This window comes from Methylobacterium sp. UNCCL125 (assembly GCF_900116795.1).
GTDB lineage: Bacteria > Pseudomonadota > Alphaproteobacteria > Rhizobiales > Beijerinckiaceae > Methylobacterium > Methylobacterium fujisawaense.
On the sequence record NZ_FPBW01000019.1, the window covers coordinates 54920 to 161408 of the forward strand.

Genomic DNA, 106489 nt, shown 5'->3' on the forward strand with positions numbered 1-106489 from the left:
GCCTGGCATGCCGGCGCTGGGGCCTGGAAGGGCGAGACCGATATCAATTCCCGCTCCATCGGGATCGAGATCGTCCATCCGGGCCATGCCGGCGGCCTGCCGTCCTACCCGGACGCGCAGATCGAAGCGGTGATCGCCCTGGCCCGGGACATCATCGGCCGCTGGCCGATCCCGCCGGAGCGGGTGCTCGGCCATTCCGACATCGCACCCGAACGCAAGGAGGATCCGGGCGAGACCTTCCCCTGGAGCCGGCTCGCGGCGGCGGGGGTGGGCCATTACGTGCCCCCGGCCCGCCTCCAGGACGGCCGGTTTTTCGCGCGGGGCGATGCCGGCCAGCCCGTCGAGGCGCTTCAGGCGATGGTCGCACTCTACGGCTATGACCAGCCGGTGACGGGCCTGTTCGACGCGCGCACCCAGGCGGTGATCACCGCGTTCCAGCGTCATTTCCGTCCGGCGCGGGTGGATGGCGTCGCCGACGCCTCCACCATCACCACCCTGCGCGACCTGATCGCGGCCCTGCCGGCGGCCTGAGGACCGCCGGTCCCGCCTCAGGCGCGGTGGGCCCGGGCCTCGTGCGGAGGGACGGAATCCGCATCCGCTTGATCCGGCGCGTCGGTCCGGGTCCGCCAGAGGCTGTAGGCGACGCCGGCCGCCAGCAGCGTCAGGGTGACCACCAGCGAGACCCACGGCGGAACCGTCACGAGCCCGAACGTGTCGGCCACCACGATCTTGGCGCCGATGAAGATCAGGATGAAGGCGAGCGCGGTCTTGAGATAGGCGAACCTGTCGACCATCGCGGCCAGGGCGAAGTAGAGGGCGCGCAGGCCCAGGATCGCGAAGATGTTGGAGGTGTAGACCACGAACGTGTCGGTGGTGATCGCGAAGATCGCCGGCACGCTGTCGACCGCGAAGATCACGTCGGCGCCGTTCACCAGCACCAGGGCGAGGGCAAGCGGCGTGAAGTACAGGGCGACCCTACCGGTCTTCGGATCGGTCTTGCGGACCGTGAAACGCTGGCCGTGCAGCTCCGGCGTCACCCGGAAGGTGGACTTGAACCAGCGCACGACGGCGCTGTTCTGGAAGTCGCCCTCCTCCTCGTCGCCCGAGACGAGGATCTTCAGGCCGGCATAGATCAGGAAGGCGGCGAACAGGGACAGAACCCAGTGCACCTCGTGCACCAGCGCGGCGCCCAGTCCGATCATCAGACCGCGCAGCAGCACCGCCGCCAGGATACCCCAGAGGAGGACCCGGTGCTGGGCAGCCCGGGGGACGCCGAGCGCCGTGAGGATCATGGCGATGACGAAGACGTTGTCCATCGACAGCGACTTCTCGACCACGAGTCCGGTGACGTATTCCTCGCCGGACTGAGGACCCAGATACCACCAGATCCAGCCGCCGAAGGCGAGGCCCAGCGCGAGGTAGAAGCCGGTGAGAGCCAAGCTCTCCCGGACGCCGATCTCGTGCTCCTTGTCGCGGTGGAGGAGTCCGAGGTCGAAGGCGAGCAGGCCGGCGATCAGGAGGTGGAACCCGAGCCACATCCACAATGGCTTGCCGAGCCATTCGATGGTGAGGACGTCCATCATGTGCGGGACCTGATGCTGATTCCGGAAGGAAAGCATCGGCTCCGACATCACGGGCGCTGGGAAGCGCCCGCCAGAGGGGCCCGCAGCCGATAAGGGCGAGGTAAGCGGTGATCGGGGCGAATCAAGGGCAGGGCTGGGGATGCGGGCCTGCATCCCCCGGATGGTTCCATCGGGAATGTGCCGGTGGGCGGCGCCTGGATCGGATGTGCGGCCCGGCCGGGCCGGCTCAGTCGGCTCGGCCGCTCTCGCGGTGCGTTCGGGACGGCGTGCACCCGTACTGGAGGGGTTGAGCGGACAAGCCGCGCAGATCGGCGAGGTCGTGACCCTGATCCAGGGGATCGCCGGACAGACCAATCTGCTGGCGCTCAACGCCCCCATCGAAAAGCCGCGCGTGCGGTGTGTTGACGGGGTGGACGAGGGATCCGTTTGCCGGGCGGCACGGTCCGGATCTGCGAGAGCGTCGTCGATCGCAGCGCCACGTGCCCCGAGACGGTCTTCGCTCCGCACCGGCCAAGCACACCGGCCGAGCGACGCCGCAGCCGAGGTTCCGAACCCTCAGCCCGGGTCGCCGGTAGCCGGTTCCCCGCCCATCCGCGGCGATGCGCGTTCGCGCAGGGGTCGCTCCTCCATCAGCGCCAGGAACGTGAAGGCGCCCAGCAGGCCGAGGCAGGCGGCCATGAAGACGAAACGGAAGGTCAGGGCGAGCTGCGCCGGGTCCGCGCCGCGGATCAGGCTCTCCACGTCGTGGCCTCCTGTCCCGCTCCCTGCCCCGCCTGCGACGCCGCCGAGTACGATCGTGCCGAAAGCCGCCACGATCAGCGCCCCGCCGAGCGACCGGAAGAAGTTCATCGCGGCGGTGGCGATCCCGAGCTGGTGCGGTTCCACCGCGTTCTGGATGGCGATGGTGGAGAGGGGCAGGATTGTCCCGATGCCCATGGAGAGCAGCGCGAACAGCACCTCCATGAGCCAGAAGGGCAGCGCCCGGCCTTCCCAGGCGATGGTGGCGCAGCAGGCGAGGCTGAGGCTCATCATCGCCAGGGGCACGCGCTTGTAGTGCCGGAAATGCAGCATCGATCGGCCCGACAGCGTCGCGCCCGTGACGGTGCCGATCATCAGCGGCACCAGCGCCACGCCGGACTCGCTCGCCGAGAGCCCGATCACCCCTTCGAGGAAGATCGGCACATAGATGGTGAGGCCGATGAAGGTGCCCATGGCGAAGCAGGCGGCCAGCGTCGCGCTGTAGACCACCCGGTCCTTGAGCACCTCCGTGGGGATCAGCGGCTCTGACGCCGTGGCGAGCCGCGCCGCGAAACCGCCGGCCAGTACGGCCGCCCCGGCGAGGAGGGCGAGGATCGTGGGCGAGCCCCAGGGATAGCGCACGCCGCCCCAGCTCAGGGCCAGCAGGAGGGTGACAGACCCCGCGACCATCAGGGCGGCCCCGGGCCAGTCCAGCCGGTGCTGGCGGTCGTGGCGCGGCAGGCGCTTCAGGTTGGCGTTGGTCAGCGCGAAGGCGAGGATGCCGATCGGCAGGTTGATCCAGAAGATCAGCGACCAGTGCAGGTGCTGGGCGAAGAGGCCCCCGAGCAGCGGCCCCGCCACCGAGGCGGCCACGAACACGCCCGCGATCACCACCTGATAGCGGGCGCGCTCCTTGGGCGACATGATGTCGGCCAGGATGGTCTGGGAAAGCGCGATCAGCCCGCCACCGCCGATCCCCTGGAGGCCCCGGGCCAGCGCCAGCGTCACCATCGTGGGGGCGAGCGCGCAGGCCAGCGACCCGAGCCCGAAGGTCGCGATGGCGATCAGCAGCATGATCCGCCGGCCGTGGATGTCGCTGAGCTTGCCATAGAGCGGGGTCACCGCCGTGGAGGCCAGCAGGTAGGCGGTGACGATCCAGGGGAGGTTGGCGGCGTCCCCGAGGTCGAGCCCGATGGTCGGCATGGCGGTCGCCACGATGGTCTGGTCGAGGGCCGCGAGCAGCATCGCGGTCATCAGGCCGTAGACGATCGCGCGGATCTCGCTCTGGTTGAGGCGATCTTGAGGGGCGCCGGTCTGCGCCTGTGTCTGCGCCGGGGTTCCGGTGACGGCAGCGGGGCTGGCCACGTGTCTGAGCCTCTGATCCGAGCCGTGCCGGCCGACCATCCGGTGCGAATGGGGACAGGGCGGCGAAAGGGGATGGCGGACGGCCCGCGGCCGCGGCTCGGGCCGCCGCTATCCGCGAGGCCCGGGACCAAGAAGAGCTTCCGCTCGGCCGTATCGATCCTTAGCGCAGCGCCGGAGGGCAGCCCATGCCGTCCGGCACCGATCCGGTCTTCGCCCTTGACAGGACTGGCGGCCTGTCGCTCTCCCGGCGGATGCCGGATGACAGGGATGCAATCGCCATCGTGGGCGGCGGGCCGGCCGGGCTCGCCGCCGCCGAGGTGCTGGGAGGCGCAGGCCGCGCGGTCGCGGTCTACGAGCGCATGCCCTCGGTCGCCCGCAAGCTGCTGATCGCCGGGCGCGGCGGCCTCAACATCACCCACAGCGAGGCGCGGGCGGACTTCCTCGCCCGCTACCATCCGCATGGCTGTCTCGATGCCGCCATCGCGGCCTTCCCGCCCGACGCGCTGCGGGCGTGGTGCGCGGAACTCGGCGAGCCGACCTTCGTCGGGTCGAGCGGGCGCGTCTTCCCGCGCAGCTTCAAGGCCTCGCCCCTGCTCCGGGCATGGCTGGCGCGGCTCGACCGCCTCGGGGTCCGGATCCACACCCGCCACCGGCTCACGGCCCTGGGCGGGACGCTGCATTTCGACACCCCGGACGGGCCGCGCGCGATCCGGCCCCGCGCCACCCTGCTGGCGCTCGGCGGTGCGAGCTGGCCGCGCCTCGGCTCGGACGGGCGCTGGGTGCCCCTCCTCGAAGGGCTCGGGGTGGCGGTGGCGCCCCTGCGTCCGGCCAATGCCGGCTTCGCGGTGGCGTGGTCCGACCTGTTCCGGGAGCGGTTCTCCGGAGCACCGCTGAAGCGGGTGGCGCTCGCCTGCGAAGGCACCGTGGTGCGGGGCGAGGCCGTGATCACGCAGACCGGCATCGAGGGCGGAGCGATCTACGCCCTCTCGCGCCTCTTACGCGAAGCGATCGCGGCCGGGGGCAGCGCGCGGCTCGTCGTGGATCTCCGCCCCGACCTCACCCGGGAAGCCCTCGCCCGCCGTCTGTCCGGCGCCCGGCCGGGCGACTCGGCCGCGACCCGGCTGCGCAAAGCCGCGGGCCTCGCGCCCGTTGCGGCGGGATTGCTGCGCGAGGCGACCGGCGCCGCCCTCCCGGCGGATCCCGGGGCGCTGGCCGGGTTGATCAAGGCCGCGCCCATCACCCTCACCGCCTCCGCGCCGATCGAGCGGGCGATCTCGACGGCGGGCGGCGTCCGGCTCGACGCCCTCGACGAACGGTCGATGCTGCGGGCCCATCCCGGCCTGTTCCTGGCCGGGGAGATGCTCGACTGGGAGGCGCCGACCGGCGGCTACCTGCTCCAGGGCGCCCTCGCGGGCGGAAGGGCGGCCGCCGCCGGTATGCTCGACTGGCTGCGCGAGACCGGCGGCTGACGCGCCCGCCTCACGGCCGCGTGCAGAACCCGACGATGCCGGACGCGTCCGCGGGGCAGCTGGCGCCCTCCCCGTCATAGACCGCCACGCCCCCCTTGAGGCAATGGGCCGTGACCAGCATCTCGCCGGTCCCGCAGGTGATCGTGCAGCCCCCCGGGCAATCGGATTTGCGCACGGGTCGCAAGCTGGCGGCTGTGGCCTCGCCCTTCGGGCCCGGGCCGCCCTGCGGTCCGACCGGACCCCGCGGGCCCGGAGGACCCTGCAGGCCCGCGGCCCCGGCATCGCCCTTCGGGCCCGGTGCGCCCTGCGGGCCGACCGCGCCCTGGGGGCCGGTCTCCCCTTTCGGACCGGTCTCGCCCTGAGGACCCGTATCGCCCTTGAGACCCTGCTCGCCCTTGGCTCCTTGGTCTCCCTTGGCCCCCTGATCGCCCTTGAGACCGGCCTCGCCCTTGGCCCCCGTCTCCCCGGGCGGTCCTGCGACACCCTGAGGGCCGGGCGGTCCGGGCGGACCCTCCGGCGCGCAGTTCGCCACAACCGCCTCCCGCTCGTCCGGCTCCGCCTTCAGCGTCACCACGCAGGTCGAAGGCCGGTAGGGCAGCCGGAAGGTGAACCGTCCGCGCCGGTCGGCCTGGATCGAGATGTCGTCGTCCAGCACCACGATCGCCCCGGGCTTGCGCACCGAGCCCGAGATCCGGAGGTCGCCGGCCTCGATGCGCGCGTCGTAGACCATGATCGGCTGGCTCGGGGTCTGCGCGTGCCGGACTCGCGGGCGGGCCGGGCGCGATCGCCCTGCGGCGGCCGCGGCCGGATCCGGACCTGCGCCACCCGGCGGATCCGCCTGCTGGCCGAGCGCCGCCCCCGACAGGGCGAGCAGGATCGTCAGAGTGAGGGCTGAGCGCATGCGCGGTCCGGTTCGGCCGCGTCACGCACGCGGCGGCCCGACATTGGTCTCGCCCTGCGAGGGAGGTCAACCGGGGCGGCGGAACCGGCGGTGGCGGTCGATTCCACAGGCGTCCACAGCCATCCACAGGCCAAGCCGCTGCTTCCGTGCGCGATTCCGAGACGCCGCGGAAACCGTTTGTGTGCGTTCCTGTTATGTTCCTATCGTCCGGCATGACCGGAGCCGACGGAGATGGGGCTGGACCCTGCGGACGAGACCGAGGGGGCGATCGCGCGGGGCGATCCCCGGGCCCGGCTCGCGGCCCTGCGGATGCGCCTCGCGCCGCCGGCCGGCGAGCGGGACCTGCCGCCGGTCCTGCCGCCGGTCCTGCCGCTGGGCGTACCGGAGCTCGACGGGCATCTGCCGGGCGGCGGCCTCGTCCTCGGGCCGCCCCACGAGATCGCGCCGGCCGAGCCCGTGGACGGTGTCGCGGCCCTCGGCTTCGCCCTGGCGCTCTGCGCCCGCCACCTTGCTGGCCGGCCTGGTCCGGCGCTGATCGCCGCCGCGCCGGGGCAGCCCCTGCCCTACGGCCATGGCCTCGCGGGACTCGGCCTCGATCCCGCCCGGCTGCTGCTGCTGGAGGCCGGCAGCGATGCGGAGGTGTTCCGCGCGCTGGAGGCGGCCCTGCACGCCCGGGCGCTCACGGCCCTCGTCGGCCTCGTCCGGGACGGCCTGCCGCTGAAGCCGGGCCGGCGCCTGCAGCTCGCCGCGGAAGGGTCTGCTCCGCCGCTGCTGCTGATCCTGCGGCCGGCGCCTGCCGGCCTGCCCAACGGGGCCGCCACCCGCTGGCGGATCGCCGCGGCGCCCGCGGCGCGGGACCGGTTCGGCACCCTCGACAGGCCGCGCTGGCGGGCGCGGCTCGAACGCTGTCGCAACGGGCGGGGCGGCGACTGGCTTCTGGAGTGGGACCATGCCGCGCATCGTCTGCATCTGCCTGAGCCACTGGCCGGTGACGCGGCTGCGGCGGGCCGGTCTCGCGCCTGAGCGCGGCCCCCTCGCGGTGGCCGCCGAGGGCCCCGGCGGCCTGCGGCTCGTGGCCCTCGACCCGGAGGCCCGCGCCCTGGGCCTCCAGCCCGGCGAGCCCCTGGGCCGGGTCCGGGCGCGGATCGGCGTGCCGCTCCAGGTCTATCCCGCCGACCCGACCGCCGACCGGGACGCTCTGCTGCGGCTCTGCCGCTGGGCGGGCGGCTACGCGCCCCTCGTGGCGCCGTTCGGGCCGGCCGAGGCGGGGGACGGGCTCTACATCGACGTCGCCGGGGCCAGTCACCTGCGCGGCGGCGAGGCGAGTATCGTCGATGATCTGGCAGACCGTCTCGCGCGGGGACATATCCCCGCCCGGATCGCCCTTGCCGACACACCCGGGGCCGCCTTCGCGCTGGCCAGCCACGGCGGGGTCGACCGGATCGTCGTGCCGCCGGGCGGGGCGGCCGAGGCTCTGCGGGGTCTGCCCGTGGAGGCCCTGCGGCTGGATCCCGGCACGGTCTCGGGGCTGAAGCGGCTCGGCCTGCGCCGGATGGGCGAACTCGATGCCCTCCCCCGGGGACCCCTCGCCCGTCGCTTCGGCGAGGCGTTGCTGTTGCGCCTCGATCAGGCCCTGGCACGCCGTCCCGAGCCGCTGGCGCCCCTGTCGGAGGCCGCCGAATACGCCGCCGCCCGCGGCTTCCTCGACCCGATCGGGCGGCAGTCGGACATCGTCCGGACCGCCCGGGACCTGATGGCCGAGATCGCCCCCCGCCTGGAGCGGGACGGGCTCGGTGCCTGTACCCTGCGCCTCGCCCTGCACCGGGTCGACGGCGCGGTGCGGGCCCTCGACCTCGGCCTGTCGCGCCCCGAGCGTCACCCCGAGCGGGTCGCGGCCCTGGTTTCTCTGCGCCTCGACCGGTTGGGCTCCGCCCTCGAGGCCGGGTTCGGCTTCGAGACCGTGGCGCTCGCCGTGACGGTGACCGGGGCCATGCCGGCCCGCCAGACCGATCTCGGGGCGGACGCCTCCGGCGATGGGGTCGCCGTCCTGGCCGATGCCCTGGCGCAGCGCCTCGGGCGGGGGTTGCTGCGCCTGGAGCCACGGGCGAGTCACCTGCCGGAACGGGCTGATCGGAGCGGTCCCTGGGTTGCCGGAGAGGGGCACGGATCGTCAGCCGACAAGGACATCGGCCGGACGCGCGCGCATCGCCCTCTCCCCTCTGCGGAGGAGGATGCCCCCCGAAAGGGGACGGGTCGGCACGAAGTCCCGCACGAGGGGAGCGAGGGTGCAGGGTCCGGCCGTGGCCTTCATGAAGCGCGCGATCCCTCCGGAAGCGGCTTTCCCTTCTCCCGGCCCCTTCTGAAGCAGGAGCCAACCTCCCCCGCAGAGGGGGGCGTGAAGGCGCGGGCCTTTCCCATCTCCGTCCCCTGCTCAATCCCCTGGCCCGATCACCTCCCGCCCCGCCCCCTGGTGCTGTTCCCCCGGGGCGAAGCCGCGTGCGACGTGCTCTCTGCCGTCCCGGAGGGGCCGCCCCGGCGCTTCCGCTGGCGCGCGCAGGTTCACCGCGTCGCCCATGCCGAGGGGCCGGAGCGGATTTCCGCCGAATGGTGGTGCGCGCCCGGCGCGGAGCGCGACTATTACCGCATCGAATGCGAGGCCGGTCACCGGCTCTGGCTCTACCGCGACGGGCCGCACGCCCCCGGGCAGCCGGCCGCGTGGTACGTCCACGGGCTGTTCGCGTGAGCCGCCCCGAGATCCCTTTCGCCGAACTCGCCGTCACCACGAACTTCTCGTTCCTGCACGGCGCCGCGCACCCGCAGGACTACGTCGTGCAGGCGGCGGCCTACGGCCTCTCGGCGATCGGCATCGCCGACCGCAACACCGTGGCCGGCGTGGTCCGGGCGCATGCGGCGGCGCGGGCGCTCGAAGCGGAGGGCACGAAGATCCGGATCCTGCCCGGCGTCCGCCTCGTCACCGAGGAGGGGTTCGAGGCCGTCACCTACCCGATGGACCGGGCGGCCTGGGGGCGCCTCTGCCGGCTGCTCACCCTGGGCAACCGGCGCGTCCGCAAGGGGGAATGCCGCTTCGCCTTCGCCGAGATGCTGGAGGCCGCGGAGGGGCAGATGTTCATCGCCATGCCGCCGGCCCGGCGCCTGCCGGAGGGCTTCCGGTCGCGTCTGGAGGCGCTCGCCGCCGCGGCCCCGGGCCGGACCTTCCTCGGGGCGAGCCATACGCGCCGGGGCGACGAGCGGCGCCGCCTCGGTCTGCTCGCCGAGCTGGGCGCGGCCGCCCGCGCGCCGATGGTCGCGGTCTCGGACGCGCTTTACCACCATCCCGAGCGGCGCCCGCTCCAGGACGTGGTGACGTGCATCCGCGCGGGCTGCCGGATCGGCGAGGCGGGCTACCGGCTGGAGGCCAATGCCGAGCGCCACCTGAAGCCCCCCGCCGAGATGGCGCGGCTGTTCGCCGACCACCCGGAGGCGGTGGCCCGCACCGTCGAGATCGCCGAGGCCTGCGGCTTCTGCCTGTCCCAGCTGCGCTACGAATATCCCGACGAGCCGGTGCCCCCCGGTCGCACGCCGCAGGAATACCTGGAGGAGAAGACCTTCGAGCGGGCGCACTGGCGCTACGGCGGCGATATTCCCTCCGCCGTAGCGGCGACGCTCCGCGAGGAGCTGCGGCTCATCGCCAAGATGGACTATGCCCGTTACTTCCTGACCCTGTTCGACGTGGTCGAGTTCGCCCGCGGCAAGGGGATCCTCTGCCAGGGCCGCGGCTCGGCGGCCAATTCCGCCGTGTGCTTCTGCCTGGGCATCACCGCGGTGGACCCGTCCAAGCACCGGCTGCTCTTCGCCCGCTTCATCTCGGAGAACCGGGGCGAGCCCCCCGACATCGACGTCGATTTCGAGCACGAGCGCCGCGAGGAGGTGATCCAGCACCTCTACGCCCGCTACGGCCGGGAGCGGGCCGCCCTCTGCGCCACGGTGATCCACTACCGTCCGCGCATGGCGATCCGCGAGGTCGGCAAGGTCCTCGGGCTCACCGAGGACGTGACCGCGGCGATCGCCGACACGGTCTGGGGCTCCTGGGGCACCGGGATGCCGGACCAGCATGTGCGCGAGGCCGGCCTCGATCCCGGGAACCCGGCGATCCGGCAGGCGCTGGACCTCGCCCATCAGCTGATCGGCTTCCCCCGCCACCTGTCCCAGCATGTCGGCGGCTTCGTGCTGACCCGCGGGCGCCTCGACGAGACCGTGCCGGTGGGCAACGGCGCCATGGCGGACCGCACCTTCATCGAGTGGGACAAGGACGACATCGACGCGATCGGCCTGATGAAGGTCGACGTGCTGGCGCTCGGCATGCTGACCTGCCTCAAGCGCGGCCTCGCGTTTCTGGAGAAGGACCACAATACCTTCTACGAGACGCTGGCCGACCTGCCCCAGGAGGATCCCGCCACCTACGCGATGCTGGCGAAGGCCGATTCCGTCGGCGTGTTCCAGGTCGAGAGCCGGGCGCAGATGTCGATGCTGCCGCGCCTGAAGCCCAAGGAATTCTACGACCTCGTCGTGCAGGTGGCGATCGTGCGCCCCGGTCCGATCCAGGGCGACATGGTCCATCCCTACCTGCGGCGCCGCTCCGGGGTCGACCCGGTGGAGTACCCCGCCCCGCACCCGGACCACGGGCCGGCGGACGAACTGAAGGAGGTCCTGCAGAAGACCTACGGCGTGCCGCTGTTCCAGGAGCATGCCATGCAGATCGCCATCACGGCGGCGGGCTTCACCCCGGCCGAGGCCGACGGGCTGCGCCGGGCGATGGCGACCTTCCGCCATGTCGGCTCGATCGGCGGCTTCGCGGACAAGTTCGTCGGCGGCATGACCCGGCGGGGCTACCCGCAGGACTTCGCCGAGCGCTGCTTCGCGCAGATCCGCGGCTTCTCCACCTACGGATTCCCGGAGAGCCACGCGGCGAGCTTCGCGCTCCTCGTCTACGCCTCGGCCTGGATGAAGTGCCGGCACCCCGACGTCTTCCTGGCCGCGATCCTCAACGCCCAGCCCATGGGCTTCTACCAGCCGGCCCAGCTCGTGCGCGACGCCCGCGCCCACGGGGTCGAGGTGCGGGGCGTCTGCGTCAACGCCAGCGACTGGGACTGCACCCTGGAGCCGGCCGGAAATCCCGCGCTGCACGCCGTGCGGATCGGCCTGCGGGTGGTGCGCGGCCTGCCCGAGGCCGCCATGCGCCGGCTCGTGCGGCTGCGGGCCAACGGTTATGCCAGCATCGAGGGCCTGCAGGCCGCCCTCGCCCTGCCCCGCAACACCCTGGAGCGGCTGGCCGAAGCGGACGCGTTCCGCTCGCTGGGCCTCGACCGGCGCGCCGCCCTCTGGATGGTCCGCACCCTGGAGGGGACCTCGGCGCGCAAGGCCGCCAAGGCCGACCCGAGCGCGCGCCGGGCCCATCTCCTCGACGCGCCCCTGCCGCTCTTCGCCTGGCACGCCGATGACGGCCTGTTCCGGCACGAGCCGGCCGTGGACCTGCCGTCCCTGGCCCCGTCCGAGGCGGTGGCCGAGGATTATGCCGCCACCGGCCTGTCGCTGCAGGGGCACCCGGTCGCCTTCTTCCGGGGGCGGCTCGCCCGGATCGGCGCGATCCCGGCCCGGGCGCATCTCGATCCCGCCCTGCCCCAGGGGGCGCGGGTCACGGTGGCGGGCCTCGTGCTGATCCGCCAGCGGCCCGGCACCGCCAAGGGCGTGGTGTTCCTGACCCTGGAGGACGAGACCGGTATCGCCAACGTGATCGTCTGGAAGACGGTGTTCGAGGCCAACCGCCGGATCGCCATGCAGGCCCGGTTCCTCGCCGTGCGCGGCCGGATCCAGCGGGCGGACGGGGTGGTCCATCTCGTGGCTGAGGGGTTTCGCGATCTCACCGCGTCCCTGCGCGACCTGCGCGAGGCCGGGATGAAGCTGCCCCCCGAGAACACGGATTTCGGCGTGCCCCCGGATCGGCGCGTGTATCGCAGCCGGGATTTCCACTGAGGAACGCCCCTCGACAGGCCCCGCGCCGCGCGTAGAGTGCGGCCATGTCGAGCTTCGCCGTTCCGCGCCTCCTCCTCGCCGCCTGCCTCGCCGCCTGTGCGGCCCTCCCCCTCTGGGCGGAGGCCGCCCGGGCCGACAGCTGCGACGACCTCACCCGCCAGATCGCCGGCGCCATCGGCGGCAAGGTCGGCAAGCGGGCGGGCCCCAGCATCGACATCCGCATGGCCGGCCCGATCAAGTTCGACGTGACCTGCCGGGCCGAGCCGATCGTGCAGGCGACCTCGGCCGAGCCCGCCCCCTCGGCGACCTTCTTCCGCGACCTGTCGGTGGCCTCCGAGATCCTGGTCGGCGAGCCGGCCGCGACCGTCGAGCCGATCATCGCCAGCGCCTACCGGACCGCGCTGTCGGAGCGGCGCAAGTCGTTCATCCAGCAGAACGGCTGGTCGGCCTCCTGCTACACCGACCCGGGCAGCACCGCGATGCGGACCCTGTGCTCGGTGGGGCGCATCCCGCCGGGGTGATGCGATATCGACCCCGGCAGGATGCGCGCGAAGGGGCCGATCAGTACTCGATCACGCCGTCCAGCGCGTAGTGCTTCACGGTCTTCCGGTTGGCGATCAGCTCGTCCACCGTCGGCTCGCCCTTGAGGGCGCGGGCGATGGCGAGCTTCGTCGCCTCGTAGTTGGTCCGGTAGAGGTCCTTCTGGTCGAGGTTGTCGTCCTCGGCGCAGCGCTGATCGAGCCAGATCATGATGATCATGCACAGCTCGTCGAGCCCGTCCTTGGGCAGGATGCCCTCGATGATGCAGTCCACGATCGCGTCGCCGGTGGCGGCCTGGACCACGCCGCCGAGGAGCTCGGCATACTCGGCCGTGTGGATCGTGACCTTGGTGGTCATCATCGTGGCGGGGCGCACGAGCTGGTTGAGGTCGCGGACCACGAACATCCGCGTGTGGCCCTGGACCTGCCCCATCATCGACGCGAAGGCCTGGCCGACCGGACCGCGCACCGAGCCGATCAGCACCTCCGGCATGGCGTCGGTGTACTGGCCCTCGGCCGCCAGCACCGTGGCCTCGCCCGTGCGGAACCAGATCTCTTGCATGTTCGAACTCCACCTGATCGGAGCCCGCGGGAGACATCATCGGAGGCCCCGCGTCAATCGCGTCAGAGCAGGCCCACCCCGTCCAGGACGCCGACCATCGCGAACGCGATCGTGATCCCCGACACCGCGTAGACCACCCCCTTGTAGACGCCCGCCACGCGCTGCCCCTCGGGCAGGGCCCGGGTGGCGAGGAGGATCAGCAGGCCGAGCGCGAGCGGCAGGAGCAGCGCGTTCATCACCTCCACGGCGATGTTGAGCGCCACGAGATCCGGCACGAGCTGCACGGCGACCGCGCCGGTCGCGACCGCGAGCGCGAAGGCGCCGTAGAAGGCCGGAGCCTCCCGGGGCGACTGCTCCAGGGAGTGCGGCCGGCCGGTCACGTCGCCAAACCCCCAGGCCAGCGCCAGGGCCACGACGTTGAGCGCCACGAAGGCCGCCGCGATGATGCCCACCCCGAACACCACCTGCCCGAGCCACGGCCCCAGGGCCGGCGTGAAGGCGCCCGCGAGATCGCCGACGGTCTCCAGCCCCTTCGCGCTGCCCTGCCCGGCCTTGCCGATCGTGGCGGCGGCGGCGACGAGGATCGCGCCCATCACGCATTGCGAGACCACCGCACCCACGAGTGTGTCGAGCCGCGAGCGCCGCGCGTGCTCCCAGCCCAGGCCCTTATCGACGATCGCCGACTGCTGGTAGAAGATCATCCACGGCATGATCACCGCGCCGATATTGGCCGCGATCAGCACCCGGAACTGGCCGTCGCCCAGCGGCATGTGCCCGAAGGAGGCGACGATCTCGGGCAGGTTCGGCCGCGCCGCGACGGCGAGCCCGACGAAGACCAGCTCGAACAGGCCGACCACGATCGCCACGACCTCGACGCGCCGGTAGCTCCCGGTGAAGACGAGCCCCAGGAGCAGGCAGGCCGGCAGGCCGAGGCTCACGAGCCGCGGCACCCCGAACAGGTCCCCGATGCCGGCGATGCCGGAGAATTCCGTGACGATGGCGCCGATGCCGGCGACCACGAGGCCGCCGTACGAGATCCAGGCCCAGGCCGGCCCGTAGCGCTCCCGGATCAGCGCGCCGTGGCCGCGTCCGGTGGCGGTCCCGAGCCGCACCGTCAGCTCCTGGACGACGTACAGGATCGGCACCAGCAGGATCTGGAGGAGCAGGAGCGAATAGCCCCAGCGCGCCCCGCTCTGGGCCGCCGTGATGAGGCTTCCGACATCCGTATCGGCCAGCATCACCACGAGTCCCGGGCCTGCGGCCTTGAGGTAAGCGGACAGGCGAGGCAGGGAAGCGCTGGGCACGGCTCGGGAACAGTCCCGCGCACGGCCGGTTCCGGCGGGCGCCTGCGGCGTTTTCCCGGGGCAGGCGGGAGGGACATGTGATGGCGGAGAGCACGGATCGGGGCTCCGGCTGGAGCCTGCAGGCGACCGCCGTGCCCGACGGGGTGCGCCTGGAACTCGCCCTGGCCGACCTCGGCGGCGCGCCGGTCACCGCCGCGATCGTTCTCGACCGGGCGGAAGCCCGGGCCTTCGCACGCGCCCTGCTCGCCGCCGCCGGCGACGCGGCGGAACGGACCTTCCCGAAGCCGGGCGCCTGACGGCGCGCCGCCGGTCGGTCAGCGGGCGAGACCGGGATTGCGGCCGGGCAGGCGGGGGACCACGGTGCCACGCTTCTCGATCGGCGTGTCGCAGGCGTAGGCGAACTCGGTCTTCAGCGGATCGAACACGGTCTCGCCGGTGATCCGGCAATCCTCGCGCACGGTCTCGTCGAGATAGGCCCGGGCGGCGGTGCGGAAGCGCTTCACCCGGGTGGCGTCCGGCTCCGGATCGATCCGGGCCTCGCTCAGGTTGCAGCCGGTATATTCGCGCAGGGCGTTCGAGACGATCAGCATCCGGCGCATCTGCCGGTTGTCGTAGACCTCGTAGGGCTCCTTGCAGCCGATCGTCACCACCTGGGGGGTGAGCGCCACGTAGTTCCGCGAGATGTAGGAGAACCCGGTGGTGCAGCCGGCGAGGCCGAGGGCGGCGAGGCCGAGGGGCAGCAGAGCTGCGGGTCGTCGCATCCTCGTCATCCCAAGAGGGTCCCAGCCCGCGGCCCGGATCCGCCGCCTTCCCGGCGGGGCGCCGCGGTGCATTGAAACGGCTCCGCTTGCGCCGTCAATGCGTTTCTCGACCTTGCTCCCGCGAGCGCGGAGCGACGCGCCAAGCGTAGCGGTGCCGCCCTTGCGGAACACTTGCGGAACGTTTAACCTGTTCGTGATTTGTTTCAGAGACCGTCACGGGGCGGTCTGCCAAGCCGCGAGTCCCCCTTCGATGCTCACGCGCAAGCAGCTGGACCTCCTGCGTTTCATCCAGAGCCGGATGCAGGAATGCGGCGTCCCGCCGTCCTTCGACGAGATGAAGGACGCCCTCGACCTCAAGTCGAAATCCGGCATCCACCGGCTGATCACGGCCCTGGAGGAGCGCGGCTTCCTCCGGCGCCTGCCGAATCGGGCGCGCGCCATCGAGGTGATCCGCATCCCCGAGAGCCTGAGCCAGACGGCCCCATCTTCGGCCCCATCTTCGGCCCCGGCCGAGCCGCGCCGTTTCACCCCGAGCGTGGTCGAGGGCGGCAAGTCCAAGCATCCGCCGGCCCCGGCCAGCACACGGATGATCGACGACGCCGGTCGTGCCATTTCGATCCCGGTGATGGGCCGGATCGCCGCCGGTACGCCGGTCTCGGCGATCCAGAACCAGAGCCATGCCATCACCCTGTCGCCGGACTTCGTGGCCGGCGGCGAGCACTACGCCCTGGAGGTGCGCGGCGACTCGATGGTCGAGGCCGGCATCCTCGACGGCGACCTCGTGGTGATCCGCAAGCAGGACACGGCCAATACCGGCGACATCATCGTGGCGCTGATCGACGACGAGGAGGCGACGCTCAAGCGTCTGCGCCGCCGCGGCTCCTCGATCGCCCTGGAGGCCGCCAACCCGGCCTACGAGACGCGTGTCCTCGGGCCCGACCGGGTCCGGATCCAGGGCCGCCTCGTCAGCCTCGTCCGCCGCTACTGAAGCGGCTCGGCCGGCGCGTCGCCGGGGGCGAGGTCCCCGCCCGACGCATCGGTTTCCGGAGGCGTTGTCGCCCCGTCGTCAGAGGCGCGGGCCTCCGCGGAGGGCGCGGTGACCGGTTGTGGCGGCACCGACCCGTGTCCCGAGCGTGGTCGCCAGGGCACGGCGCGGCCATCGGCCCGGGCGTGATGGGCGACGAAGCTCTCGCCTTCGGACCTGAGGGCGACGGCGCCCTGGGCGGACAGGACGCGCCGGTCGATCACCAGGGGGCTGGTGCAGGTCGGAGGGGCCACGAGGCCCGTGATCAGCACCGCGGCGCGGGCGCAATCCTCCGGGAAGGCCCGCCGGTCCCGGACCAGGGCGACCGCCCGTCCGTCCGGCAGGCGCGCGGTGCATCCGAGCCGGTCACAGCGGCCGCCGCCCGATCGGACGATCAGTCCCCCGGCTCCCCGTCCGTCGCCGTCCGCCTTCAGCCATTGTTCGAGGACGAAGCCGGACGGACTGCCGAGGGCCGCAAGCCGTCCGTCCGGCCCCCGCACCGCGGCTCCCGCGCCCTGCCGATCGACATAGAGGTCGTAGCGGTCGGGTCGGGCCGCGACGACGAGTCCAAGCAGGATCGGCGGCACGGCGAGCCAGCGCAGGCGGGAGGCCGGTAACGTCGCGAGCAGCAGGCCCGCGGTCAGCAGGAACAGCGCCGCGGTGCCGAAGGCCGGCACGACCACGATGGCCCGCTCGAACCCGGCGATCCACTGGGAGACGGCGAGCATGCCCCCCACCGCCTGACCCATCAGCCACCAGATCGGGCGGTCGAGGGCGAAGGGATAGGCGAGGATCCCGATCACCGCGGAGGGCATCACCACGAGGGAGACGAGCGGCAGGGTCAGGGCGTTGCCGACGAGGCCGAAGGGCTGGATCGTCTGGAAATGGTAGGTGGCGAAGGGTGCGGTCGCGACCTGCGCCACCAGGGTCGTGGCCAGGGTCCCGGTGACCGCCGAGAGGCCGGTGCCGACGAGCCGACCGAGCCGGCCCGCCCCGGGGCGCACGAACAGCCGCCCGTCGATCAGCCGCGCGCAGGCGATCAGCCCGGCCACGGCGCCGAAGGACATCTGGAAGCTCGGGCCGAGCAGGCCCTCCGGCTCCCGGGCCAGGGCGATCAGCGCCGCGAGGGCGAGGTTGCGCATGGACAGGGCGGGCCGGTCCACCAGGATCGCGCCCAGCATGATCAGGGTCATGATCAGCGAGCGCTCGGCGGCGATGTCCCAGCCCGAAAAGGCGCAGTAGGCGGTGACGCCGACCATGGCGAAGCCGGCCGCGATCTTCTTGATCGGCCAGAGGAGCGCGCAATGGGGGACCAGCGCGAGGAGCGCCCGCACCAGCCAGAACACCACGCCGGCGGCCAGCACCATGTGGAGGCCCGAGATCGACACAACGTGGTAGATCCCGGCGGCGCGCAGCGCATCGTTGGTCGCCGGGCCGATGAGGCCGCGCTTGCCGGTCACCAGGGCCGCCGCCACCGCGCCCGCCTGGCCGCCGGCGGCCTCCGCGATCCGGCGGGTGAGCCCGTTCCGGGCCGCGTCGAGCGTGGCGGCGAGCCGCAGGCGGAGGGGCGGCGGCTCGGTCGGCGCCCGGATCGTGACCGCCCCGACCAGGGAGCCCACCGCGCCGATCCCCTGGAAGTAGGCGTCTCGGGCAAAATCGTAGCCTCCGGGCCGGGCCGCCTCCGGGGGAGGCAACAACCGGGCGGTGGCGGCGACGACGTCCCCGGGAAGCGGGGTCGGCGTCTTGCGGAAGGACACCCGCACCCGGGCGGGCCGCGCCTCCGGCGCGAGGCCGGCGAAGCTCTCCACCCGGATCAGCAGCCGGGCGCCGACCTCGCGCTCGTCCAGGGCCTCGACCGTTCCGATGAGGGGGCCGATGGTGGTGCGGTTGAGGACCGGGGCGGCGACCTCCGAGACCCGCCAGGCCGCCGCCGCGAAGCCGAGGAACGCGGCCGCCACCGCGAGCACCGCCGCCAGCGCCGCAGGGCGCGCGCCGAGGAGCGGGATCGGCGCCAGGGCAAGGGCGGCGGCGACAAGGGGCGCGGCCAGGCTCGGCGCGCCGTCGGTCGCCGCGAAATAGACCAGGATCCCCCCGCCGAAGGCCACCGCCAGCCAGGGGAACAGCCGGCGCTGCTCGGCGTCCCGGGCGAGGCCTTCGGCCACCCAGTGGCGGATGACCGGGAGGGCGGGCGCGCGGGGGCCGGCCAGCGCCACCGCGCCGCCCGCCAGCCTCGCGCCGATCCGCCGCATCGCCGCCGCCCCGTTCCGCGCGACCTGTCTCGGGGCCGGGCGATTCTGCGGGCGATTCTTAACGCATCCTCCGGCTCGTGCTACAGCCGGTGCTTCGTGCTACGGGCGCCCTGTCGAGCCCCTCGCCGCTCCGCCGCCCCTTCGCCGTCCGTCGCGCTCCGTCCGCGACCAGCCCCGGAACATACCGGACCGATGTCCTCAGCCGTCGTCACGCGCTTCGCCCCCTCGCCCACCGGCTACCTGCATATCGGCGGGGCCCGCACGGCGTTGTTCAACTGGCTCTACGCCCGCCACACCGGCGGCAAGATGCTGCTGCGCATCGAGGATACCGACCGGGAGCGCTCCACCAAGGGCGCGATCGACGCGATCCTCGACGGCCTGTCCTGGCTCGGCCTCGACTGGGACGGGGACGTGGTGTTCCAGTTCGCCCGGGCCGAGCGCCACCGGGCCGTGGCCGAGGAGCTGCTGGCGGCCGGCCGTGCCTACCATTGCTATGCCACCGCCGAGGAGCTGACCTCGATGCGGGAGACCGCCCGGGCCGAGGGCCGTGCCCCCCGCTACGACGGCCGCTGGCGCGACCGCGACCCGTCCGAGGCCCCCGCGGGGGTCAAGCCGGTGATCCGCCTGCGCGCGCCGACCGAGGGCGAGACCGTCGTCGAGGACGCCGTCCAGGGCCGCGTGACCTGGGCCAACAAGGACCTCGACGACCTCGTCCTGCTGCGTTCGGACGGGACGCCGACCTACATGCTGGCCGTGGTGGTCGACGACCACGACATGGGCGTCACGCAGATCATCCGCGGCGACGACCACCTCACCAACGCGGCGCGCCAGAGCCAGATCTTTTCCGCCTTGGGCTGGGACATTCCCCGGATGGCCCATATCCCGCTGATCCACGGGGCGGACGGAGCCAAGCTCTCGAAGCGCCACGGGGCGCTCGGCGTCGAGGCCTATCGCGATCTCGGCTACCTGCCGGCGGCCCTGCGCAACTACCTCGTGCGGCTCGGCTGGAGCCACGGCGACCAGGAGGTCTTCTCCACCGAGGAGATGGTCGCGGCCTTCGACCTCGGCGCGGTGGGGCGCTCCGCGGCGCGGTTCGACTTCGCCAAGCTCGCCAACCTCAACGGCCTCTACATCCGCACCAGCACCGATGCCGATCTCGTCGCGGCGATCGAGACGATCCTGCCCAATGTCGGTCCCGGACGCGGCCTGTCGGCGCCGCTGCAGCCCGACCTCAAGGACAAGCTCACCCAGGCCATGCCGGGCCTGAAGGAGCGGGCCAAGACGCTGATCGAGCTCCTCGACAGCGCCTATTACCTCTACGCCCAGCGGCCGCTGGCGCTGGACGACAAGGCCCGCGCCCTCCTCTCCGACGAGGGCCGCGCCCGCCTCGCCGGGGTGCGGCCGGTGCTCGAGGCGCTGCCGGACTGGAATGCGGCCTCGACCGAGGGGGCTGTCCGCCAGTACGCGGAGGACGCCGGCTGCAAGCTCGGACAGGTGGCCCAGCCCCTGCGCGCGGCGCTGACCGGCCGCACCACCTCCCCGCCCCTGTTCGACGTGATGGCGGTGCTCGGCCGGGAGGAAACCCTCGCCCGCCTGGGCGATCAGGTGCCGCAGGTCTGAAGCCACCGGGCGTAGCCGGGGAACTGCCGGCCCCGGCTCGAATTGCGCTTGGTGGAATTTGCTTGGCGTCGGGGTCGGGTTGTCACCGACCCCGTTGCTGCTGCAGTGCCGTTTGGGTAACCCATGCCTGTGAGCACCCGCAGCATAATGCGTGTGCTCAGGCCCCCGGGACCGACTCGGGCAGCCCGAGCCCGGCATCCGCCACGTCGCCAGAGAAGGGTCCACGATCCATGAGCGCACCCAGCACCATCACCGTGGACGGCAAGTCGATCGAGCTGCCGGTGAAATCCGGCACGATCGGGCCGGACGTGATCGATATCGGCAAACTCTACGCCCAGACCGGCGCCTTCACCTTCGACCCGGGCTTCACCTCGACGGCGTCCTGCGAATCGAAGATCACCTATATCGACGGCGACGAGGGCGTACTGCTCTATCGCGGCTACCCGATCGAGCAGCTCGCCGAGAAGGGCGACTTCCTCGAGACCTGCTACCTGATGCTGTTCGGCGCCCTGCCGACCGCCGCCCAGCGGGCCGATTTCGAGTATCGGGTCACGCGCCACACCATGGTGCACGACCAGATGAACCGGTTCTTCACCGGCTTCCGCCGCGACGCGCACCCGATGGCCGTGATGGTCGCCTCGGTGGGCGCCCTCTCGGCCTTCTACCACGACTCGACCGACATCACGGACGAGAGCCAGCGGCTGATCGCGTCGATCCGCATGATCGCCAAGATGCCGACGCTCGCCGCGATGGCCTACAAGTACTCGATCGGCCAGCCGTTCGTGTACCCGAAGAACGACCTCGACTATACCTCGAACTTCCTGCGCATGTGCTACGCGGTGCCGTGCGAGGAGTACGAGGTGAACCCGGTCTTCGCCCGGGCGCTCGACAAGATCTTCATCCTGCACGCCGACCACGAGCAGAACGCTTCGACCTCGACGGTGCGGCTCGCCGGCTCCTCGGGCGCCAACCCCTTCGCCTGCATCGCGGCCGGCATCGCCTGCCTGTGGGGCCCGGCCCATGGCGGCGCCAACGAGGCGGCGCTCAAGATGCTGATGGAGATCGGCACCCCGGAGAACGTCGGCAAGTACGTCGCCAAGGCCAAGGACAAGAACGACCCGTTCCGCCTGATGGGCTTCGGCCACCGGGTCTACAAGAACTACGACCCGCGCGCCCGGATCATGCAGAGCACCACCCATCAGGTGCTGAAGGAGCTCGGCAAGACCGACGATCCGCTGCTCCACGTCGCCATGGAGTTGGAGCAGATCGCCCTCAAGGACGAGTACTTCATCGAGAAGAAGCTCTACCCGAACATCGATTTCTATTCGGGCATCACCCTCAAGGCGATGGGCTTCCCGACCGACATGTTCACGGTGCTGTTCGCCGTGGCCCGCACGGTCGGCTGGATCGCCCAGTGGGCCGAGATGATCGAGGATCCGTCGCAGAAGATCGGCCGTCCCCGCCAGCTCTACGTCGGTCCGACCCAGCGCGACTACGTGCCGGTCGACCAGCGCGGCTGAGGCAGGACCACCTGTCCTGTGACGCGAGAGACGGGGCGGCCGAGAGGCCGCCCTTCGTGTTTGCGGGGGCGATCGAACGTCGCCTGCCCGTCCGGCCGCCCTACGACTGGGCGGCGATCCGCGCGTTCCTCGCCAAGCGGGCGATCCCGGGCGTCGAGGCGGCCGATCCCGCGGCGGCCTACGCCCGCACGATCAGCATCGCGGGGCGGCACGGGCTCCTGACGGTGGCGCCCGGCGCGGATTGCCTGCACGTCGCGCTGCGCGGTGTCGAGGCCGGGCACGCCGAGGCGGTCGCGGGGCGCCTGCGCCGCCTCTTCGACTGCGACGCCGATCCCGGCGCCATCGCGGCCTGCCTTGTCGGCGATCCGGTCCTGGCCCCGCTCGTCGCCGCGCGGCCGGGGTTGCGCCTCCCCGGGGCCTGGGACCCGTTCGAGACCGGCTGCCGAGCGATCCTCGGTCAGCAGGTCTCTGTGGCGGCCGCGATCGGGCTCGCAGGCAAGCTGGTGGCGGCGTTCGGGACGCCCCTCGCGGAGCCGATGGGCGGGCTGACCCACGTCTTTCCCACGCCGGCGGATCTGGCCGAGGCGGATATCGCCCTGGCGCTCAACATGCCGCGGGCCCGCGGCGCGGCGATCCGAGCGCTGGCCGCGGCGGCTTTGGCCGATCCGGACCTGTTCGCCCCGGCGGAGTCTCTGGAGGCCGCGGTGCTCCGCTTCACGGCGATCCGCGGGATCGGTCCCTGGACGGCGCAGTACATCGCCATGCGGGCGCTCAAGCTGCCCGACGCCCTGCCGGTGGGCGATGTCGGCCTGCTGCGGGCGCTGGAGAGCCGCACTGGGCGTCCAAGCCCGGCGGCGCTCCTGGCCCGGGCCGAGGCGTGGCGCCCGTTCCGGGCCTACGCGGCGCAGCACCTCTGGGCGGCGGACGAGGCGGCTGTGAAGGCGCGGTGATAGGGGTGCTAACCCGTCGCTTCGGCGCCGCCGTCCTTGCGAGCGGAGCGAAGCAATCCAGTCGGCACCACGCTAAAGTATGCCGCTGGCCCTGAGTCACTTCGCTGTGCTCGCGATGACGGAGGGGCTGGTCGACCCGGTGCCCCCATGGTCGTTGTGGGGCCATGGATGGCGCCCTACAGGGGGCGGGTGGCACGCACCACGGACCCTTTGCCCGTGACGACAGCCCAGCTCTTTCTTCTGGCGGTTCCGATCGGCGGCGTGGTGGCCCTTGGCGCGCCTTGGCTCGATCAGCGTTCGCGCTGAGACCGTCTCCGAACGAGGCGCGGGTCCCCTCTCCCGAGCGGGAGAGGGACAGGGATGAGAACGATCCGGAAGAGGCGCGACCCAAACGCGCGTCGATGGCGGGCTCTATTCTGATCCTTCTCGACCCTCACCCCAACCCTCTCCCGAACGGGAGAGGGAGCCTGTCGCGCCTACATGAACGGACGTGCGTATGGCCGTCCTCTTTCAGTCGGCCCTGCTTCAGCGCCCGAACCGCTCGAATTTCGGGAAGCTGCGCGCCATCATCAGCCCGACCTCGGCGCGGTGGCCGAGCCACTTCTCCAGCACCGACGCGTTGGCGAGCCGGCCCTCCGGTGAGCCGTCCTGCCAGGGCAGGCCGTCCGCCAGCTTGAACACGTGCGCGTCGAGCAGCCCGCCGCTGCGGCAGCGCTGGAGGCGCACGCCCTTGCCGCGGGCGAGTTCGGCCACCTCGGAGATCGGGAAGATCAGCAGCAGTTTTTCCGTATTGACCACCGCGACGTGGTCGCCCTCGGCCGGCACCAGCACCGCCGCGGTGGCGTCGCCGTCGAGGCCCAGAACGTTCTTGCCCTTGCGGGTGTTGGCCACCAGCGCGTCGGCGGGCGCCACGAAGCCGCGCCCGTCCGAGCCCGCGATCAGCAGCTTGGTCTCGGGCCGGTAGGGCAGCGCCGCCACGATCTCGGTGCCGTCGTCGAGGTCGGCCATCAGCCGCACCGGGTCGCCGAAGCCGCGCCCGCCCGGTAGCTTCGAGGCTTCCAGCGTGAACACCTTGCCGTTCGTGGCGAGCAGCAGGATCTTCTGGGTGGTCTCGGTGGGGAAGGCGATCTTCAGGGTGTCGTCGCCCTTGAACGCAACGCCCGAGAGGTCGGCGACGTGGCCTTTGAGCGCCCGGATCCAGCCCTTGGTGGAGACGATCACGGTGATCGGCTCGCGCTCGACCAGGGCCGCGGTGAAGTCGATGCCGCCGACATCCGGGGGGCTCGCCAGCGTCGTGCGGCGCTTGCCGAGCTTGGTCTCGGGCCCGAAGGTCTTCTTCACGGCGCGGATCTGCGCCTGGATCGTCTTCCACTGCGCCGGCTCGGAGGCGAGCAGGGCGTCGATCTCGGCCTTCTCGGCGGTGAGCGCGTCGAACTCGCGCTTCAACTCCATCTCCTCCAGCTTGCGCAAGCTGCGCAGGCGGGTGTCGAGGATGGCGTTGGCCTGGATCTCGGTCAGCTCGAAACGGGCCATCAGGGCGGCCTTCGGCTCGTCCTCCTCGCGGATGATGCGGATCACCTCGTCGAGGTCGAGATAGACGATGAGCAACCCGCCCAGGATCTCCAGGCGGCGGTCGATCTGGCCGAGGCGGTAGCGCGAGCGGCGCTGCAGGACGACGCGGCGGTGGTCGACCCATTCCCGCAGGCACTCGGCGAGCCCGATCACCTTCGGCACGAGGCCGCCGACCAGGACGTTGAGGTTGAGCGGGATCCGCGCCTCCAGCTCGGTGAGCCGGAACAGCGATTCCATCAGGATCACCGGATCCACCGTGCGCGAGCGCGGCTCCAGCACGACACGCACGTCCTCGGCGGATTCATCGCGCACGTCGGCGAGCAGCGGCAGCTTCTTCTCCTGCAGCAGCTCGGCCATCTTCTCGATCAGCCGGCCCTTCGGGATGCCGTAGGGGATCTCGGTGACGACGATGTTCCAGGTGCCGCGGCCGAGATCCTCCTTGGTCCAGCGGGCGCGGACCCGGAAGGCACCGCGGCCGGTGCGGTAGGCCTCGGCGATCGACTCGGCCGAATCCACCAGGATGCCGCCGGTCGGGAAGTCCGGCCCCTGCACGAACTTCGCGAGCTGCCCGGACGTCGCCTCGGGATGGTTGATCAGGTAGAGCGCCGCGTCGCACAGCTCGGCGGCGTTGTGCGGCGGGATCGAGGTCGCCATGCCGACCGCGATGCCCTGGCTGCCGTTGGCGAGCAGGTTCGGGAAGGCCGCCGGCAGGACGATCGGCTCCTCCTTCTCGCCGTTGTAGGACGGCCGGAAATCGACGGTGTCCTCGTCGATCCCGTCGAGCAGGAGGCGGGCGACCTCGGTGAGCCGCGCCTCGGTGTAGCGGTAGGCGGCCGGACCGTCGCCATCGATGTTGCCGAAATTGCCCTGCCCGTCGACCAGCGGGTAGCGCTGGGCGAAGTCCTGGGAAAGCCGCACCAGGGCGTCGTAGATCGCCTGGTCGCCGTGCGGGTGGAAGTCACCCATCACGTCGCCGACGATCTTGGCGCATTTCTTGTGCGCGGTGTTGGGGTCGAGGCGCAGCAGCCGCATCCCGTAGAGGATGCGCCGATGCACGGGCTTCAGCCCGTCGCGGGCATCCGGCAGCGCCCGGTGCATGATCGTGGACAGCGCATAGGCGAGGTAGCGCTCTTCCAGCGCGGATTTCAGCTCGACGCTCTCGATCCCGTCGCCGGACGGCGGCTCGAAGGGCTGGCCCATGACGGCTCCTGTCTCAGGGCGGGGCCGCCGACCGGCAGCGCCGCCTTTCCGGATGGTTCGTCAGTCCGGGGCACCGAAGGCGAGCCCGGAATCCAGAACCACCGACCCTGTCCGAGGAGGCGGACGAACCTTGCGGGTCGAGCGATTCTGGATTCCGGGCTCCGCTTCGCGGCCCCGAAACGACGGGATGACACAGCCCGGGTAGAGCCGCGCTCAGACCCGGGCGCGATTAGAACATAGCGCGAACATTACCCGGCCTCTCGGCCGAGCGCAACGAATCGCGCCCGCTCCTCGGACGGCGCGAGGCCCCGAGGGCCCCAGACGTGCCGGTCGAGGAAGTACCCCGTCAAGGTAAACCCTTGGGCAACGCCGTCCGGACCCGGGGATCCGCCGGCGAGCAGGAAGGTTGGAAGCGCGAGAAGACGGTCCCGATAGGGCTCGCCCGCCGAGGCGCTGACCGCCCGGCCGCTCTTCGGCGAGACGTAGGCGAGGGCGTCGTTGCCGCCGGTGGCGGCGCAGGCTGTCAGGTCCAGGCCGAAACCGAGCTCCGACAGGATGGCCAACTCGAACCGCACCATCAGGGGCGGCGCGATGGCGGGGTCGTCGAGGTGCTCGACGAGGATCCCCGCCGCCGCGTAGAGCGCCGGATGCGGGTCGCGCTCGGGGAGGAGCCGCAGCAGCGCCGCGAGGTGTCCGATGCCGTATAGGGCCAGGCTCGATCCGATCAGCCGGGAGACCTGCGTCTCGAGGGGCTCCACCGCGTAGGCGCCGAGGCCCTCGTCGAGGCGCGCCCGCCAGGTCAGCCGGACCCGGTTGCCGGGCTGGAGCACCGGCTGCATCCGCCGCGAGCGTCCGCCATGGACGAGGCCGAGATGGCGTCCATGGGCCTCGGTCATCGCCTCCAGGATGACGCCGGTCTCCCCGTGCCGGCGCAGGCCGAGCACCAGGGCGTCGTCGGTCCATTGCATCGAACGTCGCGTCGTGAGGTGAAAGGGGCGCGGCGCGCGACGGGCGCGTGCCGCTCGTTCTCCTCATATAGGGACCCGCAGCCTTCGGCGCTGTCCAGCCTCAGGCAGCCTTGGCCGGTTAGCGAGGGCCGATGCCGCCCCGCGCCGCTCTTGCCATCATCTTCGCCCTCGCCTCCGCCGGCGCGCAGGCCGGGCCGCGCAAACCGAAGCCCGCGGCCGAGGACGTGCCCTCCCCGGCCCTCCTCCAGCGGATCGCCGCCCTGGCGCTCAAGCAGGTCGCCTTCGGTTCGGTCTCGCTGCTGCCGGTGCGGTTCGAGGGCAGCCGGATCGCCGGGCCGATCGCGGAGGGCGGCCGAGTGATCTACTGCGTGTCGGGCCGGATGTACGGCCGGACCTTCGGCAAGCCCGAGCGCCCGAAGGTGACGTTGCTCTACGAGGCCGACCGACTCACGGTGCTCGACGACGACGAGGTCTGCACCGGCCACCGCACCCGGCCCTTCCCCGAACTCGACGCGCTGGGCAACAAGCCGTGAGGCCGCTGCGTTGAGGGCCATGCCCTGCGCGCCCGCCCGCACCCTCGACCTCAGCCTCGACCTGATCGCCCGCGCGCATTCCGTCCCGGTCCCCGACGACCCGAGCGCCCTCGACGTGCTGTCGGATTCGGAGTTGCGCCCGGGCCTGGAGGCGATCGTCGCCGGGCGCGAGGGCTGCGATCTCTGGGTCTTCGCCTACGGCTCGCTGATGTGGAATCCGGAATTCGAGGTCGCCGAGCGCCGGATCGGGACGGTGCGCGGCTTCCACCGCCGGTTCTGCCTGCTGCAGCGCCGGTTCCGCGGCACGCCGGAGCGGCCGGGCTTCGTCCTGGCGCTGGACCGCGGCGGCCTCTGCCGGGGCGTCGTGTTCCGCCTGCCCGGGATGGAGATCCGCGAGGCGCTGATGCCGGTCTGGCGCCGGGAGATGCGGGGCCGGGGCTACGTCGCCCGCTGGCTGCCGGTCGCCACCGAGACCGGAACCGTGTCGGCGCTGACCTTCCTGGCCAACCGCGCCAGCGACCGCTACGCCGGCCGCCTCTCGGACGCCGAAATCGCGGAAAAGATCGCCGCCGCCTGCGGGCACAAGGGACCGAGCGCCGAATACCTGTTCCGGACCGTGGACGCCTGCGAGCGCCTCGGCATCCGCGACCGCCATCTCTGGAATCTCCAGGCCCTCGTGGCCGCGCGGCTGAGGGTCTGCGCTCCGGGGGCGTGAGGTTCAGGTCCAGGCCCGCTTCATCACCACGGCGACACGTCCGCCCGCATGCTCGGCATCCGGGTTGCGCGGCTCCCGGATCCCGGGGGCGCGGCCGGTGGTGACGTAGACCAGCAGGGTGAGGGCGAGCAGGATCTTCGTGCGCATGGCGACGCTCAAGCTTGAGCGCCGGTGCATAGGATCGATCGCTTTTTAAGGAGTTGCTGCGGTGCACACGGACGGGATCGCGGCCCGGTTCCTGCGGACGTGGTGAAGGAAGGGTTGCGGGCCGGCCGCGATCGTCTATGCCGCCGGCCCGGGAAGTCCACAGGTGGAGGATGAGATGCGGCTCCGGATCGGCGTAGCTCTGGCGGTCGTCGGCATCGCCGCTGTGGCTCTCCTGGCGGGGCCGCTGAGCCGCGGCGACAGGCTGTCCGACATCCTCACCGGGCGGACGCCGCTGCTCGCCGGCGGCACCCGGGCGCCCGGTGGCGGCGCGAACCTCACCGGCACTGCCGACCTGGGGACGGATCAGCGTCCGGCGACCCTTTACCTCGCCTGTGATCCGGGCGGGACCGGCCTGTCGGCGGCGCTGACGGTGCCGCGCTTCGCCGAGCTGGCGCCGCGCTTCGACTTCGCCGGGCTCGAAGGCTCCGGCAGCGCGACGCCGCTCACCGGCATCCTCGTCTCCAGTGCCGGCAGCGTGCGCTCCATGCGGATGCCCGTGCAGGGCGCGGCGACCGGGGCGGATTCGGGCTTCACCCTGACGGTGACGGGCGCCCGCCGCGGCGAGGATCCGCTGCGCGGCCTCGCCGTGGCGCTCACCCAGCCCGGCACCAAGCTCACCTGGACGCAGGCGAGCCCGCGCTCCGGCGATCCGGCCCTGACGGCGGTGTTCACGGTGGCGGAGAGCGACGCCGCCGCGCTGAAGGGCGCCCTCACCGGCTGCCTGGCGGCCCCGTTCTAGCTCACCTCCACCTGCACCACCCCCGGCACGGTCCGGAGCTGGCCGGCGAGCGTCGGCGTCGCCTGGAATTTGCCGGGCAGCCGGATCTCCACCTCGCGGCTGCCGCCATCGAGCTTGAGGATCAGCGACACCTCGCTCTCGCCGCGCATCGACAGGCGCTGCTGCACGGGGGCGATGCCGCGCGGGTCGCTCAGGTGGATGCGGATCCCCTTCTGGTGGCGGGCCACCGCCTGGTCGAGGGGCTCCGCGGTGAGGATCCGGGCGCGGACATCCTCGCCCTCCAAATTCGCCTGGAGCTGCAGCACCAGCGGGCGGCCCGGCTCCAGGATGTCGCGGTACTGGCCGAGCCCCTCGGAGAAGATGATCGCCTCGAAATGCGCGGTCCGGTCCGAGAGGGTGACGATGCCCATCTTGTTGCCGGTCTTGGTGCGCCGCTCCGCCCGGTCGAGCACGGAGGCCGCCACCCGGCCGACGCTGGAGGTCCCAGCCCGCACCGCGCGGCAGAAATCGGTCCAGCTCTGCACCCGCAGCTTGTCGAGCAGGTCGCCGTACTCATCCAGCGGATGACCGGAGATGAAGAACCCGATCGCCGCGTATTCCCGCTTCAACGTGTCGGCCATCGGCCAGATCTCGTGCGGGGGGATCCGCAGGGACACGTCGTCCGCCACCACGCCGCCGAACATGTCGGTGACGCCGGTCGATTCCGCCTCCGCCGCGCTGGCGGCGAGCTTCATCATCGGCTCCACCGCCGCGAAGGCGCGCGCCCGGTCGGGCTCGATGCAGTCGAGTGCCCCGGCCTGGACGAGGCTCTCCAGGGTGCGCTTGTTGATCTGCCGCGGGTTGAGGCGGCGGGCGAGGCAGGCCAGGTCCTTGAACGGCCGGTCGCCGCGGGCCTCCACCAGCGCCCGCACCGCCTCCCGGCCGACGCCCTTGATGGCGGCGAGCGCGTAGAAGATCTTGCCGTCGCGCACCTCGAACACCTCGCCGGAGGTGTTGATCGAGGGCGGCTCCACCGTGATCTTCAGGCGCTGGGCGTCCTGGCGGAATTCGGCGAGCTTGTCGGTGTTGTCGATGTCGAGGGTCATGGCGGCGGCCAGGAACTCGACCGGGAAGTTCGCCTTGAGATAGGCGGTCTGGTAGGTCAGCAGCGCGTAGGCCGCCGCGTGGCTCTTGTTGAAGCCGTAATCGGCGAACTTCGCCAGAAGGTCGAAGATCTCGTTGGCCTTGGCCTTGCTCAGCCCGCGCTCGGTGCAGCCCTTCAGGAACCGGTCGCGCTGCGCGTCCATCTCGGCGCGGATCTTCTTGCCCATGGCGCGCCGGAGCATGTCGGCCTCGCCGAGCGAGTAGCCTGCCAGGACCTTGGCGATCTCCATCACCTGTTCCTGGTAGACGATGATGCCGAAGGTCTCCTTCAGCATCGGCTCCAGCTTCGGATCCGGGTACCAGGACGCCTCGTTTCCGGCGTCGCGGCCGAGCTTGCGCTCGCAATAGACCGGGATGTTGGCCATCGGGCCCGGGCGGTAGAGGGCCACCAGCGCGATGATGTCCTCCAGCCGGTCGGCCTGCATCTCGCAGAGCGCCTTGCGCATGCCGGCCGATTCCACCTGGAACACGCCGACCGTCTCGCCCCGGCCCATCGGCCCGTAGGTGTTCGGATCGTCGAGCGGCAGCGACGCGAGGTCGATCTCGATGCCGCGCTGCTTCAGGAGATCGGTGCAGCAGCGCAGCATGGTCAGGGTCTTGAGGCCCAGGAAGTCGAACTTCACCAGCCCGGCCTGCTCGACCCACTTCATGTTGAACTGGGTCACCCGCATGCCGGTCTTCGGGTCGCGGTAGAGCGGGACCAGCTCCTCCAGCGGCCGGTCGCCGATCACCACGCCGGCCGCGTGGGTCGAGGCGTGCCGGTGCAGGCCCTCCAGCTTCTTGGCGATGTCGATGAGCCGGCCGACGATGGGCTCCTCCTCCATGGCCTGCTGGAGCTTCGGCTCGCCCTCGATCGCCTGGGCGAGGGTCACGGGGTTGGCCGGGTTCTGCGGCACCAGCTTGGTCAGCTTGTCGACCTGCCCGTAGGGCATCTCCAGCACGCGGCCGACATCGCGCAGCACGCCGCGGGCGAGCAGGGTGCCGAAGGTGATGATCTGCCCGACCTGCCCCTCGCCGTAGCGCTGCTGCACGTAGCGGATCACCCGCTCGCGGCCCTCGACGCAGAAGTCGATGTCGAAATCCGGCATCGAGACGCGCTCGGGGTTGAGGAAGCGCTCGAACAGCAGGCCGAAGCGCAGCGGGTCGAGGTCGGTGATCAGAAGCGACCACGCCACCAGCGAGCCGGCGCCGGAGCCGCGGCCCGGACCGACGGGGATGTCGTGGTCCTTGGCCCACTTGATGAAGTCCGAGACGATCAGGAAGTAGCCCGGGAACTTCATCGACACGATGACGTCGAGTTCGAAGGCGAGGCGCTTGCGGTAATCCTCCTCCGAGAAGCCCGGCGCCGTGCCGTGCTGCTTCAGGCGCAGCTCCAGCCCGGCCTCGGCCTGCCGGCGCAACTCGGTCGGCTCGTCGGCCGAGACCGCCTGCACGCCCGTGTCCGCCGCCTCCGCCAGGGCCTCCGCCATGGGAGGCGTCTCGCCCGCCGCCACGGCGCCGAAATTCGGCAGGATCGGCTTGCGGGTCCGCGCCCGCACGGCGCAGCGCATGGCGATCTCGACGGTGGCCTGGAGCGCGTCCGGCAGGTCGCGGAACAGCGCGGCCATCTCGGCGCGGGTCTTGAAGGCGTGGCTCGGCGTCAGCCGGCGGCGGCGCTCGTCGGAGACGACGCGACCCTCCGCGATGGCCAGCAGGGCATCGTGGGCGTCGTAATCGTCGGGCTTGGCGAAGTAGGGCTCGTTGGTGGCGACGATCCCGAGGCCGTGGCGGCCGGCAAGGTCGAGAAGTGCGGTCTCGACCCGTCCCTCTTCGGGCAGGCCGTGGCGCTGCAACTCGACGTAGAGCCGGTCCTCGCCGAATGCCTCCTTGAGCCGCTGCAGGCGGCCGAGGGCCAGTTCCGGCCGCCCGGCCCGGAAGGCGGCATCGAGGGGCCCCGACAGACCGCCGGTGAGGGCGATCAGTCCCTCCGAGGCTCCGACGAGGGCCGCGGCGTCCAGGCGCGGCGCTTCGCCGAGCGCCGTGTCGAAATAGGCGCGGCTCGCCAGCCGCAGCAGGTTGGCGTAGCCGGCCTCGTCCTGGGCCAGGAGCACGATGCCATGGTGCGTCGGCGCCTGGCGCTGGTGCGGATCAGCGGCCTCGAACGCCACCGAGAGCTGAATGCCGGCGATCGGCTGGACGCCCTCGCCGGCCGCCTTCTCGGAGAATTCGAGCGCCCCGAACAGGTTGTTGGTGTCGGTCAGCGCCAGGGCGGGCTGCCGGTCGGCGACCGCGGCCTTGATCAGGGAGCCGACCTTCAGCGCCCCTTCGAGCAAGGAATAGGACGAGTGGACGTGGAGGTGGACGAATCCGACCTCCTTGAGCTGGCGTGGCATGGCCGACCTTGTTCCGGGGTCGGCCAGCATCCCCGCTCGCCGGCTCCAAGTCGACGTGTGCCGGGCCGACGAAAGGCGATATCCACCGGTCGTGCCCCGGAAGCACCAGTTCCGGTCAGGCCTGTGGATTATCGGCCGCGCCGGGCGGATCGCCTGTGCATAACCCGTCCATCGCAGGAACCGGGGGCGCCTTGGAAAAATCCGGCTAACGAACCGGTGCCAAGGCTATCGCCCAGGCGCCGACCGCCGCGAACAACAGCCCGAACGCCATGAACTCGACCATCCCGGTCAGGACCAACCGCTTCAGCATCGACCTGCCTCCCGTGTTCCGGTCCTAGTATGTTCATGTTTTGTTCCAATGGAAGGGCGTTCGGGCCACAAACCGGCGCCCGCTTATCGGTACAGTAAAAAGTGTCTTGATGCGGATCGGGCGGGCTGGCATGCCCCGCCTTCGAGACGAGCTCGTCACCGCTTGGGGGGTTCGAAGGAGTAAGCCATTCCCGCGCACCGGACGGTCGAACGGTTCGACGTCGCCCTCGTGGCCGTCGGCACGCACGGTGACGTGCTGCCGTTCATCGCGCTGGGTCACGAACTCCTGAAGCGCGGTCACGGCGTCTCGCTGGCGGCCCCGGCGCCCTTCGAGGCGATGGCCCGCCGGGCCGGACTCGCCTTCCAGCCCCTGGGTACGGTCGCGGATTACGAGGCGGTGATCCGCCAGCCGGATCTGTGGCACCCGCAGCAGGGCTTCCGCCCGATGTTCGATTACGCCCTGCAGGTGGCCGAGCCGGCCTGCCTGTGGCTCGGTGCGACCCGCGCCCGGGGGATCGACCTGCGGGTGGTCGCCTCGCCGCTGGGTTGGGGCGCCCGGCTCGCGCAGGATCTGTACGATCTCCCGACCGCGACGCTGCACGTCATGCCGTTCCTGATCGAGAGCCGGTACGATCCGCCGCGCCTGCCGGGCCTGCCGCTGCCGCGCGTCCTGCCGGCCTCCCTGCGGGCCTACGTGAATCTCGGCGTCGACAAGGTGGCGGTCGGCCCGTTCACGCTGCCGCCGCTCAACGCCCTGCGGGCCCGCCTCGGCCTCGATCCGGTCTACCGGCTGCGTCACTGGTGGAACAGCCCGACCGGCATGCTCCTCATGTTCCCCGACTGGTACGCGGAGCCGCAGGCCGACTGGCCGGGTCAGGCGGTGCAGCTCGGCTTCCCGCTGGTCGACCGGTTCGGCGACGTGGCGGCCATGCCGCCGGAGCTGGAGGCGTTCCTCGCGGCGGGCGACCCGCCGATCGTGTTCACCTACGGCTCGGCCATGCGCCAGGGGGCCGGCTTCTTTGCCACCGCGGTGCGGCTGTGCCGGCGGATGAACCGGCGCGGCGTCCTGCTCGCTCCCCAGGGCGGCCAGATCCCGAAGCCGCTTCCGGCCGGGATCATCCACCTGCCCTACGCGCCCCTGAGCGCCCTGTTGCCGCGCAGCGCGGCCCTGGTCCATCACGGGGGCGTCGGCACGGTGGCGCAGGCTTTGGCCGCGGGGATCCCGCAGCTCGTGGTGCCCGTGGCTTTCGACCATTTCGACGAGGGGCGGCGGCTGAAGGACCGCGATCTCGGCGCCACCTTGAGCCGCCGCGCCTTCCGTCCCGCACGGGCGGCGCGGGTGCTGGGCCGGCTGCTCGCCGATCCCGCCGTGGCGCGGGCCTGCGCGGCGGCCCGGGCACGGATGGCGGGGAGCTCCGACGCCATCATCGACGCCTGCGACTACGTCGAGAGACTGATGCCGACCGAGGCCGGTTCCGGCCCCTCCGTCGCTCCCTGACCGCACCGGTCGCGCGGGGCGGCCCGAACGCGAGCGGCGCCGCCCCGGGGGGGGCGGCGCCGTCTGCTTACTGGCCGAGCAGAGTCGTGGCCGAGCCGACGAGCGTCATGAGCAGGCCGCTCACGAAGGCACCGATCATGACGTAGGAGAGAGCCTTCAGCTTCATCTGTCCTCGCGTCGGATCAGCAGCGGTAACCGCCGGCGGTCTGGCCGTACTGCTTCACCGGCCGGGTCTGCTGATCGGCGTTGCCTTCGGCGGCCGAGCTCATCGGGCAGCCCACGTAGTTGGGATTGTCGTGGACACCGAGGCCGAGGGAGCCGGTCGTCTCAACCTCGTAGGGAGCGAAGCCGGTCCAGCGCGCGCCGTTCTCCGCCAGAGCGGACGAGATCGGAGCGGCACCAAGAACAAGAGCAGTGACGGCGGCGGCGATACGGGTCTTCATGGCAGGGCTCCAGAGATCACGCAGTACAGGCCGGTTGTTCGGCTCTGTTTTATCTAGCGTGATGATAAGATAGGGAGCCGGTGTCTTCCGTGACGTGACTCGCCGCACGCGACGGGACGGATTAAAAATCGTGTGCATTTATGGACGCGTGAAGCCAGGCATGGGCTTCGCCGACCGCGCGGGCGGGGCGAACCGCGGGGTTGAAGGACCGCCCGCATGGCGCGTTGGGGGTGACGTCCGGGCGCACGAAGTCCGCCGCCGCCTTGACCGGGAGCGATCTTGAGCCGAGCCCGTCCGCGTCGATGCGCGCGCCGCCGCGCGCGCCGATCCGCGGACACACGGGACGGTCCGTGCGGACGCGTCGCCGGACTCAGTCGAGCTGCGTGATCAGCCCGTCGCGGATGGTCACCCGCCGGTCCATCCGGGCGGCCAGCTCGAGGTTGTGGGTTGCGACCAGAGCGGCGAGGCCCGAGGCGCGGACCAGCGCCATCAGGACCGAGAAGACATGGCCTGCCGTCCCGGGGTCGAGATTGCCGGTGGGCTCGTCGGCCAGCAGGAGGCGCGGGCCGTTGGCCACCGCCCGCGCGATGGCGACGCGCTGCTGCTCGCCGCCCGACAGCTCGGCCGGGCGGTGCGGGAGCCGTTCCTTGAGGCCCAGGAAGCTCAGGAGTTCCGTGGCGCGGGCCTTCGCCTCCGGACCCTTCAGACCGCGGATGAGCTGCGGCATCACCACGTTCTCCAGGGCGGAGAATTCCGGCAGGAGATGATGGAACTGGTAGACGAAGCCCATCTCCTCGCGCCGCAGACGGGTGCGCTCGGCATCGGCCATCGCCGCGGTGGGATGGCCGCCGATAAAGATCTCGCCCCCATCCGGCCGCTCCAGAAGGCCGGCCAGATGCAGCAGGGTCGATTTGCCGGCGCCCGACGGCGCCACCAGCGCCACCAGTTCCCCCGGCCAGATCGCGAGGTCAGCCCCGCGCAGGATCTCCAGGGCACCTTCGGCCTGGGGATAGCGCCGCTCGACGCGGGAAAAGAACAGGGCCGGGACCGGCTGGTCGCCGGTTGTCTGGCTCGACTCGCTCATCGGATGCGGCCCGTCAGCCGTAGCGGAGGGCCTGCACCGGATCGAGCCGGGCGGCGCGCCAGGAGGGATACAGCGTCGCCGCGAGCGACAGCAGCAGGGACGTGATCACCACGGCGGTGATCTCCTTCGGATTCATCTGGGCCGGGATCTCGGCGAGGAATCGCACGGTCGGATCCCAGGCGCCGGGAAACAGCACGTGCTGGATCGGCTTGATGTTCAGGGTGATCAGGACGCCCAGCGCCAGCCCGCTCAGCGTTCCGACGACGCCGATCAGGGCGCCGTTGATGAGGAACACCCGCATGATCGTGCCGGGCGTCGCCCCCATGGTGCGCAGGATCGCGATGTCGCTCGACTTGTCGCGCACCAGCAGGATCAGGCCGGAGACGATGTTGAGCGTCGCCACCACGACGATCAGGCTGAGGATCAGGAACATCACGTTCCGCTCCACCTCCAGCGCCCCGAAGAAGGTCCGGTTGCGCTGGCGCCAGTCGGTGAGCAGGATCGGGCGCTCGGCCGCCATCTCCAGGGGCTCGCGCATGTCGCCGACATGATCGGGATCGTCGACATAGATCTCGATCATGCTGACGTCGCCGTCCCTGTTGAAGAACGCCTGCGCCTCGGCCAGGGGCATGAACACGAAGGTCTGGTCGAACTCGGTCATGCCGACCTCGAACACCGCCTTGACCGTGTAGCTCTTGGTCCGCGGCGCCGTTCCGAAGGGGGTCGACGAGCCCTTGGGCGTCACCAGCGTGATCGTATCTCCGGCCTGCAGGCCGAGGGTGTCGGCGAGCCGCCGGCCGATCAGCACGCCCGTGCCGTCGTCGAAGCCCTCCAGGGTGCCCCCGCGGATCGCCGAGGATACCGCCGCCAGGGCGTCGAGGTCGGCGGCCCGCACGCCGCGGATGATCACGCCGGAGCCGCCATATTGCGACGACGCGAAGGCCTGGCCCTCCACCAGCGGCACCGCGGCGCGCACGCCCGCGACCTTCGACAGGCGCTCCGACAGGTCGGTCCAATCGTTGAACGGCCGGTCGATCGGGGTGGCGAACAGGTGACCGTTGATGCCCACGATCTTCGAGAGCAGCTCCGCCCGGAAGCCGTTCATCACCGACAGGACGATGATCAGCGTGGCGACACCCAGCGCGATGCCCAGCACCGAGAAGAACGCCACCACCGAGACGCCGCCGCCCCGTCGGCGGGCGCGCAGGTAGCGGCCGGCGAGGATCCACTCGAACGGTGCGAACGGGGCAGTGGTGCCCGCACGGAACGACGCCGCGAAGGTCCTGACCCGGTCCAGCGCCGCTGATGCCGCCATCGGCACGCCTCAGACGCGCCGGATGCGTGCCAGCAGATCGACGATGGCGAGGCTCTCGCGCTCGCCCCCGGCACGCCGCTTCAGCTCGACCTTGCCCTCCGCCAAGCCCTTCGGCCCGACGATCACCTGCCAGGGCAGGCCGATCAGGTCCGCGGTGGCAAACTTGGCGCCGGGGCGCTCGTCGCGGTCGTCGTAGAGCACCGACAGGCCGGCGGTCTCGAGATCCGACTGGATCTGCGCGCAGGCGGCATCGGTGCCGGCATCGCCGACCTTCAGATTGATCAGGGCCACGTCGAACGGCGCGACCGAGTCCGGCCAGATGATGCCGGCCTCGTCGTGGCTCGCCTCGATGATCGCCGCTACCAGCCGGCTCGGACCGATGCCGTAGGAGCCCATATGGACCGGCCGCTCGATCCCGTCCGGCCCGGCGACCTTGGCGCCCATCGGCTCGGAATACTTGGTGCCGAAATAGAAGATGTGCCCGACCTCGATGCCGCGTGCCGCGAGGCGGCTGTCCTCCGCAACCTCCGCAAAGGCCTCCGGCTCGTGCATCTCCTCGGTGGCCGCGTAGTGCGAGGTCCAGGCATCGACGATGCCCTGGAGGGCGGCGACGTCGTCGAAATCCACGGTCTCCGGCGGGATGTCGAAGTCGAGATAGGCCTTGTCGCAGAAGACCTCGCTCTCGCCGGTCTTGGCCAGGATGATGAACTCGTGGGACAGGTCGCCGCCGATGGGGCCGGTATCGGCGCGCATCGGGATCGCCTTGAGGCCGAGCCCGGCGAAGGTGCGCAGGTAGGCGACGAACATCCGGTTGTAGGCGTGGCGGGCGCCGGCCTGGTCGAAATCGAACGAGTAGGCGTCCTTCATCAGGAACTCGCGGGAGCGCATCGTGCCGAAGCGCGGCCGCACCTCGTCGCGGAACTTCCACGAGATCTGGTAGAGGTTCTTGGGCAGGTCCTTGTAGGAGCGCACGCTCGCCCGGAAGATCTCGGTGACCATCTCCTCGGCGGTGGGGCCGTAGAGCATCTCGCGCTCGTGCCGGTCCTTCAGGCGCAGCATCTCCTTGCCGTAGGCGTCGTAGCGGCCGGATTCCCGCCACAGCTCGGCGGATTGCACCGTCGGCATCAGGATCTCGATGGCGCCGGAACGGTCCTGCTCCCGCCGGATCACCGCGCAGACCCGCTCCAGCACCCGCAGGCCGAGCGGCAGCCACGCGTAGATGCCGGCCGACTCCTGACGCACCAGGCCGGCGCGCAGCATCAGCCGATGCGAGACGATCTCGGCTTCCTTGGGCGTCTCGCGCAAGGTCGGCATGAAATAGCGGGAGAGACGCATGTCGTCAGAGTCTTGGAAGAGGATCGGCCGGGAGGAGCCGCGGCGCGCCGGCACACAACACGCCGGAGACACAAATTACAAGCACTGCGCGACCACGGCGGGGCGTAATCGCGGCGAACCGGAGGCGGCGGCCCGGCCGCGGTTGGGCCGCTGCCTAGGCGGAAAGCGGTATGCCCATTTGCCGGCAAGAAAGCGCAGATTTTTCTCGCAGACCCGGTGACAACACGAATTGTTGTTCCTATAAGCGTCCGGCGATGTTTGCGACGCCCGGAAGAGGTGGCGCAAGGTCCGAGTCTCGGGAGGAAAAGCGACCGCTCCGCAGCCAATGCGTGGGATATTCAAAGGTCGAGCCATTGAAGCTTGAAAGCAAGGCCTCGGGCCTTGCTTTTTTTATTCTTGGCGGCGGGGTGCGTTGCCCCGTCCACCGGGCGCTTGTCGAGGGACAGCGCTGAAGGCCGCCGGAGGCGACCCGTTCAGCACCGAGAGCCGGGCGGGTCCCGACCCTTCGACCCCCGGGAGACAAATGGTCGCCGTCAGACCGCTGCGTGCGGCGGGCCTATCCCTCCGATGACGTCCCGCACGCATCGCCCGGAGGCGTGAGCCCGGGCATGGGCCTGTCTTACCGCGAGCTCGGAGAAACCCCCGGCCTGAGCCGTCCTACAGCCCGGCCAGGGGGAACACCGCCAGGGCGATCAGGAAAGCGGCCCCTGCGACCAGCGTCGTCCAGATGGCCTTCTCGCGCAGCCGCGGCGCCGCCGGAGCGCCGGGATCCTGGCCCGGGACCACGTGGGTGGGCCGCGTCTCGGGCTGGTTGCGCAGGGGCAGGACCGCGAAGAGCAGCGTCCACCAGACCACGAAGTAAAGGGCGATCGCGCCGCCCACCGTCAGCTTGAACAGGCTCACCGCCGCGGCCACGAAGGCGGCGATCAGCACGGTGATCACCGCCAGGGTCACCGGCGTCGAGCGGGCCAGGCTGTGCATCATCCGGCTCACACCTGCTCCAGCTCGACCAGGGTTCCCAGGAAGTCCTTGGGGTGAAGGAACAGGACCGGCTTGCCGTGGGCTCCGATCCGCGGCTCGCCGGTGCCGAGGACCCGGGCGCCCTGGGCCTTGAGCTTGTCGCGGGCGGCCAGGATGTCGTCGACCTCGTAGCAGACGTGGTGGATTCCACCGCCCGGGTTGCGGGCCACGAAGGCTTCGATCGGCGAGCCCTCCCCGAGGGGGGACATCAGCTCGATCTTGCTGTTCGGCAACTCGACGAACACGACCGTGACACCGTGCTCCGGCTGCGGGAGCGGCGGGGTGATCGTGGCGCCGAGCGTGTCGCGATAGACCGCGCAGGCGGCGTCGAGATCCTGTACGGCGATGGCCACGTGATTGAGACGGCCGATCATGTTGCTTCCTCCCCGTTCGCGTACCGATCGGCAGGCCGCTGCTTCCAGGCGCACCCTCATCCTCGGGCCTGCGCGAGCCGCCGCGAAGGCGCCCGCCAAGGAACGCCCCGAGGAACGCGCCAAGGATCGCGCGTCCCGCTGGAGGGCGCCCCTGAGACCCCCTGTGCAGGGGTCTCAGGATGAGGGTCTGGACCGGACCTGCCGTGGTCCGTTCGTCTGTCGTCGTAGCTTAAACTTCGACCACCTGCACGTGGCAGGCGGGCTTCTTGCCCCAGACCTCGTTGACCGCGGTGCGCACCGCCCGGTCGACCGTCTTCTCGACGCTCTCCGAGTCCTTGAGCTTGCCCCGCGACATCCCCGACAGGGTGCGGGAGACCGCATCCACGACCGTTTCGATCAACGGCTCGCCGGACCGGCCGCGGTTCGGCAGGCCGATGATGTCCACCGCCGGCTCGCCGAGAACCACGCCGTCCTCGTCGATGGCGATCGCCACCGAGACCAGGCCGGCCTGCATGAGCTTGCGCCGTTCCGGGATCGCCCGGTCCTTCTCGTCGATCAGGACGTCGCCGTCCTTGAACAGCCGGCCGGCCTTCACGTGGTCGACCACCGCCGGCGTGCCGGGGCTCAGGCGGATCAGGCTGCCGTTGCGGGCCTTGACCACGTTCTGCACGCCCTGCGCCCTGGCGAAGCGGGCATGCTCGTCGAGGTGCAGGGCCTCGCCGTGGACCGGGATCGCCGTGCCGGGACGGGTCCACTTGTACATCTCGACCATCTCGTCCCGGCGCGGGTGGCCGGAGACGTGGACGAGGTCGGTGCGGTCGGTGATCACCTCGACGCCCTGCTCGATCAGGTCGTTGATGATCGATCCGACATCGCGCTCGTTGCCGGGAATGGCGCGCGAGGAGAAGATCACCTGATCACCGGCGGTGAGGCTGATATCCGGATGGTCCCGGCGGGAGACCCGGGCCAACGCCGCCCGCGGCTCGCCCTGCGATCCGGTGAGCAGGGCCACGACCCGCTCCCGCGGCAGGCTCTTCCAGGAATCGGCGCGGCGGAATTCCGGCAGGCCGTCGAGGTAGCCGCATTCGCGGGCCACATCGATCACCCGGTCCATGGCGCGGCCGACTGCGATGACCTCGCGGCCGCAGGCGACGGCGGCTTCGGCGACCGCGCGGATGCGGGCGACGTTCGACGCGAAGGTGGTCACCGCGACCCGGTGGGGGGCGTCCGCGATCAGCGTCTTGAGGGTCTCGGCCACGGTCTTCTCGCTGGGCGAGAAGCCCTCGCGCACGACGTTGGTCGAGTCGCAGACGATGGCGAGGATACCCTCGTCGCCGAGCGCCGTGAACGCCTCCGGCGAGGTGACCGAGCCGGCCACCGGGGTCGGGTCGATCTTCCAGTCGCCGGTGTGGAGCACGAGGCCCGCGGCGGTGCGGATCGCGATGGCGTTCGATTCCGGGATCGAGTGCGAGACCGGCACATACTCGAGCTCGAACGGTCCGACGGTCACACGCCGGCCGGGCTTGACCTCACGCAGCTCGACCTTCGGGGCGCCGGGCTCGGAGAGGCGCCGGGTCTCCAGCAGGTTCTTGGCGAAACGGGTCGCGTAGACCGGGACCTTGAGCCGGGGCCACAGCTCCGAGATCGCCCCGATATGGTCCTCGTGCGCGTGGGTGATGAAGATCCCCAGCAGGTCCTTGCGCCGCTCCTCGATGAAGGAGAGGTCGGGGAACATCAGGTCCACTCCCGGCATCTGCTCCTCGCCGGCGAAGCCCATGCCGCAATCGACCATGATCCATTTCCGGCCCTTCTCCGGGCCGAACCCGTAGAGCGCCGCATTCATTCCGATCTCGCCCACGCCGCCGAGCGGCAGGAAGACCAGCTCCTCCTGTCCCATTGCCATCTGTCGTCGTCCAAACTCAGGCCGCCGTCGCGGCCGTTCCGAAATGCACCTCGCCCGCCGTCACGGTATGCCGATTCCCATCGGGGGCGAGGATCACGAGCCGCCCCCCCTCGTCGATCGTCTCGAACACGCCCCGCAGGATGTGCCCGCCGCTGCGCACCGCGATCTCGGTTCCGAGACCCGCGGCCCGCGCGAGCCAAGCCGCGCGCAGGTCAGCGAAATTCCGTCCCCGGTCCCAGGCGCGCGCCTGCGCGGCCATCCGGTCCGAGAGATGTTCCAGTAGCGCCTCGGCGCCCCCGGCGTAACCCGCCGCCGCCAAGCTCATTGCGGCGAGCCCGTCCGGGGCCGCCGCGACGTTGACGCCGAAGCCGATCACCGCGGTGCGCCGGCCGCCCGGCAGCGTCTCGGCCTCCAGAAGCAGGCCGGCGAGCTTGGCGCCACCGAGCAGGACGTCGTTCGGCCACTTGAGCTGCAGAGATCGGGCGGCGCTGCCGGATCCGGTATCCGGCAGGGTGCCGCAGGTCGCCTCCAGCGCCTCGATCAGCGCGAGGCCGGCCACGAAGCCGAGTTCGGCGAGGTGGTCTGGCGCTACCCCGGCGATGGGCCACAGCACGCTCGCCGCGAGGTTGCCCGGCAGCGAGGCCCAGCTGTTGCCGCGACGGCCGCGGCCCGCCTCCTGACGGTGGGTCACCACCCAGAGGGGGCCGGTCTCGCCCGCGCGCGCCTGAGCCATCGCCTCCGTGTTGGTGGAGCCGAGGGTCTCGTGGACATGCAGGCGATGGCCCTCGGCGCGCGCCGCGGACCCCAGTCGGTAGGGCAAGGCTGTCCTAGAACAGAGACCGGGCGGCCCGGCCTGCGGCGCCGACCAGCGGCCCGGGCAGGAGGAAGAACAGCACCACCACGACGCTCGAGAGGGCGAGCACCACGCGCAGGCCCGGCGCCATCGTCTCGTAGGGCTCCCGGGGCTCATCGAAATACATGATCTTGACCAGCCGCAGGTAGTAGTAGGCGCCGACGACGCTGGTGACGACGCCGATCACCGCCAGAGTGACAAGGCCCGCCTTGATCGCGGCGGCGAAGACGTAGAACTTCGCGAAGAACCCGGCCAGCGGCGGGATGCCGGCCAGCGAGAACATCATCGCGGCGAGGCAGAAGGCCAGCCACGGATGCGTCCGCGACAGACCGGACAGATCGTCGATCTTCTCGAACATCACCTCCCTGCGCCGGAGCGACAGGATGATCGCGAAGGTGCCGAGGGTCATCGCGAGGTAGATGATCATGTAGATGACGAGCCCGCTGATCCCCTCCTCCGAGCCGGAGGCGAGCCCGATCAGCGCGTAGCCGATATTGGCGATCGACGAGTAGGCCATCAGGCGCTTGATCGAAGTCTGGCCGATGGCCGCGAAGGAGCCGAGCGCCATCGACGCGATCGAGACGAAGATGAAGATCTGCTGCCAGATCGCCGTCACGTCCGGCATGGCGCCGATGAAGACCCGCACGGTCATCGCCACGGCGGCCATCTTGGGCGCCGAGGCGAAGAAGGCCGTCACCGGGGTCGGCGAGCCCTCGTAGACGTCGGGCGTCCACATGTGGAACGGCACGGCCGCCAGCTTGAAGCACACGCCGGCCGCCAGGAACACGATACCCAGCACGATGCCGAAGCCGGCATTCTCGGTGAGCGCCGAGACGATGCCGGGGAACGAGACGGTGCCGGTGAAGCCGTAGACCAGCGAGGCACCGTAGAGCAACATGCCGGAGGAGAGCGCGCCGAGCACGAAGTACTTGAGGCCGGCCTCGGTGGACTTGACGTCGTCCCGGTGGAAGGCGGCGATCACGTAGGCGGCGAGCGACTGAAGCTCGAGGCCGAGATACAGCGCGATCAGGTCGTTGGCCGAGACCATCACCATCATGCCGATGGTGCAGAGCACGATCAGCACGGGGAACTCGAACCGGTCGATGCGCTCGCGCTTGAAGAAGTCGTGCGCCAGCAGGATCGTCGCCGAGGAGCCGAGCAGCACCAGCGACTTCATCACCTTGGAGAAGGCATCCGACACGAACGCGCCCGACAGGGTGGTCACCCGACCTTGGGCCGGCTGGGAGATCACCACCGACAGGGCGACGAGGAGCAGGACCAGGGCGCCGATGCTCACGGTCTCGGCGGAGCGTTCGCCGCGCCAGGCGCCGTAGAGGATCAGGACCATGACGCCGACGCCGAGGATCAGCTCGGGCAGGAGCGGCGCCAGGGAGGGCAGGACGGAGTGGACGGTTGTCATGGTGTCCGCCTCAGCGCGGGATCGGCAGCGCCGCGGCGGCCGTCTGGGTGTTCGAGAGGGCGGCCTTCATGCTCGCCATCAGCGCATCCGTGGAGGGCGCGAACACGTCGAGCACGGGAGCCGGGTGCACCCCATAGTAGATCGTCAGCACCACCAGCGGCGCCAGGATGATCTTTTCGCGGGTATCCAGATCCAGGATGCCCTGGAGGTTGGGCTTCTCCAGCTTGCCGTAGACCACCCGGGCGTAGAGCCACAGGGCATAGGCCGCCGACAGGATGATGCCGAAGGTCGAGAAGAAGGCCACATTCGGGTTCGCCTTGAAGGCGCCGAGCATCGCCAGGAACTCGCCCACGAAGCCGGAGGTGCCGGGCAGGCCGACATTGGCCATGGTGAAGATCAGCATGGCCACCGCGTAGAGCGGCATCCGCTTCACGAGGCCGCCATAGGCGGCGATCTCGCGGGTGTGCATCCGGTCGTAGACCACGCCGACGCAGAGGAAGAGCGCCCCCGACACTATGCCGTGCGAGATCATCAGGAACAGCGCGCCCTGGATGCCCTGCTCGTTCAGGGTGAACAGGCCGAGCGTCACGAAGCCCATATGCGCCACCGACGAGTAGGCGATCAGCTTCTTGATGTCGGTCTGCATCATCGCGGTGAGCGACGTGAAGATGATCGCGATCACCGACAGGGCGAAGACGAAGGGCGCGAAGTCGTGGCTCGCCACCGGCAGCATCGGGAGGGAGATCCGGATGAAGCCGTAGCCGCCCATCTTCAGGAGGATGCCGGCCAGGATCACCGAGCCGGCCGTGGGCGCCTCCACGTGGGCGTCGGGCAGCCAGGTATGGACCGGCCACATCGGCATCTTCACCGCGAAGGAGGCGAAGAAGGCGAGCCACAGCCATGTCTGCATCTGCACCGGGAAGCGGTACTGCAGCAGGGTCGGGATGTCGGTGGTGCCGGCCTGCCAGTACATCGCCATCACGGCCAGCAGCATCAGCACCGAGCCGAGCAGGGTGTAGAGGAAGAACTTGAAGCTCGCGTAGATCCGGCGCGCGCCGCCCCAGATGCCGATGATCAGGAACATCGGGATCAGGCCGGCCTCGAAGAACAGGTAGAACAGCAGCAGGTCGAGAGAGGCGAACACGCCGATCATCGTCGTCTCGAGGACGAGGAAGGCGACGAAGTACTCCTTCACCCGGAAGTGGATCGAGTGCCACGACGCGCCGATGCAGAACGGCATCAGGAAGGTGGTCAGGAGGATCAGCGGCATCGAGAAGCCGTCGACGCCGAGCTTGAACCGGATCGTCTCGGTGAGCCACGCGTGGCTCTCCACCAGCTGGAAGCTCGACGAGGCGGCGTCGTAGCGGTTCCAGGCCACCAGGGAGAGCAGGAAGGTGACGATTGTCGTCGCGAGGGCGGCCCAGCGGCTGTTGCGCGCGACCGATTCCTCGTCGCCGTTCAGCGTCAGGATGAAGGCCGCGCCGCAGAGCGGGACGATCAGCAGGCCGGAGAGGATGCCGAGGCCGAGCATGTCAGTGAGCCCCCTTGGGCAGGCCGGACATCAGGTACCAGCTGATCAGGCCGGCGACGCCGATGAGCATCACGAAGGCGTAGTGGTAGACGTAGCCGGTCTGGAGCCGGACCACGCCGCGGGTCACGTCCACGACGCGCGCCGCGATGCCGTTCGGCCCGAGGCCGTCGATGATCCGACCGTCGCCCTGCTTCCAGAGGAACAGGCCGAAATCCTTGGCCGGGCGGACGAAGATCCGGTCGTAGATCTCGTCGAAGTACCACTTGTTGAGCAGGAACCGGTACAGCGACGGCTGCTGCGCGGCGAGCTCGCCGGGCAGCTCCGGCCGGCGGATGTACATCCAGTAGGCCAGGACGAAGCCGAGGATCAGCATGATCAACGGGGAGTAGGAGACCAGCGCCGGGACCTCGTGGATCTCGTGCATGATGTGGTTGTTCGGCCCATGCGCCAGGGCGTGGCCCCAGAACGCGTCCATCCCCTCGCCGATGAAGCGGTCGTGGAAGATGATCCCGGCGAACAGCGCGCCGAAGGCGAGGATCGCCAGCGGGATCGTCATCACCAGCGGGCTCTCGTGGGGCGTGTGGTCACCGTGGTGGCCGTGCCCGTGATGGTCGTCGGCGACGAGGTCGCTCCTGTGGGCCGGCTCGATGTCGTGGCCGTGGTCGTCGTGGGCCGCGCCCTCGGTGTGACCGGGCAGGCCGTCGGCCTCGTGCGCCAGGGTGGAATGCGCCACCGCGGGAGCGTCGTGATGGTCGTGCGCGGCATGCGCACCCCAGCGGGCCGGTCCCTCGAATGTCATGAAGAACAGGCGCCAGGAGTAGAACGAGGTGAAGAACGCCGCCACCACGACGCACAGGAAGGCGAGCGTGTGGCCCGGCCGGGTCGAGGCGTAGGCGGCCTCGATGATCGCGTCCTTCGAGTAGTAGCCGGCCGTGTAGGGGAAGCCGATCAGCGCGAGGGAGCCGATCGCCATCATGGCGCTGGTATAGGGGATGTAACGGCGCAGGCCGCCCATGTTCCGCATGTCCTGCTCGTGGTGCATCGCGTGGATGACCGAGCCGGCCCCGAGGAACAGCAGCGCCTTGAAGAAGGCGTGGGTGAACAGGTGGAACACGCCGGCCGAATAGGCGCCGACGCCGAGCGCCACGAACATGTAGCCGAGCTGCGAGCAGGTCGAGTAGGCGATCACCCGCTTGATGTCGTTCTGCACGAGGCCGATCGTCGCCGCGAAGAACGCCGTGATGCCGCCGATCACCGTCACGACGATGAGCGCGTTCGGCGCTTCCTCGAAGAGCGGCGACAGGCGGGCGACCATGAAGACGCCGGCGGTGACCATGGTGGCGGCATGGATCAGCGCCGAGACCGGGGTCGGGCCCTCCATGGCGTCGGGCAGCCACGTGTGGAGCAGGAACTGCGCCGACTTGCCCATGGCGCCCATGAACAGGAGCAGGCAGGCGAGCGTCAGGGCGTTCCAGTCGTAGCCGAGGAAGTGGAAGGAGAGCGTCTTGATCGCGTCGACCTTGTCGAAGATCGCGTCGAACGCCACCGAGCCGGTGAGGACGAAGGTCAGGAAGATGCCCAGCGAGAAGCCGAAATCGCCGACGCGGTTGACGATGAACGCCTTCATGGCAGCGGCGTTGGCCGAGGGCTTCTCGTACCAGAAGCCGATCAGCAGGTAGGAGGCCAGGCCCACGCCCTCCCAGCCGAAGAACATCTGCACGAGGTTGTCGGCCGTCACCAGCATCAGCATGGCGAAGGTGAACAGCGACAGGTAGGCGAAGAAGCGCGGCCGGTGCGGGTCCTCCTCCATGTAGCCCACGGAGTAGAGATGCACGAGGGTCGAGACGGTGGTGACCACCACCAGCATCACCCGCGTCAGGGTGTCGACCTTGAAGGCCCAGTCGACCTGGAGGTCGCCGGCCGCGAACCAGGAGGCGACCTGCACGCGCTCGGCCGGACCGCCGTCGATGAACACGCCCCAGGCGATCAGCGCCGTGAAGGCGAGGAAGGACGTGGTGATGTACTCACAGGCCCGCGCCCCGATGTACCGGCCGAACAGGCCGGCGATCAGGAAGCCGATGAGCGGGAAGAAGACGATCGCGTGATACATCGCTCTCTTGCAGTCCGTCCTCCGGGCCGACCGCGGGGCGGCGGCGTCCGGATGTCACTCGGGGCGCGCGAAGAAGAAGGCCCTAGCCCTTCATCATGCTGACGTCTTCCACCGCGATCGACCCGCGGTTGCGGAAGAACACCACGAGGATGGCGAGGCCGATCGCCGATTCGGCGGCCGCCACGGTCAGCACGAACAGGGCGAAGACCTGTCCGGTGATGTCGTTGAGCTGCGTCGAGAAGGCGACGAGGTTGATGTTGACCGAGAGCAGGATCAGCTCGATCGACATCAGGATGACGATGATGTTCTTGCGGTTGATGAAGATGCCGAGCACGCCGAGCGTGAACAGGATCGCCGCGACGGTGAGGTAGTGGCTCAGGCCGATCATCGTTCGAAACCTCCGGCGGACATCAGACCTCGACACCCTGGCGCGACGGGACCTTGCGGGTCTCCACCGCCATGGCCTGGGTGCGGGCGTTCTGGACCGAGATGTCCTGGCGCTTCACGCCCGGCCGGTCGCGGAGCGTCAGCACGATGGCGCCGATCATCGCCACCAGCAGGATCAGGCCGGCGAGCTGAAAGAAGTAGGCGTAGTCGGTGTACAGCACCCGGCCGAGCGCCTGGGCGTTGGTGAGGTTCTCGGCCGACGCGACGTTGCCGAGGGGCGCCTGGACGAGGCCCGGATCGATGCTCCAGGAGCCCACCACCAGCAACAGCTCCACGAGGAAGATCGCCCCGATCAGGCCGCCGATCGGCAGGTATTGCTGGAAGCCCTGGCGCAGCTCGGCGAAATCGACGTCGAGCATCATCACCACGAACAGGAACAGCACCGCCACCGCGCCCACGTAGACGACCACGAGGATCATCGCGAGGAACTCGGCGCCCATCAGGACGAACAGCCCGGCGGCGTTCACGAAGGCGAGGATCAGGAACAGCACCGAGGCTACGGGATTGCGCGAGGCGATCACCATGAAGCCCGACGCGACCGTGACGCTCGCGAACAGGTAGAAGAAGGCGGCTGCTGCGGTCATGCGCTGATCGGGATCGGCCGCCGGAGCGGCCCCTTCTGCCGTGCGTTGAAACGGTCCGCAGCGGGCGGCCCGTCTATAGAACCCGGTCGGCGGGGGCACAACAGCGCCTCCGTCATGTCTCGCGCATCGTCATGGACAACGGGACCGGGACGATGCGCCATCCCCTTGCAACGCGCCGCCTTCTTCCGAAAGCAGGTGGCCGCCTTTCGGGACGATGCGTCAGCGATACGGTGCGTCCATCGCGATGTTGCGGGCGATCTCGCGTTCCCAACGGTCACCGTTCAGCAGGAGCTTCTGCTTGTCGTAGAGCAGTTCCTCACGGGTCTCGACCGAGAACTCGAAATTCGGCCCCTCGACGATCGCATCCACCGGGCAGGCCTCCTGGCACATGCCGCAATAGATGCACTTCACCATGTCGATGTCGTAGCGCGTCGTGCGGCGGGTGCCGTCGTTCCGGCGGGGGCCCGCCTCGATGGTGATGGCCTGCGCCGGGCAGATCGCCTCGCAGAGCTTGCAGGCGATGCAGCGCTCCTCGCCGTTGGGATAGCGGCGTAGGGCATGCTCACCCCGGAAGCGCGGGCCGCGATGGCCCATCTCGAAGGGGTAGTTGATCGTGGCCTTCGGCTTGAAGAAGTAGCGCATGCCGAGGACCATCCCCGACACGAACTCTTTCAACAGAAGGCTCTTGGCGACCTGATCGAGCTTCATGCCCGGATCTCCGATTCGACGGGTGGGCTCAGGCGCCCGGCGCGAGGCCGGTCAGCTTGAGCACGAAGGCGACGACGACGACCGAGACCAGCGAGATCGGCAGGAAGACCTTCCAGCCGAGGCGCATGAGCTGATCGTAGCGGTAGCGGGGGACGATGGATTTCACCATCGCGAACAGAAAGAACAGGAAGCTCGCCTTCAGGACGAACCAGATCACCCCGGGAACCCAGGTGAAGGGCGCGAAGGGGATCGGCGAGAGCCAGCCGCCCAGGAACAGGATGGTTCCGAGCGCGCACATGCTCATGATGGCGACGTACTCGCCCAGCATGAACAGCAGGTACGGGGTCGAGGAATACTCGACCATGTAGCCGGCCACGAGTTCCGATTCGGCCTCCGGCAGGTCGAAGGGCGGGCGGTTCGTCTCGGCGAGCGCCGAGATGAAGAACACCACGAACATCGGGAACAGCCACAGCCAGTACCAGCCGAAGATCCCGAGGCTCGTGTCCTGCGCCATCACGATGCGGGAGAGGTTGAGCGAGCCGGCGCAGAGCAGCACGCAGATGATCACGAAGCCGAGGGAGACCTCGTAGGAGATCATCTGCGCCGCCGAGCGGAGCGCCCCGAGGAAGGCGTATTTCGAGTTCGACGCCCAGCCGCCCATGATGACGCCGTAGACCCCGAGCGACGAGATCGCGAAGATGTAGGTGATGCCGACATTGATGTCGGCGATCGCCCAGCCGTCGGCGAGCGGAATCACCGCCCAGCTCGACAGGGCGAGCATCGCGAAGACCAGCGGCGCCAGCAGGTAGATCGCCTTGTTGGCCCCGGCCGGGATCACCGGCTCCTTGAGCACGAACTTGATCAGGTCGGCGAAGGACTGAAACAGTCCGAAGGGTCCGACCACGTTCGGCCCGCGCCGAAGCTGCACCGCCGCCCAGATCTTCCGGTCGGCGAGCAGCGCATAGGCGATGAAGACGAGGAGCGCCGAGAGCAGCACGAAGCTCTTCAGCACGATCAGGAGCACGGTCCCGAGGATTTCGAGCGACGTCATCGGTGGGCTCCTACTCGGCCGCCGCGAGGGGCTGCGCCTCTGCGGCGCGCTCCCGGGCAAGGCGCGAGCACTCGGCGAGGATCCGCGAGGCGCGGGCGATCGGGTTGGTGAGGTAGAAGTCGGTCACGGGCGAAGCGAAGGCCGGCCCGCCGGTCGCGCCGCCGAGACGGATCAGCTTCTCCGCCGCCTCCACGACGTCGCCCGGCTCCACGGCGCCGATCGCCGCGAAATGCGGGTGGGCGGCATAGAGCGCTTGGCGGAGCGCGGTGAGCGAATCGAAGGGCAGGCGCTTGCCGAGGACGTCCGACAGGGCGCGCAGGATCGCCCAGTCCTCGCGGGCGTCGCCCGGCGGGAAGGCGGCACGGTTGCCCATCTGGACCCGGCCTTCCGTGTTCACCCAGGTCGCCGACTTCTCGCTGTAGGCGGCCCCCGGCAGGATCACGTCGGCGCGGGAGGCGCCGCGGTCGCCATGGCTGCCCTGGTAGATCACGAAGGCGCCCGGGGCGACGTCGCGCTCGTCGGCGCCAAGGTTGAACAGGACGTCCAGCGCGCCCGCCTCCAGCATCTGCGCGAAGGTCAGGCCGCCCTCCCCCGGCACGAAGCCGAGATCGAGCGCGCCGACGCGGGCAGCGGCCGTGTGCAGCACGCCGAAGCCGTTCCACTCGGCCGAGATCGCGCCGATCGACTTCGCCAGCGACGCCGCCGCGGCCAGGACGCCCGGCTCGGCATGGGCGCCGACGAGGACGAGCGGCGCCTTGGCCTCCTTGAGGACGTCGAGGAAGCTGTGCTCGCCCCGGGACAGCGCCGCCAGCGAGTCCGGCCCGGCGCCGATATAATGGCTCGGATAGGTCAGATCGACCGGCTCCCCGATCACGCCCACCGCCAGCGGCGCCATGCGCCAGCGCTTGCGGATGCGGACGTTGAGCAGCGAGGCCTCGGTGCGCGGGTTGGCGCCGACGATCAGGATCGCGTCCGCCGCCTCGATGCCCGGAATGGTCGGGTTGAAGATGTAGGAGGCGCGGCCGAGCGCCGGGTCGAGCCCGGCATCGGTCTGGCGGCAATCGAGGTTCGGCGAGCCGAGGCTCTTGATCAGCTCGCGGAGCGCGAACATCTCCTCGATGCCCGCGAGATCGCCGACCACGGCGCCGATGCGTTTCGGATCCGCCCCCTTCACCTTGGCGGCGATCGCCTGGAACGCCTCACCCCAGGAGGCGGGCCGCAGCCGGCCGTTCTCGCGGAGGTACGGCCGGTCGAGGCGCTGCATCCGCAGCCCGTCGATGTGGTAGCGGGTCTTGTCGGAGATCCACTCCTCGTTGATCTCCTCGCTGATCCGCGGCTCGATCTGCATGACCTCGCGGCCGCGGGTGTCGATGCGGATCGCCGAGCCGACCGCGTCCATCACGTCGACCGACTCGGTCTTGTTCAGCTCCCACGGCCGGACGTTGTAGCTCTGCGGCCGGTGCACGAGGGCGCCGACCGGGCAGAGATCGGCGACGTTGCCCTGAAGCTCCGAGGCCATCGACTGCTCGAGGTAGCTCGTGATCTCCATGTCCTCGCCGCGGCCGATGGCGCCGAGGTCGGGCACGCCCGCCACCTCGGCGAGGAAGCGCACGCAGCGGGTGCAGTGGATGCAGCGGTTCATCGCGGTCCGCACCAGCGGGCCGATATGCTTCTCCTCGACCGCCCGCTTGTTCTCCGTGTAGCGGGTCGAATCGACCCCGTAGGCCATCGCCTGGTCCTGCAGGTCGCAATGGCCGCCCTGGTCGCAGATCGGGCAGTCGAGGGGGTGGTTGATGAGGAGGAACTCCATCACCCCCTCGCGGGCCTTCTTGGTCCCCTGCGAGCGGGTCAGCACCTCCGGCGGCTCGCCGTTCGGGCCGGGGCGGCAATCCTTCACCGCGTAGGCGCAGGAGGCCACGGGCTTGGGCGCGCCCTTCAGCTCGACGAGGCACATGCGGCAATTGCCGGCGATCGACAGGCGCTCGTGGAAGCAGAAGCGCGGGATCTCGGCCCCCGCGGCCTCGCAGGCCTGGAGCAGCGTGTAATCGGCGGGGACGTCAACCTCGGTGCCGTCGACGAGGATTTTTGTCATCGGATCGTCTCGTAAACTGGCCCAAACGCACGAGGCCGGATCCCACCCGCACCCTCATCCTGAGGTGCGAGGCGCAGCCGAGCCTCGAAGGAGATGTCCAGCCCGCCTCGCGATCTCGGGAGGCCTCCTGCGAGGCCCGCCGACGCGGGCATCTCAGGATGAGGCTGTGGGTTGGACACCGGCATAGCCCTTTTACTCCGCAGCCATCGGCACAGGCTCGCTGTGCGGGTTCGCGGTGTAGCGGTCGATGCGCTTCTCGATCTCGGGGCGGAAGTGCCGGATCAGGCCCTGGATCGGCCAGGCCGCCGCGTCGCCCAGCGCGCAGATCGTATGACCCTCGATCTGCTTGGTCACCTCGAACAGCATGTCGATCTCGCGCTTCTGGGCGCGGCCCTCGGTCATGCGCTGCATCACCCGCCACATCCAGCCCGTGCCCTCCCGGCACGGCGTGCACTGGCCGCAGGATTCGTGCTTGTAGAAGTACGAGATCCGGGTGATCGCCGCGACGATGTCGGTGGACTTGTCGAGCACGATCACCGCTGCCGTGCCCAGGCCGGAGCCGAGGTTGCGCAGGGTGTCGAAATCCATCTTCGCGTCGATGATTTGTTCCGCGGGAACAAGGGGGACTGAGGATCCGCCCGGGATGGAACACAAAAGATTGTCCCAGCCGCCGCGCATGCCGCCGCAATGACGGTCGATCAGCTCCCGGAAGGTGATGCCCAGCTCCTCCTCGACGTTGCACGGCTTGTTGACGTGCCCGGAGACGCAGAAGAGCTTGGTGCCGGTGTTGTTCTTGCCGCCCAGGCCCGCGAACCACGCGCCGCCCCGGCGCAGGATCGTGCCGGCGACCGCGATCGACTCGACGTTGTTCACCGTCGTGGGGCAGCCGTAGAGGCCCATATTGGCCGGGAAAGGCGGCTTCAGCCGCGGCATCCCCTTCTTGCCCTCCAGGCTCTCGATGAGCGCGGTCTCCTCGCCGCAGATATAGGCGCCGGCGCCGTGGTGGACGTAGATGTCGAACGGGTAGTCGTGCACGTTCGACTGGCCGACGAGGCGGGCCGCGTAGGCCTCGTCCACGGCCTTCTGGAGGGCGTGCTTCTCGGCGACGTACTCGCCGCGGATGTAGACGTAGCAGGCATGCGCGTTCATCGCGAAGCAGGCCAGCATGCAGCCCTCGATCAGGAGATGCGGGTCGTGCCGCATGATCTCCCGGTCCTTGCAGGTGCCCGGCTCCGACTCGTCGGCGTTGACCACGAGGTAGTGCGGGCGCCCGTCGGACTTCTTGGGCATGAACGACCATTTGAGGCCGGTGGGGAAGCCCGCGCCGCCGCGGCCGCGCAGGCCCGAGGCCTTCATCTCCTCGATGATCCAGTCGCGGCCCTGTTCCAGCAGGAACTTGGTCCCGTCCCAGGCGCCACGCTTCTTGGCGGCGTCCAGGCCCGGCGAGTGGAGCCCGTAGAGGTTGGTGAAGATGCGATCCTGATCCGACAGCATGTCAGGTCCTCACTGAGCCGGCGCCGACAGGGCCTTGGCCTGCCCCACCCAGTTCTCCCGGTCGATGCGACCCGGGAACGCGAGGTAGGTGCCGACCCAGGTGATCTCGTCGCGGGACCACGCGGCGATCTGGTCGAAATGGTAGATGCCGAGCCCGTTCAGGCGCTGGCTGTTGCCCGGGCCGACGCCCGTGATGCGCGTCAGATCGTCCGGCTTCCCGGCGCGGGCGGCGTCGAGGCCCGGCGGGCGCTTGCCCACGGCGTCGGCCTTCCGCTCCGGGCTCGCATCCTTCGGCAGGGCCGCAAGGGCGCCGGCGATGCGGGCTTCCTCGGCCTCGGCCGCGACTTCGCCCGCGCTGGCGCCCGACGCTTCCGGCTGCTGCGGGACGGCGTCGCGCGCCGGCACGTCCTGATGGCCCTGGTCGCCGGCGGCGGGTTCGCCCTCGGCGACACGCTTGGCCGGCGAATCGAGCACGTCCGCGTCGCCCGGCCGGGCGGAGCCGTGCTTCGCGGTGGACCGGCCGCGCTCGGCCGCGTCGGCGCGATCCTCCGCCTTGACCGGCGTCTCGCCGTTGGCGGCGCGCTGGGCCGGCGCGTCGGAGGCCGGACGCTCGATCGGCCGGCCGGCATCGGGCCGCGCCGGCTTCGGGTTCTCGGCTGCCTGCTGCGTTCCGGAGGCCGCCTCGCCGGTCTGGGCGGCCGGCGTCTCGACCTTTCCGGCCTCCTCGAAGCGCTTGCGCCACGCGCCGACGCGCGAGCCGTCGAACAGGGTCGGGTCGGTGAGCGTGTTCACGGCGCCCTGGGGCTCGGACGAGACGCGCCCGGTCTGCGAGCCGACCTTCACCGGCCGTCCGGCGGCGAGGTCGTCCATCAGCTGGCCGAGGGATTCGGGCGTCAGGTCCTCGTAGTAGTCCTGGTTGATCTGCACCATCGGCGCGTTGCAGCAGGCGCCCAGGCACTCGACCTCGAGCCACGAGAAGGTGCCGTCCGCCGAGACGTGGCCGGGGGGGCCGAGCCGGGCCTGCAGCATCTCCTTGAGACCCCGCGCGCCGCAGGAATCGCACGGCACCGTGCCGCAGACCTGGATCCAGAAGCGACCCACGGGCTCGAGAGCGAACATCGTGTAGAAGGTGGCCACCTCCAGCACGCGGATGTTCGGCATGCCGAGCTCGGCCGCCACCGCCTCGATGGCCGCCCGCGGCAGCCAGCCGCCGTTCTGCTCCTGCGCCCGCCACAGGAGCGAGATCACCGCGGAGGCCTGACGGCCTTCCGGGTACTTGGCGATCTGGGTCTTGGCCCACTCGGCGTTCTCGGGGGAGAACGCGAAGCTCTCGGGCTGCTCCGAGGCGGGGGCGAGTCTGCGGTTTGCCATCGCTCTAACTTACCGATCCACTTCGCCGAACACGATGTCGAGCGTGCCGAGCACGCAGGACACGTCGGCCAGCAGGTGCCCGCGGCACATCCAGTCCATCGCCTGAAGATGCGCGAAGCCCGGCGCGCGGATCTTGCAGCGATACGGCTTGTTGGTTCCATCCGACACGAGATAGACGCCGAACTCGCCCTTCGGCGCTTCCACGGCGGCGTAGACCTCGCCCTCGGGCACGTGGAAGCCCTCGGTGTAGAGCTTGAAGTGGTGGATGAGCGCCTCCATCGAGCGCTTCATCTCCCGACGCGGCGGCGGGGCGAACTTGCCGTCGACCGAGGCGATCGGCCCCTGGCCGGCGGGCTCGCGCAGCTTGGCGACGCATTGCTTCATGATGCGCACGGACTGGCGCATCTCCTCCATGCGGATCACCTGGCGATCGTAGGTGTCGCCGTTCTTTCCGACGGGGATGTCGAACTCCATCTCCTCGTAGCACTCGTAGGGCTGCGCCTTGCGCAGGTCCCAGGGAATCCCTGAGCCGCGCACCATCACGCCCGAGAAGCCCCACTCCATCGCCTCGTCCACCGACACGATGCCGATATCGACGTTGCGCTGCTTGAAGATGCGGTTGGCCATGACGAGGTCGTCGAGATCCTGGACGACCTGCAGGAACGGGTCGCAGAACGCGTCGATGTCGTCGATCAGCTTCGGCGGCAGGTCCTGGTGGACGCCGCCGGGCCGGAAGTAGTTGGCGTGGAGCCGGGCGCCGGAGGCCCGCTCGTAGAAGATCATCAGCTTCTCGCGCTCCTCGAAGCCCCAGAGCGGGGGCGTGAGGGCGCCGACATCCATCGCCTGCGTGGTGACGTTGAGGAGGTGCGACAGCAGGCGGCCGATCTCGCAGAACAGCACGCGGATCAGCTGCGCGCGGCGCGGCACCTCGATCCCAGCGAGCCTCTCGATCGCCAGGCAGAAGGCGTGCTCCTGGTTCATCGGCGACACGTAGTCGAGCCGGTCGAAATAGGGCGTCGCCTGCAGGTAGGTCTTGTACTCGATGAGCTTCTCGGTGCCGCGGTGGAGCAGCCCGATATGCGGATCAACGCGTTCGACCACCTCGCCGTCGAGTTCCAGCACGAGGCGCAGCACGCCGTGCGCGGCCGGGTGCTGCGGGCCGAAGTTGATCGCGAAGTTGCGGATGTTGTGTTCGGTCACGGGCGGTCTCCGCGGCTCATGCCGACGTCTTCTCGTCGCCCGGCAGCACGTAGTCGGTGCCTTCCCACGGGGACAAGAAGTCGAAGTTCCGGAATTCCTGCGTCAGCTGGACCGGCTCGTAGACCACCCGCGCCTGGTCCTGGTCGTAACGGACCTCGACGAAGCCGGTCAGCGGGAAGTCCTTGCGCAGGGGATGCCCCTCGAAGCCGTAATCGGTGAGCAGGCGGCGCAGGTCGGGATGGCCCGAGAACAGGATCCCGTAGAGGTCGTAGGTCTCGCGCTCGTACCAGTTGGCGGCGGGGAACACCTCGATCACCGACGGGACGGGGGTCACCTCGTCGGTCTGCACCTTCACCCGGATGCGCAGGTTATGGCGCAGGGAGAGCAGGTGATAGACCACGTCGAAGCGCTTCTCGCGCTGCGGGTAGTCCACGCCGCAAATGTCGATGAAGTTGCGGAAGGCGCAGGCCGGATCGTCGCGCAGGTAGGTCAGCGCGTAGACGATGTCGGAGGCCTGGACCACCAGCGTCAGCTCGCCGAACGCGATGGTGTGGGACACCACCGCGGGCCCGAGGGCGCCGGTAACCCGCTCGGCCAAGGCCGCGACGGCGTCGGCGCCGTAGGCCGGCTGGGTATGGGGCAGGATCGAGATGCCGTTCGTCATGGCCGCTCCTCAGCGCTCGATCGTGCCGGTCCGGCGGATCTTCTTCTGCAGCAGCAGCACGCCGTAGAGCAGCGCCTCGGCGGTGGGCGGGCAGCCGGGCACGTAGATGTCCACCGGCACCACCCGGTCGCAGCCGCGGACCACCGAATAGGAATAGTGGTAGTAGCCGCCGCCGTTGGCGCAGGAACCCATGGAGATGACGTAGCGGGGCTCCGGCATCTGGTCGTAGACCTTGCGCAGCGCCGGGGCCATCTTGTTGGTCAGCGTGCCGGCGACGATCATCACGTCGGACTGGCGGGGCGAGCCGCGGGGCGCGAAGCCGAACCGCTCGCAATCGTAGCGCGGCATCGACATCTGCATCATCTCGACCGCGCAGCAGGCGAGGCCGAAGGTCATCCACATCAGCGAGCCGGTGCGGGCCCAGTTGATCAGCTCGTCCGTGGTGGTCAGCAGGAAGCCCCGATCGGCCAACTCGTCGCTGATCGACAGGAAGGTCGGATCGTCCGCGCCGATCGGACGGCCGGTGTTGGGATCGATGATCCCCTTAGGCTGGGGCGCGATCGCGGGGGCGCGGGACAGGGCGCGGTTCGTGTCGGTGATCAGGGCCATCGGCGACTCAAGAATGCAGTGCGGGCGGCGAGCGGCGGGGCATCAATCCCATTCGAGGGCGCCCTTGCGCCACTCGTAGACGAAGCCGACGGTCAACACGCCCAGGAAGACGATCATCGACCAGAAGCCGAACCAGCCCAGATCCCCGAAGGTGATCGCCCAGGGGAAGAGGAACGCGACCTCGAGGTCGAAGATGATGAACAGGATGGCGACAAGGTAGAAGCGCACGTCGAACTTCATGCGGGCGTCGTCGAACGCGTTGAAGCCGCACTCGTAGGCCGAAAGCTTCTCGGGATCGGGGCTCTTGAAGGCGACCAGGAAGGGGACGACCAGCAGCGCGGTGGCGATGAACAGCGCCACGCCGATGAACACGATGAGCGGCAGGTAATCCGCCAACAATCCGGTCATGCCAGGGCCTCGCGAGAGGAGTGAAACCGCGGTGCGACGCCGACCCGGATCCGCCCGTGGAATTGTTCTTATGCCAGGATGCGCGCGGCCGGAGGCTTAGTCGAGCCGCCGGCCCGTGACAATGGCTTGTCGCGTCGCACAAAGCGCGCTGTCAGCCGTCTTGTCAGTCATGTCCAAGATGGGCTTGCGCGGCGCTGGCGCAACACGGCGGAAGCGCGCAGGCCCCGAGTCGGGGTGCCTCGCCGCGTTCCTCAGTCGACGCGCATGCGAATCCGCGCCGGATGCGCTTGACAGGGCCCGAAGCGCCCCATAAACCCCGCCCCGTCGCCGGGCAAAACGCCCCCTCCGAAGCGACCACGCCGTGCGGGCGTAGCTCAGTTGGTTAGAGTGCCGGCCTGTCACGCCGGAGGTCGCGGGTTCGAGCCCCGTCGCCCGCGCCACGTCCCTTCTTCAACATTTGTCGGTCCGATCTCGCAAGAGCGACGACGCTTGCCATGAGCGGCAAGTCTGCGCGGCGCGTGCGGCGCGACTTTGACGTCAGGGCTGCGGAGCATCCGCCGCGGGGCCGAGGGCGTCCCGCCCCGAGGACCGGACGGCGGACCGGCCGCCCCTGAGACTCAACGCGATCCCGATCAGGATGAGGCTGCCACCGATCAGGATGTCGGCGCTCAGCGGCTCGCCCAGGACGAGATGTGTGCTCAGGATGCCGGCCACCGGCACCAGCAGGGCGAAGGGCGTCACCGCGGCCGCCGGGTAGCGGGTCAGGAGCCCGTTCCAGAGGCCGAAGGCGAGGAGCGTCGTCGGGTAGGCCTGGAACGCGACCGATCCGATCGCCGCCCAATTCGGATGTGCCAGCGCCGCCAGGGCGCCCGGTCCCTCGATGATCAGCGACAGGATCAGCAGCGGCGGCGTGGTGGCGAGGCTGCCCCAGACCATCAGCGCCAGCATGTCGACCCGGCCGATCCGCTTCACGATGACGTTCGCGCAGGCCCAGGACAGGGCCGCGCCGACGACCAGGAGCAATGGGCCCGGCGGGGCGCCCGCGCTCCGTTCGAGCGCCACCGCGGCGACACCGAGGAGCGCGATCCCGCCCCCCACCACCTGAAGGCCGCGCGGGCGCTCCTTCTGCACCGCCCAGGCGAGCGCCACGGTGAGCGGCACTTGGACCTGGATCAGCAGCGACGACAGCCCGGCCGGCATCCCGAAGCGGATGGCGGTCATGAGCAGCCCGAACTGGCCGACCCCGAGGGCGAGCCCGAATCCGGCCACCAGAGCCATGGGAGCCCGGGGCGGCCGGATCACCAGCGCCGCCGGCAGGGCCGCGAAGCCGAAGCGCAGGGCACACAGCATCAGCGGCGGCACCGTCTCGAGGCCGGCCTTGATGGCCACGAAGGCCAGCCCGAGGATCGTGACCACCAGGATTGCGGCGAGCCCGTCGCGCAGCGTCATGGGCGGATCCTACGCCGCACGCGGCCGCGTCACCACCGCCGCGCCGCCCCCCGTGCCTGGCGGCGCTCGTCGCGGCGGACGATCAGCCGATGGATCGCGTCGCCGGTGCCCGGAACGCAGGCATCCGCCACGTCCTGGCGCGTCAACCCGATATCCTTCAGCTCCCGGTCCGACAGGGTCGACAGGCGGTGGAGCACGCGGCGGTTCATGGCCGCCCGCGACAGGCCGGCGCGAATCTCGGCGGCGAGGGCGAGGACGGGTCCGGCTATCCGGGCGAGCCGCCCGGTCCGGGCCTCGAGGGTGGCGGTTTCGGTCATGCACGGGTTCATGGATCCCCTCCTCCATCGTTCCGGGGCGGGGCGATCCTGGCGCCGCGGGGCTGGCGGCGACAGGAACACTTCGGTACGGTTCCGAAGAATTGTCCGGACGAAAGAGCAGTACGGATGGCGGTCGCAGTCAGAAGTCCCGGGACGCGCGTCGAGGCCGTGGTCGGCGAGATCCGAGAACGGATCGCGGCGCGGCGGCTGGTTCCGGGCGTGCGGATCCCGTCGGTGCGGGCCTTTGCGGAGACGATGGGCGTCTCGAAATCCACGGTCGTGGAAGCCTACGAGCGCCTCGCCGCCGAGGGCGCCGTGGTGGCGCGGCCGGGCTCTGGCTTCTACGTCGCCGGCAAGACGCGGCCGCTCTCGCTCCAGGCGATGGGGCCGCGGCTCGACCGGATCGTCGACCCGCTCTGGATCACCCGGCAGGCGCAGCAGGCCGGCTCGGATCAGCTGAAACCCGGGGCCGGCTGGTTGCCCGATTCCTGGATGCCCCATGAGGCGATCCGCCGGGGCCTGCGCCGGGTGGCCCGGGCCGACCTCGCCGAGATGACCAATTACGACCGGCCCCTGGGCTACGCGCCCCTGCGCCACCAGATCGCCCGCAAGATCGGAGAGAAGGGCGTCGGCGCCGAACCGGACCAGATCGTGCTGGTCGAATCGGCCACGCAGGCGCTGGACCTCGTCTGCCGCTTCCTGCTCCAGCCCGGCGACACCGTGCTGGTGGACGATCCCTGCTATTTCAACTTCCTGGCGCTGCTGCGCGCACAGCGCGTCGCGGTGGTCGGCGTGCCGATCACGCCGGAGGGGCCGGACCTGCGGGCGCTCGCGACCCTGCTGGAGCAGCACCGGCCGCGCTTCTACCTGACCAACGCCGCCCTCCAGAACCCGACGGGGGCGAGCCTCGCGCCCACCGTGGCGCACCGCCTGCTGAAGCTGTGCGAGGCGCACGACACGCTGATCGTGGAGGACGAGATCTTCGGCGACCTCGAACCCGAGGCGGCCCCGCGGCTCGCGGGCTTCGACGGGCTGGAGCGGGTGATCCAGATCGGCAGCTTCTCCAAGACCCTGTCGGCGGCGGCGCGCTGCGGCTGGATCGCGCTCCGGGCCGACTGGGTCGAGCCGCTGGTCGACCTCAAGCTGGCCCTCAGCCTCGGCAACGGACACATCACGGCCGCGCTGGTGCATGCGCTCATCACCGAGGGCGCCTACCGGCGGCACCTCGCCGAGACCCGCCGCCGGCTCGCCGGCGCGATGGTGCAGGCCGCCGCGGAGCTGCGCGCCTGCGGCCTGGAGACCTGGGCGCAGCCCCGGGGCGGCTTCTTCCTGTGGATGCGCCTGCCGGACGGGCGCGACGGGGCCGATGTCGCCCGCCGGGCGCTCGCCCGCGGCATGGTGCTGGCGCCGGGAACCTCGTTCAGCCTGTCGGATGCCTGGAACGGCTACATGCGCTTCAACGTCGCCCATTGCGCCGATCCGCGGATCCGCCCGATCCTGCGGGAGGCGCTGGGCTGAGCGTTCCCGATCAGGCCGGGAGAACCAGGTCCGCCCGCAGGCCGCCGAGTTCGGACCGTCCGAGGCTCAGGCCGCCGCCGTAGAGTTCGGCGAGTTCGAGGGTGATCGGCAGCCCGAAGCCGTGGCCCGGCACGCCCTCGTCGAGACGGCGGCCCCGCGCCATGACGGCGGAGGCCGCTGCCGGGTCGAGGCCGGGCCCGTCATCCTCCACCGACAGGGACACGCCGCCGTCGCGCGCCGTCGCGGAGACCCGCACGCGGCTCCGGCACCAGCGGCAGGCATTGTCCACGAGGTTGCCGAGCATCTCGTCGAGATCCTGGCCCTCGCAGGGGACCGACAGAGCCTCCGGGACGTCGAGGTCGATCGCCACGCCCTTCTCGGCATAGATGCGGGTGAGCGCAGCCCGCAGGTCCGAGAGCCGGGGCGCCAGGGCCGTGCGCCCCCGGGCCGATCCCGCCAGGGCCGCGGCCCGGGCGCGCCGGAGGTGGTGCCGCACCCGCCGGTCCATGTCGTCCACCTGCCGCCGCAGGGCCCCGTCCGGGTCGCGGGCAGGCTCCGCGAGCGCCATCGACAGGGTGGCGAGCGGCGTCTTGAGGGCGTGGGCGAGGTTGGCGACGTGGCCGCGGGCGCGTTCCAGGTTCTGCGCGTTCTGATCGAGGAGGGCGTTGAGTTCCGCCACCACCGGCGCGATCTCGGCGGGCTGGTCCGCCGGAACGCGCTCGCGCCGCCCCGCCCGGACCGACGCGAGGTCCGCGCGCAGGCGTGTCAGCGGCGCGAGGCCGAGGCGCACCTGGACTGCCAGACCGGCGAGCAGGCACAGGCCGAGGATGCCCAGCGCCACCGCGAGGCTGGTCAGCGCCTCGCGCAGCGGCCCGCGCAGTTCTCCCTCCGGCGCCGCCGCCACGATCGTCGCGGGCTCGGGCCCTGGCACGACCAGCACCCGGGCGATGAGGGGCTCGCCGTGCGGCCCCGTGCCGGATGCCGGATGCGGCCGGCCCGGATCGTCGTCCGGACCGGGGTCGGACAGGCGGATGTCGCCGCCCCGCAGGGAGCCGGAGCGGATCGTCTCGGGTCCCCGGCGCACCTCCCAGGCCCAGCCGGGGCCGGGCCGGTCGAAGGGTGGTGCGTCGAGCGTCTGCGGGAGGATCCCGGCCTCGAGCCCCGCGCGCAGGGCCACGATCTGCGTGTCGAGGCGGCCGTCGAGCTGCCCGCGCACGAACCGGTGCAGGATGACCCCGATGGCGAGGCCCGCCACCACCAGGGCGGCCAGCACCAGCACCAGGGCCGCGGTCAGCAGGCGTGTGCGGAGCGAGCGCCGCTGCGTCGCCTCCGCCATCAGGCGGGTTCCGCGTGCAGGCGGTAGCCGTGGCCGCGCACGCTCTCGATCCGGGCCGGCGCGATCTTCCGGCGCAGCCGCGTGATGATCACCTCGACGGAGTTCGAGTCCACGTCCGCGTCGCCCTCGTAGACCCGCTCGATCAGGTGCAGGCGCGGCACCACGGTCTCGCGGTTCAGCATCAGGCAGGAGAGGACCCGCCATTCCAGGCCGGTGAGCTTGAGCGGCAGGCCCTCGTGCTCGAAGGCGCCGAGCCCCGGATCGAAGCTCAGGGGGCCGCAGGTGATCCGGCTCGCCCCGCCGCCCTGGGACCGGCGGACGAGGGCGCGCAGGCGGATCACCAGCTCCTCCACCCGGACCGGCTTGACGAGGTAATCGTCCGCCCCCGCCTTGAAGGCCGCGACCTTGTCGCTCCAGCCGTCCCGGGCGGTGAGCACCAGCACCGGCAGGGTCCGCCCGGCCCCGCGCCAGGCCCGCAGCACCGAGACGCCGTCGCCCTTCGGCAGGCCGAGATCGAGCACGACGGCATCGTAGCCCTCGGTCTCGCCGAGATGCTGGGCGTCCTCGCCGGTGGCGGCGTGGTCGAGCACGAAATTCTCGGCGCGCAGGACCTTGGCGACCTCCGCCGCGAGGGCCGCGTCGTCCTCCACCAGCAGGATCTTCACGCGTCTGATCTCCCCGTCTGGCCCCCGATGGCCGGTTTCGACCGCCGCCGGAGCGATGCGCCGGGCATCCGGCTGATTTCACCCGCGGCCGCGGCCGCGAACCCTGCCGCCGCCAGGACTTAGGGCCGTTGTCTCACCTGGGCCGCCGGGACGGCCACGCGGGCGCCGAGCTGCCGGCCCGCATCAGCGCCCGCTGCCAAGCCTTTGAACGCGCACGGGTTCCACACGAGGCGCTCTAGGGCGGCGCGTTTAACCGGGCCTGAACCGCGCGGTTCAGACCGGATTGCCGGCGGCGCCTTACGAAGGGGCATCGGATCGAGCGGATCCGGACCCTTTCAGAGGATGAGATCATGAGCGACGACAAGACCATCGACGGGACCGCGCGGGAGATCCGCGAGCCCGAAGCCGCCGCGCCGGCGTCGAAGGCGATCCCGCGACGGACCTGGGTGGTCGGCGCGGTGGCGCTGCCGCTGGCGCTCGGTGCCGTCGGCCTGTCCCTGGCGCAGGGAACGCCGTTCCAGCCGACGCCGGTCGCGCCGGTGGCGATCCAGGCCCTGGCCCCCTCGGGCGCGACGGCCATCAAGGGCGAGGTCGCGGAGATCTTCGGCAACAAGTTCGTGGTGCAGGACGGGACCGGGCGCGCGCTCGTGGAGACGGGTCGCGAGGGCGAGGACGGCGGCCTCGTCGCCAAGGGCGAGACCGTGACGGTGCAGGGCCGTTTCGAGACCGGCTTCCTGCATGCCCGGATCCTGACCCACGGGGACGGGCGCACGCTGCTGCTCGGGCCGGCGGGCGGTCCGCCGACGGGGAGCCTGGACTGGGCCAAGGACCGGCTCGGTCTCGGGCCGAAGCTCGACACCGCCGCCCTGACCGCATCGGTCCAGGCGGCGGGCTACAGCGACGTGCGGGTCACGGGCCGCGGTCCGCGTCATCTGGAGGTGGCCGCCAAGGACCGGGACGGGCGCGAGCAGCAGCTCCATGTCGGCTTCGACGGTCAGGTGCGCAAGCGGCCGGCGCCGGGCCTCCCGCCGCTGTGAGGTCCGCCGCGGCGGGCGGGACGCATGCAACCCTTCCTCTCCTGCCGCGTCCTCCTGTCTCTCGACCGGCAGGAGGTGCGCGCCATGGAACCGATGAAGCCGATGGAACCGATGAAGCCTATGGAACCCATGAAGCCCATGGAACCGATGAAGGGCATGGAGCCCTGGTGGCCGAAGGATCTCGGCGAGCCCGCGACCAGCGGCGCGCAGAACGGGATGAAATATGCCTTCTTCCCCGACAAGCGCCGCCTGCTGATCGACCGCGACGGGCAGGTCTCGACCTACGACAGCGGCGACCACCGGATCGGCGGCGTCGCGCAGGCGGACGGGACCGCCAAGACCCTGACCTTCACCAGCCAGGACGGCGACGTGGATCTCGGCGCCCTCAAGAAGCTCGGCTGAGCCCCGGCGTGGACAGGCCGGGACGGCGCGCTTAAGCCCGGCCGACCATGCGAGCCGTCCCGCTGACACCCGCGACGCCATGCGCGCGCTGATCGACCTCGTCCGGGCCATGCGGGCCGCCGACCGGCGGCGCCTCGCCCTGATCGCTCTCGGGCTCGCGGTGGCGGCGCTGCTGGAGGTCGTGGGCGTCGCCGCGGTGATCCCGTTCCTGACGCTGGTCGGGGATCCGTCGGCGGCGACCCGGGTCCCCTATCTGGCCCAGGCCCGGAGCGTCCTCGGCCTGACCGACGAGCGCAGCTTCCTGCTGGTCACCGGCGGCGCGGCGCTTACCGCGATCCTCGTCACCGCGCTGGTGAATGCCGGGCTGACCTACGCGCAGCTCCGGTTCACCCATCTGGCCGGCTACGGCTTCAGCCGGCGGCTGCTGTTCCGCTACCTCGACCGGGAGCGGCTGTTCTTCGCGAAAGCCAACAGCGCCGAGCTTGCCAAGAACGTGCTCTCGGAGACCGACCGGCTGGTGATCGGCGCGCTGACGCCCGCCACGGTGCTCGCCTCGCGGGCGAGTTCGGCGCTCGCGGTGATCGCCTTCCTGCTGGCCTACGCGCCGCAGCTCGCGCTGATCCTCGGGGGCGGCTTCGGCGGACTCTATGTCGGGATCTACCTCGTGATGCGCGCCCGGCTCGCCCGGCTGGGCAGCCGCACCGTCGCCGACAACGAGGCCCGCTTCCGGATCGTGCAGGAGACCTTCGGGGCGCTCACCGAGCTGAAGCTCTACGGGCGCGCGGAGGCGTTCGCCTCTCGGTTCGACGCCCCGGCCCGGGCCTACGCCCTCGCCACCGCGGCGAGCCAGCTCACCGGCCAGATGCCGCGCTTCGTCATCGAGGCCCTGGCTTTCGGCGGGGTGATCGTGGTGGTGCTGTTCGCGCTCGCCCAGGGGCTCGACGTCGCCGGGATCCTGCCGCTCCTCGGCCTGTTCGCCTTTGCGGGCTACCGCATGCTGCCGGCCTTCCAGAACATCTTCACCTCGGTGGCGCTGATGCGCTTCACCCTGCCGGCGGTGCGGGTCATCGTCGACGAGCTCGCCGACGAGCGGGAGCCCCTGCCCCGCACCGCCGACAGGCTGCCCTTCGCCCGGGCGATCCGGCTCGAGGGTCTCGGCTTCGATTACGGCACCGGGCGTCCGGCCCTCGCCGGGATCGACCTGACGATCCCGGTCAACACCACGGTCGGCCTCGCCGGGCGCACCGGCTCGGGCAAGTCGACGCTCGCCGGACTGATCCTCGGCGTCCTGAGCCCGACCGCCGGGCAGATCACCGTGGACGGCCGCCCCCTCGATGCCGGGACCCTGCCCGCTTGGCAGAATCGGATCGGCTACGTCCCGCAGGAGGTGTTCCTGGTGGACGGCACCGTGGCGGAGAACATCGCCCTGGGCCTCGACGCGCCGGACCTCGCCGCCGTCGAGCGGGCGGCGCGACTCGCCGGCGCCCACGAGTTCGTCGCCGCCCTGCCCCACGGCTACGCGGAGCGGGTCGGCGAGCGCGGGGCCCGGCTGTCCGGCGGCCAGCGCCAGCGCATCGGCATTGCCCGGGCGCTCTACCACGACCCGGACGTCATCGTGTTCGACGAGGCGACCTCCGCCCTCGACGACGATACGCAGGGCGCCGTGATGCGGGCACTCCGCGCCCTGTCGGGCCGGCGGACGCTGATCCTGATCGCCCACCGGCTGTCGACCCTGGAGGGCGCCGACGCGGTCCACGTCCTGGAGGCGGGCCGGATCGTCGCCTCCGGGCCGCCCGAGGCGGTCCTGCCGGGGCTCGGCACGGCGGCGTGAGCCGGCCCTTGCTGGCCCCTTGCGTCCGGCCCCGCCTCCGTTACCTCGGCTCTCCGAGGCAGACCGGGAGAGCACCGTGACCACGCGCATCGAGCTGACCGCACCGGACGGCACAACCGCGACCCTCGCGACCCACGGGGCCGAGCCGGTCTCCTGGCGGGTCGGCGGGACCGAGTATCTCTGGAGCGGCGATCCCGAGCACTGGAACCGGCACGCGCCCTGGCTCTTCCCGGTCGTCGGCGCCTCGGCGGGCGGGCACGTGACGGTCGGGTCGGAGCGCTACCCGATGGCCCAGCACGGCTTCGCCCGCGACCTGCCCTTCGCGGTGGTGGACCGGAGCGCCGACGCGGTGACCCTGCGCCTGACCGACGGGCCCGAGACGCGGGCGCATTATCCCTTCGCGTTCCGCCTCGATATCACCGCGCGGGTCCGTCCGGCGGGTCTCGACCTCGACGTGACCGTCGCCAATCCCGGCGACGTCCCCCTGCCCTACGCCCTCGGCTTCCACCCGGCCTTCCCGTGGCCCTTCGCGGGGGGCACCCGCGCCCGGGACGGCGGCTACGCGGTGACCTTCGAGCAGGCGGAGCGGCCCTTCGCGCCCCAGGTCGGCCCGGGCGGCCTGCTGCTGCGCGACGAGCAGCCGATCCCCCTCGCCGGGGACACGCTGCCCCTCGATCCGGCGCTCTTCACCGAGGCCTTCGTGTTCCGGAACGCCCGCAGCCGCTGGATGCGCTTCACCGGCCCCGGACGGGCGATCCGCATGGAGATGGCGGATTTTCCCCATCTGGCGGTCTGGACCAAGCCCACCGCGCCGTTCCTGTCGCTGGAATGCTGGACCGGCTACGCCGACTGGTCGGATTTCGCGGGCGACCTCGCCGAGCGCGATTCGCAGCGTCTGCTTGCCCCCGGCGGCACCGCGCATCACGGCGTCCGCCTCACGCTGGACACCTAGCCCGTGCGCGTCTGGGTGGCACGGCCCGAGCCGGGGGCGACACGGACCGGAGCGGCCCTGGCGGCGCAGGGCCACGCGCCGCTCGTCGCGCCCGTTCTGGCGGTGCGGCCGACCGCGGCGGCACCGCCCGCGGGACCCTTCGCCGCCCTGCTCCTCACCAGCGCCAACGCGGTGCCGGCGATCCGGGACGCGCCGCCCCTGCGCGGTCTCCCGGTCTTCGCCGTCGGTGCGCGGACGGCTGCGCTGGCACGCGCGGCCGGCCTCGGTCCCGTGCGCGAGGGGCCGGGCGATGCCGCCGGCCTCGCCGCCCTGGTGGCGGATGCCCTGGCGCCCGGCGAATCCCTTCTCCACGCGACCGGGGCCGAGCGAAAGCCGGAGCCGGCGGCAACGCTGATGGCCGCGGGGTTCCGGATCACCACCTTCGTCGCCTACCGGGCCGAGGCGCTGCGGACGCTCCCGCAGGCGGTGGGCCTCGAGCTCGCCGCGGGACGCCTCGAAGCCGCCTTTCACTATTCCCGGCGCAGCGCCGCCGTCGCCCTCGCCCTCGCGGATGGATCGGGTCATGGCGGAGCTTTCCGCCGCCTGGGGCATTACTGCCTATCGTCGGATGTCGCGGCCCCCCTGGAAGCCGCCGGTGTTCCGGTCCATTTCGTCGCGACACGCCCGCGCGAAGCGGATCTGCTCGACGCCCTGGCGCCGCCACCGGGTTAGCCGTGCGGTGACAGGGAGGCCGGGCCGCCGTATCTCGCCCTCGCGCCCGGCGCCGCCGCGGTGCTAGGGGGGCGCGGCGACGCCGAAGAGTTGGAGGACTTGCCCGTGACGCCACCACCCAGCGACGCCGACAAGCCCGGTCCCGGCGGTCGGAAGCCGGACGCCGCGCCCGGCAAGCCCGGATCGTCCACGCCGCCCGGGGGCGCGTCCCGGTCGCCCGCGACATCGGCGTCCACCGCCTCGGTTTCGGCCTCGACATCCTCGGCGTCCACCGCCGCCGGTGCGAAGCCGAGTGCCTCGGGTCCGGCCGAGACCGTGAAGGGACCGCAGGGATCCCCGCTCGGAACACCGCCCAAGCCGGCGACCGAGCCCGTCGTGTCCGCCAAGCCCGGCACGAGCGACGCCCGACCCGACGGCGTCAAGCCTGGGCCCGGTACCGACGGCCTGAAGCCGACGTCCGGCCCGGCCGCCCAGCCGCCCGGCGCCAAGCCCGATGCGCTCAAGGCCGGGTCCGATAGGATCGAGACGAAGCCGGGCACGACCACCTCGTCGTCGGCAACGGCATCGTCGTCGACGGCCTCCACCACCGCGTCGGCGACCACCGGGGCGACGGCCGATCCGAAGGCCGCACATCCCGGCACCGGCCCCCAGGGCGGTCCCCGTCCGGGCGGTCCCGCTTCGGGTGCCGCGGGTCAGGCGGCCGCCAGTGCGGTGACGGCCGGTCCGATCATCGACCTCAAGGCCAAGCGCATCTCCGATCCGCCGTCGGCCGGCAAGGATGCGGCCAAGGACGCCTTCAAGGATGCCTCCAAGGATGCCCCGAGGGATGGCAAGGAGTCGCCGAAGGGGCCGATCCCCGCGGCGGCCTCCGTCGATCCGGCCAGACCTGCGGCTGGATCGTCTGCCCGGGCGCGGGCCGGGTTCGGATCGATCGCCGCGGCCGGGTTGCTCGGCGGCGTGATCGGCGCCGGCCTGCTGTTCGGTGCCGAGAAGGCCGGGATCGGTCCCGATCCGCGCCTGAACGCCCTGGATCAACGGCTTTCCAGCCAGATCGCGTCCCTCGACAAACGTCTCGACGGGCTGGCCCCGCGCGATGCGCTGGCGGCCCTCGACAAGCGCGTCGCCACCGCGGAATCGAGCGCCAAGCAGGCCCTGGACAAGGCCGGCGCGGCCCCGGCGGCCGCGACGGACGGCCAGGCCTCCGGTGCGGCGCCGGCCGTGCCGCCGGATCTCGTCGCCCGCCTCGACAACCTCGACCAGCGCGTCGCCGCGCTCCAGGAGGAGCCCGGCCAGGAGCCGGGCCGGGACCAGTCGGCGGGCGCGAAGCTCGGCGTGGTCCAGGACAACGCGAAGCAGATCGCCGATCTCGAGACCCGCCTGAAGGCGGTGGAAGACGCTGGCGGCGACAAGGGGGCGGCCGAGGACGCGTCCCGGAAGATCGCGGCGCTGCAGGGCGAGGTGGAGCAGAAGACCAAGGCGAATGCCGAGGCCGACGCGGCGCTCGGTCAACGCCTCGACGCGCTGCAACAGGCCCTCGACGCGCGGGTGAAGGCGGCCACGGAGGCGGTCCAGGCCGCCGCCCAGGCGAGCCGCACCGCCGCCGAGGCGGGGCAGACCCAGGCCGCCGAGTCCGCGAAGGCGGTGGATCGGCGTCTGCAGGAGCAGGCCGATCAGATCGCTGCGCTGGACAAGAGTGTGGCGCAGCGCGCCGAGGCCAGCACCGTTCAGGCGGCTCTGCGGGTCGTGGTCGCCGATCGCGTGGCGGCCGCCCTCGAATCCGGCACGGCCTATGCGGAGCCGCTGGCGACCCTGCGCAAGCTCGATCCGGGCACCGAAGCGCAGGCCAAGGCCCTCGCCCCCTTCGCCGAGGGCGGCGCGCCCTCGGCGGCGGATCTCGCCGACACGTTCCGGCCGATCGCCGAGCGGATCGCGGCCAAGCGGCAGGCGCAGCGGGCCAAGAGCGCCGCGGAGACCGGGGATTTCCGCTCCAAGCTCCTCAGCATGGCCGACGGTCTCGTGCAGATCCGCAAGGCCGACGCGCCCGCCCCCGAGGCTTCCGACGCTCCGGAGGGCAAGGTCCAGGCGGCCCTCGACCGCGGCGACCTCACGGCGGCCTCGGCGGCCTTCGCGGCGCTCCCGGCCGAGGCCCAGGAGCCGGCCGGCGATTTCGGTGCCAAGCTGAAGGCCCGGGCCGAGGCCGAGCAGGCCGTGCGCACCCTCCTCGACAGCGCCTTCAAGGCCCTGCCGGTCGGCGCCGCCCAACCGGCCCAGGCCGCCCCCGGGCGCTAGTCCGGTGACGGACCCGATCCGCGCCCTGCGCGGCCGCACCCTCTCCGAGCGGACGCGCAGGCGCCCCGCTCCTCCCGCCCCCCGCGACGGCCGCCAGCCGGCCGCCGACAGGAGACACTGACCCCATGTGGCGCGCCCTCGCCTTCCTGGCCCTGCTCGCACTCGCCGCCTTCGGAGCGGTCTGGATCGCCGACAGGCCCGGTACCGTCACCGTCGTCTGGAACGGCTACCAGATCGGCACCAGCCTCGCGGTCGCCCTCGTCGGGGTGATCGCGGCGGCGATCGTCCTGGGCGTGCTCTGGGCGATCGTGCGCGGCGTCATCGGCCTGCCGGAGGCCCTGGTCCGCGGCTCCGCCGAGCGGCGCCGCGCCAAGGGCCTCTCCGCCCTCTCCCGCGGCATGGTGGCGGTGGGCTCGGGCGATCCCCTGGCGGCCCGCCGCTTCGCGGGCGACGCCGAGCGGCTCCTCGGCACCGAGCCGCTGACCCTGCTGCTCAAGGCCCAGGCCGCGCAGATCTCCGGCGACCGGGACGCCGCCGAAAGCGCCTTCCAGCGCATGGTCGACGATCCCGAGACCCGGGTCCTGGGCCTGCGCGGCCTGTTCGTGGAGGCCCGGCGCCGGGAGGACGAGACGGCCGCCCGCGCCTACGCCACCGAGGCTGCCCGCCTCGCGCCGAGCGTCACCTGGGCCAACGAGGCCCTGCTCGAGGCGCAGAGCGCCGACGGCGACTGGGCCGCCGCCCTGGAGACCATCGAGCGCCGCTCGTCCCTCGGCCTGATCGACAAGGCCACCGCCCGGCGGCAGCGGGCCGTGCTGCTGACCGCGATCGCCGGCGAGCGCGAGGCCGGCGAGCCGGAACTCGCCGCGGAGCGCATCCTGCAGGCGGTCAAGCTCGCCCCCGATCTCGTCCCGGCGGCCTGCATCGCCGGACGCCTCCTCGCCCGCCGCGGCGACGTCAAGAAGGCGGCCCGGATCGTCGAGGCGGCCTGGAAGGCCAATCCCCATCCCGACCTCGCCAAGGTCTATCTCGGGCTGCGGCCCGGCGATTCGGTCCGCGACCGTCTCGCCCGCGCCGAGGTCCTGGCGAAGCTGTCCGTCTGGGATCCGGAATCCCGGCTCGCCCTGGGGCAGGCCGCCCTCGACGCGCGGGATTACAAGCGGGCCCGCGAGGCCGTGAAGCCCCTGCTCACCGACCGGCCGACCGCCCGCGCCTGCCTGATGATGGCGGCCATCGAGGAGGCCGAACACGGCGCCGCCTCCGGCCAGGCCCGCGAGTGGCTGGCCCGGGCCGCCCGCGCCCCGCGCGACCGCGTCTGGATCGCCGATGGCATCGCCACCGAAACCTGGGCGCCGGTCTCGCCGGTGACCGGACGCCTCGACGCCTTCACGTGGCGCGAGCCGCCGAACACTCTGGCCGCCGCACCCGCGGTGGAGCCGGAAGCGGAGTCGGCCGCCCCGGCCCTCGTCCCGGCCGCGACGCGCCCCTCTGCGCCCGTCCCCGGATCGGTCGCCCCGTCGGCTTCTGCACTGTCTTCTGCATCGGCCTCTGCAGCGGTCGCCACCGGACCGGGAACGCCGGTGCCTGTACCCACCGTCCTGCCGGCGAAGGCAGCCAGCGCGAAGACCGCCGGCGCCGATCCGGTCTCGGCCGGGATGGCGGCCGCAGCGCTGCCGCCGGGATCGGCGGATCGCGCCGTTCGTCGGATGGGATGACCGGCCGCGCCAAGCGCCGATCATCCCCGCAGATCATGACAGGACCGGCGCGACTTCACGGAGAGGTCGCGCCGTTCGTCTACTGGCAGTTGAATGTGCCGGCTCGCCCTATAGCGTGTGCTCAGAGCCGTCGACCGAGGGTCCGATCATCCGCCAGACTGCACAGAGCCCGCACGCGGCGTCGATGACGCCGGGTCGGGGCAGCCTTCCGCCTCGCGCGGTGCGACCATGACCCTCAACGACGATGACGGGGAGCCGCGTCGGCAGGTGGGAGCCTTGCCGTTCCGGCGCGGGCGGGATGGCCAGCCCAAGATCCTGCTGGTGACGTCGCGGGAAAGCCGTCGGTGGGTCATCCCGAAAGGGTGGCCGATGAAGGGGCGCAAGCCGTTCGAGGCGGCCGCGCGGGAGGCCTACGAGGAGGCGGGCCTGCGCGGTGCGGTCGGCAAGCGTCCGATCGGCTTCTACCTCTACCAGAAGCGCCTGAGGAACCTCGACACCGTCCTGTGCCAAGTGAAGGTCTTTCCCCTCGAGGTGCGCAAGCAGCTCAAGGACTTTCCCGAGGCGCGTCAACGGGACCTGCGCTGGTTCACACCGGTGGAAGCCGCCGAGGCGGTCTCCGAGCCGGGCCTCGCGGCCCTGATCCGGGCCGCATCGCGCACGTAAAATGCGCGGAAGCGCAACACGGCGTTGCCAACGCGGCGGCGATCCGTTATGGCCCCACTCGGCCGGACGGACACGCCCCCCGCGGGGGCGCCCCGGTCACCTGCTGCGGTAGCTCAGTGGTAGAGCACTTCATTGGTAATGAAGAGGTCGAGAGTTCAATCCTCTCTCGCAGCACCAGAAACCTTCTCGATCTGATCACCGGTCCGGCTGACGCTGCGGGTTCCTCGACGGGTCCCGGCGCAGACTGAGGATCGCAGCGGCTGCCCTGCCGACATCATCCGCGGAAGGGGACGTGCGGACGTGAACTCGACAGCCCTGTTCACCATGCTGGGCCTCGTCTTCGGCTGGGCGGTCCTGGCCGGCGCGGCCCTGATCACCGGCCGGCTCGCCACCTTCGCGTTTCTGATCCTGACGCTGATCGCTCTCTACCTGTATGTGCCGTGGGTCCGGCTGCGCGCCAGCGGGATCGAAGGCTCCAGCCGGCCGGTGCGCTTCTGGACGAACGTCGCCATGCTGGGGGTCAGCCTCGCCGCCTGCCTCGCCTTCGCGATCATGCTCGCCCGCCGAGCCGGGCTCCTCTGAGCTCCGGGACGTCGGTGCGGCATCCTCGTGAGGCCGCACGGGCCGCGACTGCCGGACCGGGGACGCTTGCACGGTGCCCGGCCGGAGGCGCCTGCCAAGCGCCCTGAACCGGGGTTGGTCTCCCTTAACATACGTTATGTAATACGAGATGTTCTGGCGCGGGAATGATCGAGATTGACCGTGCCAATAGCCTGATCGAGCTTAAGAAAATAGCTTTGACCAAATATTGTTCGTTATAAATAGATCGAGGAATCGAACCGTCGTTCTGACGCGGGGTTGGACAGGGTGAGAGGCTCGATGCTCCCACGGGGGTGCCGAGCCGACGGCCGATCGTGCGGTGGGCTTGAGCACGCCGTGCCTCTCGCGAGGGACAGATACCATGTACTATCACGACAAGCGTCTTCAGTATCCGGTCAAGGTCGACAGCCCCGACCCGATCTATGCCCGCATGCTCCAGCAGGCGATCGGCGGAATCGAAGGTGAGATCCGGGTCTGTATGCAGTACTTCTTCCAGGCCTGGGGCAATCGTGCTCCGACCACGAAGTACCGGGACATGCTGCTCGCCACCGCGACCGAGGAACTCGGCCATATCGAGATGCTCGCGACGGCGGTCGCGCTGAATCTTGAGAACGCGCCGACCAAGGTGCAGGAGGCCGGGGCGGCCGACGCGATCGTGGGGGCCATCATGGGCGGTGAGAACCCGCGCCACATCGCCGAGGGCATGCTGCACAAGACATTGCTGTCCACCGGCATGGCCGCCTTCCCGGGCAATTCCGACGGCCTGCCCTTCGACATGAGCCACGTCTACGCCAGCGGCAACATTGCGGCCGACATGTACTGCAACGTCGCCGCCGAGAGCACCGGCCGCGTCCTCGCAGTGCGGCTATACAACGCCACGACCGACGCCGGCATGCGGGACATGTGGAGCTTCCTCATCGCCCGCGACACCATGCACCAGCAGCAATGGCTGGCGGTGATCGAGGAACTCGGCGGCCACGCGGGCACCCTGCCGATCCCGAACTCCTTCCCGCAGGAGAAGGAGAACCAGAAGTTCAACTACGCCTTCTTCGGGACGTCGGCGGACGGTTCGCCGCCGCCGGCCGGCCGCTGGACGCAGGGCCCCTCCCTCGACGGCAAGGGCACGTTCAGCGTCGTCCAGAACCAGCCGATGGGCGAGGAGCCGGTGCTCGGCCCGGCGCGGCCCGACAGCGGCGCCGAGTCCCAGCAGATCGGCTGATCGACCGGACGCTCCGATCCGCGCGCCCTCCGGTCGAGGCGTTTTCCTCGGAGGGATCCGCGCCCTGCGGTCCATCGGTCGGGGCGCGGGGCGGACCACGCGGCACAGTCGGCGAGGGTCGCGGCCGGTCGGCACGGCCGCGACGAGATCCGGCGGATCCGGGCGGCGGCCGGGCCCCCCGAGGGGCACCTCCCGATCGTCGGCCCGCATGGCACCGAGGGGGGCACTGCGGGCTTGCGCGTGGTGGCGCGCGATCCGGGTCGGGCGTCGGCGGCCCGCGATGCCTGAGACCGGAGCGGCGTTCGGATCTGCGGTCCGGGCGTCTCCCGTTGGCCGGCGGTGGCTCAGTGCCGGGTCCGCGTCCCGACGGCCGTGTCCGGGCCGCTGCGCGCCGCGAAGCGGGCGAGCCGGCCACGGCTCGGCTCCTCGAGGCCACCGGCATGCGCAAAGGTCGTCAGGGCGATGCCGACGAGAAAGCGGGCCTCAGCGGCCGTCACGGAGCGACCGCTCAAGGTGCTGGCCGCGCCTCGTACGGCGCTGACGGCTTCTTGGAAGGCGGGATCCATCTCGAGATCCGAGAGTCTGGTCATGGAGTCGATCCTTGTGTTCAACCCGCCGCGCCTGACCCCGTGTCGAAGACGACATGCGGAGCGGCGCGGTCTCGGACGGCGTCGCCACAGATTCGGCGCCGGGGCGTAGCGTTTTTCAGCGCGTCCAATGCCATCGAAACCCTCCTCGTTCCGGGGCGTTTCTCGTGTCCGCCGCGCCGACCGGCATGTTTCTGTCCATATATATTCGTATTGGCTGATCTATGTTGCGGCGAGTGTGACATATTCCGGGATTAATATCCGAAATCATGTTTTCATCCTGTTCAGGTGATCGGCTATCATGCTCGGAGTCTTGCTGGACGCTGATACAATCGACCCACCGGCGCCCCGGCTCCCCGACAGCGTGCAATCTCATCTCGGCCATCTGCTGGCGGCGACTTACGCGCAGGACGCCGTTGAGCCGACGATCGCGGAGCGCTTCGCCGAACTGCTGAGGTTGCTGGACGGTGCCTTCGGCGAGGCGCAAGACGGCCGTGAGAAGGAATTCCAGGCCTCGCTCCTGGGCATGGTGCCGAATCTGCAGCGCTTCGCGCGCTCGCTGCTGCGCAACCACGTCGGTGCCGACGACCTGCTGCAGAACACGCTTCTACGGGCTTGGCGCTCGCGCGCCAGCTTCGTACCGGGCACCAACCTGGAAGCGTGGCTGTTCACGATCATGCGCAACGCGTTCTACAACGAGCACCGGAGGCACGGGCGCGAGGTGCAGGACGAGGATGGAGCGCAGGCGGAGCGGATGGTCTCGCTGCCCGAGCAGGGCGGCCATCTCGACCTGAGCGACGTCCAGGCGGCCCTCGGTCGTCTCACGCCGCCGATGCGGCAAGCGCTCGTGCTCGTGGCGATCGAGAACCTGACCTACGAGGAGACCGCCGCGATCATGCGGTGCCGGATCGGCACGGTGAAGAGCCGGGTCTGGCGGGCCCGGACGCAACTCGCGCAGATGCTGGGCTATACCGGCCTCGAGATCGGTAGCGACGACGTCATGCTGGCCGCCGCCGGCCCGAAAGGCTGGAAAACCGCCGCCGTCGCGTGACGGCGACACGGGATCGGGGTCGCAAGCGGCCCGTTCGGGGCGTAGGGTCGCCCCTCGATCCTGGGCTCAGGGAGCCACCGTTTCCCATGTCGCCGCGCGTTCTGATGTCCGGTGCTGTTGTGTTCGGTCTGGCTCTGGCGAGCGGAGCGCAGGCGACTCCAGGACCCGCGGTGCGGGCCTGGCTCTCGGACCTCGTCACGCGGATCGATGCCGCCGACCGCGCTCAGAGGGGATCGGGTACGGCTCGGGGCGGCGGAACCGTGCTGGTCCACGTCCAGATCGGTCCGGACGGGGCGGTGCAGAGCGCGGAGATCGAGCAGAGTTCGGGCTCGCCGAAACTCGATCAGCGCGCGCTCCGCGCCCTGCAGGGGATCAGCCCGACCTCCGCCCCGCCGCCCGCTCTCCTGAGCGGGGACGGGATCGTCGATCTCAGCATCCCGGTGGAACTCGGCCACTGAGCTCCGGCAGCCGGTGGCGGCGCCCGGAGAACGGGTTGTGCATCCCGGCTTCGTCTTCGATCGCCCCGCCGGCCTGTCTGCGCCGCTCCGTCAACCTGGCGTCGACGTCGCCACGATGATTGCAGCCCGCGGGCCGACGATCCGTTCGGTCAAGAATCTTCGCCGAAATCCGCCCCGAGATAGGCGCCGACGAGATACCCGGCCTGATGGGCGGTGAGATAGGCGAACAGCAGTAGGATCTTCTCGGCGTCGAGATGCGTCCATACGAAGGCCCACAGGCCCAGCCACCCGATGCTGACCAGCATCGAGCTGGCTATCAGAACCGCTGCCCGATACCGCCAGCCCTCCCATACGCCCACCGCGAAGAGCAGGGCAGCAACCAGCAACGGGCCGTCTCCTTCCGCGCGAAAAGATAAACTTTTACGCGTTAAGTCTCTGTGGGTTCACAAACATTCAATGGGCTGACCGACCTTCGGGGGTGCGGTTTAATATTGTATGAACTCGGTCCGTCCTTCCGGTCGGCCGAACCTTGGCGATGCATCGGCCGGCTCCCGGAGCGCGGTCTCCTCGAGCCGACCGGTCGATGAGGCGCAGGCGGCAAGGTCCGCCTGCCCAGTCGCTCGGAAACGGAATCGGCACGGCAAACATTGATCGTATCGATATGCGGTATCGATTGCATCTGTTTGGATCATGTTGCTCTGCAACGTAAATACCCCCTCGAAGCCGGGCACGACCCGGATAACGAGAGGACTTCGCATCATGACCGTTCGCACCATCGTTCTCGCCGCCCTCGCCGCCGTTCCGATGATCGGCACCGCCCTGGCCGACGAGACCATCGCGCTGACTCCCCCGCTCTACCGTGAGCAGGCGCGTCCCACCGCCGCGGTTCGTCCGGCCTCGGAGCTGACCACGACGCCGCGTCTTGTCCCGGCGAGCCCGGCCTCGCGGCGGGTCGTCGCCACCGCGGTCTCGACCCGCTGAGGCGGGCGATGGCCGCGATCCGGCGCCACCGGGTCCATCCGGTGGCGCCGGCCGCGTCGCCGGATCGCCCGCGCCGCGCTTGGAAGACCGCCGCCGTGCCCGCGCACCCCGTCCTGCGTGCCGCAGGCGCCATCCTCCATCGCCGACCGGATTGCCGCGGAGGATTGGCCTCCGCTTGACGGGCCTGCCACCGTCCGCCCGTTCAGGCCGGGCAGGGCTTGCCGCCGGGCAGAACCACCTCGCTCTGTCCGTTGTAGATCTCGCCCCCGCGCACCGGCCAGACCTTTCTGGACCGGAAGGTCCACCGGGTCAGCTTCGAGAGCACCGGGAAGATCGGATTATAGATCATCGTCACCTCCGACACGACGAAGCGATCGCCGTTTCGGGTCATCCCCGGGGGCGGTGGGCCGAGGGAGGTGCCGGCCGCGTAGGCCTGCCCATTGGATTCGGCACTCGAGCAGACCTTGGTCGTCGCCGAGCTGCCGTCGCTGTAGGTGCCCGCGGCCGTCAGCACGATGCTCGCGCCGCTCACGTCGTAGGGGTTGGAGATCGCGCTGGTCGCGGCGAAGACCGGTTTCAGGTCGGCGTAGCTGCCGCGGGCGATCAGATCCGCCATCGTGGCCGACGCGTTGTCGAGCCGCTTCCCGATCATGAAGGCGCGGGGCAACTCGATCGACCCCATCAGGATCAGCAGCAGGATCGGCGCGATCACGCTGAACTCGATCGCGCTGACGCCGTCCCGGCTGCCGATCAGGCCGGTCAGGCCCGCGCGGGGACGGAGGCTCAGCACGGTTTGGGCTCGTAATCCTCGGCCCGGAAGATCTCGGTGGTGACGAGCAGCTGCGACTTGTCGGACATGATCCGCCCGGTGAAGTCCAGCATCTGGAAGAGGCGCATCACCGGCACGGCGACCCGGACCGTCACCGTATCGCCGCCCTGCGGGCATTCGAACCGGGTGCCGAAGCCCGTCGTCCACGTCTTCGTGGTCTTGTCGAACGGCTCCGCCGGCTGCGATGCCGAGAACGAAGCCGTCCGCGACACGTCGAGGCGCAGATCGGCGCAGGGGAACAGCGCCGACGGGCCGGCACAGACGAGCTTGCGCAAGCGCTGGCTTGGATCGCTGCCGTCGGCGCCGTCCTGAAAGGCGCCCGTGCGCAGCTGGCGCACGCTGCGGTCGACGGCGATATCGAGGGTCTGCTGCTCGATGGCGACGACGCCGGATTCCGCCACGACGCCCAGAAGTGCCAGGAACGGCGCCGCCAGGAGCGCGAACTCCACCGCCGAGGCGCCGCCGCGGTGGCCGCGCAGCCGTCGGATCCCTCCGTCGGTGCCAGCCCGGCCGCCCGGCTCGCGTGTGCGCCAGACAGTCGCGACGCGCCGCAAGATGCCCATCATGACAAACGAACTCTGCAGGTCCTGTGCCTGCTGCCGTCCCAGCTCAACGGCCGGACGAAGCTAGATGTAAGATCGGCTCGTTTAGAAAACGTTCAAACATGAGTAGAATTTGCCACCTTATCGAGGTTCGGCGGCGACGAGTCTGTGGAGGACTGTCTTTTCGCGCTTTAGTTGTATATAATTCGATTATACACTCTTCTGCTTGTATCGCGGCCCTGTGTTCCGGGGCGAGCGGTCTTCGGTTTGCAAGGGGTCCGACGATTTTCACAGCCAAGCGTGGCCGGACGGGCGGCGCTGGCATTTTGGCGTTCCAACGCGACGGATTCTTAGGAGCTGGGCGCTAGCCAGGTCGGGTCGGCGGTTGGTGCAGTCGCGATGGCCGCACCGATCCCGCCCGGGGAGAACTGCCCATTTTACCCTTCTGGAGAGCGCTCCGCATCGGCTCGCGCGCCCTGGCGGACCGGTCCGGCTCGGTGGCCCTGACCTTCGGTCTGAGCGCCGTGGTGCTGCTCGGCCTGACCGGCGGCGGCATCGACTATGCCCGCCTCGCCTCCCGGCGCAGCCAGCTCCAGAACGCGGCCGATGCCGGCGTTCTGGCGGCGGGCAATTACCTCAAGCTGGCTGTCGCGACCTCGGCGGCGGCCAAGAGTATCGTGGTCGACACGATCCAGGCCCAGGCGGCGCCCCGCACCGAGAGCCCGTATGCGCTCCAGGTCGACGTGGCGGACGACAGGACCAGCGTCGCCGTGACGGTCGACGAGACCGTCAAGCTCGCCTTCGGCGGCTTCGTCGGCGTGCCGATGGTCAAGGTCGCGGTGCGCTCGAAGGCGCGCGTCGTCGGCAAGATGCGCCTGTGCCTGCTCACGCTGGATCCGCTCGCCGACGGGGCCTTCGAACTGGAGAAGAGCGCCGAGGTCACGGCCCAGGACTGTTCGCTCTACAGCAACTCGCTGAGCCCTCGCGGCATGGTCGGCAAGGACAACGCCTATGCCCGGGCACAGACCATCTGCACCGCGGGCGGCTTCGACGGCGCCCGCGCGAATTTTGCCCCGCCGCCGCAGACGAGCTGTCCGCCCATCCAGGATCCGCTGAAGGACCGGGCGCCACCGCCGATCGGCGCCTGCACGGCGATCCCGGCCTCGGCCAACAGCAAGCGCGACACCAGCGGCAATCTCGTCGATCAGAGCGTGACCCTCGATCCGGGCACCTATTGCGGCGGCCTGCACATCACCAAGAGCGCCTCCGTCGCGTTGCGCGCCGGCACCTATGTGATGAAGGACGGGCCGCTCATCGTCGATAAGGATGCCGCCATGACCGGCATCGACGTCGCCTTCTACTTCACCGGCAACAAGGGCGGCCTCGTCTTCGACAAGAAGACCACGGTCAGTCTGTCGGCGCCGACCACAGGTCCCATGGCCGGCCTGCTGATGATGGAGGAGCGGGTGGTCAGCGATCCGGTCGACCCCACCCAGGCCGTTCTCGGGGATGTATTGAGCCCGATCGTGCCGACGCCGCCGCCGCTGGCCGCGACCAAGCCGATGCGGACTTACCGGATCATCAGCGACAATGCGCGGACCATGTTGGGCACGCTCTATCTGCCGGCGGGCCGCGTGGTGATCGACGCGAGCAAACCCGTTGCCGACCAATCGGCCTACACGGTGATCGTGGCCCAGCAGGTCAACCTCTACGAGGGTCCGAATCTCTATCTGAACGCGAATTACGACGCGACGAGCGTGCCGGTGCCCAAGGGGGTCGGCCCCCTCTCGGGCAAGCTGCTGCTCTCGCAATAGCGGAAGCCACGATGCCGATCCTCCGCTGCCGGCCATTCGTCTGGGAGTGACGCGGTGCTCGCACTGATCATCGACGATTCCGAGATGAACAACCTGCTGGTCATGCAGGCGCTCAAGCCCGTGGCCGGCTGCGAGCCGGTCGCCTTCACCTGCCCCAGGGCGGCGCTCGACTTCCTGCGGGCGCATGTCGACAGGATCGGGGTCGTCGTCACCGACTACGACATGCCCGGCCTGACCGGCCTCGACGTCATCGCGGCGGCGCGGGCGGTCCCGGGCTTCGCGCACGTGCCGATCGTCATGGTGACGAGTCTCGACCAGCGCAGCCTGCGCCATCAGGCCCTGCGCGCCGGCGCAACCGATTTCCTCGGCAAGCCCTGCGATCCCGTCGAGATCCAGGCGCGCATCACCAACCTGATGACGATCAGCGCGGCCCACCGGCAGGAGCAGGACCGGGCCGCGGTGCTCGCCCGCGAGGTCGCGGCGGCGGTCGCGGTCATCGAGGCGCGAGAGCGCGAGATCATCGCCCTGCTGATGCGCGCCGCCGAGCACCGGGACACCGATACCGGCGATCACATCGCCCGGGTGGCCGGCTACGTGGGCATCATCGCCGCCAATCTCGGCTTCGATCCGGCGGAGATCCGGATCCTGAAGCTCGCCTCCACCATGCACGATGTCGGCAAGATCGGCGTTCCCGACGCGATCCTGCTCAAGCCGGGGCCGCTCACGGTCGAGGAGCGCGCCGAGATGGAGAAGCACGCCGAGCGCGGCCGGCGCATCCTGGAGGGCAGCACCTCCGACGTCGTGCGCCTCGCCGCCGAGATCGCCGAGAGCCACCACGAGCGCTGGGACGGAACCGGCTATCCCAAGCGCCTGCGCGGCGAGGCGATCCCGATCTCCGGCCGCATCGTGGCGGTGGCGGACGTGTTCGACGCCCTGGTGACCGAGCGGCCCTACAAGGCGGCCTGGCCCCTCGAGCGCGCACGGGCCTTCCTGGCGGACCAGGCAGGCCGCCACTTCGATCCGCGCTGCGTGGAGGCCTTCCTGGCGGGCTGGGAGATGGTGACGCGGACCTGCATCCGCGCCGCCGCCTGATCCCGCCTCTTCCGCCGCCCCCGTCCCGCGACCGGGCCCTCCGGGCCGCCTGAAGGAGAAGAGCGTGCATCTCGCGTGGCTCAGGCCGAGACGTTCCCTGGCCGGCCGGCTGGCGCTGGCGGTGACCGGCGCCGTCACGGCGGCCCTCGTCCTGGCGGCGGCCCTTTCGGTCTGGCGCGAGGTCGACCGCTACGCCGCCGACAAGCAAGCGGCGCTGGAGGCCGTCGCCCAGGTCTTCGCCCACGGGGGCGCCCGGGCCACGGCCGCCAACGACGAGGCCGCGGCCGCCGCCTCCCTCCGGGCGATCGGCAACGTGCCGTCCATCGTCTACGGGGCGATCGAGCGACCGGACGGGTCCGTCCTCGCCGAGCAGGGGATCGGCCTGCGGCTGACGCAGGACGCAGCCCTGGACGGGGCGGATCTCTCGCTCCTTCATCTGTTCGCCGCCCAGAGTCTCCGGGCGACCGCGCCGATCCTCGAGAACGGGCGCCCCGTCGGTCGGGTCGTCCTGATCGGCGAGACCGACGACATCCGCGACCACGTCTGGGCCGCCGGCCAGAACGCCGCCCTGGCGGCCCTGCTGGCCGTCGCGATCGGGATCGGCGTGTCGTTCTACCTGCAGCGCAGCGTCACGCGGCCCCTGGGGGCCCTCACCCGGACCATGGAGGCGGTCCGCCTGCGCCACGATTACACGCAGCGCGCCCCCGTGGAGAGCGACGACGAGGTCGGCGCGCTGGCGCGCACCCTCAATGACCTGCTCTCCGCGGTCAACGAGCGCGACCACCGCCTCGCCGCCCACAGCGCCCACCTGGAGGCGGAGGTCCAGGCGCGGACAGCCGATCTGAGGGAGGCCAAGCAGGCCGCCGACGCCGCCAACGCCGCCAAGTCGACCTTCCTGGCCACGATGAGCCACGAGATCCGGACGCCGATGAACGGCGTCCTGGTCATGGCCGAACTGCTGGCGAGTGCCGACCTGCCGGTGCGCCAGCGCCGCTACGCCGAAGTCATCGCCCGGTCCGGCCGGTCGCTCCTGGCGATCATCAACGACATCCTCGACTTCGCGAAGGTCGAGGCGGGCAAGCTCGATCTCGAACACGTGCCGGTGTGCCCCGCCGAGATCGCCGATACCGTGGTGACGCTCTTCGCCGAGCGGGCTCGCGCGGCCGGGCTCGACCTCGCGGCCGACATCGCGCCGGAGGTGCCGCAGGCGATCCTCGGCGACCCGGTCCGCCTGGGTCAGGTGGTAAGCAATTTCGTGTCGAACGCGCTGAAGTTCACCGAGGCCGGGCACGTCTCCGTCCGGATGGCGCTCGATGCCGGGGACGGATGCCTCGTCATTGCCGTCGCCGATACCGGGATCGGCATCCCCCAGGACAAGCTGGCCACGATCTTCTCGGCCTTCTCGCAGGCCGATCAATCCACGACCCGCCGTTTCGGCGGGACCGGCCTCGGGCTCTCGATCGCCCAGCAGATCATCGCCGCGATGGGCGGCACCGTGGCGGTGGAGAGCCGCGTCGGCGCGGGCTCGACCTTCTCGGCGCGCATTCCCGTGACCGTCGCCGAACCCGCCCGGCCGATCCTGCGCCACGGCACGGTGCCGGCCGCGATCGTGCTGGACACCGCCGGTCCCGCGACCCGGGTTGCCCTCGCCGCCAGTCTGAGCGGGGCCGGCTTCGCGCCGGTCGCGGCGGACCGTGGCGCGGCCCCCGCCCACTGGGTCCTCGACGCGGCCGCCCTCGTGGCGGCGGGTCGCCGGCCGGATCGGGCCGGGCGCGTGCTCGTCCTGGCGGGGGCGGGCGACAATGCGGCCGATCAGGCTCTCCGGTCCGGCCTCGCCGACGCGGTGCTGCGCTGGCCCGTGATCCAGGCGGAGTGGCGGCCCCTCCTGGCGGCGCTGGCCGCGGGCGATCCCTTCACCGCGTCCGCGGCGGTCGCCGTCGCGACCGATCTGCTGCCGCAGTTCTCCGGCGCGCGGGTGCTCGTCGCCGACGACAGCGCGGTCAACCGCGAGGTCGCCCTCGAGGCCCTGGCCCGCTGCGGCGTGACCGATGTCGTGACCGTCGAGGACGGGGCCGCGGCCGTGGCGGCGGCCGGGTCGCAGCACTTCGATCTGATCCTGATGGATGGCAGCATGCCGGTCCTGGATGGCTTCGCGGCCGCCCGGACGATCCGGCAGCGCGAGGCGGCCACGGACCGGCGCACCCCGATCGTCGCGCTCACGGCCCACGTCCTCGGCGAGGCTGCGGAAGCCGCAGAGGCCGCCGGCATGAACGGAACGCTCCTGAAGCCCTTCACCCTGCGGCAGCTCGCCGATCTCCTGCAGGCGCATGTCCCGTCCCTCCGGGACGCGGCACGGGAGGCTGCGGTGGGATCGGAAGAGGCCCAGGCCGCCTTGCCGACCGGAGCATCACCCGGAGCAGCACCCGAAGCATCGCCAGACGGCGATCTGCTCGACGCCGAGGTGCTGGACGGGCTCCTCGGCCTCGGAGACGGTGCCTTCCTGGACCGCGTCCTCGATCTGTACCGGGCGCAAGGCCCTGTCGCGCTCGCCACCCTCCGATCGGCCCTCGCTGTCTCGGATCAGCCTGCCATCGCCAGGGCGGCCCACAGCCTCAAGTCGATGAGTGCGAATATCGGCGCCCGCGCCCTCGTCGCGCGGTTGCGCGCCATCGAGGATGCCGCCCGGAACGCGGCCTGCGCCGAGCCGCAAGAGGCCTGCGACGGGCTGGAGACCCTTCTCGCCGCGACGATCCGCGACCTCGAGGGTCGGACGCGCGCCCAGGCGGTGGCCGCCTGAGATCGACACCGGATCGGCGATGTCCTGCGCCGATGGGCCGGAGCAGCGGGGGCCGCTCCGCCCGGGACATCCGCCCCTCAGTCGATCCGCGCATCCGCCGGCCCGTTGGAGCCGGCGCTTGGGGGATGTAACGGTCGCCCGCCGCCGCGCACCCGCGGGGCAGTGGGCGCCAATGCCCCTGAGGAATGCCTCGTGATTTCGCAGACCTGCCCTGCGTTCCCAGGGCTGGTATGCCAGATACGAGCCTCGTAAAGCTGCGCTTCCTCCCAAGCACTCCCTCAGCCCGCCCGGTTCGCCGCGGCGGGCCTTTTCGTCGGTGCGACGCGGGATACCGCCGCCGGCTGCACGGCAGGTTCCGCTGCGATCGGCTCGTCCACCGTCACGGACGAGAACCGATCCGGGCCCCCGTCAGCTCGTGATCATCCGGCGGGTGAACATCGCGGCCGCGAACAGCACGGCGGCGCCGGCCGTGACGAGGCTCGTCATCAGGATCCGTCTCGGCTCCGTGGAAGAGCCGGCCTTGACGGGTTCGACGATCGGCACGAGGGCCACGACCTGTTGCTGGGCCACGATCCGGGCCCGGTCATAGGCCAGTTGCACGTCGCGGTGGTATTTCTCGGCGTTCTCGCGCTCGTGCTCGAGGTCTTCGAACCGCGTGAGCGCGTCCGAGAGGCGCCGCTTCTCCGTCGGTGCTGTGCCGGCCAGCTGCTGCCGAACCTTGGCGATGTTGGCATCGAGATCGGCAATCTGCTGCTTCAGGTCGATGATGCTGCGGGATTGCGGGCCGAGATCCCGCTGAAGCACGGCGAGCTGGATGGCGAGCTTGGTGCGCGAGTCCCGCAGCTCCGACATCGCCTTGATGGTGGCGGTATTCGACTTGACGACGTCGAGCACGCCCTCGCGGTTGCGCAGATCGTTCAATGCGGCGTTGGCCTGCGCCTCCCGCTCCTCGGCGAGCTTCAGGACACGCGCGCTGACGTCCAGCGCGTCCTGGCGGGACCTCATGCTCAGGTCGTTCAACATCCGCTCGGTATCCGCCATCACGGCCTTCGTGATGGCAAGCGACTCGTCGGGGTCGAAGGCCTCGACTGTCAGCGACATGATGCCGGACGCCGACTCGACGTCGACGTCGACGCGGCGCTTCCAGTACTTCAGGAACTTCTCGACCGGCTTTTCCGGGCTGAACCGCGAGAACATGTCGATGCTGTCGCGACCGAACCAGTCGCGGATCGGAAGCTCCGCCGCGACGGCTTCGACCAGCGGCCGGCTGTGGATGTATTCCTGTGCGATGAGCGTTTCCTGGGCGACCGTCGCCTTGATCACGCCGGCATTCGTGCCGACCGTGTCCGGTGTCGCCTTGTCGGCCGTCCCGACGGTCGGCCGGATCGCGAATTGTGCCTCGGTCACGAAGCGGTCGGAGGCGATCAGGCCGTAGAAGATCGCGCCGCCCAGGGTCGGCAGGACGAAGCAGACGACGAAGAGGAGCGGTAGCCAGGGATCGCTTTTGACGTGACTCTGGTACGAGCGCACGCCCTTCTTGGTGTCGGGAAGGCCCGGCAGGCGTGCGAACTGCCGCAGCGAGTGCGCGATCACCTTGTTCCGGTCGATGCCTTTCGAAGGCCTGCCCCCCGCCTTCTCGACCTGCGTGTTCATCGTTGCTTCTCGAAACTCGGGCTGCCACGGGCGCGATCGGCCCGCGAGGCTGTGATGCCGCTCGCGCAGCCCGTCGCACAGCGAGGCGGCGAAAGCATGTCAGCCGAGAGACACCGGAACGAGAACCCGACAGAGGGGCCGGTCCAGAACGCCGTGCCGTCATCGGCGGCGTGCGGCGACCGACGATGGACCGCCCATCCGACCGCCGGTGCCGTTCGGGACCCCGAGACGTCTTCCGAGGGAGCGTTCGATCTACCGCCTGTATTCCGGCGAGAGATGATCGAGCGGGTTGGTGCGCGCATCCTTGTTCCCGCCGGATACGGTCCCGGTGCTCCCCCCGCGCATGACGTCCGTCGATGAAGAGAGGGCGCTCGGGGGTGAGACAGGGCCGCTCGGTCGATCGGCGGGGGAAGGGCTGCCCGGCGTGGTGCTGACCCCGGGGGGGAGCGTGGCCGGCGTCGGCTGATCGATCCGGCTCGCCGCCGATTGGGCGAGCACCGGTCCAGAGAGCGCGATCAGCGCGCAGGCCCCCATGGCCGCGCGGCGCATGGCAGTCCGTGCGGAGCCGACAGGGAGAGCGTGCATCAGGATCATCAATCCAGTCATCCTCGAAAGCCGGTCGGTCCGCGTCCGGTGAGCCAATGGATCAGCGCATCGGCAGTTCCGAACCGGCGATGACCGGTGCCGCGCCGAGGCTTCTCCGGCGCGTCGCCTCGGCGGCACCCTGCGCGAATGAGGCGACCGGCGGTCGAGACGGCCGAGCCCGCTTGGGCATCAGCGCAGGGTCAGGGCCTCCACGGCGGCCTTCTCGGACGGGACCAGCAGGGCGAAGCCCGCATGCTCCGTGACCAGGATCGAGGCGCGCATGGCTGCGGCGGAGAAGCACTCCGGTGACATGCTTCGCAGGGCCGCCAGGCCCTTCTGCAGCCGCACGCCGACCTGCACGATCCCGCCGCCCTCACGGGCCAGCGGATGGAAGAAATCCGCAATCAGGTCGTCGGTCGACAGGGCCGGGACCCGGATGCGCGGATGCTCGGGTTCGCGCGGCGGCCGGTCCGGGTCCGGTATCCACTCCGAGAGCACGCGCAAACCTGCACCGATCACCGCGATCGCGGTCCCGTAATCGGCGGCCGTCGGCGGAAGCGCCTTCGATCCGATCTCCGCGAGGACGGACAGGCCGAAGCGCGGATCCTGCTCCCAGGCACGATCGTCGGCGATCAGGAAGGCCCGGCGGACGGCCGCCAGGGCGGCGGCCTCCATCTCCGGGTCGACGAAGGCGAGGGGCGTGGCGGCGTGGACGAAGGCGCCGGGGAGCACGGCCACGTCCAGCATCGCGTCGCGGCCGCCGAGGGCCCGCGTCAGCACCGCCAGGTCGACGTGCTGGATGTAGCCGATCCGATCCGCGAGGACCGGCCGCGCGTGGCGGTGCGCCGGATCCGGGGGGATGCCACCGAGATGCGGTTGGTCGCGCCGGCAGCGCAGCGCCTGGGCCGCCGCCTGCTCGACCAGCCGGATCGTCTCGCCGACCCGGCCGAAGCGCGTGAGCTGCTGCATCCAACGCAGGAGGGTGACGACGATCAGGCCGATGACCACCACCGTCGCGCCCAGCATGACGAGGCGCCCGCCCGGCCCGTAGAGGCGGGTCGACAAGGCCACGATCCCCACAACCGAGAACAGGAACGCCCCGAGGAAGGTGGCGAGCGCGTCGTGTGCCCGCCGGTCCTCGCTCCAGAGGATCGTGGCGCGCGGCGTCACGCCCGACGAGGCGGCCCCCAGGGCGTTCACCAGCACGGTCAGCGAGAAGGTCGTCACCGTCAGCATCGAGGAGGCCAGGATGCTCAGGACGTTGCCGACGGCGTCGGCACCGACGCTGAGGGCGAAGTTCTCCTCGACGTGAAACTGGAAGCGCCACGCCACCAGGGCCGCCAGGACGCCCCCGACGCAGTAGAGCGCGGCGCGGACCCAGGCCTGGCGGAGGGTTCGGGACAGGATCAGCCGCCAGCGCGGCATGACGGTCTTCATGCGCGCTTCGGCCCCCTCCCGCCGCCGATCCCGATGTCCGCGCCGATGTCCGCGCCACCGACCCTGCGACGGACCAACGCCGCTACTCGGCCGGCAGTGCCGCGTCTCCGGCCCCGGACGGCTCGGGCGCGGCCGGATCGCGGCGCCCAAACAGCCGCTCGAAGGCGACGTAGAAGGTCGGCGTGATGAACAGGGTGATGAAGGTCGCCACGACGAGGCCGCCGATCACCACGGTCCCCATGGAGACGCGCGCATGCGCCCCGGCGCCGCTGGCGATGGCCAGCGGGATCGAGCCGGTGATGAAGGCGAAGGAGGTCATGAGGATCGGGCGCATGCGCAGGCGCGCCGCGTCCTGGGCCGCCTTCAGCACGTCCTCGCCCTGCTGGCGCAGATCCTCCGCGAAGGACACGAGCAGGATCGAGTTCTTGGCGGCCAGGCCCACGAGCAGCAGGAGCCCGATCTGGCCGAAGATGTCGAGTTCGAGCCCCCGCACCGCCAGGAAGCCGACGGCGCCGAAGATCGCGATCGGCGTCGCGAGCAGGATCACGAAGGGCAGGCGCAGCGACTCGTACTGGCCCGCCAGCAGCAGGAAGATCATCAGGACGCCGAGGCCGAAGATCAGCGGCGCGTAGCCGCCCGCGACCTTCTCCTGATAGGCGACGTCGGTCCATTCCACCGCGTAGTCGGCCGGCAGGCGGCTCTTGGCGAGCGCCTCGACCTCCTTGAGCACCGTGCCGGAACTCGCGGTGGAGGCTACCTCGATCGCCACCTCGATGGCCGGGTAGGTGTTGTAGGACAGGACGGCGGTGGGGCCGGTGGTGAACTCCGCCCGCACCAGGGAGCCGATCCGCACCGGCTCGCCCCGGCTGTTCAGGACCGGCAGGGCCTCCAGATCCTGGATCGTGCGCCGGCCCGCGGCCTCGCTCTGCACGTAGACCTGGTAGACGAAGCCGAAGCGGTTGAAGAGGTTGACGAAGCTCGATCCGACATAGGTCCCGAGCGCGTCGAACAGGTTCTGGAGGGGCACGCCGAGCTGCTCGGCCTTGGCCCGGTCGATCTCCAGGCGGATCTGCGGGACGCCGTAGCTCGTCGTCGGGAGCGCCTGGGCGATGTTGGGGCTCTTCTCCATTTCGTCGATGAAGCGCTGCGCCGCCGCGGCGAGCTTGAGGCCCCCGGTGCCGCTGCGGTCCTGGATCTCCAGGGTCAGGCCGCTGCGCGTGCCGAGGCCGGGCAGCGGCGACGGGTTGACCACCCGCACCGTCCCGTCCGGATCGTGCCGGAACTGCTTCTGCACGCGGGCGATGATGGCGTCGGCCGAGGCCGTCCGCTCGCCCCAGGGCTGCAGGACCGGGATCTGGAACCCGTAGAACGGCGCCACCGCGTCGGCGAGGATGCTGCGCCCGACGACGCCGATCGTGTGATCGACCTCCGGCATGTCCCGCAGGCTCTTGCCGAGCCGCTCGACCATGCGGTCGGTGCGCGCCACGGCGGCGCCCTTGGGCAGGGCGACGTCGGCGAAGAAGTAGCCCTGATCCTCATTCGGGACGAAGCCGGTCGGGCGCTGCATCACGAGGAGCACGGTGAGCGTCGCGAAGGCCGCGAAGGCGAGGCCGACGAGCACCAGATGGCGGCTGAGCCGCCCGATCATCGCGGTGAGGAGGCCCGCGGCCCGCTCCAGCGTCCGGTTGAACCAGCGCAGCGGCGCCTTCCACCGGCTCTGCCGGGCCTGCGCCCCTTCCGGCCGGTGCCTCAGGATCAGGCCGCAGAGCGCCGGCGTCAGGGTCAGCGAGACGACGGCCGAGATCATCACCGAGATCGCGATGGTCAGGGCGAACTGGTTGTAGAGCTGGCCGGTCAGGCCCGGGATGAAGGCCACCGGCACGAACAGGGCGGCCAGGACCAGGGTGGTGGCGATCACCGGGCCGGCGACCTCGTTCACCGCCTCCCGGGCGGCCGGCCGCGGCTCCATCCCCTCGTCCATCAGCCGCTCGGTGTTCTCGACCACGATGATCGCGTCGTCGACCACGAGGCCCACCGCCAGCACCATGCCGAGCAGGCTCAGGGTGTTGAACGAGAAGCCGAGCAGCGCCATCGGGCCGAAGGTCCCGACCAGCGCCACCGGCACGGCGATGGAGGGGATCAGCGTCGCCCGCCAGTTCTGCAGGAACAGGTAGGTGACGATGACGACGAGGAGGAGCGCCTCGAACAGGGTGTGGACCACCTCGCGGATCGCCTCGCGGACGAACTCGGTGCGGTCGAGGGCGATCTTGTACTTGAGCCCGGGCGGGAACCGCCGGGCCAGCTCTTCCATGGTGGCCTTCACCCCGTCCATCACATGGACCGCGTTGGCGCCGGGCGTCTGGTAGAGGCCGAGCGTCGCCGAGGGCCGCCCGTCGAAGCCGGAGCGCACGCCGTACTGCTCCGAACCCAACTCCACCCGCGCCACGTCTCGGACCCGGACCACGGAGCCGTCGGGGTTGGCCCGCAGCAGGATGTTGGCGAATTCCTGGGGCTGGCTCAGCCGCCCCTGAGTCACGACCTGCAGCTCGAAGGCGGTGGGCTGCCCATCGGTCGGCGGCTTGCCGAGGGATCCGGTGGTGATCTGCTCATTCTGCTGGCTCACCGCGCGGATCACCGCATCGGGGCTGATCGCCAGGGCCTCCATCTTCACCGGATCGAGCCAGATGCGCATGGCGTAGCGCTTCTGGGAGAAGTTCTGGATCCGGCCCATGCCGTCGACCCGGCGCAGGGGTTTGATCACCTGCGTCTCGGCCCAGTTGGCCAGGAACAGCTCGTCGTAGGGCGAGCCCGGATCGGCGTAGAGCACGATGTTGCCGAGCCGCTGGCGGGAGCTCTTCTGGATCTCTAGGCCCTGCGCGCGCACCGAGGCCGGGAGCTTCGACTCGGCCCGGTTGGCGCGGGTCAGCACCTCGGCGGCGGCGGCGTCGAGATCGGAGCCGATCTCGAAGGTCGCGTCGAGGTTGACGCTGCCATCCGTGTTGCTGGTCGACGCGATGTACAGGAGGTGCTGGGCGCCGTTGATCTCCTGTTCCAGGGGCGTCGTGACGGCGTCGTAGGCCTGCTGTGCGCTCGCGCCCGGATAGGTCGCCTGGATGTTGATGATCGGCGGCGCGATCTCGGGAAACTGCGCGATCGGCAGGGTCAGGCCCGCCACCGCGCCGATCAGGGTGATCAGAACCGAGATGACGGCCGCGAGGACCGGCCGATCGACGAAGCGGGCGAACATCGGACCTCGACGGTGGTCGGTGGCCGCGAGGACCGGGCGTGCAACGCGAGCGCGTTTGGCGTGTTCCCTGTCCGGTTCGGCGCCGAGCGCGCCGCAGCGGGGAGCAGGCGGCGTGCGGGCGGGGATTCGGTACGGCTTACTCGGATGTGGCGCCGCGCTGGTCCTGGCGGCGGGCGGCTGGTTCGCGATGGGCCGACCGGACCCGTCCGTGCTGATGGAGGCCCTGCCCTGGTCGGACCGGCCGCCCGAGACCGCTGAGGCCGAGCCGCCGATCGCCGTGACGGTGATGACGGCGCGGACGCAGGCGGTGCCGATCAGCTTCACCTATACGGGGACGATCATCGCGCAGCAGGACGCGGCCCTGCGGGCCCGGGTGACCGGCAACGTCACCGATCGCCCCTTCGAGCCGGGTGGCCACGTGAAGAAGGGGCAGGTGCTCTTCCGGATCGACCCGCGTCCGTTCCAGGTGGCGCTCGCCCAGGCGCAGGCCCAGGAGGCGCAGGCCAAGGCGCAGCTCCAGTTCGCGCAAGCCGAGGTGAGCCGGACCGACACGCTGGCCGACAAGGGCTACGCCTCCGAGCAGCGCCTCCAGCAGCTTCAGTCGAACGCCGCCTCCGCCGCCGCCCAGGTCCAGGGGGCCGAGGCCGCGATCGCGCGGCAGAACCTCAACCTCGACTACGCGGTGGTGAATGCCCCCTTCGACGGGCGGGCGAGCCTGTCGATCGTCAACCCCGGCGACCTCGTCATCGAGAACCAGACGCAGCTGGTCACGGTGGTGCAGCTCGACCCGATCGACGTGCAGATGGCGCTCTCCTCCGAGGATTCCGAGGCGCTGCGCGAGGCGATGCAGAAGGGCCCCGTGACCGTGGAAGTGCTGGACGAGGCCGGCAAACCCATGCGCGACGCGAAGGTCTATCAGCTCGACAACCGATTTGACCCCCGCACCGCCCGTCGCCTCGTGCGCGCCCTATTGCCGAACACCGACGAGCGCTTCCTGCCGGGTCAGTTCATCCGTGCCCGGGTGAAGACCGGCACCGAGGAGAAGCTTCTGGTCCCCACGATCGCGTTGTCGGCCAGACTCGCTCAGCAGATCGTCTACGTGGTCGACGATCAGGGTGTCGTACGCCAGAAGCCCGTGACGACGGGCGACAGCTTCGGCGAGGACACCGCGATCCTGGCCGGGCTCAAGGCCGGCGAGCGGGTGGTGACCGACCACCTTCAGGACATGCGGCAGGACCTCAAGGTTGAGATCCGGTCCGCGGAGGCCGACGGCCCGTCCAAGCCTCCGGCGACGAAGACGGGGGGCCGGGATGCGGACGATCGGGGCTGACCGCGCCATGCGAGCCATCCTCCCGCTCGGGCTGATCCTGGCGCTCCTGCAAGCATCGGCCGCGCAATCGGCCTCGCAATCGGCCTCGACGGCGGCGCCGGCGGGCTGCCGTGTCGATCATGCGCGGTACGCGGCCCTCAAGACAGGCATGACCTATCGGCAGGTGCGGGCACGCCTGGGTTGCGATGGCCGTCGCATTTCGCACCTGACGATCGGCCGGGTCCGGCGCGCGACCTATTCCTGGCCCGGACGGGGCACGTATGGGGCCAATCTCACGCTCACGTTCCGCAACGAAAGGCTCACGGACAAGGCGCAGCTCGGCCTGCGCGTGCCCTGAGCGATCCGCTCGGCCCGAGAGCGGCCTTCCTGCCAGGCCTGAGGGGCAAGACGGGCCTCGGAGCCGACCGGGTGATGACCACACGTCGGAGGCGTTCGAGCGCCGCCCCCGACGGCCCTGGCCCGTGTCGGGCGCGGCCGCGCCGACGGCAGGGGGCATCACGGTCGGGAGGGATCGCGTCCTTTCCCGGGAGAGCCCCAGGTTCCGGTCCCGCTTCAGGCGCGGTCTCGGCGAGGGGCGTCGTCGCCCACGCATGGCCGGATCGGCGGGTGACCTTGGCCGCGGCGGTGCCGGCGGCCTCTTGGCGTTTGATGCAGGGGCGACGGCCGCCTTCCCTCTGGCGGTTCGTTGAGCTCGCGGCCTCGGCGGCCTATGCATAGACCCCATGGAACTCCACGCGCCCGCCAACCGACCCTTGGCACCCATCGTCTGCCAACCGCCGCCCGCCGGAAAGGCGGCGCCGTTCCTGCCGATGAGCCGCGCCGAGATGGCGGCGCTCGGATGGGACGCCTGCGACATCGTGCTGGTGACGGGCGATGCCTATGTGGATCACCCCAGCTTCGGCATGGCCATCATCGGCCGGCTGCTCGAAGCGCAGGGGTTCAAGGTCGGCATCATCGCCCAGCCGGACTGGCAGTCGGCCGAGCCGTTCAAGGTTCTGGGCAAGCCGAAACTGTTCTTTGGCGTCACCGGCGGCAATCTCGACTCGATGGTGAACCGCTACACCGCGGACCGCCGGCTGCGCCACGACGACGCCTACACGGCCGGCGGCGAAGGCGGCCGGCGGCCGGACCGCTCGACCATCGTCTACACGCAGCGCTGCCGCGAGGCCTACAAGGACGTGCCGATCGTGCTCGGCGGCATCGAGGCGTCGCTGCGCCGCATCGCCCACTACGATTACTGGTCCGACAAGGTGCGCCGCTCGATCCTCGCGGACGCGAAGGCCGATCTGCTCATCTACGGCAATGCCGAGCGCGCCGTGGTCGAGGTGGCGAACCGTCTCGCGGCCGGCGAGGCGCCGCAGGAACTCGATGCCGTCCGGGGTGTCGCCCTGTTCCGCCGCGTGCCCGCGCATTACACCGAGCTGCCCGCCGACGATCTCGATTCGACCGACGAGGCCGCCGCCCGTCGCCCCGGCGAGACCGTGATCCGGCTCCCCGCCTACGAGCAGGTCAAGGACGACAAGGAGGCCTATGCCCGCGCCTCGCGGGTGCTGCACCGGGAGGCCAACCCCGGCAATGCCCGCCCGCTCGTCCAGCGCCACGGCGACCGCGATCTGTGGCTGAACCCGCCGCCGATCCCGCTCTCCAGCGAGGAGATGGATGCGGTCTACGACCTGCCCTACGCCCGCGCGCCCCATCCGTCCTACGGGGACGCGAAAATCCCCGCCTGGGACATGATCAAGTTCTCGGTGACGATCATGCGCGGCTGCTTCGGCGGCTGCACCTTCTGCTCCATCACCGAGCACGAGGGCCGCGTCATCCAGAACCGCTCGGAGGGCTCGATCCTGCGCGAGATCGAGAAGATCCGCGACAAGACGCCGGGCTTCACGGGGGTGATCTCGGATGTCGGCGGGCCGACGGCGAACATGTACCGGATGGCCTGCAAGGACCCGAAGATCGAGGCGGCGTGCCGGCTGCCGTCCTGCGTCTTTCCCGATATCTGCCCGAACCTGAACACCTCGCACGACGACCTGATCCGGCTCTATCGCAAGGTCCGGGAGGTGAAGGGCGTCAAGAAAGTCATGGTCGCCTCCGGCGTGCGCTACGACCTCGCGGTCCGGAGCCCCGAATACGTCAAGGAGCTCGTGACCCATCACGTCGGCGGCCGTCTCAAGATCGCGCCCGAGCACACCGAGCGCGGCCCCCTCGACCTGATGATGAAGCCGGGCATCGGCACGTATGACCGCTTCAAGGAGATGTTCGACGCCGCCGCCAAGCAGGCCGGCAAGAAATACTACCTGATCCCGTATTTCATCGCGGCGCATCCGGGCACGACCGACGAGGACATGATGCACCTCGCCCTCTGGCTCAAGAAGAACGACTATCGCGCCGATCAGGTCCAGACGTTCCTGCCCTCGCCGATGGCCACCGCCACGACCATGTATCACACCGAGATCAACCCGTTGCAGGGCGTGCGGCGCGGCGGCAGCGAGCCGGTCGACGCGATCAAGGGTATGCGGCAGCGCCGGCTGCACAAGGCGTTCCTGCGCTACCACGATCCCGAGAACTGGCCCCTGCTGCGCGAGGCGCTGCGGGCGATGGGTCGCGCGGATCTCATCGGGCCGAGGCCGGACCAGCTCGTTCCGCTCTCGCAGCCGCCGGGAACGGGCGCCGGTGCGGGCAAGGCGGGTGGCCAGCCGCGCCCCATGCGCCATCCGGGTGCGCCGCGTTTCACCACGAAGGGCGTGCCGCTGAGGAAGTGATGACCGCGCGCGGCTGATCGACGGATGTTCCGAGAGCTGCGTTCGACCGAGGCTGCATCCACATGGATCGAGCGCGGACATCCATGGATGTCGGGCGCGGACCAATGGCCACGGCTTGCGCGTGTTCGGAATCGGATGGCTTTGCGCGGTCGCGCGTGGCGACGCGGGCGCCTTCGATCCGAGGGACACGCAAGACGCCGTCAACCTGCGCTTCGGGGTCGTGGACCCTGATGGAGGATTGCGGGCCGGGAAGGCGCGAGGGCCAAGTCCGACGCGAGCGCCTTCATCCTGAGTATCCCGGCCCCGCTGGAGACGGAAAACGAGGGCCAGCTCCCCCGGCCAGTTCGAGCCGGTCGCGCACCCCTGGACGTCCGAGCCGGTGCTGCTGGTCGGCGAGGCTCGACAATCCTGCCGCGTGCGAACCCTCCGGGTCGGGAACCTCCCGCCGGTGCCTGATCCGGTCGTCGCGGTGCCTGTTGCGCAGGATCGTGAAAAGCCACGCCTTCGAGGCAGCGCCGGGCCGCTAGCTGGTTCAATGCTCCCGGGCCTTGAGCAACGTGTACTGCACGAGGTCGTCGCTCTCGGTGGCGTCGCGGTTCAGCGACAGCGCAGACCCACGCAGATGCGGCACCCCCGCGACAAGTTCGGCCGCGAAGCCGTGGCCCGACGGCGTCTCGGCCGTGTCCAGCGCCTCCAAGAGGCGCCGGAAAGAGGCCGCCAACGGGAATTTCTCATCGGGCAGCGCGACGTCTAAGTAGTAATTCCGCAGACCTCGCCGGATTTCGTCGCGCGCAGGCGAGATCACGGCACCGTGTACGGCGGGCGAGCGAAACTGTTCGGCGACATGGGGCACGCGAGTGGGCTCGCCATCGTCTTGAGGGCGGCGCCCAGGACCATCCGGCGGTCCCGCAGGCGCGATGAGCATCAATCTTGAGTCGCAGATCCCCGCGTCAATGATACGTGCGTACCGGGATAATAACATAAATTTTGGAACCTGCTTGTGCGCAACCCGTTTGTGCCCGGCTGCCGGAGGGGCAGTGAGCGCGGGACGGGGTTGGGAAGCGGTGACGGCGGACGTCGACAGGCATGAACTCGGGCCCATCATCGCCGGCCTGAGTGAGGGCGAGATCCTGGTCGAGCCCGACTGGGCCAGCGCGTGGTGTGCCAACGCGGCCGCCCCGGCGATGCAGGGTGCCGAGAGCCTGAACGAGCTCGGGCCGACCATGGACGCGTACCGGGACCGGTTCTGCCTGCGCGACCGCAGCGACCGTGGCGCCATCGAGAATCTCGCCAACCTGCGAAGGCGGGAGGTCGGTCGGGCGAAGATATCCGCCGTCAACCTGACGGTGCGCGAGCGCCAGATCCTGAACCTCGTCTGCGCGGGCCGGAATAGCGCGGCCAACGCCCGCACGCTCAACCTGTCACGCAATCACGGCGCCGCGCTCCACCGCAAGATCGGCGTCCGCAAAGGATCGGGGGCGGTCGTCTGGGGTCGAGGAAACGGATTTCCGATACAAGTCTCTGGAGCAAAATGATTACCGTACCGGTATAATTTGCTCATTGAACACGGAGACGGGACGATCATCTCATCGTCGGTGCAGGGTTTTCTCGAACACGACGGAGCACCCATGGCCGAAGACAGGAGTTCCACTTCCGCCGAGCACCTCAAGGGCTCGGTCAAAGAAGCCCTCGGCAAGCTCACCGGCGACATCCGGGTCGAGGCCGAGGGGCGACGGCAGAAGCGCGAGGCCCGCGCCGCCAAGTCCGTCGGGATCCAGCCCGCCAAGCCGGGTGGGGACTGACGCGAATTCGACCGGCGCCCCGACGCGGAGGCGCCGACCCACACCACCATCACGCAAGGAGAACGACATGGTTGACACGGATCGGATCACGGGCGCCGCCAAGGAAATCGGCGGCAAGGTGCAGGGCGCGGTGGGCGATCTGACCGGCTCGCGGCGGGACTCGGTCGAGGGGCGCGCCCGCGAGGCGGCCGGCCAGGCCGAGAACCTCTACGGCCAGGCCAAGGACACCGTGCGTGACGCGGCCGAGCACGTCGCCGACACCGCCCGCGATATCGGCGGCCGAATTCGCGAGACCGTGGGCGGCCTCGTCGGCTCCGACGACGTCGAGGATCGGGCGCGCCGCGCGCAGGGCGCCGCCGAGGATCACTTCGACCGGGCCCGTCGCTCCGTGCGCCGCGCCGCCGACGACGCCTCCGATTACGCGGAAGACGCTTACGAGCGCGGCGCTCGCGCCCTGCGCCATGGCCAAGGCGGTGTGAGCGGCCAGGTCGCCGAGTACCCCCTCGCCTCCCTGCTGATCGCCGGCGCCGTCGGCTTCGGCCTCGGCCTGCTCGTCTCGGGCACCCGCGACTGAGCCGCCGACCCACGACTTCGAACGACCCAAGACCCGGAGTGAAAGAGTGACCATCCAGACGACCGCTTCCCCCCTCGCCACGACAGCCACGCAGGCCGACACGCGTGCCGTGCTGCTCAACCAAGTGTCCTGGGGGGCCATCTTCGCCGGCGCCGTCACCGCCCTGGTGACCCAGGTCATCGTGAACCTCGTCGGCGTCGGGGTGGGCCTGGCCTCGGTGGGCACGACGGCGGCCGACAATCCCTCCGCCTCCACCGCCTCGATGGGCGCCGGCATCTGGTTCGTGGCCTCGGGCATCGTCGCCTCGCTGGCCGGCGGCCTGATCGCCGGCCGGCTCTCGGGCAAGCCCCTGCCGGGCGCGGCCGCCCTGCACGGTCTCGTCTCCTGGGCGGTGACGACGCTGGTCGTGCTCTACCTGCTGACCTCGGCCGCCAGCGGCCTGGTCGGCGGCACGCTGAGCACGGTCTCGGGCGCGCTCGGCGGCGCGGGCAACCTCGTGGGCGGCACCGTGCAGACGGCGGCCCAGGCGGCGGCGCCGTCGCTGTCGAAGATCTCGAACCCGCTGGACGGCATCGAGCAGAAGGTCCGCCAGCAGGCCGCCGGCCAGGACCCGCAGGCGGCCCGCGACGCGGCGGTGGCGGCGGTGCGCGCCGTGCTGACCGGTGACCCCGCCCAGAAGGAGCAGGCCAAGAACCGCGCCGCCGACGCCCTGGCCAAGGCCCAGGGTATCTCGCCCGACCAGGCCAAGGCGCAGATCGACGACTACCAGAAGCAGTACGAGCAGGCCGTCGCTACCGCCAAGCAGAAGGCTGAGGCCGCGGCCGTGACGGCCAAGTCGGCCGCCACCCAGGGCGCGTTCTACGCTGCCATCGCCCTGATCCTCGGCGCGCTGGCGGCCTTCTTCGGCGGTCGCCTCGGCGCCCCGAAGCCGGCGACGCTCCTCTCCTCCTACGACGCCCGCCGCGTCTGAACCCCTTCACCGGCCCCCGCCCACGGGCGGGGGTCTTCACCGGCCGGAGCATCCGGCCTCACTCGCGAAGCAGGAGCGCACGATGAGCAGCACCACCGACAAGCTCAAGGGTCTGGCCAACGAGGCCGTCGGCAACGTCAAGCAGGGCGTCGGCAACGTGACCGGCAACGACAAGCTCGTGGCCGAGGGCAAGGCGCAGGAGCTGAAGGGCGAGGCGCAGAAGACCGTGGGCGACGTCAAGGACGGCGCCAAGAACCTCGCCGACAAGGTCACCGGCAAGCACTGATCGCGACTCCAGCGGCGCCGGTACGGCCGGCGCCGCCCGAGAGAGCCGTGTCCGATGAGCAGAGGAGTGAACCATGAACCGCGACCAGATCCGTGGCGCGTCCCGTCACCTCCAGGGTCGCGCCCAGACCGCCGTCGGCGGCCTGACCGGTGATCCGATCCGCCAAGTGCGCGGCGCCGCCAATCAAGTGGCCGGCGGCGCACAATACGCCTACGGCCGCGCCCGCGACCGGGCCGAGGACCTCGCCGAGGACGGCCGTCACCTCGCTCACGAGGTCTGGGAGCGCGCCGACGACCTCATCGAGGACGGCCGCCATGTCGCCCAGGAGGCCCGCCGCCGGGTGCAGACCAATGGCCGCCGCGCGATCCGCTATGCCGATGCCAACCGCACCACGACGCTGCTCGCCTTCGTCGGCGTGGCCTTCGCGCTCGGCTGGCTCGCTCGTTCCTCGCGCTGACACCGCGCCAACTTGGAGATCCCGATGATCCGCAAGCTTCTGACCGCCTTCCTGCTGCCGCGCGTGATCGCCTTCGTCACGCGCCGCGTCACCGGCCGGGCGACCACGCCGCCACGTCGCGGCTACTGACCGCCAAGCCCGGCGATTTCTGCCGATCCATCACGGAAAGGACGCGACATGAGCAAGGGATACCCCTCGATGACCGCCCTGCTGGGCCTGCTCGCGGTGGCGGGCTACCAGAACAGGGACAAGATCGCGGAGTGGCTCGGCACCCCCGCCCGGGATGCCCATGGGTCGGTCGTGCCGCCGGTGGCGCGGACCTCCCCGGCGACCGGGTCCGCGGCTCCCTCCAACCTCGAGCGCGTGCTCGGCGGGGTCGGCTCGGCCGGGGTCGGCGGCCTGCTGGCCAGCGGGTTGGCCGAGCTCGTCGAGCACTTCACCAAGGGTGGCCACGGCGAGACCGCGAAGTCCTGGGTCAATCAGGGCGCCAACCGCGACATCGCCGAGCCGGACCTTGAGCGCGCCATCGGCCCGCTGACCCTGGAGCACCTCACCCAGCAGACCGGCCTGAGCCGCTCGGAGATCCTTTCGCGCCTGTCGCGCGAACTGCCGTCCGCCATCGACCGCTACGCGACGGACGGCCGCCGCTTCGCCTGACAGCGAGACCCGAACGTCCCGGTCGTACCATGGGGCGGCCGGGCAGCCGACCAGGGCCGGCATCAGGCGGCAGCTTGCACGATGCGGGGGAACCGTCACGCCATGATCACCGCCCTGCGTCGCATCCTCATCACGGCGCTCATCGCCGCGCTTGCCGGCCTCGGTGTGGTCGTGGCCCTGCTCGGCCGGCGCCCGCGGACACGCCTCATGCAACGGACCGCGGTCCCGGTCCCGGTTGCGGCTCCCGTGCCGGCCCCCCGCACGACCGGCGGCAGGCGGGGGCTGTCTATCGGGCTCGTGTGCCTGTTGATCCTGACGGGGCTGGCCGGGCTCGTCTACGAGCGCCATGACGCGACCTTCGGGGTCGTGTCTCGCGCGCCGGACGGCGCGGGCCAGACGCTCGCCGCCCTGCCGCCGTCCGACACCGGGACCGCCCGCACGCCGAGCCAAGCGGACGAGAGGACGACCCAGTCGGCGCGGACGCGCGAAGAGCCCGGCCCACCGGCCAACCGTCCGCCTTCGCGCCCGTCGGCATCGGCCGCGCCGGGGTTCGACGTCGTGCGCGTCGAACCGAACGGCGACGCCGTGATCGCCGGACGGGCGGCGCCGAACGCGTCCGTCGAGGTGCTCGTCGATGGCCAACCCGTGGCGCGCGCGCAGGCCGATGCCGGAGGGCACTTCACCCTCACGCCACCGCCCCTCCCGGCCGGGAGCAGCGAGATCGGGCTGCGTTCGACGGATGCGAAGGGCGACACGCAACGGTCGTCGACCCGCGTCGCGGTGGTGGTCGCGCCGGCCCGGGATGCCAGACCCCTCGTCGCCCTGTCGTCGCCCGACGCGCCGACTCGGGTCCTGTCCCGGCCGGATGGCCCGGCCCCGGGTAACCCGGCTCCCACGACGGTGCCGGGTCCGCCGAACGCTGGGCGAGACGAGCCGGGCGCCAATGCCGGCATCCCGACGACGGGTATCGGGACCGGCGCGCGCCGAGCAGGCGGGGCGACGTCGCCGACCGATCCCAGACCCCGAGGGGCTCGCCCGGCCGAGAAGCCCGTCGCCGACGCGACGACGGCATCGCCCAAGGTCGTCAGCATCGATGCCCAGGACGGAGGCAAGCTCTTCGTCACCGGACGGGCAGCCCCCGGGGCCAGCCTGCGGCTCTACCTGAACGATTCGCCGGTCGCCCCGGCAACGGTGGGCCGCGACGGCACCGTGACATTCACCATTGGCCAGGGTGTGAAGCCCGGCGACTACAGGGTCCGGCTCGATCTGGTCGATCCCGCGACGGGCAAGGTCGGGGATCGGGCAGAGGTGCCGTTCACGGCGCCCGGTGCCGGCCACGACGAGGGGGTGGAATACGCGGCGACTCAACAGGGCGGAGTTCCGCAGAACACCGTGCCAAACCCGTCGGAGCGAGGGCCCCCCGAATATGCCGCCGCGCCGCGCGCGAATCCGGCGGACCCGGCGCGACCCACCGGCACCGGCAGCTTGGCGGCTGACGTTCCGTCCGGGGCCATGGCGGGCTCCGCCGAAGTCTACGTCCCCCGGATCGAGACAGTCCGCATCGTGCGTGGCGACAATCTTTGGACGATCAGCCGCCGGACCTACGGCGAGGGCGAGCGCTACACGCTGATCTTCGACGCCAACCAGGACCAAGTCCGCGATCCGGACCTCATCTATCCCGGACAGGTCCTCGTGCTCCCGGACAAGGACGTCGTCGACGCCGGCCAGACCGGCAAGCGCGACTGACTGGGTTATCTCCCACGCTGCGAAGACTGGGTTCGCCGCGTGGGCGGATTTGTGCGGGTTCGTCTGGGCGGCGGGTCAACCTCGGTTTGGGATGGCTATGACGCCGCCAGGCCGGTCCGATACAGCGACCAACCGGACCTGTGCGACGTGACAGGGCCGGATGGCATGGCCAGGCGCTGCCGAGCACTCCGTGCCGGCCCCTGGCGCCTCCCTGTCGGCTTCGACGGTCCGGGCGCTTGCGAAGGACGCATCTTGTCGATGCTCCAGCCGCCTGCGTGTTGCAGAGCGGGGCCGCGCCCGTGCGGCGCCGCGCGCTGACGCGGCGCCGACTCCGGTTCAGTAGCTGACGTAGCCGCCGGTGCCCTGAGAGGGGCGCACCGGGCCACCGGTATTCACGGACGGGGCTGTCCGCTGGCGCTCGGCCTGACGGTTGGCCAAGGCGCGGCCGGCGGCGCAGCCACCGACGGCGCCGAGGACGCCGTGCCCGGCATAATGGCCGGCGATGCCGCCGACGATGGCACCCTTGATGCAGCCCTTCGCCTCGGCCGCCTGACCGGCGGCCAGAAGGGCACTCGCCGCCACAGCGGCCACAGCGACACGCTTCATCATGATAATCTTCCCTCCGCGGCATCTCCGTGGCCGCAGTGACGATTTAGGTATTCAGAGCGCGTCATGAAGATGCCGTGGTGCAAATTTCCATGAATTTCACCACTTGAATTTCCGAGGCATACTACAGAATGACGATCCGCTCGCGTCGATGCTCCGCAATGACGAAAATGAACATTGCTTGAACGGAGGCGAGCCGTCGATGGAAGAGAGGGTTGCTCCTGTCCTGGGCGTTCGCCGCGTCAGGTCTTCGTGACGCGACCGGCCTGGCCTGCCGACATGGGCCGGCCGCCCGACCTGATCCTCCGGCGGCTCCGGACGACCTGACGGAGGACGACGGAGATCTGGTCGGCCGAGCAGGGGGTGTGCCGGAGCTCGAAGCCGTTCGCGCCCTCCTCCGCGTTGGTCGCCATACCGCAGAGCCACGGCGTGGATGCGCTGCCGACCGGTCTCGTCCGAGCGCCCGAGATCACGCAGAGAACCGTTCTCGACGCACCGCCGGATGGTTCCACGCTCCGTCAAGCTGAAGCCTTCGCGTTTCAGGCGTGCATCGCGTTCGCTGTCGTGCCCCGCCGCGAAATCCTTCGTGGCCACCAGTGCCTGCAGGCGAGCGAAGGCGCCGAATTCCCGCTCACGTTTCTCCAAGAGCGAAAACCCGTCGCCGATCGAGCGCCATGCGCCCTTCCCGTAAGCAGCCCTTCGTCGGCCGTCCGGCAATTTCGGCTCGGGGTGGGAGCCGACTTCAACTTGTCGTCTCGAAACAAACAGCGCGAGACATCGGACACCATCAGTGAGCGCAGATCAGGCGGCCTTCACGCCTGCCAGGAAGCGCGAGACTTCCTGCGTCAGGTTCTCCGCATGATGTGCAAGCTCCCGGGCCGCACCGAGCACCTGAGTTGCCGCGGCGCTCGTCTGGCCTGCACCCTCGCGCACGTTGGTCATGGCCGCCGTCACGAGGCTCGTCCCCTGCGCGGCATGAGCCACATTCCGCGCGATCTCCTGCGTCGTGGCGCCCTGCTGCTCCATTGCTGCTGCGATCCCAATGGATGTGTCTGAGATCTCGCCGATGACGCGTTCCAGGTCCTGGATGTCCAAGACCGCTTGATGCGTCACGGCTTGAATCTCGGCGACCTGCTCACCGATCTCACCGGTTGCCTTCGTGGTCTGACCAGCCAAGTGCTTTACCTCCGCGGCGACGACGGCGAAGCCTTTCCCAGCCTCGCCAGCGCGCGCCGCCTCGATCGTGGCGTTGAGCGCCAGCAGATTGGTCTGCGACGCGATGTTGGAGATTACCGACACGACTGAGCTGATGCGCTCGGCGCTGACGGTAAGCTTCTGAACTGTAAGGTCCGTTTGTTTCGCCTTGTCGACGCCTTGATAGGCGACACCGGCTGAATGGCCGACCTGCTGGACGATTTCCTGCACGGACGCGGACATCTCCTCGCTGGCTGCGGCGACTGTTTGGACGTTGACCGACGTCTGGAGCGCCGAGCCGGCGGCGGCCACAGTCTGCTCTGTGGTTTCGGCAGCCGTAACCGCCATAGCATTGGCGGTGGCCTCCATTTCGGTGGCCGCGCCTGCCAGCCCCTGAACAAGGGCGGAGACGTTGTGCTCGAACTCCGTCATCATCACGGCCAGCACGCTCACCCGGCGCAACTTGAGTTCGTTCTCGACAGCCTGCGCCTCAGCAAGTTTCCGGGTGAGTTCAGCGTTGCGCGTGGCTTCCGCCGTGGCATGCTCGGATGCCGTCATCGCCTTCGCCAATTGATTGACCGCCAGCATGAGCGCGCCGGCCTCGACAAGAAGGATCACGGCGTGGATGACGACGCGGGTGTAATCAGCGCCGTCCGGAAATACGGCTGCCGGATAGAGCACGTTCAGAGCGAGATGATGGATAGCGACCACACCCGTGGCTGCAAGGATGGCGCTCCAGCAACACCAGCCGGCCACGACGGCGAGAGCGGCGAAGAACAGCATGTGCATGTCGATTTGCAGATGCGTTCCTGCCGTGCCGAACACCACCAAGCCAACGAGCGACATGGCTGCAGCGGAAGAGAGCCGGCGTGTGATCGCCGCTGGGCCATTGACGCGTGCGACCAGTCCGACAACGACGATCAGTGCGCCTCCAAAAGCAGCCGCAGCAGCAAGATTGGCGTCCGTGGCCCAGGCCGTGAGGACGGCCACGATATAGAGCAGGCCCAGCCCCCCAAGCATCACAGGCATGAAGGCGTGGCGCAGCGCCGCGAGGTTACTGACAGGCGTCATAGCTGGTGAGTTCCAATCGTGGATGATGACGCAGAGGCCTTGGGCAAGCAGCCGCTCACCGCGGTAGCTGCAACGACAAGGGTCGCGCCCTCTCGGTAGAGCGCCCACACAAGATTCGGTGGGGCAGAGCTGAGGATCAGGATGTGCCCGCGCGGCGACATCCACAGAATCCGAACGTCGACACCAGCGATCGCCGCAGGCGTCAGTTCATCAGGGCTGAGGCGTAAGACCGCGACAGGCTCATCGTGCCGCGGGCTGAGCGACAGGGTGGCAGGGCCGAGCCCACAGAGAAGGATTAAGCCGCCGACGAGGATGCTGTTTGCGCCTCTCGATCGAATGGGTCGTCCGGGCGGGTCAAAAATCGGCCGAGCCTGCGTCATTCTCTTTCATGTATGGGTCGTAGAGATTCTTTCGCCCCTATCGCCCCAAAATCTTATATAAAGCCTTTATAAAACTATATTCTGGGACCTCGTGGGTGTTTACCAAGTCTACTACAAGTAGTGTGGTTCAAATTTCCGTGATCGGGTTGGGTCAAGCAGGCCTGTCGACTCTCTCCGTTGCTTCTCTGGTATTTCGGAAGGCAGCCTCAGTCTCGATCGAGCACAGTCGGGATCGGGCTGTCCGTAATCTGACCTACTGATCATCGGGGCAGGCTTTTAGTGGGCGAGCGGCAACATCCGCTTCGATGCCTTCGCGCTCAGAACCGGACCGGCAGAAATCACCCTGAGCGGCCCTCCCGTGTCCGACCCAACCCGGCCGCCCCGACTGCTCCCTGTCGTTTCCGCAAGCAGACGCCCCGCTAGACCACCGACAAGTCCGGCAGACTGATGGAGGAAGGGCTACGAAACGGCGTGCGGATTCTATCCTCTCGGGAGGTATCCGATGCACCGTGGAGCGAGGTTTCGGCGGCTCGCAAGCGCCGATTGCCATCGTCGAAATGATTCACTGAAGGGGTCATGACCTAACATGCATTAGATCATTCGCCAGCTTGTTGAATCAAAATTGACCTATTTCTGAAAAATTCAAGCTTTATACCGATTGATGCAAAAGTCCTGGAGGCAATTCTGCGACCGCTACAGCGTCCGCGACACTCGCGGCGCTGCCTACCTTGGGTATTTTTTTAACAATTTTAAATAAGAAACAGACGAACACACACTCGGAAACCATTATGAGGCCACCTGTCCTCATCGAAGAAGACGACCGCGTGGCAGCACTCGCCGCGTATGATCTCGTCGATACGGTGCCGGCACCTGCCTTCACGCAGATCGTCAGCTTGGCTGATCCGCCCCCAATGAAGTGGTCCGCCCTTTGGTATGGCTTTGAGCCTGGAGGACGGATCGATGTCGAGGAAGCGACCCAAGCCTGAGGAGATC

Annotated in this window: 91 protein-coding genes, 2 tRNA genes and 1 pseudogene (1 of these 94 only partly in view); 47 read left to right on the forward strand and 47 right to left on the reverse strand. The window is 70.4% G+C overall.

The features are described 5' to 3' along the window. Positions 1 to 531: the 3' portion of an N-acetylmuramoyl-L-alanine amidase gene (locus BM396_RS19670; RefSeq protein WP_043381954.1), read on the forward strand. It extends 225 nt beyond the left edge of the window; the window shows 531 of its 756 coding nt (coding positions 226-756); its start codon lies off the left edge, out of view; the stop codon is at positions 529 to 531. Between the two features lie 17 nt (positions 532 to 548). On the opposite strand, the gene BM396_RS19675 is transcribed toward BM396_RS19670, so the two are convergent. Next, the gene (locus BM396_RS19675; RefSeq protein WP_043382054.1) at positions 549 to 1583 is read right to left on the reverse strand and encodes a TerC family protein; all 1035 of its coding nucleotides are present in this window, start codon (positions 1581 to 1583) and stop codon (positions 549 to 551) included. Between the two features lie 268 nt (positions 1584 to 1851). On the opposite strand from BM396_RS19675, the pseudogene BM396_RS33695 reads away from it, so the two are divergent. Continuing rightward, positions 1852 to 1965 (forward strand): annotated as a pseudogene (locus BM396_RS33695) (methyl-accepting chemotaxis protein); the annotation flags it as partial. A gap of 173 nt (positions 1966 to 2138) precedes the next feature. Here the strand turns inward: BM396_RS33695 and BM396_RS19680 are convergent. Then, positions 2139 to 3686: an MDR family MFS transporter gene (locus BM396_RS19680; protein ID WP_043381951.1), complete on the reverse strand. Its 1548-nt coding sequence runs from the start codon at positions 3684 to 3686 to the stop codon at positions 2139 to 2141. A 251-nt stretch (positions 3687 to 3937) separates the two neighbouring features. Between BM396_RS19680 and BM396_RS19685 the strand changes: the two genes are divergently transcribed. Then, on the forward strand, positions 3938 to 5155 hold the full coding sequence (locus BM396_RS19685; RefSeq protein ID WP_043382052.1) for a TIGR03862 family flavoprotein: 1218 nt from the start codon (positions 3938 to 3940) through the stop codon (positions 5153 to 5155). 10 nt (positions 5156 to 5165) lie between these two features. Here BM396_RS19685 and BM396_RS19690 read toward each other — a convergent pair whose 3' ends face one another. Next, entirely contained in the window at positions 5166 to 6056 is an 891-nt protein-coding gene (locus BM396_RS19690) for a collagen-like domain-containing protein (protein WP_043357140.1), read from the reverse strand. 231 nt (positions 6057 to 6287) lie between these two features. On the opposite strand from BM396_RS19690, the gene BM396_RS19695 reads away from it, so the two are divergent. The 4 genes from BM396_RS19695 to BM396_RS19710 are packed head-to-tail and all read left to right on the forward strand — an operon-like array spanning position 6288 to position 12607. Next, a complete protein-coding gene (locus BM396_RS19695; RefSeq protein ID WP_051976036.1) occupies positions 6288 to 7079 on the forward strand; it encodes an ImuA family protein in 792 nt (263 codons plus the stop codon). Continuing rightward, entirely contained in the window at positions 7006 to 8799 is a 1794-nt protein-coding gene (locus tag BM396_RS19700) for a Y-family DNA polymerase (RefSeq protein WP_043381948.1), read from the forward strand. Before BM396_RS19695 ends, BM396_RS19700 begins: the two co-directional genes overlap by 74 nt. Beyond that, positions 8796 to 12086: an error-prone DNA polymerase gene (locus tag BM396_RS19705; protein WP_043381944.1), complete on the forward strand. Its 3291-nt coding sequence runs from the start codon at positions 8796 to 8798 to the stop codon at positions 12084 to 12086. The genes BM396_RS19700 and BM396_RS19705 overlap by 4 nt, the downstream gene beginning before the upstream one ends. A gap of 44 nt (positions 12087 to 12130) precedes the next feature. After that, a complete protein-coding gene (locus BM396_RS19710) occupies positions 12131 to 12607 on the forward strand; it encodes a hypothetical protein (RefSeq protein ID WP_043381941.1) in 477 nt (158 codons plus the stop codon). 40 nt (positions 12608 to 12647) lie between these two features. Here the strand turns inward: BM396_RS19710 and fae are convergent, their stop codons facing one another. Both fae and BM396_RS19720 read right to left on the reverse strand, forming a co-directional pair. Then, a complete protein-coding gene (fae, locus tag BM396_RS19715) occupies positions 12648 to 13187 on the reverse strand; it encodes a formaldehyde-activating enzyme (RefSeq protein WP_020092273.1) in 540 nt (179 codons plus the stop codon). A gap of 62 nt (positions 13188 to 13249) precedes the next feature. Continuing rightward, entirely contained in the window at positions 13250 to 14491 is a 1242-nt protein-coding gene (locus BM396_RS19720; RefSeq protein ID WP_043381939.1) for an NRAMP family divalent metal transporter, read from the reverse strand. A gap of 80 nt (positions 14492 to 14571) precedes the next feature. Here BM396_RS19720 and BM396_RS19725 point away from each other — a divergent pair, with 80 nt between their 5' ends. Further along, on the forward strand, positions 14572 to 14787 hold the full coding sequence (locus tag BM396_RS19725) for a hypothetical protein (protein WP_043349581.1): 216 nt from the start codon (positions 14572 to 14574) through the stop codon (positions 14785 to 14787). Positions 14788 to 14805: 18 nt separating this feature from the next. Here BM396_RS19725 and BM396_RS19730 read toward each other — a convergent pair whose 3' ends face one another. Then, positions 14806 to 15252, reverse strand: a complete 447-nt coding sequence (locus tag BM396_RS19730) for a hypothetical protein (protein WP_043349584.1) — start codon at positions 15250 to 15252, stop codon at positions 14806 to 14808. 250 nt (positions 15253 to 15502) lie between these two features. Here BM396_RS19730 and lexA point away from each other — a divergent pair, with 250 nt between their 5' ends. Then, on the forward strand, positions 15503 to 16240 hold the full coding sequence (gene lexA, locus BM396_RS19735; protein WP_043381936.1) for a transcriptional repressor LexA: 738 nt from the start codon (positions 15503 to 15505) through the stop codon (positions 16238 to 16240). Here lexA and BM396_RS19740 read toward each other — a convergent pair. Then, a complete protein-coding gene (locus BM396_RS19740) occupies positions 16234 to 18525 on the reverse strand; it encodes a ComEC/Rec2 family competence protein (protein ID WP_075380171.1) in 2292 nt (763 codons plus the stop codon). The two genes, lexA and BM396_RS19740, sit on opposite strands and share 7 nt — an antisense overlap. Positions 18526 to 18717: 192 nt before the next feature. Here BM396_RS19740 and gltX point away from each other — a divergent pair, with 192 nt between their 5' ends. The 3 genes from gltX to BM396_RS19755 all read left to right on the forward strand — a co-directional run bounded on the left by gltX (position 18718) and on the right by BM396_RS19755 (position 22615). Beyond that, positions 18718 to 20145 carry a glutamate--tRNA ligase gene (gltX, locus tag BM396_RS19745; protein ID WP_043381930.1) on the forward strand — a complete coding sequence of 476 codons (1428 nt, stop codon included), beginning with the start codon at positions 18718 to 18720 and terminating at the stop codon, positions 20143 to 20145. Positions 20146 to 20375: 230 nt separating this feature from the next. Beyond that, on the forward strand, positions 20376 to 21665 hold the full coding sequence (gltA, locus tag BM396_RS19750; protein ID WP_012319002.1) for a citrate synthase: 1290 nt from the start codon (positions 20376 to 20378) through the stop codon (positions 21663 to 21665). A 56-nt stretch (positions 21666 to 21721) separates the two neighbouring features. Next, positions 21722 to 22615: a DNA-3-methyladenine glycosylase family protein gene (locus BM396_RS19755; protein WP_043381928.1), complete on the forward strand. Its 894-nt coding sequence runs from the start codon at positions 21722 to 21724 to the stop codon at positions 22613 to 22615. Between the two features lie 525 nt (positions 22616 to 23140). Here the strand turns inward: BM396_RS19755 and parC are convergent. Further along, positions 23141 to 25387: a DNA topoisomerase IV subunit A gene (parC, locus tag BM396_RS19760; protein WP_043381925.1), complete on the reverse strand. Its 2247-nt coding sequence runs from the start codon at positions 25385 to 25387 to the stop codon at positions 23141 to 23143. Between the two features lie 248 nt (positions 25388 to 25635). Further along, positions 25636 to 26355 carry a DNA repair protein RecO gene (recO, locus tag BM396_RS19765; protein WP_043381924.1) on the reverse strand — a complete coding sequence of 240 codons (720 nt, stop codon included), beginning with the start codon at positions 26353 to 26355 and terminating at the stop codon, positions 25636 to 25638. Positions 26356 to 26486: 131 nt separating this feature from the next. On the opposite strand from recO, the gene BM396_RS19770 reads away from it, so the two are divergent. Together BM396_RS19770 and BM396_RS19775 are read left to right on the forward strand one after the other, a co-directional pair. Next, the gene (locus BM396_RS19770; protein WP_043349603.1) at positions 26487 to 26888 is read left to right on the forward strand and encodes a hypothetical protein; all 402 of its coding nucleotides are present in this window, start codon (positions 26487 to 26489) and stop codon (positions 26886 to 26888) included. A gap of 19 nt (positions 26889 to 26907) precedes the next feature. Next, the gene (locus BM396_RS19775; protein WP_043381921.1) at positions 26908 to 27603 is read left to right on the forward strand and encodes a gamma-glutamylcyclotransferase; all 696 of its coding nucleotides are present in this window, start codon (positions 26908 to 26910) and stop codon (positions 27601 to 27603) included. Between the two features lie 3 nt (positions 27604 to 27606). On the opposite strand, the gene BM396_RS32865 is transcribed toward BM396_RS19775, so the two are convergent. Continuing rightward, positions 27607 to 27750 (reverse strand): hypothetical protein, encoded by a 144-nt coding sequence (locus BM396_RS32865; protein WP_164706385.1) that lies wholly within the window; start codon positions 27748 to 27750, stop codon positions 27607 to 27609. Between the two features lie 175 nt (positions 27751 to 27925). Here BM396_RS32865 and BM396_RS19780 point away from each other — a divergent pair, with 175 nt between their 5' ends. Then, entirely contained in the window at positions 27926 to 28549 is a 624-nt protein-coding gene (locus BM396_RS19780; RefSeq protein WP_043349609.1) for a hypothetical protein, read from the forward strand. Here BM396_RS19780 and dnaE read toward each other — a convergent pair. Continuing rightward, complete coding sequence (dnaE, locus tag BM396_RS19785) at positions 28546 to 32064, reverse strand: DNA polymerase III subunit alpha (protein WP_043381920.1); 3519 nt, start codon at positions 32062 to 32064, stop codon at positions 28546 to 28548. The two genes, BM396_RS19780 and dnaE, sit on opposite strands and share 4 nt — an antisense overlap. Before the next feature lie 538 nt (positions 32065 to 32602). Between dnaE and BM396_RS19790 the strand changes: the two genes are divergently transcribed. Next, positions 32603 to 33871, forward strand: a complete 1269-nt coding sequence (locus BM396_RS19790) for a glycosyltransferase (protein WP_043354256.1) — start codon at positions 32603 to 32605, stop codon at positions 33869 to 33871. Between the two features lie 182 nt (positions 33872 to 34053). On the opposite strand, the gene BM396_RS19795 is transcribed toward BM396_RS19790, so the two are convergent. The 22 genes from BM396_RS19795 to BM396_RS19900 all read right to left on the reverse strand — a co-directional run bounded on the left by BM396_RS19795 (position 34054) and on the right by BM396_RS19900 (position 57887). Beyond that, on the reverse strand, positions 34054 to 34314 hold the full coding sequence (locus BM396_RS19795; protein ID WP_043354255.1) for a hypothetical protein: 261 nt from the start codon (positions 34312 to 34314) through the stop codon (positions 34054 to 34056). 370 nt (positions 34315 to 34684) lie between these two features. Beyond that, the gene (locus BM396_RS19800; RefSeq protein WP_043354253.1) at positions 34685 to 35398 is read right to left on the reverse strand and encodes an ABC transporter ATP-binding protein; all 714 of its coding nucleotides are present in this window, start codon (positions 35396 to 35398) and stop codon (positions 34685 to 34687) included. Between the two features lie 13 nt (positions 35399 to 35411). Then, entirely contained in the window at positions 35412 to 36713 is a 1302-nt protein-coding gene (locus tag BM396_RS19805; RefSeq protein ID WP_043381918.1) for a lipoprotein-releasing ABC transporter permease subunit, read from the reverse strand. Between the two features lie 9 nt (positions 36714 to 36722). Continuing rightward, positions 36723 to 38048 (reverse strand): proline--tRNA ligase, encoded by a 1326-nt coding sequence (gene proS, locus BM396_RS19810; protein ID WP_043381915.1) that lies wholly within the window; start codon positions 38046 to 38048, stop codon positions 36723 to 36725. A 657-nt stretch (positions 38049 to 38705) separates the two neighbouring features. After that, positions 38706 to 39032 (reverse strand): DUF1467 family protein, encoded by a 327-nt coding sequence (locus BM396_RS19815; protein WP_043381913.1) that lies wholly within the window; start codon positions 39030 to 39032, stop codon positions 38706 to 38708. 5 nt (positions 39033 to 39037) lie between these two features. Next, the gene (mce, locus tag BM396_RS19820; protein ID WP_043381911.1) at positions 39038 to 39442 is read right to left on the reverse strand and encodes a methylmalonyl-CoA epimerase; all 405 of its coding nucleotides are present in this window, start codon (positions 39440 to 39442) and stop codon (positions 39038 to 39040) included. 229 nt (positions 39443 to 39671) lie between these two features. Continuing rightward, a complete protein-coding gene (locus BM396_RS19825) occupies positions 39672 to 41345 on the reverse strand; it encodes a ribonuclease J (RefSeq protein ID WP_043354241.1) in 1674 nt (557 codons plus the stop codon). 16 nt (positions 41346 to 41361) lie between these two features. Then, positions 41362 to 42165, reverse strand: a complete 804-nt coding sequence (locus tag BM396_RS19830) for a biotin--[acetyl-CoA-carboxylase] ligase (RefSeq protein ID WP_043381909.1) — start codon at positions 42163 to 42165, stop codon at positions 41362 to 41364. Positions 42166 to 42172: 7 nt separating this feature from the next. Next, entirely contained in the window at positions 42173 to 43618 is a 1446-nt protein-coding gene (nuoN, locus tag BM396_RS19835; RefSeq protein ID WP_043354226.1) for an NADH-quinone oxidoreductase subunit NuoN, read from the reverse strand. Between the two features lie 10 nt (positions 43619 to 43628). After that, on the reverse strand, positions 43629 to 45149 hold the full coding sequence (locus tag BM396_RS19840; protein ID WP_043354224.1) for an NADH-quinone oxidoreductase subunit M: 1521 nt from the start codon (positions 45147 to 45149) through the stop codon (positions 43629 to 43631). Position 45150: 1 nt separating this feature from the next. Beyond that, on the reverse strand, positions 45151 to 47259 hold the full coding sequence (nuoL, locus tag BM396_RS19845; protein ID WP_043381907.1) for an NADH-quinone oxidoreductase subunit L: 2109 nt from the start codon (positions 47257 to 47259) through the stop codon (positions 45151 to 45153). A gap of 82 nt (positions 47260 to 47341) precedes the next feature. Then, on the reverse strand, positions 47342 to 47647 hold the full coding sequence (gene nuoK / locus BM396_RS19850) for an NADH-quinone oxidoreductase subunit NuoK (RefSeq protein ID WP_043351891.1): 306 nt from the start codon (positions 47645 to 47647) through the stop codon (positions 47342 to 47344). 22 nt (positions 47648 to 47669) lie between these two features. Then, positions 47670 to 48290 (reverse strand): NADH-quinone oxidoreductase subunit J, encoded by a 621-nt coding sequence (locus tag BM396_RS19855; protein ID WP_043381904.1) that lies wholly within the window; start codon positions 48288 to 48290, stop codon positions 47670 to 47672. Between the two features lie 219 nt (positions 48291 to 48509). Then, a complete protein-coding gene (gene nuoI / locus BM396_RS19860; RefSeq protein ID WP_043354217.1) occupies positions 48510 to 48998 on the reverse strand; it encodes an NADH-quinone oxidoreductase subunit NuoI in 489 nt (162 codons plus the stop codon). Between the two features lie 28 nt (positions 48999 to 49026). Beyond that, on the reverse strand, positions 49027 to 50049 hold the full coding sequence (nuoH, locus tag BM396_RS19865) for an NADH-quinone oxidoreductase subunit NuoH (RefSeq protein WP_043354215.1): 1023 nt from the start codon (positions 50047 to 50049) through the stop codon (positions 49027 to 49029). A gap of 10 nt (positions 50050 to 50059) precedes the next feature. Continuing rightward, positions 50060 to 52141, reverse strand: coding sequence for an NADH-quinone oxidoreductase subunit NuoG (gene nuoG / locus BM396_RS19870; protein WP_043381902.1), 2082 nt, complete (start codon positions 52139 to 52141; stop codon positions 50060 to 50062). A 192-nt stretch (positions 52142 to 52333) separates the two neighbouring features. Beyond that, positions 52334 to 53635: an NADH-quinone oxidoreductase subunit NuoF gene (nuoF, locus tag BM396_RS19875; protein ID WP_043353978.1), complete on the reverse strand. Its 1302-nt coding sequence runs from the start codon at positions 53633 to 53635 to the stop codon at positions 52334 to 52336. A 9-nt stretch (positions 53636 to 53644) separates the two neighbouring features. Then, positions 53645 to 55006, reverse strand: a complete 1362-nt coding sequence (gene nuoE / locus BM396_RS19880) for an NADH-quinone oxidoreductase subunit NuoE (protein ID WP_043381898.1) — start codon at positions 55004 to 55006, stop codon at positions 53645 to 53647. Positions 55007 to 55015: 9 nt separating this feature from the next. After that, on the reverse strand, positions 55016 to 56206 hold the full coding sequence (locus BM396_RS19885) for an NADH-quinone oxidoreductase subunit D (RefSeq protein WP_043353981.1): 1191 nt from the start codon (positions 56204 to 56206) through the stop codon (positions 55016 to 55018). A 16-nt stretch (positions 56207 to 56222) separates the two neighbouring features. Further along, on the reverse strand, positions 56223 to 56870 hold the full coding sequence (locus tag BM396_RS19890; RefSeq protein WP_043381896.1) for an NADH-quinone oxidoreductase subunit C: 648 nt from the start codon (positions 56868 to 56870) through the stop codon (positions 56223 to 56225). Positions 56871 to 56879: 9 nt separating this feature from the next. Next, on the reverse strand, positions 56880 to 57479 hold the full coding sequence (locus tag BM396_RS19895; protein ID WP_043353985.1) for a NuoB/complex I 20 kDa subunit family protein: 600 nt from the start codon (positions 57477 to 57479) through the stop codon (positions 56880 to 56882). Positions 57480 to 57521: 42 nt separating this feature from the next. After that, positions 57522 to 57887 (reverse strand): NADH-quinone oxidoreductase subunit A, encoded by a 366-nt coding sequence (locus BM396_RS19900; RefSeq protein WP_007560754.1) that lies wholly within the window; start codon positions 57885 to 57887, stop codon positions 57522 to 57524. 363 nt (positions 57888 to 58250) lie between these two features. Between BM396_RS19900 and BM396_RS19905 the strand changes: the two genes are divergently transcribed. Continuing rightward, positions 58251 to 58327: transfer RNA gene (locus BM396_RS19905), tRNA-Asp, on the forward strand. Positions 58328 to 58424: 97 nt separating this feature from the next. On the opposite strand, the gene BM396_RS19910 is transcribed toward BM396_RS19905, so the two are convergent. Continuing rightward, positions 58425 to 59336, reverse strand: coding sequence for an EamA family transporter (locus tag BM396_RS19910; RefSeq protein WP_043381892.1), 912 nt, complete (start codon positions 59334 to 59336; stop codon positions 58425 to 58427). Positions 59337 to 59365: 29 nt separating this feature from the next. After that, positions 59366 to 59653: a DUF1127 domain-containing protein gene (locus tag BM396_RS19915; RefSeq protein WP_348273024.1), complete on the reverse strand. Its 288-nt coding sequence runs from the start codon at positions 59651 to 59653 to the stop codon at positions 59366 to 59368. Between the two features lie 126 nt (positions 59654 to 59779). On the opposite strand from BM396_RS19915, the gene BM396_RS19920 reads away from it, so the two are divergent. Next, positions 59780 to 61171: an aminotransferase-like domain-containing protein gene (locus BM396_RS19920; protein WP_043381887.1), complete on the forward strand. Its 1392-nt coding sequence runs from the start codon at positions 59780 to 59782 to the stop codon at positions 61169 to 61171. A 10-nt stretch (positions 61172 to 61181) separates the two neighbouring features. Here BM396_RS19920 and BM396_RS19925 read toward each other — a convergent pair whose 3' ends face one another. Together BM396_RS19925 and BM396_RS19930 are read right to left on the reverse strand one after the other, a co-directional pair. Beyond that, complete coding sequence (locus BM396_RS19925; protein WP_043381885.1) at positions 61182 to 62507, reverse strand: sensor histidine kinase; 1326 nt, start codon at positions 62505 to 62507, stop codon at positions 61182 to 61184. After that, positions 62507 to 63172, reverse strand: coding sequence for a response regulator transcription factor (locus BM396_RS19930; protein WP_043381882.1), 666 nt, complete (start codon positions 63170 to 63172; stop codon positions 62507 to 62509). The genes BM396_RS19925 and BM396_RS19930 overlap by 1 nt, the downstream gene beginning before the upstream one ends. 350 nt (positions 63173 to 63522) lie before the next feature. On the opposite strand from BM396_RS19930, the gene BM396_RS19935 reads away from it, so the two are divergent. The 11 genes from BM396_RS19935 to BM396_RS19985 all read left to right on the forward strand — a co-directional run bounded on the left by BM396_RS19935 (position 63523) and on the right by BM396_RS19985 (position 74588). Further along, a complete protein-coding gene (locus BM396_RS19935; RefSeq protein ID WP_043356205.1) occupies positions 63523 to 64209 on the forward strand; it encodes a DNA-binding protein in 687 nt (228 codons plus the stop codon). Positions 64210 to 64233: 24 nt separating this feature from the next. Further along, on the forward strand, positions 64234 to 64611 hold the full coding sequence (locus tag BM396_RS19940; RefSeq protein WP_236952929.1) for a hypothetical protein: 378 nt from the start codon (positions 64234 to 64236) through the stop codon (positions 64609 to 64611). Between the two features lie 79 nt (positions 64612 to 64690). Next, positions 64691 to 66442, forward strand: a complete 1752-nt coding sequence (locus BM396_RS19945) for an ABC transporter ATP-binding protein (RefSeq protein ID WP_043381880.1) — start codon at positions 64691 to 64693, stop codon at positions 66440 to 66442. Between the two features lie 76 nt (positions 66443 to 66518). Next, entirely contained in the window at positions 66519 to 67394 is an 876-nt protein-coding gene (locus BM396_RS19950) for an aldose 1-epimerase family protein (RefSeq protein ID WP_043381877.1), read from the forward strand. Positions 67395 to 67397: 3 nt separating this feature from the next. After that, on the forward strand, positions 67398 to 68105 hold the full coding sequence (locus BM396_RS19955; RefSeq protein ID WP_043381875.1) for a uroporphyrinogen-III synthase: 708 nt from the start codon (positions 67398 to 67400) through the stop codon (positions 68103 to 68105). 375 nt (positions 68106 to 68480) lie between these two features. Continuing rightward, complete coding sequence (locus BM396_RS19960) at positions 68481 to 70394, forward strand: translation initiation factor 2 (RefSeq protein WP_244538910.1); 1914 nt, start codon at positions 68481 to 68483, stop codon at positions 70392 to 70394. A gap of 125 nt (positions 70395 to 70519) precedes the next feature. Then, a complete protein-coding gene (locus BM396_RS19965; RefSeq protein ID WP_043381868.1) occupies positions 70520 to 72106 on the forward strand; it encodes a heme biosynthesis protein HemY in 1587 nt (528 codons plus the stop codon). A 228-nt stretch (positions 72107 to 72334) separates the two neighbouring features. Beyond that, on the forward strand, positions 72335 to 72769 hold the full coding sequence (locus BM396_RS19970) for an NUDIX hydrolase (protein ID WP_043353036.1): 435 nt from the start codon (positions 72335 to 72337) through the stop codon (positions 72767 to 72769). Positions 72770 to 72871: 102 nt separating this feature from the next. Next, positions 72872 to 72946 (forward strand) — tRNA-Thr (locus BM396_RS19975). Between the two features lie 123 nt (positions 72947 to 73069). After that, positions 73070 to 73351 carry a hypothetical protein gene (locus BM396_RS19980; protein ID WP_043353034.1) on the forward strand — a complete coding sequence of 94 codons (282 nt, stop codon included), beginning with the start codon at positions 73070 to 73072 and terminating at the stop codon, positions 73349 to 73351. A gap of 379 nt (positions 73352 to 73730) precedes the next feature. After that, the gene (locus BM396_RS19985; protein ID WP_043353032.1) at positions 73731 to 74588 is read left to right on the forward strand and encodes a manganese catalase family protein; all 858 of its coding nucleotides are present in this window, start codon (positions 73731 to 73733) and stop codon (positions 74586 to 74588) included. A gap of 344 nt (positions 74589 to 74932) precedes the next feature. Here BM396_RS19985 and BM396_RS19990 read toward each other — a convergent pair whose 3' ends face one another. Further along, on the reverse strand, positions 74933 to 75178 hold the full coding sequence (locus tag BM396_RS19990; protein WP_043381866.1) for a hypothetical protein: 246 nt from the start codon (positions 75176 to 75178) through the stop codon (positions 74933 to 74935). Between the two features lie 298 nt (positions 75179 to 75476). Here BM396_RS19990 and BM396_RS19995 point away from each other — a divergent pair, with 298 nt between their 5' ends. Beyond that, the gene (locus BM396_RS19995) at positions 75477 to 76226 is read left to right on the forward strand and encodes a sigma-70 family RNA polymerase sigma factor (protein WP_051044873.1); all 750 of its coding nucleotides are present in this window, start codon (positions 75477 to 75479) and stop codon (positions 76224 to 76226) included. A gap of 86 nt (positions 76227 to 76312) precedes the next feature. Next, the gene (locus BM396_RS20000) at positions 76313 to 76684 is read left to right on the forward strand and encodes a cell envelope integrity TolA family protein (RefSeq protein ID WP_043353029.1); all 372 of its coding nucleotides are present in this window, start codon (positions 76313 to 76315) and stop codon (positions 76682 to 76684) included. 149 nt (positions 76685 to 76833) lie between these two features. Here BM396_RS20000 and BM396_RS20005 read toward each other — a convergent pair whose 3' ends face one another. Next, the gene (locus tag BM396_RS20005; protein ID WP_043353028.1) at positions 76834 to 77070 is read right to left on the reverse strand and encodes a hypothetical protein; all 237 of its coding nucleotides are present in this window, start codon (positions 77068 to 77070) and stop codon (positions 76834 to 76836) included. Between the two features lie 373 nt (positions 77071 to 77443). Between BM396_RS20005 and BM396_RS20010 the strand changes: the two genes are divergently transcribed. Next, the gene (locus BM396_RS20010) at positions 77444 to 77665 is read left to right on the forward strand and encodes a hypothetical protein (protein WP_078946968.1); all 222 of its coding nucleotides are present in this window, start codon (positions 77444 to 77446) and stop codon (positions 77663 to 77665) included. A 202-nt stretch (positions 77666 to 77867) separates the two neighbouring features. Here the strand turns inward: BM396_RS20010 and BM396_RS20015 are convergent, their stop codons facing one another. Both BM396_RS20015 and BM396_RS20020 read right to left on the reverse strand, forming a co-directional pair. Next, positions 77868 to 78455, reverse strand: a complete 588-nt coding sequence (locus BM396_RS20015; RefSeq protein WP_043353026.1) for a TadE/TadG family type IV pilus assembly protein — start codon at positions 78453 to 78455, stop codon at positions 77868 to 77870. After that, on the reverse strand, positions 78449 to 79060 hold the full coding sequence (locus BM396_RS20020) for a TadE/TadG family type IV pilus assembly protein (protein WP_051044870.1): 612 nt from the start codon (positions 79058 to 79060) through the stop codon (positions 78449 to 78451). Before BM396_RS20020 ends, BM396_RS20015 begins: the two co-directional genes overlap by 7 nt. Before the next feature lie 410 nt (positions 79061 to 79470). Between BM396_RS20020 and BM396_RS20025 the strand changes: the two genes are divergently transcribed. The 3 genes from BM396_RS20025 to BM396_RS20035 all read left to right on the forward strand — a co-directional run bounded on the left by BM396_RS20025 (position 79471) and on the right by BM396_RS20035 (position 84739). Continuing rightward, a complete protein-coding gene (locus BM396_RS20025; protein WP_348273025.1) occupies positions 79471 to 80850 on the forward strand; it encodes a TadE/TadG family type IV pilus assembly protein in 1380 nt (459 codons plus the stop codon). Between the two features lie 54 nt (positions 80851 to 80904). Further along, a complete protein-coding gene (locus tag BM396_RS20030) occupies positions 80905 to 81942 on the forward strand; it encodes an HD-GYP domain-containing protein (RefSeq protein WP_043381861.1) in 1038 nt (345 codons plus the stop codon). A 64-nt stretch (positions 81943 to 82006) separates the two neighbouring features. Then, positions 82007 to 84739 (forward strand): hybrid sensor histidine kinase/response regulator, encoded by a 2733-nt coding sequence (locus BM396_RS20035; protein WP_043381859.1) that lies wholly within the window; start codon positions 82007 to 82009, stop codon positions 84737 to 84739. A gap of 408 nt (positions 84740 to 85147) precedes the next feature. On the opposite strand, the gene BM396_RS20040 is transcribed toward BM396_RS20035, so the two are convergent. The 3 genes from BM396_RS20040 to BM396_RS20055 form a co-directional block, all read right to left on the reverse strand. Next, positions 85148 to 86392 carry a KpsE/RkpR family capsule polysaccharide export protein gene (locus tag BM396_RS20040; RefSeq protein ID WP_043381856.1) on the reverse strand — a complete coding sequence of 415 codons (1245 nt, stop codon included), beginning with the start codon at positions 86390 to 86392 and terminating at the stop codon, positions 85148 to 85150. Between the two features lie 774 nt (positions 86393 to 87166). Further along, positions 87167 to 88414, reverse strand: a complete 1248-nt coding sequence (locus BM396_RS20050; RefSeq protein WP_051976035.1) for a DUF2254 domain-containing protein — start codon at positions 88412 to 88414, stop codon at positions 87167 to 87169. Positions 88415 to 88496: 82 nt separating this feature from the next. After that, a complete protein-coding gene (locus tag BM396_RS20055) occupies positions 88497 to 91661 on the reverse strand; it encodes an efflux RND transporter permease subunit (RefSeq protein ID WP_043381854.1) in 3165 nt (1054 codons plus the stop codon). A gap of 112 nt (positions 91662 to 91773) precedes the next feature. Here BM396_RS20055 and BM396_RS20060 point away from each other — a divergent pair, with 112 nt between their 5' ends. The 3 genes from BM396_RS20060 to BM396_RS20070 all read left to right on the forward strand — a co-directional run bounded on the left by BM396_RS20060 (position 91774) and on the right by BM396_RS20070 (position 95753). Then, positions 91774 to 92991 (forward strand): efflux RND transporter periplasmic adaptor subunit, encoded by a 1218-nt coding sequence (locus BM396_RS20060; RefSeq protein ID WP_043381848.1) that lies wholly within the window; start codon positions 91774 to 91776, stop codon positions 92989 to 92991. Next, positions 92972 to 93328, forward strand: coding sequence for a hypothetical protein (locus BM396_RS20065; protein ID WP_244538912.1), 357 nt, complete (start codon positions 92972 to 92974; stop codon positions 93326 to 93328). Before BM396_RS20060 ends, BM396_RS20065 begins: the two co-directional genes overlap by 20 nt. Before the next feature lie 472 nt (positions 93329 to 93800). Beyond that, positions 93801 to 95753, forward strand: a complete 1953-nt coding sequence (locus tag BM396_RS20070; protein WP_043381846.1) for a YgiQ family radical SAM protein — start codon at positions 93801 to 93803, stop codon at positions 95751 to 95753. A gap of 532 nt (positions 95754 to 96285) precedes the next feature. Here the strand turns inward: BM396_RS20070 and BM396_RS20075 are convergent. Continuing rightward, positions 96286 to 96606, reverse strand: a complete 321-nt coding sequence (locus tag BM396_RS20075; RefSeq protein ID WP_139239521.1) for a hypothetical protein — start codon at positions 96604 to 96606, stop codon at positions 96286 to 96288. A 184-nt stretch (positions 96607 to 96790) separates the two neighbouring features. Here BM396_RS20075 and BM396_RS33410 point away from each other — a divergent pair, with 184 nt between their 5' ends. From BM396_RS33410 to BM396_RS20115, 8 genes are all read left to right on the forward strand, one after another. Beyond that, complete coding sequence (locus BM396_RS33410) at positions 96791 to 97288, forward strand: helix-turn-helix domain-containing protein (RefSeq protein ID WP_244538913.1); 498 nt, start codon at positions 96791 to 96793, stop codon at positions 97286 to 97288. 93 nt (positions 97289 to 97381) lie between these two features. Beyond that, a complete protein-coding gene (locus tag BM396_RS20085) occupies positions 97382 to 97555 on the forward strand; it encodes a CsbD family protein (RefSeq protein ID WP_081948643.1) in 174 nt (57 codons plus the stop codon). Between the two features lie 67 nt (positions 97556 to 97622). After that, positions 97623 to 98129, forward strand: coding sequence for a CsbD family protein (locus BM396_RS20090; RefSeq protein WP_043346042.1), 507 nt, complete (start codon positions 97623 to 97625; stop codon positions 98127 to 98129). 46 nt (positions 98130 to 98175) lie between these two features. Continuing rightward, positions 98176 to 99099, forward strand: a complete 924-nt coding sequence (locus BM396_RS20095) for a hypothetical protein (RefSeq protein ID WP_043381838.1) — start codon at positions 98176 to 98178, stop codon at positions 99097 to 99099. A gap of 82 nt (positions 99100 to 99181) precedes the next feature. Further along, a complete protein-coding gene (locus BM396_RS20100) occupies positions 99182 to 99385 on the forward strand; it encodes a CsbD family protein (protein WP_043346039.1) in 204 nt (67 codons plus the stop codon). A 73-nt stretch (positions 99386 to 99458) separates the two neighbouring features. Further along, positions 99459 to 99842: a CsbD family protein gene (locus BM396_RS20105; protein ID WP_043381835.1), complete on the forward strand. Its 384-nt coding sequence runs from the start codon at positions 99459 to 99461 to the stop codon at positions 99840 to 99842. Positions 99843 to 100019: 177 nt separating this feature from the next. Then, positions 100020 to 100499, forward strand: a complete 480-nt coding sequence (locus tag BM396_RS20110; RefSeq protein ID WP_043346035.1) for a YidB family protein — start codon at positions 100020 to 100022, stop codon at positions 100497 to 100499. A 102-nt stretch (positions 100500 to 100601) separates the two neighbouring features. Next, positions 100602 to 102245, forward strand: a complete 1644-nt coding sequence (locus BM396_RS20115) for a LysM peptidoglycan-binding domain-containing protein (RefSeq protein WP_051976033.1) — start codon at positions 100602 to 100604, stop codon at positions 102243 to 102245. A gap of 336 nt (positions 102246 to 102581) precedes the next feature. On the opposite strand, the gene BM396_RS20120 is transcribed toward BM396_RS20115, so the two are convergent. Next, entirely contained in the window at positions 102582 to 102851 is a 270-nt protein-coding gene (locus BM396_RS20120) for a hypothetical protein (protein WP_043382036.1), read from the reverse strand. 801 nt (positions 102852 to 103652) lie between these two features. Further along, positions 103653 to 105116, reverse strand: a complete 1464-nt coding sequence (locus BM396_RS20125) for a methyl-accepting chemotaxis protein (RefSeq protein ID WP_043381832.1) — start codon at positions 105114 to 105116, stop codon at positions 103653 to 103655. A gap of 1168 nt (positions 105117 to 106284) precedes the next feature. Here BM396_RS20125 and BM396_RS32250 point away from each other — a divergent pair. Continuing rightward, the gene (locus tag BM396_RS32250) at positions 106285 to 106482 is read left to right on the forward strand and encodes a hypothetical protein (RefSeq protein WP_139239522.1); all 198 of its coding nucleotides are present in this window, start codon (positions 106285 to 106287) and stop codon (positions 106480 to 106482) included. Positions 106483 to 106489 lie beyond the last annotated feature (7 nt).

Coding starts and splice junctions, on each gene's coding strand:
- BM396_RS19990 (WP_043381866.1), bottom strand. CDS start 75,178: ATGACCAGACTCTCGGATCTCGAGATGGATCCCGCCTTCCAAGAAGCC.
- BM396_RS20085 (WP_081948643.1), top strand. CDS start 97,382: ATGGCCGAAGACAGGAGTTCCACTTCCGCCGAGCACCTCAAGGGCTCG.
- BM396_RS19675 (WP_043382054.1), bottom strand. CDS start 1,583: ATGATGGACGTCCTCACCATCGAATGGCTCGGCAAGCCATTGTGGATG.
- nuoL (WP_043381907.1), bottom strand. CDS start 47,259: ATGTATCACGCGATCGTCTTCTTCCCGCTCATCGGCTTCCTGATCGCC.
- nuoE (WP_043381898.1), bottom strand. CDS start 55,006: ATGGCAAACCGCAGACTCGCCCCCGCCTCGGAGCAGCCCGAGAGCTTC.
- BM396_RS19940 (WP_236952929.1), top strand. CDS start 64,234: ATGCAACCCTTCCTCTCCTGCCGCGTCCTCCTGTCTCTCGACCGGCAG.
- nuoG (WP_043381902.1), bottom strand. CDS start 52,141: ATGACAAAAATCCTCGTCGACGGCACCGAGGTTGACGTCCCCGCCGAT.
- BM396_RS19815 (WP_043381913.1), bottom strand. CDS start 39,032: ATGATGCACAGCCTGGCCCGCTCGACGCCGGTGACCCTGGCGGTGATC.
- BM396_RS19970 (WP_043353036.1), top strand. CDS start 72,335: ATGACCCTCAACGACGATGACGGGGAGCCGCGTCGGCAGGTGGGAGCC.
- fae (WP_020092273.1), bottom strand. CDS start 13,187: ATGCAAGAGATCTGGTTCCGCACGGGCGAGGCCACGGTGCTGGCGGCC.
- nuoH (WP_043354215.1), bottom strand. CDS start 50,049: ATGACGTCGCTCGAAATCCTCGGGACCGTGCTCCTGATCGTGCTGAAG.
- nuoK (WP_043351891.1), bottom strand. CDS start 47,647: ATGATCGGCCTGAGCCACTACCTCACCGTCGCGGCGATCCTGTTCACG.
- BM396_RS19800 (WP_043354253.1), bottom strand. CDS start 35,398: ATGAGCGAGTCGAGCCAGACAACCGGCGACCAGCCGGTCCCGGCCCTG.
- BM396_RS32250 (WP_139239522.1), top strand. CDS start 106,285: ATGAGGCCACCTGTCCTCATCGAAGAAGACGACCGCGTGGCAGCACTC.
- BM396_RS20020 (WP_051044870.1), bottom strand. CDS start 79,060: ATGATGGGCATCTTGCGGCGCGTCGCGACTGTCTGGCGCACACGCGAG.
- BM396_RS20090 (WP_043346042.1), top strand. CDS start 97,623: ATGGTTGACACGGATCGGATCACGGGCGCCGCCAAGGAAATCGGCGGC.
- BM396_RS19900 (WP_007560754.1), bottom strand. CDS start 57,887: ATGACCGGATTGTTGGCGGATTACCTGCCGCTCATCGTGTTCATCGGC.
- BM396_RS19890 (WP_043381896.1), bottom strand. CDS start 56,870: ATGACGAACGGCATCTCGATCCTGCCCCATACCCAGCCGGCCTACGGC.
- dnaE (WP_043381920.1), bottom strand. CDS start 32,064: ATGCCACGCCAGCTCAAGGAGGTCGGATTCGTCCACCTCCACGTCCAC.
- BM396_RS19730 (WP_043349584.1), bottom strand. CDS start 15,252: ATGCGACGACCCGCAGCTCTGCTGCCCCTCGGCCTCGCCGCCCTCGGC.
- BM396_RS19920 (WP_043381887.1), top strand. CDS start 59,780: ATGGCGGTCGCAGTCAGAAGTCCCGGGACGCGCGTCGAGGCCGTGGTC.
- BM396_RS19985 (WP_043353032.1), top strand. CDS start 73,731: ATGTACTATCACGACAAGCGTCTTCAGTATCCGGTCAAGGTCGACAGC.
- BM396_RS19840 (WP_043354224.1), bottom strand. CDS start 45,149: ATGCTCGGCCTCGGCATCCTCTCCGGCCTGCTGATCGTCCCGCTCTGC.
- BM396_RS20115 (WP_051976033.1), top strand. CDS start 100,602: ATGATCACCGCCCTGCGTCGCATCCTCATCACGGCGCTCATCGCCGCG.
- BM396_RS20010 (WP_078946968.1), top strand. CDS start 77,444: ATGACCGTTCGCACCATCGTTCTCGCCGCCCTCGCCGCCGTTCCGATG.
- BM396_RS20125 (WP_043381832.1), bottom strand. CDS start 105,116: ATGACGCCTGTCAGTAACCTCGCGGCGCTGCGCCACGCCTTCATGCCT.
- BM396_RS19795 (WP_043354255.1), bottom strand. CDS start 34,314: ATGAAGACCCGTATCGCCGCCGCCGTCACTGCTCTTGTTCTTGGTGCC.
- BM396_RS19725 (WP_043349581.1), top strand. CDS start 14,572: ATGGCGGAGAGCACGGATCGGGGCTCCGGCTGGAGCCTGCAGGCGACC.
- BM396_RS19925 (WP_043381885.1), bottom strand. CDS start 62,507: ATGGCGGAGGCGACGCAGCGGCGCTCGCTCCGCACACGCCTGCTGACC.
- gltX (WP_043381930.1), top strand. CDS start 18,718: ATGTCCTCAGCCGTCGTCACGCGCTTCGCCCCCTCGCCCACCGGCTAC.
- lexA (WP_043381936.1), top strand. CDS start 15,503: ATGCTCACGCGCAAGCAGCTGGACCTCCTGCGTTTCATCCAGAGCCGG.
- BM396_RS19945 (WP_043381880.1), top strand. CDS start 64,691: ATGCGCGCGCTGATCGACCTCGTCCGGGCCATGCGGGCCGCCGACCGG.
- BM396_RS19695 (WP_051976036.1), top strand. CDS start 6,288: ATGGGGCTGGACCCTGCGGACGAGACCGAGGGGGCGATCGCGCGGGGC.
- BM396_RS19775 (WP_043381921.1), top strand. CDS start 26,908: ATGCCCTGCGCGCCCGCCCGCACCCTCGACCTCAGCCTCGACCTGATC.
- BM396_RS19700 (WP_043381948.1), top strand. CDS start 7,006: ATGCCGCGCATCGTCTGCATCTGCCTGAGCCACTGGCCGGTGACGCGG.
- nuoN (WP_043354226.1), bottom strand. CDS start 43,618: ATGACAACCGTCCACTCCGTCCTGCCCTCCCTGGCGCCGCTCCTGCCC.
- BM396_RS20070 (WP_043381846.1), top strand. CDS start 93,801: ATGAGCCGCGCCGAGATGGCGGCGCTCGGATGGGACGCCTGCGACATC.
- BM396_RS20065 (WP_244538912.1), top strand. CDS start 92,972: ATGCGGACGATCGGGGCTGACCGCGCCATGCGAGCCATCCTCCCGCTC.
- BM396_RS20120 (WP_043382036.1), bottom strand. CDS start 102,851: ATGAAGCGTGTCGCTGTGGCCGCTGTGGCGGCGAGTGCCCTTCTGGCC.
- proS (WP_043381915.1), bottom strand. CDS start 38,048: ATGCGTCTCTCCCGCTATTTCATGCCGACCTTGCGCGAGACGCCCAAG.
- BM396_RS19740 (WP_075380171.1), bottom strand. CDS start 18,525: ATGCGGCGGATCGGCGCGAGGCTGGCGGGCGGCGCGGTGGCGCTGGCC.
- BM396_RS19710 (WP_043381941.1), top strand. CDS start 12,131: ATGTCGAGCTTCGCCGTTCCGCGCCTCCTCCTCGCCGCCTGCCTCGCC.
- BM396_RS19995 (WP_051044873.1), top strand. CDS start 75,477: ATGCTCGGAGTCTTGCTGGACGCTGATACAATCGACCCACCGGCGCCC.
- BM396_RS19690 (WP_043357140.1), bottom strand. CDS start 6,056: ATGCGCTCAGCCCTCACTCTGACGATCCTGCTCGCCCTGTCGGGGGCG.
- parC (WP_043381925.1), bottom strand. CDS start 25,387: ATGGGCCAGCCCTTCGAGCCGCCGTCCGGCGACGGGATCGAGAGCGTC.
- BM396_RS19780 (WP_043349609.1), top strand. CDS start 27,926: ATGCGGCTCCGGATCGGCGTAGCTCTGGCGGTCGTCGGCATCGCCGCT.
- gltA (WP_012319002.1), top strand. CDS start 20,376: ATGAGCGCACCCAGCACCATCACCGTGGACGGCAAGTCGATCGAGCTG.
- BM396_RS20105 (WP_043381835.1), top strand. CDS start 99,459: ATGAACCGCGACCAGATCCGTGGCGCGTCCCGTCACCTCCAGGGTCGC.
- BM396_RS19935 (WP_043356205.1), top strand. CDS start 63,523: ATGAGCGACGACAAGACCATCGACGGGACCGCGCGGGAGATCCGCGAG.
- BM396_RS20040 (WP_043381856.1), bottom strand. CDS start 86,392: ATGAACACGCAGGTCGAGAAGGCGGGGGGCAGGCCTTCGAAAGGCATC.
- BM396_RS19805 (WP_043381918.1), bottom strand. CDS start 36,713: ATGGCGGCATCAGCGGCGCTGGACCGGGTCAGGACCTTCGCGGCGTCG.
- BM396_RS20050 (WP_051976035.1), bottom strand. CDS start 88,414: ATGAAGACCGTCATGCCGCGCTGGCGGCTGATCCTGTCCCGAACCCTC.
- BM396_RS19965 (WP_043381868.1), top strand. CDS start 70,520: ATGTGGCGCGCCCTCGCCTTCCTGGCCCTGCTCGCACTCGCCGCCTTC.
- mce (WP_043381911.1), bottom strand. CDS start 39,442: ATGATCGGCCGTCTCAATCACGTGGCCATCGCCGTACAGGATCTCGAC.
- BM396_RS19770 (WP_043349603.1), top strand. CDS start 26,487: ATGCCGCCCCGCGCCGCTCTTGCCATCATCTTCGCCCTCGCCTCCGCC.
- BM396_RS32865 (WP_164706385.1), bottom strand. CDS start 27,750: ATGCGCACGAAGATCCTGCTCGCCCTCACCCTGCTGGTCTACGTCACC.
- BM396_RS20055 (WP_043381854.1), bottom strand. CDS start 91,661: ATGTTCGCCCGCTTCGTCGATCGGCCGGTCCTCGCGGCCGTCATCTCG.
- recO (WP_043381924.1), bottom strand. CDS start 26,355: ATGCAATGGACCGACGACGCCCTGGTGCTCGGCCTGCGCCGGCACGGG.
- nuoI (WP_043354217.1), bottom strand. CDS start 48,998: ATGAAGCTCGATCAGGTCGCCAAGAGCCTTCTGTTGAAAGAGTTCGTG.
- BM396_RS19685 (WP_043382052.1), top strand. CDS start 3,938: ATGCCGGATGACAGGGATGCAATCGCCATCGTGGGCGGCGGGCCGGCC.
- BM396_RS19895 (WP_043353985.1), bottom strand. CDS start 57,479: ATGGCCCTGATCACCGACACGAACCGCGCCCTGTCCCGCGCCCCCGCG.
- BM396_RS20100 (WP_043346039.1), top strand. CDS start 99,182: ATGAGCAGCACCACCGACAAGCTCAAGGGTCTGGCCAACGAGGCCGTC.
- BM396_RS20110 (WP_043346035.1), top strand. CDS start 100,020: ATGAGCAAGGGATACCCCTCGATGACCGCCCTGCTGGGCCTGCTCGCG.
- nuoF (WP_043353978.1), bottom strand. CDS start 53,635: ATGCTGTCGGATCAGGATCGCATCTTCACCAACCTCTACGGGCTCCAC.
- BM396_RS19910 (WP_043381892.1), bottom strand. CDS start 59,336: ATGACGCTGCGCGACGGGCTCGCCGCAATCCTGGTGGTCACGATCCTC.
- BM396_RS19915 (WP_348273024.1), bottom strand. CDS start 59,653: ATGACCGAAACCGCCACCCTCGAGGCCCGGACCGGGCGGCTCGCCCGG.
- BM396_RS19825 (WP_043354241.1), bottom strand. CDS start 41,345: ATGGCAATGGGACAGGAGGAGCTGGTCTTCCTGCCGCTCGGCGGCGTG.
- BM396_RS19855 (WP_043381904.1), bottom strand. CDS start 48,290: ATGACCGCAGCAGCCGCCTTCTTCTACCTGTTCGCGAGCGTCACGGTC.
- BM396_RS20000 (WP_043353029.1), top strand. CDS start 76,313: ATGTCGCCGCGCGTTCTGATGTCCGGTGCTGTTGTGTTCGGTCTGGCT.